The organism is Actinacidiphila alni (assembly GCF_900112845.1).
Classification (GTDB): domain Bacteria; phylum Actinomycetota; class Actinomycetes; order Streptomycetales; family Streptomycetaceae; genus Actinacidiphila; species Actinacidiphila alni.
In genome coordinates, this window is record NZ_FONG01000008.1 from 1 (window position 1) to 115343 (window position 115343).

Annotated in this window: 92 protein-coding genes, 1 tRNA gene, 1 rRNA gene and 1 riboswitch (1 of these 95 running past the window's edge); of the genes, 31 read left to right on the forward strand and 63 right to left on the reverse strand. The window is 72.5% G+C overall.

Annotated elements, in window-relative coordinates:
* The 9 genes from BM076_RS14870 to BM076_RS14910 form a co-directional block, all read right to left on the reverse strand.
* Positions 1-123 (reverse strand): 16S ribosomal RNA (locus BM076_RS14870); the annotation flags it as partial.
* A 440-nt stretch (positions 124-563) separates the two neighbouring features.
* Positions 564-1178: a hypothetical protein gene (locus BM076_RS14875; protein WP_093714015.1), complete on the reverse strand. Its 615-nt coding sequence runs from the start codon at positions 1176-1178 to the stop codon at positions 564-566.
* Positions 1179-1271: 93 nt separating this feature from the next.
* Entirely contained in the window at positions 1272-2723 is a 1452-nt protein-coding gene (gene ahcY / locus BM076_RS14880; protein ID WP_093714016.1) for an adenosylhomocysteinase, read from the reverse strand.
* Positions 2724-2959: 236 nt separating this feature from the next.
* Entirely contained in the window at positions 2960-3919 is a 960-nt protein-coding gene (locus BM076_RS14885) for a cation diffusion facilitator family transporter (protein ID WP_093714017.1), read from the reverse strand.
* A gap of 96 nt (positions 3920-4015) precedes the next feature.
* Complete coding sequence (gene manA, locus BM076_RS14890; RefSeq protein ID WP_093714018.1) at positions 4016-5215, reverse strand: mannose-6-phosphate isomerase, class I; 1200 nt, start codon at positions 5213-5215, stop codon at positions 4016-4018.
* Positions 5216-5219: 4 nt separating this feature from the next.
* A complete protein-coding gene (locus tag BM076_RS14895; RefSeq protein WP_093714019.1) occupies positions 5220-6356 on the reverse strand; it encodes an SIS domain-containing protein in 1137 nt (378 codons plus the stop codon).
* A gap of 58 nt (positions 6357-6414) precedes the next feature.
* Positions 6415-6594: a Trm112 family protein gene (locus BM076_RS14900; protein WP_093714020.1), complete on the reverse strand. Its 180-nt coding sequence runs from the start codon at positions 6592-6594 to the stop codon at positions 6415-6417.
* 245 nt (positions 6595-6839) lie between these two features.
* Positions 6840-8198: a phosphomannomutase/phosphoglucomutase gene (locus BM076_RS14905; protein ID WP_093714021.1), complete on the reverse strand. Its 1359-nt coding sequence runs from the start codon at positions 8196-8198 to the stop codon at positions 6840-6842.
* 149 nt (positions 8199-8347) lie between these two features.
* Complete coding sequence (locus tag BM076_RS14910) at positions 8348-8791, reverse strand: DUF3499 domain-containing protein (protein ID WP_093714022.1); 444 nt, start codon at positions 8789-8791, stop codon at positions 8348-8350.
* Positions 8792-9007: 216 nt separating this feature from the next.
* On the opposite strand from BM076_RS14910, the gene BM076_RS14915 reads away from it, so the two are divergent.
* Positions 9008-9451: a metallopeptidase family protein gene (locus BM076_RS14915; RefSeq protein WP_093714023.1), complete on the forward strand. Its 444-nt coding sequence runs from the start codon at positions 9008-9010 to the stop codon at positions 9449-9451.
* Between the two features lie 92 nt (positions 9452-9543).
* Here the strand turns inward: BM076_RS14915 and BM076_RS14920 are convergent, their stop codons facing one another.
* The 3 genes from BM076_RS14920 to BM076_RS14930 form a co-directional block, all read right to left on the reverse strand.
* Positions 9544-11013, reverse strand: a complete 1470-nt coding sequence (locus BM076_RS14920) for a DUF5719 family protein (RefSeq protein WP_093714024.1) — start codon at positions 11011-11013, stop codon at positions 9544-9546.
* Positions 11010-14879, reverse strand: a complete 3870-nt coding sequence (locus BM076_RS14925; RefSeq protein ID WP_093714025.1) for a glycosyltransferase family 2 protein — start codon at positions 14877-14879, stop codon at positions 11010-11012. Before BM076_RS14925 ends, BM076_RS14920 begins: the two co-directional genes overlap by 4 nt.
* Positions 14880-15122: 243 nt before the next feature.
* Complete coding sequence (locus BM076_RS14930) at positions 15123-15386, reverse strand: WhiB family transcriptional regulator (RefSeq protein ID WP_031519519.1); 264 nt, start codon at positions 15384-15386, stop codon at positions 15123-15125.
* A 634-nt stretch (positions 15387-16020) separates the two neighbouring features.
* Here BM076_RS14930 and BM076_RS14935 point away from each other — a divergent pair.
* Genes BM076_RS14935 through BM076_RS14945 form a run of 3 tightly spaced genes read left to right on the forward strand, consistent with a single transcriptional unit; the run spans position 16021 to position 18906 of the window.
* Positions 16021-16593 (forward strand): cysteine dioxygenase, encoded by a 573-nt coding sequence (locus BM076_RS14935; protein WP_093714026.1) that lies wholly within the window; start codon positions 16021-16023, stop codon positions 16591-16593.
* A 13-nt stretch (positions 16594-16606) separates the two neighbouring features.
* On the forward strand, positions 16607-17563 hold the full coding sequence (gene cofD, locus BM076_RS14940; protein WP_093714027.1) for a 2-phospho-L-lactate transferase: 957 nt from the start codon (positions 16607-16609) through the stop codon (positions 17561-17563).
* Positions 17560-18906, forward strand: coding sequence for a coenzyme F420-0:L-glutamate ligase (locus BM076_RS14945; RefSeq protein ID WP_093714028.1), 1347 nt, complete (start codon positions 17560-17562; stop codon positions 18904-18906). The genes cofD and BM076_RS14945 overlap by 4 nt, the downstream gene beginning before the upstream one ends.
* A 345-nt stretch (positions 18907-19251) precedes the next feature.
* Here the strand turns inward: BM076_RS14945 and BM076_RS14950 are convergent, their stop codons facing one another.
* Both BM076_RS14950 and manB read right to left on the reverse strand, forming a co-directional pair.
* Positions 19252-20268, reverse strand: a complete 1017-nt coding sequence (locus BM076_RS14950) for a DNA-3-methyladenine glycosylase family protein (RefSeq protein ID WP_407640656.1) — start codon at positions 20266-20268, stop codon at positions 19252-19254.
* Between the two features lie 149 nt (positions 20269-20417).
* Positions 20418-21569: a mannose-1-phosphate guanylyltransferase gene (gene manB / locus BM076_RS14955; protein ID WP_093714029.1), complete on the reverse strand. Its 1152-nt coding sequence runs from the start codon at positions 21567-21569 to the stop codon at positions 20418-20420.
* A gap of 274 nt (positions 21570-21843) precedes the next feature.
* On the opposite strand from manB, the gene BM076_RS14960 reads away from it, so the two are divergent.
* From BM076_RS14960 to BM076_RS14975, 4 genes are all read left to right on the forward strand, one after another.
* A complete protein-coding gene (locus tag BM076_RS14960) occupies positions 21844-22569 on the forward strand; it encodes a TIGR03089 family protein (RefSeq protein ID WP_245796093.1) in 726 nt (241 codons plus the stop codon).
* A 427-nt stretch (positions 22570-22996) separates the two neighbouring features.
* A complete protein-coding gene (locus tag BM076_RS14965; protein ID WP_093714031.1) occupies positions 22997-24220 on the forward strand; it encodes an LCP family protein in 1224 nt (407 codons plus the stop codon).
* 152 nt (positions 24221-24372) lie between these two features.
* Positions 24373-26127, forward strand: a complete 1755-nt coding sequence (locus BM076_RS14970; RefSeq protein WP_093714032.1) for an LCP family protein — start codon at positions 24373-24375, stop codon at positions 26125-26127.
* Positions 26128-26371: 244 nt separating this feature from the next.
* The gene (locus tag BM076_RS14975; RefSeq protein WP_093714033.1) at positions 26372-28141 is read left to right on the forward strand and encodes an LCP family protein; all 1770 of its coding nucleotides are present in this window, start codon (positions 26372-26374) and stop codon (positions 28139-28141) included.
* 78 nt (positions 28142-28219) lie between these two features.
* On the opposite strand, the gene BM076_RS14980 is transcribed toward BM076_RS14975, so the two are convergent.
* Complete coding sequence (locus tag BM076_RS14980; RefSeq protein WP_093714034.1) at positions 28220-29323, reverse strand: glycosyltransferase family 2 protein; 1104 nt, start codon at positions 29321-29323, stop codon at positions 28220-28222.
* Positions 29324-29442: 119 nt separating this feature from the next.
* Between BM076_RS14980 and BM076_RS14985 the strand changes: the two genes are divergently transcribed.
* Complete coding sequence (locus BM076_RS14985) at positions 29443-30951, forward strand: LCP family protein (RefSeq protein WP_093714035.1); 1509 nt, start codon at positions 29443-29445, stop codon at positions 30949-30951.
* Positions 30952-31000: 49 nt separating this feature from the next.
* On the opposite strand, the gene BM076_RS14990 is transcribed toward BM076_RS14985, so the two are convergent.
* Complete coding sequence (locus BM076_RS14990) at positions 31001-31543, reverse strand: acyl-CoA thioesterase (protein WP_093714036.1); 543 nt, start codon at positions 31541-31543, stop codon at positions 31001-31003.
* Positions 31544-31659: 116 nt separating this feature from the next.
* On the opposite strand from BM076_RS14990, the gene BM076_RS14995 reads away from it, so the two are divergent.
* A complete protein-coding gene (locus BM076_RS14995; RefSeq protein ID WP_093714037.1) occupies positions 31660-32892 on the forward strand; it encodes an LCP family protein in 1233 nt (410 codons plus the stop codon).
* 86 nt (positions 32893-32978) lie between these two features.
* Here BM076_RS14995 and BM076_RS15000 read toward each other — a convergent pair whose 3' ends face one another.
* The 3 genes from BM076_RS15000 to BM076_RS15010 all read right to left on the reverse strand — a co-directional run bounded on the left by BM076_RS15000 (position 32979) and on the right by BM076_RS15010 (position 36424).
* A complete protein-coding gene (locus tag BM076_RS15000; protein ID WP_093714038.1) occupies positions 32979-33683 on the reverse strand; it encodes an LAETG motif-containing sortase-dependent surface protein in 705 nt (234 codons plus the stop codon).
* A gap of 221 nt (positions 33684-33904) precedes the next feature.
* Positions 33905-35062, reverse strand: coding sequence for an acyl-CoA dehydrogenase family protein (locus BM076_RS15005; protein WP_093714039.1), 1158 nt, complete (start codon positions 35060-35062; stop codon positions 33905-33907).
* Between the two features lie 90 nt (positions 35063-35152).
* The gene (locus tag BM076_RS15010; protein WP_245796069.1) at positions 35153-36424 is read right to left on the reverse strand and encodes an LCP family protein; all 1272 of its coding nucleotides are present in this window, start codon (positions 36422-36424) and stop codon (positions 35153-35155) included.
* 124 nt (positions 36425-36548) lie between these two features.
* Between BM076_RS15010 and BM076_RS15015 the strand changes: the two genes are divergently transcribed.
* The gene (locus BM076_RS15015) at positions 36549-37889 is read left to right on the forward strand and encodes a UDP-glucose dehydrogenase family protein (RefSeq protein ID WP_093714292.1); all 1341 of its coding nucleotides are present in this window, start codon (positions 36549-36551) and stop codon (positions 37887-37889) included.
* A gap of 57 nt (positions 37890-37946) precedes the next feature.
* Here BM076_RS15015 and BM076_RS15020 read toward each other — a convergent pair whose 3' ends face one another.
* Entirely contained in the window at positions 37947-38501 is a 555-nt protein-coding gene (locus tag BM076_RS15020; RefSeq protein ID WP_093714041.1) for a CGNR zinc finger domain-containing protein, read from the reverse strand.
* Between the two features lie 111 nt (positions 38502-38612).
* Here BM076_RS15020 and BM076_RS15025 point away from each other — a divergent pair, with 111 nt between their 5' ends.
* Both BM076_RS15025 and BM076_RS15030 read left to right on the forward strand, forming a co-directional pair.
* Positions 38613-38987: a VOC family protein gene (locus tag BM076_RS15025; RefSeq protein ID WP_245796070.1), complete on the forward strand. Its 375-nt coding sequence runs from the start codon at positions 38613-38615 to the stop codon at positions 38985-38987.
* A gap of 136 nt (positions 38988-39123) precedes the next feature.
* On the forward strand, positions 39124-40146 hold the full coding sequence (locus BM076_RS15030; protein WP_322935508.1) for a lysylphosphatidylglycerol synthase transmembrane domain-containing protein: 1023 nt from the start codon (positions 39124-39126) through the stop codon (positions 40144-40146).
* Between the two features lie 15 nt (positions 40147-40161).
* Here BM076_RS15030 and BM076_RS15035 read toward each other — a convergent pair whose 3' ends face one another.
* The 3 genes from BM076_RS15035 to BM076_RS15045 form a co-directional block, all read right to left on the reverse strand.
* Positions 40162-41355, reverse strand: a complete 1194-nt coding sequence (locus BM076_RS15035) for a dipeptidase (protein ID WP_093714043.1) — start codon at positions 41353-41355, stop codon at positions 40162-40164.
* A gap of 75 nt (positions 41356-41430) precedes the next feature.
* Positions 41431-41973 carry a 5-(carboxyamino)imidazole ribonucleotide mutase gene (purE, locus tag BM076_RS15040; protein WP_093714044.1) on the reverse strand — a complete coding sequence of 181 codons (543 nt, stop codon included), beginning with the start codon at positions 41971-41973 and terminating at the stop codon, positions 41431-41433.
* Complete coding sequence (locus tag BM076_RS15045; protein WP_093714045.1) at positions 41966-43096, reverse strand: 5-(carboxyamino)imidazole ribonucleotide synthase; 1131 nt, start codon at positions 43094-43096, stop codon at positions 41966-41968. Before BM076_RS15045 ends, purE begins: the two co-directional genes overlap by 8 nt.
* A 236-nt stretch (positions 43097-43332) precedes the next feature.
* On the opposite strand from BM076_RS15045, the gene BM076_RS15050 reads away from it, so the two are divergent.
* Positions 43333-43869: a GtrA family protein gene (locus tag BM076_RS15050; RefSeq protein ID WP_093714046.1), complete on the forward strand. Its 537-nt coding sequence runs from the start codon at positions 43333-43335 to the stop codon at positions 43867-43869.
* 30 nt (positions 43870-43899) lie between these two features.
* Here BM076_RS15050 and BM076_RS15055 read toward each other — a convergent pair whose 3' ends face one another.
* The 3 genes from BM076_RS15055 to BM076_RS15065 form a co-directional block, all read right to left on the reverse strand.
* Positions 43900-45168, reverse strand: a complete 1269-nt coding sequence (locus BM076_RS15055) for an ATP-binding protein (protein WP_093714047.1) — start codon at positions 45166-45168, stop codon at positions 43900-43902.
* 12 nt (positions 45169-45180) lie between these two features.
* Positions 45181-45855, reverse strand: coding sequence for a response regulator transcription factor (locus BM076_RS15060; RefSeq protein WP_093714048.1), 675 nt, complete (start codon positions 45853-45855; stop codon positions 45181-45183).
* 200 nt (positions 45856-46055) lie between these two features.
* Positions 46056-46553, reverse strand: coding sequence for a carboxymuconolactone decarboxylase family protein (locus tag BM076_RS15065; RefSeq protein WP_093714049.1), 498 nt, complete (start codon positions 46551-46553; stop codon positions 46056-46058).
* Between the two features lie 47 nt (positions 46554-46600).
* Between BM076_RS15065 and pdxR the strand changes: the two genes are divergently transcribed.
* Complete coding sequence (gene pdxR / locus BM076_RS15070; RefSeq protein WP_093714050.1) at positions 46601-48073, forward strand: MocR-like pyridoxine biosynthesis transcription factor PdxR; 1473 nt, start codon at positions 46601-46603, stop codon at positions 48071-48073.
* A gap of 120 nt (positions 48074-48193) precedes the next feature.
* Positions 48194-49138, forward strand: coding sequence for a hydroxymethylbilane synthase (hemC, locus tag BM076_RS15075; protein ID WP_093714051.1), 945 nt, complete (start codon positions 48194-48196; stop codon positions 49136-49138).
* Between the two features lie 21 nt (positions 49139-49159).
* Here hemC and BM076_RS15080 read toward each other — a convergent pair whose 3' ends face one another.
* The gene (locus tag BM076_RS15080; RefSeq protein ID WP_093714052.1) at positions 49160-49813 is read right to left on the reverse strand and encodes an ATP-binding protein; all 654 of its coding nucleotides are present in this window, start codon (positions 49811-49813) and stop codon (positions 49160-49162) included.
* Positions 49814-49954: 141 nt separating this feature from the next.
* Positions 49955-50323 carry an STAS domain-containing protein gene (locus BM076_RS15085; RefSeq protein WP_093714053.1) on the reverse strand — a complete coding sequence of 123 codons (369 nt, stop codon included), beginning with the start codon at positions 50321-50323 and terminating at the stop codon, positions 49955-49957.
* A 248-nt stretch (positions 50324-50571) separates the two neighbouring features.
* Between BM076_RS15085 and BM076_RS15090 the strand changes: the two genes are divergently transcribed.
* Positions 50572-51423 (forward strand): RNA polymerase sigma factor SigF, encoded by an 852-nt coding sequence (locus tag BM076_RS15090; RefSeq protein WP_093714054.1) that lies wholly within the window; start codon positions 50572-50574, stop codon positions 51421-51423.
* Positions 51424-51496: 73 nt separating this feature from the next.
* Here the strand turns inward: BM076_RS15090 and hutI are convergent, their stop codons facing one another.
* The 4 genes from hutI to hutU form a co-directional block, all read right to left on the reverse strand.
* On the reverse strand, positions 51497-52705 hold the full coding sequence (hutI, locus tag BM076_RS15095; protein WP_093714055.1) for an imidazolonepropionase: 1209 nt from the start codon (positions 52703-52705) through the stop codon (positions 51497-51499).
* A gap of 62 nt (positions 52706-52767) precedes the next feature.
* On the reverse strand, positions 52768-54162 hold the full coding sequence (locus BM076_RS15100) for a formimidoylglutamate deiminase (RefSeq protein ID WP_177246472.1): 1395 nt from the start codon (positions 54160-54162) through the stop codon (positions 52768-52770).
* Complete coding sequence (locus BM076_RS15105) at positions 54105-55301, reverse strand: allantoate amidohydrolase (RefSeq protein ID WP_093714294.1); 1197 nt, start codon at positions 55299-55301, stop codon at positions 54105-54107. Before BM076_RS15105 ends, BM076_RS15100 begins: the two co-directional genes overlap by 58 nt.
* Positions 55302-55383: 82 nt before the next feature.
* A complete protein-coding gene (gene hutU / locus BM076_RS15110) occupies positions 55384-57051 on the reverse strand; it encodes a urocanate hydratase (RefSeq protein WP_093714057.1) in 1668 nt (555 codons plus the stop codon).
* Between the two features lie 140 nt (positions 57052-57191).
* Here hutU and BM076_RS15115 point away from each other — a divergent pair, with 140 nt between their 5' ends.
* Positions 57192-58526: a type III PLP-dependent enzyme domain-containing protein gene (locus tag BM076_RS15115; RefSeq protein ID WP_093714295.1), complete on the forward strand. Its 1335-nt coding sequence runs from the start codon at positions 57192-57194 to the stop codon at positions 58524-58526.
* Here BM076_RS15115 and BM076_RS15120 read toward each other — a convergent pair.
* From BM076_RS15120 to BM076_RS15135, 4 genes are all read right to left on the reverse strand, one after another.
* Complete coding sequence (locus tag BM076_RS15120) at positions 58453-59079, reverse strand: hypothetical protein (protein ID WP_245796071.1); 627 nt, start codon at positions 59077-59079, stop codon at positions 58453-58455. The genes BM076_RS15115 and BM076_RS15120 overlap by 74 nt on opposite strands.
* Positions 59080-59210: 131 nt before the next feature.
* Entirely contained in the window at positions 59211-60080 is an 870-nt protein-coding gene (locus BM076_RS15125) for a MurR/RpiR family transcriptional regulator (RefSeq protein ID WP_407640657.1), read from the reverse strand.
* 96 nt (positions 60081-60176) lie between these two features.
* On the reverse strand, positions 60177-60731 hold the full coding sequence (locus tag BM076_RS15130; RefSeq protein WP_143120571.1) for a hypothetical protein: 555 nt from the start codon (positions 60729-60731) through the stop codon (positions 60177-60179).
* Positions 60732-60754: 23 nt separating this feature from the next.
* The gene (locus BM076_RS15135; protein ID WP_093714059.1) at positions 60755-61714 is read right to left on the reverse strand and encodes an NAD-dependent epimerase/dehydratase family protein; all 960 of its coding nucleotides are present in this window, start codon (positions 61712-61714) and stop codon (positions 60755-60757) included.
* 392 nt (positions 61715-62106) lie between these two features.
* Between BM076_RS15135 and BM076_RS15140 the strand changes: the two genes are divergently transcribed.
* Positions 62107-63042: a LysR family transcriptional regulator gene (locus tag BM076_RS15140; RefSeq protein WP_093714060.1), complete on the forward strand. Its 936-nt coding sequence runs from the start codon at positions 62107-62109 to the stop codon at positions 63040-63042.
* Between the two features lie 123 nt (positions 63043-63165).
* Here the strand turns inward: BM076_RS15140 and BM076_RS15145 are convergent, their stop codons facing one another.
* Positions 63166-65337 carry an MMPL family transporter gene (locus tag BM076_RS15145; protein ID WP_093714061.1) on the reverse strand — a complete coding sequence of 724 codons (2172 nt, stop codon included), beginning with the start codon at positions 65335-65337 and terminating at the stop codon, positions 63166-63168.
* Between the two features lie 184 nt (positions 65338-65521).
* A complete protein-coding gene (locus tag BM076_RS15150; protein ID WP_093714062.1) occupies positions 65522-66862 on the reverse strand; it encodes an AMP-binding protein in 1341 nt (446 codons plus the stop codon).
* A 91-nt stretch (positions 66863-66953) separates the two neighbouring features.
* Here BM076_RS15150 and BM076_RS15155 point away from each other — a divergent pair, with 91 nt between their 5' ends.
* A complete protein-coding gene (locus tag BM076_RS15155) occupies positions 66954-67382 on the forward strand; it encodes a hypothetical protein (RefSeq protein ID WP_093714063.1) in 429 nt (142 codons plus the stop codon).
* A gap of 500 nt (positions 67383-67882) precedes the next feature.
* On the opposite strand, the gene BM076_RS15160 is transcribed toward BM076_RS15155, so the two are convergent.
* On the reverse strand, positions 67883-69271 hold the full coding sequence (locus BM076_RS15160) for a cystathionine beta-synthase (protein ID WP_093714064.1): 1389 nt from the start codon (positions 69269-69271) through the stop codon (positions 67883-67885).
* 189 nt (positions 69272-69460) lie between these two features.
* Between BM076_RS15160 and BM076_RS15165 the strand changes: the two genes are divergently transcribed.
* The 3 genes from BM076_RS15165 (at position 69461) to BM076_RS15175 (ending at position 73015) form a co-directional block, all read left to right on the forward strand.
* Complete coding sequence (locus BM076_RS15165) at positions 69461-70510, forward strand: SGNH/GDSL hydrolase family protein (protein WP_093714065.1); 1050 nt, start codon at positions 69461-69463, stop codon at positions 70508-70510.
* Positions 70511-70682: 172 nt separating this feature from the next.
* A complete protein-coding gene (locus BM076_RS15170; RefSeq protein ID WP_093714066.1) occupies positions 70683-71912 on the forward strand; it encodes an acetyl-CoA C-acetyltransferase in 1230 nt (409 codons plus the stop codon).
* 281 nt (positions 71913-72193) lie between these two features.
* Entirely contained in the window at positions 72194-73015 is an 822-nt protein-coding gene (locus BM076_RS15175) for a hypothetical protein (RefSeq protein WP_177246453.1), read from the forward strand.
* A gap of 52 nt (positions 73016-73067) precedes the next feature.
* Here BM076_RS15175 and BM076_RS15180 read toward each other — a convergent pair whose 3' ends face one another.
* The gene (locus BM076_RS15180) at positions 73068-73391 is read right to left on the reverse strand and encodes a hypothetical protein (protein WP_093714067.1); all 324 of its coding nucleotides are present in this window, start codon (positions 73389-73391) and stop codon (positions 73068-73070) included.
* A 121-nt stretch (positions 73392-73512) separates the two neighbouring features.
* Between BM076_RS15180 and BM076_RS15185 the strand changes: the two genes are divergently transcribed.
* A complete protein-coding gene (locus BM076_RS15185; protein WP_093714068.1) occupies positions 73513-73746 on the forward strand; it encodes a DUF4287 domain-containing protein in 234 nt (77 codons plus the stop codon).
* A 91-nt stretch (positions 73747-73837) separates the two neighbouring features.
* On the opposite strand, the gene BM076_RS15190 is transcribed toward BM076_RS15185, so the two are convergent.
* Entirely contained in the window at positions 73838-74743 is a 906-nt protein-coding gene (locus BM076_RS15190; protein WP_093714069.1) for a Bax inhibitor-1/YccA family protein, read from the reverse strand.
* 108 nt (positions 74744-74851) lie between these two features.
* Positions 74852-76807, reverse strand: coding sequence for a hypothetical protein (locus BM076_RS15195; protein WP_093714070.1), 1956 nt, complete (start codon positions 76805-76807; stop codon positions 74852-74854).
* Between the two features lie 275 nt (positions 76808-77082).
* Here BM076_RS15195 and BM076_RS15200 point away from each other — a divergent pair, with 275 nt between their 5' ends.
* Positions 77083-77949 (forward strand): bifunctional DNA primase/polymerase, encoded by an 867-nt coding sequence (locus BM076_RS15200; protein ID WP_093714071.1) that lies wholly within the window; start codon positions 77083-77085, stop codon positions 77947-77949.
* A gap of 236 nt (positions 77950-78185) precedes the next feature.
* Here the strand turns inward: BM076_RS15200 and BM076_RS15205 are convergent.
* Positions 78186-78271 (reverse strand) — tRNA-Leu (locus BM076_RS15205).
* A gap of 391 nt (positions 78272-78662) precedes the next feature.
* On the opposite strand from BM076_RS15205, the gene BM076_RS15210 reads away from it, so the two are divergent.
* Entirely contained in the window at positions 78663-79217 is a 555-nt protein-coding gene (locus BM076_RS15210; RefSeq protein WP_093714298.1) for a DinB family protein, read from the forward strand.
* A gap of 12 nt (positions 79218-79229) precedes the next feature.
* Here BM076_RS15210 and BM076_RS15215 read toward each other — a convergent pair whose 3' ends face one another.
* The 3 genes from BM076_RS15215 to BM076_RS15225 all read right to left on the reverse strand — a co-directional run bounded on the left by BM076_RS15215 (position 79230) and on the right by BM076_RS15225 (position 85410).
* Positions 79230-80570, reverse strand: coding sequence for an SAM-dependent methyltransferase (locus tag BM076_RS15215; RefSeq protein WP_093714072.1), 1341 nt, complete (start codon positions 80568-80570; stop codon positions 79230-79232).
* A 199-nt stretch (positions 80571-80769) separates the two neighbouring features.
* Positions 80770-82167 (reverse strand): NAD(P)/FAD-dependent oxidoreductase, encoded by a 1398-nt coding sequence (locus BM076_RS15220; protein ID WP_093714073.1) that lies wholly within the window; start codon positions 82165-82167, stop codon positions 80770-80772.
* A 417-nt stretch (positions 82168-82584) separates the two neighbouring features.
* Entirely contained in the window at positions 82585-85410 is a 2826-nt protein-coding gene (locus tag BM076_RS15225) for an NACHT domain-containing protein (RefSeq protein ID WP_093714074.1), read from the reverse strand.
* A 327-nt stretch (positions 85411-85737) separates the two neighbouring features.
* Here BM076_RS15225 and BM076_RS15230 point away from each other — a divergent pair, with 327 nt between their 5' ends.
* The gene (locus BM076_RS15230; protein ID WP_093714299.1) at positions 85738-86466 is read left to right on the forward strand and encodes a class I SAM-dependent methyltransferase; all 729 of its coding nucleotides are present in this window, start codon (positions 85738-85740) and stop codon (positions 86464-86466) included.
* Here BM076_RS15230 and BM076_RS15235 read toward each other — a convergent pair.
* The 7 genes from BM076_RS15235 to BM076_RS15265 all read right to left on the reverse strand — a co-directional run bounded on the left by BM076_RS15235 (position 86463) and on the right by BM076_RS15265 (position 94002).
* A complete protein-coding gene (locus BM076_RS15235) occupies positions 86463-87428 on the reverse strand; it encodes a Ppx/GppA phosphatase family protein (RefSeq protein ID WP_177246454.1) in 966 nt (321 codons plus the stop codon). The genes BM076_RS15230 and BM076_RS15235 overlap by 4 nt on opposite strands.
* Positions 87425-87958 (reverse strand): DUF501 domain-containing protein, encoded by a 534-nt coding sequence (locus tag BM076_RS15240; RefSeq protein WP_093714075.1) that lies wholly within the window; start codon positions 87956-87958, stop codon positions 87425-87427. The genes BM076_RS15235 and BM076_RS15240 overlap by 4 nt, the downstream gene beginning before the upstream one ends.
* A gap of 68 nt (positions 87959-88026) precedes the next feature.
* Positions 88027-88518, reverse strand: coding sequence for an FtsB family cell division protein (locus tag BM076_RS15245; protein WP_093714076.1), 492 nt, complete (start codon positions 88516-88518; stop codon positions 88027-88029).
* Between the two features lie 163 nt (positions 88519-88681).
* Positions 88682-89962: a phosphopyruvate hydratase gene (gene eno / locus BM076_RS15250; RefSeq protein WP_093714077.1), complete on the reverse strand. Its 1281-nt coding sequence runs from the start codon at positions 89960-89962 to the stop codon at positions 88682-88684.
* A 271-nt stretch (positions 89963-90233) separates the two neighbouring features.
* Entirely contained in the window at positions 90234-90935 is a 702-nt protein-coding gene (locus tag BM076_RS15255) for a LysM peptidoglycan-binding domain-containing protein (RefSeq protein WP_093714078.1), read from the reverse strand.
* Between the two features lie 5 nt (positions 90936-90940).
* Positions 90941-91123, reverse strand: a riboswitch (cyclic di-AMP (ydaO/yuaA leader).
* A 305-nt stretch (positions 91124-91428) separates the two neighbouring features.
* Entirely contained in the window at positions 91429-92517 is a 1089-nt protein-coding gene (locus BM076_RS15260; RefSeq protein ID WP_093714079.1) for a LysM peptidoglycan-binding domain-containing protein, read from the reverse strand.
* Positions 92518-92727: 210 nt separating this feature from the next.
* Positions 92728-94002: a cytochrome P450 family protein gene (locus BM076_RS15265; RefSeq protein ID WP_093714080.1), complete on the reverse strand. Its 1275-nt coding sequence runs from the start codon at positions 94000-94002 to the stop codon at positions 92728-92730.
* 61 nt (positions 94003-94063) lie between these two features.
* On the opposite strand from BM076_RS15265, the gene BM076_RS15270 reads away from it, so the two are divergent.
* Positions 94064-94714 carry a Uma2 family endonuclease gene (locus tag BM076_RS15270; protein WP_093714081.1) on the forward strand — a complete coding sequence of 217 codons (651 nt, stop codon included), beginning with the start codon at positions 94064-94066 and terminating at the stop codon, positions 94712-94714.
* A gap of 23 nt (positions 94715-94737) precedes the next feature.
* On the opposite strand, the gene BM076_RS15275 is transcribed toward BM076_RS15270, so the two are convergent.
* Positions 94738-95751: a nucleoside triphosphate pyrophosphohydrolase gene (locus BM076_RS15275; RefSeq protein ID WP_093714082.1), complete on the reverse strand. Its 1014-nt coding sequence runs from the start codon at positions 95749-95751 to the stop codon at positions 94738-94740.
* Positions 95752-95781: 30 nt separating this feature from the next.
* Entirely contained in the window at positions 95782-96438 is a 657-nt protein-coding gene (locus BM076_RS15280) for a SurA N-terminal domain-containing protein (protein ID WP_093714083.1), read from the reverse strand.
* Positions 96439-96740: 302 nt separating this feature from the next.
* Here BM076_RS15280 and BM076_RS36605 point away from each other — a divergent pair, with 302 nt between their 5' ends.
* Complete coding sequence (locus BM076_RS36605) at positions 96741-100286, forward strand: hypothetical protein (protein WP_093714084.1); 3546 nt, start codon at positions 96741-96743, stop codon at positions 100284-100286.
* Between the two features lie 37 nt (positions 100287-100323).
* On the opposite strand, the gene BM076_RS15290 is transcribed toward BM076_RS36605, so the two are convergent.
* Positions 100324-101133, reverse strand: coding sequence for an HNH endonuclease family protein (locus tag BM076_RS15290; RefSeq protein WP_093714085.1), 810 nt, complete (start codon positions 101131-101133; stop codon positions 100324-100326).
* A gap of 220 nt (positions 101134-101353) precedes the next feature.
* Here BM076_RS15290 and BM076_RS15295 point away from each other — a divergent pair, with 220 nt between their 5' ends.
* Both BM076_RS15295 and BM076_RS15300 read left to right on the forward strand, forming a co-directional pair.
* Entirely contained in the window at positions 101354-102817 is a 1464-nt protein-coding gene (locus BM076_RS15295; protein WP_245796072.1) for a DUF2079 domain-containing protein, read from the forward strand.
* A 203-nt stretch (positions 102818-103020) separates the two neighbouring features.
* A complete protein-coding gene (locus BM076_RS15300) occupies positions 103021-104613 on the forward strand; it encodes a DUF2079 domain-containing protein (protein WP_093714086.1) in 1593 nt (530 codons plus the stop codon).
* Positions 104614-104635: 22 nt separating this feature from the next.
* On the opposite strand, the gene BM076_RS15305 is transcribed toward BM076_RS15300, so the two are convergent.
* From BM076_RS15305 to BM076_RS15335, 7 genes are all read right to left on the reverse strand, one after another.
* On the reverse strand, positions 104636-105556 hold the full coding sequence (locus BM076_RS15305; RefSeq protein ID WP_218160072.1) for a TolB family protein: 921 nt from the start codon (positions 105554-105556) through the stop codon (positions 104636-104638).
* Between the two features lie 98 nt (positions 105557-105654).
* Positions 105655-106743, reverse strand: a complete 1089-nt coding sequence (locus tag BM076_RS15310) for a glycoside hydrolase family 19 protein (protein WP_093714087.1) — start codon at positions 106741-106743, stop codon at positions 105655-105657.
* 188 nt (positions 106744-106931) lie between these two features.
* Positions 106932-110471, reverse strand: a complete 3540-nt coding sequence (mfd, locus tag BM076_RS15315; RefSeq protein WP_093714088.1) for a transcription-repair coupling factor — start codon at positions 110469-110471, stop codon at positions 106932-106934.
* A gap of 306 nt (positions 110472-110777) precedes the next feature.
* On the reverse strand, positions 110778-113345 hold the full coding sequence (locus BM076_RS15320) for an ABC transporter permease (RefSeq protein ID WP_093714089.1): 2568 nt from the start codon (positions 113343-113345) through the stop codon (positions 110778-110780).
* On the reverse strand, positions 113342-114130 hold the full coding sequence (locus tag BM076_RS15325) for an ABC transporter ATP-binding protein (protein ID WP_093714090.1): 789 nt from the start codon (positions 114128-114130) through the stop codon (positions 113342-113344). Before BM076_RS15325 ends, BM076_RS15320 begins: the two co-directional genes overlap by 4 nt.
* Before the next feature lie 386 nt (positions 114131-114516).
* Positions 114517-115014, reverse strand: coding sequence for an SUKH-3 domain-containing protein (locus tag BM076_RS15330; protein ID WP_093714091.1), 498 nt, complete (start codon positions 115012-115014; stop codon positions 114517-114519).
* Positions 115011-115343: the 3' portion of a YwqJ-related putative deaminase gene (locus BM076_RS15335; protein ID WP_093714092.1), read on the reverse strand. Its footprint extends 177 nt past the window's final position; only the last 333 of its 510 coding nucleotides appear in the window; its start codon lies off the right edge, out of view; its stop codon occupies positions 115011-115013. The genes BM076_RS15330 and BM076_RS15335 overlap by 4 nt, the downstream gene beginning before the upstream one ends.

Genomic DNA, 115343 nt, shown 5'->3' on the forward strand with positions numbered 1-115343 from the left:
GATTGCCCACGTGTTACTCACCCGTTCGCCACTAATCCCCACCGAAATGGTTCATCGTTCGACTTGCATGTGTTAAGCACGCCGCCAGCGTTCGTCCTGAGCCAGGATCAAACTCTCCGTGAATGCTTACTCGCATCACAGGAAGAGCGGCACCACGAGGAGGAATAATCCCCGGGTGCACAGCGTCCTCGCTGTTGTGTTACTTCAAAGGAACCTCGTCCCGATACAAACGAGACGGGGTATCAACATATCTGGCGTTGACTTTTGGCACGCTGTTGAGTTCTCAAGGAACGGAAGCTTCCATCGGAACCGTTTCACCGGCCCCTCCGGGCTTTCCCTTCGTGTCTCCGACTTTAGCAGACATTCACCGGTCGGAATTACCACTCGCGTTTCGGGGACACGGATGCCCCACCTGAGATTTCTCTCGGCTTGGGCGGTGTGTGTCTTCGTCGCGCGAAGCGATAGGGATCGTACTGGTCGCCAGCGGACTCTGTCCAGCTCGTGACAACCGTTCTAGCCTACCTCCCCGCCAACCCCGAGTCAACGCTTCGCTGGCAGTAATTTCAGGTGAAGGTGGACGGCGGGGTCTCCAGGTCCTCCAGCTCGATACCGGGGGCCGCGAGGACCACGTCGCCGGCGATATGGATGTCGTACCGGTCGCCCGTCGCGAGGTCATCGACCCGGTAGTTATCCACAGGCAGCGATCCGCTGTCCGTCGAGTGTGCTGTCCTGGTGATCAACGACCAGGACTGGTCGACGGACAGGGGCGCGAGCACGGGGGGCCGGAATGAGACGAGACGGACGCGGGTGGCGGGACCGCCGGGTTCGAGGCGGAGCAGTCGCGCGGTGGCGATCAGGAACGCGGGCGAGGCACCGGTGAAGGCATGGGCCGCGGCGTTCCCCTCCTGGGCGTGTTCGCCCGTGGGGTCGGTGCGGACCCAGGTGACGCCGTCGAGTGCCGCCGCGCGTACCTGCCAGGCGGACGCGTGGAGTTCGAGGCGGATGGGTCGGCCCAGTTGGTCGAGGGTGAGGTCGACGGAGCCAGCGTGATCGCCGCCGGGGGCGGTGGTCTGTGCCGTGTAGCGCCAGCCGGAGGGGCCGGTGGCGCAGTGGAAGTGTTCTGCACCGAGGGGGGTGTGGTCGTGTGTGTCGTGGAACGAGTAACGGCCGCGGGGCATGGTGGGTCTCAGGTCTTTCGGTGCGCCGGTGACGGGCGAGGCCCCCGTCCCGGACGGGGAACGGGGGCCTGCGCGCGGTGGTACAGCGGTGGGTCAGTAGCGGTAGTGGTCGGGCTTGTAGGGGCCTTCGACCTGCACGCCGATGTAGGCGGCCTGCTCCGGGCGGAGCGTGGTGAGCTTGACGCCCAGCGCGTCCAGATGGAGGCGGGCGACCTTCTCGTCCAGGTGCTTGGGCAGCACGTAGACGCCGGTCGGGTACTCCTCGGGCTTGGTGAACAGCTCGATCTGGGCCAGCGTCTGGTCCGCGAAGGAGTTGGACATCACGAAGGAGGGGTGACCGGTGGCGTTGCCCAGGTTGAGCAGCCGGCCCTCGGACAGCACGATCAGGGTCTTGCCGTCGGGGAAGGTCCAGGTGTGGACCTGCGGCTTGACCTCGTCCTTGACGATGCCGGGGATCTTCGCGAGGCCGGCCATGTCGATCTCGTTGTCGAAGTGGCCGATGTTCCCGACGATGGCCTGGTGCTTCATCTTGGCCATGTCGGAGGCCATGATGATGTCCTTGTTGCCCGTCGTGGTGACGAAGATGTCGGCGATGCCGATGACGTCGTCCAGGGTGGTGACCTGGTAGCCGTCCATCGCCGCCTGGAGCGCGCAGATCGGGTCGATCTCGGTGATGACGACGCGGGCGCCCTGGCCGCGCAGCGATTCGGCGCAGCCCTTGCCGACGTCGCCGTAGCCGCAGACGACGGCGACCTTGCCGCCGATGAGGACGTCGGTGGCGCGGTTGATGCCGTCGATCAGGGAGTGGCGGCAGCCGTACTTGTTGTCGAACTTCGACTTGGTGACCGCGTCGTTGACGTTGATCGCCGGGAAGAGCAGCGAGCCGTCCTGCTGCATCTCGTAGAGGCGGTGGACGCCGGTGGTGGTCTCCTCGGTGACGCCGCGGATCTCGGACGAGAGCTGCGTCCACTTCTGCGGGTTCTCGCCGAGGGTGCGATTGAGGAGTCGCAGGATGTGGCCGTACTCCTCGCTGTCCGCGGTGGCCGGGTCCGGCGCGGCGCCTGCCTTCTCGAACTCGACGCCCTTGTGCACCAGGAGCGTGGCGTCGCCGCCGTCGTCCAGGATCATGTTGGGGCCGCCGGTGGGGGTGTTGGGCCAGGTCAGGGCCTGCTCCGTGCACCACCAGTACTCTTCGAGCGTCTCGCCCTTCCAGGCGAAGACGGGGATGCCCTGCGGGTTGTCCGCGGTGCCCTCGGGGCCGACGGCGATGGCCGCGGCGGCGTGGTCCTGGGTGGAGAAGATGTTGCAGGACGCCCAGCGGACCTGCGCGCCCAGCGCGACGAGGGTCTCGATCAGGACGGCGGTCTGCACGGTCATGTGCAGCGAGCCGGTGATCCGCGCGCCGGCCAGCGGCTGCGCGGCGGCGTACTCCGCGCGGATCGACATCAGGCCGGGCATCTCGTGCTCGGCGAGGGTGATCTCCTTGCGGCCGAAGTCGGCCAGGGAGAGGTCCGCGACCTTGAAGTCGGTGGCGGTGGTGGTCATATGAGGTGCTCCTCGGTGCTGCGGTCGAGGCGGACGTGGATACGGCGCGGCCACGGGGCGTGTGCGGGTGTGCCATGGAGCGGGCACACTCGTCCCCTTGCGGCAGCGCAATCCGTCGGAGGCCCTCTCTCCCTCGGCCGGGCATCACGAGATGACCCGCCCGACCGCCATCAGCAGCGACGTCTGGCTACGTCCAAGCTACACCGGTCGCGCGGTCCGCCCCAGTGCCCTTCCGGTCACCGGCCGCCGGGCGTCTGATCCGGGTCGGGGCCCGCGGCGGCGGCCTGCTCGCTGTAGATGTCGGGTTCCAGGTAGATGACCCGGGCGAAGGGTTCCGCGGCGCGGATGCGTTCCTCGGCGGCGTCGATGGCGCGGGCGACCTCGGTGGCGGTGTCGTCGTGCTGGACGGCGATCTTCGCGGCGACGAGGAGTTCTTCGGGGCCGAGGTGCAGGGTGCGCATGTGGATGATGCCGGTGACGGTGTCGCCGTCCACGACGGCGGCGCGGATCCGTTCCAGGGACTCGGGGTTGGCGCCTTCGCCGATCAGCAGCGACTTGGTCTCGGCGGCGAGGACCAGGGCGATGGTGACCAGGAGGAGGCCGATGCAGAGGGTGCCGATGCCGTCCCAGACGCCGTCGTCGGTGGCGAGGGCGAGGCCGACGCCGGCCAGTGCGAGGGCGAGACCGATGAGGGCGCCGAAGTCCTCCAGCAGGACGACGGGGAGTTCGGGCGCCTTGGCGCGGCGGATGAACTCGGTCCAGGGCAGCTTGCCGCGGGTGTGGTTGGACTCCTTGACGGCGGTACGGAAGGAGGTGCCCTCGGCGATGATCGCGAAGACCAGGACGCCGACCGGCCAGTACCAGTGCTCGATCTCGTGCGGGTGGCGGATCTTCTCGTAGCCCTCGTAGAGGGCGAACATGCCGCCGAGCGAGAACAGAACGATGGAGACGAGGAAGGCGTAGACGTAGCGTTCCCTGCCGTAGCCGAACGGGTGCTCGTCATTGGCGGCGCGTTTGGCCTTCTTGCCGCCGATCAGCAGCAGCGCCTGGTTGCCGGAGTCGGCCACCGAGTGCACGCCTTCGGCGAGCATCGAGGACGAGCCGCTGAACGCGAAGGCCACGAACTTGGCTGCGGCGATGGCGAGGTTGGCGCTCAGCGCCGCGATGATCGCCCGGGTTCCGCCTGACGCGCTCATACGTGCTGGAGTCCCTTCCGTCGGCCCGGGGCCTGTGCCGTGTCGTACCGGGCGCTGCGGACGGACATTCTTGCAGCACGCCCGGGATCCGGTGCGTCAGGCCGCCACGGTGGCGCGGAAGACGGTGCCTTCGCCGGTCAGCGTGGTGCGTTCGCCCGCCGGGACGTACGCGGACTCGCCGCGTTCCAGGGTGAGCGTGTCACCGTCGTCGGCGCGCAGTTCGGCCCGGCCCGCGGTGCACAGCAGGATCTGCGGGGTGCGGGGGTCGAGGGCGCGGGCGGTCGCGTCGGGGGCCAGGACGTAGCGGGAGAGGCGGAATTCGTCGATGGGTGCGGCGTACAGCTCCTCGCCGTCCGATCCGGCCTCGGGGCGCAGCACGCCGGGGTCGCCGGATTCGAAGCGGACGATGCGCAGCAGTTCGGGGACGTCGATGTGTTTGGGGGTGAGGCCGCAGCGCAGCACATTGTCGGAGTTGGCCATGATCTCGACACCGAGGCCGTCGAGGTAGGCGTGCGGGACGCCGGCGCCGAGGTAGAGGGCCTCGCCGGGCTGCAGGCGTACGTAGTTGAGCAGCATCGCGGCGATGATGCCGCGGTCGCCGGGGAAGCTGTGGGCGGCCTTGGCGTAGGCGGCGTAGTCGGCGGCGTACGGGCTGTCGGTGGCGGCGAGGCGGGCGGCGGCCTCCGACGCGGCGGTGACGGTCGCGGCGGTCGCCTCGGGCTCGGCGCTGAGGACGGCGGCGAGCACTTCGCGCAGCGCCTTGTCCTCGGGGTGGGCGCGCAGGATGTCGGCGTAGGGCGCGAGGGCGCCGACGCCGAGGCCGTCGATCAGGTCGGCGGCGTCGGCGGGCCGGCGGAAGCCGCACAGGCCGTCGAACGGGGAGAGCGCCACCAGCATCTCGGGCTTGTGGTTGGCGTCCTTGTAATTGCGCGCCGGGTCGTCGATCGGGATGCCGCGGGCCTCTTCGTCGGCGAATCCGGCCTTGGCCTGGGCGAGGTCGGGGTGGACCTGCACGGACAGCGGGGCGCCGGCGGCGAGCACCTTGAGCAGGAAGGGCAGTCGGGGGCCGAACCGCTTGACGGCGGCCTCGCCGAGTTCCGCGGCGGGGTCGGCGTCGATCACCGCGTCGAGCGCGACGGGGCCCTGGCCGCGGTCGATCCGGGAGGGCGCGCCGGGGTGGGCGCCCATCCACAGTTCGGCCTGGGGTTCGCCGGTCGGCGCCGTGCCGAGCAGTTCGGGGATGGCGGTGGTGGATCCCCAGGCGTAGGGGCGGATCGTGTTGGTGAGGCGGTTCATGCGGTCATGCTCTCTCAGCCGAGGCGACGGTCAGGTAGACGGAGGCGAAATCCGCGAGGGCGATCAGTTCGGCGGCGGTGTCGAGCGGGCTGCCGGTGGCCGCGGCGATCTCGCTGAGCGGGGTGTCGTGGGCGTATGCCTGTTCGCGGGCCGCGGGGGTCGCGGGTCCGGGCCGGTCGGCGTCCTCCTGGAGGAGCACGATGCGCAGCCGCAGATTCTCGGGTTCTTCGACGCGGTCGCGGAAGAAGTCCTCGGGGTCGGCGGCCAGGGCGGACGCGCTGGCCTGGAGGGGCCCGTGCGCGGTGAGCGCGGCGGGCAGTTCCGCGGTGAGCGCGGGCAGTCCCGCGCGGATGCCGAGGACGGTCGCGAAACGGCGGGCGGCGCTCGCGGAGATCCGGCCGTGGCTCCACAACAGCGGGAGGGCGTCGGCCAGTTCGGCCGCGAGGGTCTTGGCCGGGTTGGTGTACGTGGCGATCGCGGGGCCGCAGCGGGCGGCGACCTCGTCCAGCCGGTCGGCGACGCCGTGCAGCGCCTCGGTGGGGGCGGCGAACAGGCCGATGCGGTCGGCGAGGGCGAGCAGCGGGGTGAGCAGCGCCCAGAAGGCGCCGGCGTCGTTGGCGGGGTCCTCGTCGGCCGGGTCGGCGCCGTTGCCGAAGGGCGCGGCGAAGGGCAGGGCCATGCCGCGTACCTGTTCGACGGCTTCGGCGAGCGGTGCCTTGGCCGGGGTGACGGCGGCGGCGGTGCAGCCGCGGCGGTAGGCCTGTTCGACGAGGTCGGTCAGGCCCTGTTCGCTGCCCTGCGGGGTGATCAGGAGGAGCAGGTCGAGCGGTCCTGCCCAGCCGGGCAGCGTCCACTGGGACTGCTGCGGGGTGGGGCCGGTGGGCGGCAGCACCTCGACGGGGCAGCTCTGGGAGCCAAGGGCGACCAGCAGGTCGGCGACCGCGGCGGCGTCGGGGCCGCTGGCTGCCAGCAGGACCGTCCGGGGGCGGCCGTCGGGGCGCAGCGCGGTGACCCCGGCCTCCTCGGCCAGGCGCACGGCGGTGCGGACCCGGGCTCCGGCGGCGGCGACGCGCAGCAGCAGTCCGCGGCCGTCCGCGCGGGCCAGCGCTTCCGGGTCCTCGAGCAGCGACTCGTCGAACAACGCGACCTCCCGGTCGGGTGTGGCGGGGCCTGTCCCGGTGGGGCGGGCCGGTGGCTGGTCAGCGGGGGCGGCGGGCCTCGTCGACGAGGAGGACGGGGATCTCGTCGCGTACGGGGTATGCCAGGCCGCAGGTCTCGGAGGTGCAGACCAGCTCGCTCGCGTCGGCGTCCTCACGCAGCGGGGCGTGGCAGGCCGGGCAGGCGAGGATCTCCAGGAGGCTGGGTTCGACGAGCGGCATGGCGGGCTCCTCCGTGCTGAATGCTGCCTGGGTGGTGCGGGCTGCGGGGTGCCGCCGCGCGCGGTACTGCGGTCGGGCCGGTGGTCGGCCCCGTGCCGCGGGCGGTACGGACCGGGGCGGGTCCGACGGCTCCCGCCGCGTATGACCTCAGCCTATCGCCGTGCGGCACACGGCGAGCGCGGCCTGTGGACAACCCCGGTCGCCCCGGCTGCCCCGGCCGCACCGGCAATTCCGCGGCCGCGGTCTCACGCCCGGACGATCGCCAGCACCCGGTCCCGGATCCGGGCGACACCCGCCGCGTCCCGCGCCTCGACGTTCAGCCGCAGCAGCGGCTCGGTGTTGGAGGCGCGCAGGTTGAACCACCAGTCGGCGGCGGTGACGGTGAGGCCGTCCAGTTCGTCGAAGGTGACGCCTTCCTGCCCGGTGAAGGCGGCCCGGACGGCGGCCGTGCTGGCGGCCTGGTCGGCGACGGTGCTGTTGATCTCGCCGGATGCCGCGTAACGGTCGTAGGCGCCGACGAGGGCCGACAGCGGCCCGTCCTGGCCGCCGAGGGCGGCGAGCAGGTGGAGGGCGGCGAGCATGCCGGTGTCGGCGTTCCAGAAGTCGCGGAAGTAGTAGTGCGCGGAGTGCTCGCCGCCGAAGACCGCGCCGGATTCGGCCATCTCCTGCTTGATGAAGGAGTGCCCGACCCGGGTCCGTACCGGGACGCCGCCGTGTTCCCTGACGACCTCGGGCACCGACCAGGAGGTGATCAGATTGTGGATGATCGTGGCACCGGGGTGCTTGGCCAGCTCCCGGGCGGCGACCAGTGCGGTCACCGCGGACGGCGACACGGGTTCGCCGTGCTCGTCGACGGCGAAGCAGCGGTCGGCGTCGCCGTCGAAGGCGAGGCCGATGTCGGCGCCGGTCTCGCGGACGCGCGCCTGGAGGTCGACCAGATTCTTCGGGTCGAGCGGATTGGCCTCGTGGTTGGGGAAGGTGCCGTCCAGTTCGAAGTACATCGGCACGAGGTCGACGGGCAGGCCGGCCAGGACGGTGGGCACGGTGTGGCCGCCCATGCCGTTGCCGGCGTCCACGACGACCTTCAGCGGCCGGATGTCCGACAGGTCGACGAGCGAGCGCAGGTGCGCCGCGTAGGCGTCGAGGACGTCGCGCCGCACCAGGGTGCCGGTTTCCGCCGCGCCGGCGGGGACGCCGGTCTCCGACCACTTCTCGGCGAGCGCGCGGATGTCGGCGAGGCCGGTGTCCTGGCCGATCGGGGCGGCGCCCGCGCGGCACATCTTGATGCCGTTGTAGCGCGCCGGGTTGTGGCTGGCGGTGAACATGGCGCCGGGCAGCTCCAGGTGGCCGCTGGCGAAGTACAGCTCGTCGGTGGAGCACAGGCCGATCTCGGTGACGTCCGCGCCCCGGGAGGCGGCGCCGCGCGCGAAGGCGGCGGACAGGCCGGGCGAGGAGGGCCGCATGTCGTGTCCGACGACGATCGCGGTGGCGTCGGTGACCGTGGCGAAGGCGGCGCCGAAGATCTCGGCGAGCGGCTCGTCCCACTGGTCGGGTACGACTCCGCGTACGTCGTAGGCCTTGACGAGCTGCAACAAATCGGCCACTGCACACCTCTGGTGACGTCTGGTGAAGGGTCGGACGGCGCCGGAGGCCGGCGCGGTGGAATTTCCACCACAACCTACCCCGATGGGGTGAGCGGAGGTTTTCACGCGGCCGGGACGGCGCGCGGGGTGCGGAGCGGTCTTGCGCGCGCCTACTGCTCGGGCGAGCGGAGCACCCGCAGGTGGCCGCGGCGGGCGACTTCGAGCGGATCGATGTCGCGGGCTCCGGGACCCTGCTGCTGGTGGTCCTGGGGGCGGGCGGCCTCGCGCACCGCGTTGGCGAGCGCTTCGAGGTCGTCGCCGCTGGGCCGTACCGGGCCGGTGTCCGTCGCGAGGCGGACGACTTCCCAGCCGCGGGGTGCGGTCAGCCGCTCGGAGTGCTCGGAGCACAGGTCGTAGCAGTGCGGCTCTGCGTAGGTGGCGAGCGGTCCGAGGACGGCGGTGGAGTCCGCGTAGACGTACGTCAGTGTCGCGACGGCGGGACGGCCGCATGCGGTGCGCGAACAGCGACGTACAAGGCTCACGACGTTGGACGGTACCGCACTCTTGAGCGGGCCGCGACGACTCTCCGCCGGGTCACCCGGTCGTGTCGTCATGTGCCGATGGGATCGCACCTGGTCGGGCCCGCGGCGCTGACCTGCGTGGACCGAGTCGGCATAAGGCGTGGGCCGCGGCGGTACGAAAGAAGTACGGCGGAAGGTGACGCCCGCGACAGTCGCTCCCTGGCGCATATGCGTCTGATCTATGGCCAGATGCTGACTGCGTGGTGTCCACCATGTGCGCACTCACGGGGAGGACTAGGCTCGTCGCTGATGGAAAGCTCGGCACCTCCCCCTTCGACCCCCCGTCCGCGTCACCGCGACCGCCACGGGCGCGGTATGCGCGGGCCCATCGCGCCCCCGCAGGTGCCGCTCGCGGTCAGCCGCGCCGACGCCTTCGACGACCTGGTGCGTGATGCCGCCGACCGGCTGGAGCGGCGCTGGCCGCAGCTCTCGGACGTCGAATTCGCCGTCCAGGAGGTGCCCTGGCCGCAGGACACGGCCGCGACGGACGACGACGCGGTGCCGCTGGGCAAGCTGATCGGCGCCGCCAAGGACCGGCCGAGCCGCATCGTGGTCTACCGGCGGCCGGTGGAGATCCGCGCCAAGAGCCGCGACGAACGGGCACTGCTGGTGCACGAGATCGTCGTGGAGCAGGTCGCGGAACTGCTCGGCCTGTCCCCGGAGAACGTCGACCCGAAATACGGCGAGGACTGATCCGCCACCCGTTCTGAACACGCTCGAAACGGGTGGCGGACAGTGTGCGGGACGCAGCCCTGCGGCGCGGGCGCCCGGTGGTTGGCCCGCGACTAGTGGTTGAGGATGCCGAGGTCCGGGCGCGCCACGGGCACCGCGACCATGCCGTGGTCGTCCGACATCGGCTGGATGGTGAACATCGGCACCCCGTCCAGCGGCACCGCCAGCGTCCGGGAGGCGTAGACGGGCCCGCCGGAGACGGTCTCGACGGTCACCGCGAAGGTGCCCTTGCCGGATTCGGGCAGCGGCGGCGGTACGGCGACGGTGGTGCCCGCCTTGACGCTGATCGTCTTCAACACCGGTGAACCGCCGGTGGAACCGGCCGACGAGGTGATCTTGACGCTGGCGTCCTTGCCGACGGCGACCAGCGACAAGGTGGAGCCCTTGGTGCGGTTGTCGGCGACGGTGGAGCGGGCGCCGACCTCGGGGACCGCGGGCACGAAGGCCATCTCCTGTTTGCTGCCCTTGCCCCGGGTGACGATCACGCCCGCCACCACGGGAACGGCCGCGTGCACCTTGCTGGAGCCGATCAGCAGCGACCCGGCCTCGCCCTTGGTGAGGTCCTTGAGATCCGCCGAACTGGTCATGCCGCTCTTGACGTGCATCGTCTCGTGTCCGGCCGGGGTGATCAGACCGGTCGGCGTCGCCAGTTGCAGCGTCAGGTCGGCGTCGTCGGAGCCGGCCGCGTAGACCACCAGGCGCACATCGGAGGCGTCGGCGGGGATGCCGGGCAGTACCAGGCTGGTGGCGGGTTCCGCCGCCGGGGGCAGCCAGTCGCTGCCGAGCTTCTTGTCGACGGCCTGGACGGCCGCGCCCACCCGGCCGCTGCGGGCCACCACGTGCACGGTGAGGTCCTGCACCTTGTCGGCGACGAGCGTGGACAGCAGCACGGGGACGGCCGTCTTGCCCGCCACAGTGATGCCGTCGCCCGTGGACGCCTTCAGCAGGCCGTCCTTGCCGTACAGCTCGACGTCCACGACCGCCGGGGTGTCGTCGGGGTTGACCAGGTGCAGGTAGTCCTGCCGGTCGGCGCCCGTGCTGGCACCGGCGAACCAGAATTCGCTGTCCGGTGCGGCGCAGGAGGTGCCGAGCATGCCGCGGCCGTCCCCGGTGTCCACCACGGTGGTCTGCTGGACGGTCCAGCCGGGGGCCAGCGGCCCGTCGGCCGTGCCGATGAGCGCGGGCGCGTCCGGCTTGTCCGTGGTGCTGGTGGCGGGCTTCCCGGCCGCCGTCAGCGGCTTGAGGGCCTTGCCCTTGGGTGTGGCCGGCACCAATTGCGCGCTGCCCGAGCCGCCGGCGCCGCCGGACGCCCCCTGCGGGGTGAACGAGGTGTACGTGGTCTTCGCGAATTCCGATCCGGACGGTGCCGGGCACAGCAGATTGCTGCGCTGCACCGGGAGCCTGGCCGCCGACGCGACCGGGGCGGTGTCGTGGTCGTCGCCGCCGCCGGTCACCACGGCGGCACCGGTCAGTACGGCCAGGGCGGCGACGGCGCCCGCCAGGGAGATCGTGCTGCGGTTCACTGCTGGTCGCTCCCGTCGCGGCGCTGGTCACCTTCGGCGTAGTACGGGGCCGCCGGGTCGCCGTACGCGGCCGGGTCGTAGGGCGGCTGCGCGCCGTACTGCTGCTGGTCGTAGCCGGACTCGTCGTGGCCGCCCGAGGCGTACGGGTCGTATCCGGGGGGCGGCGGGACCGGGAAGCCGTACTGGTCGGTGTAGCCGCCCTGCTGCTGCTCGTACGCGCCCGTGTCGGCCGCATATTGGTCGGCGCCGACCGCGTACTGCTCGTTTTCCGGCGCATATTGCTGCTGACCGTCCCACTGCTGCGGGTCGCCGCCGGTGCCGTAGCCGTTGTCCTGCGGCGGGTAGCCGTAGAACTGCTGCTGCTCGCCGGTGTCCGGCACGGGGACGGCGTACGGGTCGTAGCCGCCCTCTGCCGGGTCGTACGCCGTCTGCTGCGGGCTGTCGGCGTCCGGGGCGCCGTCCGGGCCCCGGTCGGGCCGCTGGGCGGCGAAGGCGGCCTGTGCGGGCTCCTGGGTGCCGGTCCGCTCGCCGCTCGCGTCCGCGTCCATGTCCTCGGCGGCGGCCTCGGCCTCCGCCGCGGCCTGGAGGCGGCGGGCGCGGCGGCCTTCACCACTGCCCTGCGCGGGAATACGGGCGGCACCTTCCGTCTCGGCCTCCGGCAGGTCGTCGTCGATCTCGCGGCGGCGGCCCGGCAGGGCCAGCACGATCACCAGGAGCAGCAGCAGAGCCTGCGCGCCCAGCCAGAAGGTGTGGGTGAACGGCTCCTCATAGGTGACGTCCAGCCGGCCGCCGGTGGCGGGCAGTTCGAAGCCCTGCGCCCAGCCGTCGACCGTGGTCCTGGGCAGCGCGGAGCCGTCCAGGGTGGCGTGCCAGCCGGCGGCGGCGGAGTCCGCCAGCCGCAGTACGCGGCCGTCGGGGCCCGCGGGGATCTTGGTGTGCGCCTCGACCTTGCCCGCGGCGACCGCGAGGGGCTGGGCGTTCTTGCTGGTGATCGTCACCCTGGAGACGGGCGCGTTGACCCGCCACAATTCGCTGCCGTCGGCCTGGCTGAGCCGGGACAGGCCCGGGGTGCTGTCCAGGACGTGGGCCACAGAGCGGGGCGCGTCCTTCTGCGCCAGGACGTAGCGGACGGCGTATCCGGCAAGGCGGCTGCCCTGGTCCGCGCCGGAACCCGCCACCAGGTTGGCGACGACGGTGTCCAGGTCGGTGTCGCGGGACGCCTCGGCGGCCAGTTCGGCGTCGCCGATCCGCGCGCCGGAGCCGCGTACCAGGGCGTAGGAGATACGGCCCTCGGTGCCGTTGAGCACCAGGGTGCGGGGCTGGTCGCGGGAGGTGCTCTCCTCGGCGACGAAGGCGGGCACCTGCTGCGGGTCGTGGCGCTTGATCGGCCCGTTGGCGCCGTCGGCGACCCAGGTGAAGGCGGCCAGCAGCGGCGCGGCGACCGCGGCCAGCGCGATCAGGCCCGCCACGGGCTGCCGCCAGCCGAATCCGCTGGCGGCGATCCGCTCGTTGGCGCCTTCCGCGCCGATCGCGGCGGCGGTCAGCAGGGCGAGACCGTAGACGAGCGTGGCGGGGCCCGCCCAGTCCTTGCCGTTCTCGACGACGGCGAAGAGCAGTCCGGTCGCGGCGGCGGCCCAGGCGGCGACGATCGCGGTACGGCGGGTGTCGCGCATCAGGGCGGCGAGCGCCGCGAGCACGACGCCGATCAGCAGGAAGGCGGCGCCCGCCTTGGGGCCGCCCGGGCTGAGCAGCAGCAGATCGGTGGCGGACGCGCTCTTGGTGCCGTACGGCAGTCCCGCCTGGTGCAGCAGGCGGCCGGGGTGCGACAGCAGCGTCAGCGACCAGGGGGCCAGCAGCACGATGGGGGTGATCAGCAGGGCCGCGAAGCGCAGCAGGTGCGGCACCAGGAGCTGCTGCTGGCCGCGTACCAGCCGCCAGCCGACGGTGACGGCCGCCAGGACGAGCGCGATCGGCCAGGTGACCGGGGTGAAGGCGGTGGTGAAGGTGAGCATCAGCGCCAGCGCCCAGGTGGAGCGCCAGCCGGGCCTGGCGCCGCGTTCCACGGCGCCGTCGGTGAGCTGGAGCCCGGCGGCGCCGACGGCGGCGCGCGCCATCAGCGGCAGCAGGATCGCCAGAACGGCGGTACCCAGGCGGCCGGTGGCCAGCGCGCCGGTCGCGGCGGGCAGGAAGGCGTACGCGACCGACGCCCAGGCGCGCAGCAGGCGCGATTCGACCAGCGGCCGGGACGCGAAGTAGGCGGTGATTCCGGCCAGCGGCACCGAGGCCACTAGCAGCAGGGTGAGGGTGAGTCCCGTGGAGCCGAACAGCACGGTCGCGAAGAGCGCGAGGACCGCAATGTACGGCGGCGCGGACTGGGTACCGCCGGTGCCCAGGGCGTGCCAGGAACCGGCGTAGGTGCCCCACAGGTCGGACGCGCCGGGGTCGGCGGGCAGCAGGGCGCCGCCGAAGAGCGCTCCGCCGCCGAGCAGCGAGCGGCAGGCGGCGAGCGAGACGACCAGCAGGACGGCGAAGAGCACCGGCCCCGGCTTGCGGGCCAGCCGCTTGAGCCGCGCGAATTGCTCGACTTCCAGGAAGTCGCCGTCCTCGTCGCCGGGACCGGACTCGACGGCGCCGCCGTGCCGCCCTGCGGCGGCCGACGCGGCGTCGGCGCGGCCCGCGACATTGCTGACGACCTGGTCGACGGTGGCGCGTACGGTCGCGCCGGGCGGCGGGAACAGCGGGCGCAGCTCGGACGGCGGTACGGCGCCGCGGCCTCTGCGGCGCCGGGCGGCGAGCACCCTGCCGGGGCGCAGCAGGACGCCGAGCAGGCCGACGATCTCGTCGACGGCCTGGCCGGGCACCTTGCCGACGAGGTAGGCCAGGGTGCGCAGCAGGGTGCCGAGCACGATCCGCAGCATCACGTAGGGCAGCAGCGGGCCGCGGGTGTTGGCCAGCAGCGTGTAGACGGCGCCGGCCTTGTCGACGCGGTGCGGGTTGACCGCGGAGCGGCCCGCGCAGTCCACCGGGCGGCGCTCGCGGGAGGCGGCCTCGGCGTGCCACATGACGGCGTCCGGGGCGACCAGCACGGTGTGGCCCGCGGCCTGCGCGCGCCAGCAGAAGTCGACGTCGTCACGCATCAGGGGCAGCCTGCGGTCGAAGCCGCCCAGTTCCTCCCACACGTCGCGGCGTACCAGCATGCCCGCCGAGGACACCGACAGCACCTGGCGGACCTGGTCGTGCTGGCCCTGGTCCTGTTCGCGGCGCTCCAGCGCGGTCCAGCGGCGCCCGCTGCGGGCGATGCTGACGCCGACCTCCAGGAGTTGCCTGCGGTCGAACCAGCTGCGCAGCTTGGGTCCGATGATCGTGGCGGACGGCGAGGCGTCGGCGGTGCGCAGCAGCGCGGCCAGCGCCCCCGGGTCGGGCTCGCAGTCGTCGTGCAGCAGCCACAGCCACTGCACGGGGGCGCCGTGCGGCTGCTCCGGCTCGTCGTACGCGTCGTCGTTCCAGGTCCGGTTGACCGGGTCCCAGCCGCTGCGGCGCCCGAGGTACGGAAGCTGCTCGGCGGACAGCGGTGCGGCGGCCCTGGCGGCCTCCTCGACCGCGGCGCCGAAGCCCGTACGACGGGCCAGGTGCAGCACGCGCTGGTCGCCGAGCGAATCGGCGAGCAGCCGGGCGGAGTCGTCCGCGCTGCCGGTGTCGGCGGCGATCACCTCCTGGACCGGACGGTCCTGGGAGAGCAGGCCGGCGAGCGCTTTGGGCAGCCAGCGCGCGCCGTCGTGCGCGACCAGCACGGCGGTGACGACGTGGCGCGGGAACTCAGGGGTGCCGGCCGGGAAGAAGGCCGGTGCTGGGCTGTTCACGGACATCGAGGTTCGGGCCCCGGTTCGCTGGACTGCGGCTGACGCGTCGGCCCACTGGGGGCGGGGAGCGTCTCGGACGGGCCCCCACACTAACGGCTTACGCCGCCGGCTCCGTCCGGGTGTGAGAACAACAGCAGCCCGCCTCCCGTGCCGGTGGGCGCGGGAAGCGGGCTGTCGTCCGGGAAAAACGGTGCGGTGCGCGGCCGGTCCCGGGGGCCGCCCGGGGCCGGGCCGCGGCGGGGTGCGCGGTCAGACGACGCCCTTCTTCAGGCGGCGGCGCTCGCGCTCGGACAGGCCGCCCCAGATGCCGAACCGCTCGTCGTTGGCGAGGGCGTACTCCAGGCAGTCGGAACGGACTTCACAGGCGAGGCAGACTTTCTTCGCCTCACGTGTGGAACCGCCCTTTTCCGGGAAGAAGGACTCAGGGTCGGTCTGCGCACACAGCGCGCGCTCCTGCCAGCCGAGTTCCTCGTCGGCCTCTTCGGCCAGCAGCAACTGGAACTGCTCGGTCATGCGCGCCCCTCGTCTGTCGTGCTTCCCCGTGATGTTGCCGTCACCATGAGCGGCCTAACGACACGAGTGAAATTACAAGTGTGCCGATCCGGGCCAGTCAAGCCGAGATCTGCTATTGGGCCCGTTATTCACTCCGCTGAACCAAGAGGTGACAGAAAGTGTTGATATCGGCCTAAAATCCGGTACCCGTCAACCATGGTCCAGTCAGTCCACCGCTCACACCTCGTCAGACGCCTTGGCAACGCGCCGCGTTCCGCCATTCGGGTGAAGCGTTGTGGATCACATTCCGATCACAGAAGCACAACAGCACAACGTGCTCTTCATGCGGTTGCCGCACCACATATCCGCACACTTCTGCGCACAAACCTTTCACCAATCACTTCTGCCGGATCAGGTGAAAGATTCGCGACATTCCGGACATTGGGTTGACAAGCGGTGCGCGGGACCGGTGTCCTTGTGCACATGCCTGCTGAGCACCACGCGCCCTACCGGACTCGCCGTCGCGAGTCCCGCTGCGTCGCGCTCGCACAGAGCTGTTGTCGTTCCTGTCGTTGCCGCTGAGTCCCCTGTCCAGGACCTGATCACGGACCTGGCACCGCCTCGCCACTCGCGCATCACCAAGGAACACACCTTCATGTACAGCGATGTCTCGATCGCCGGTGACCCGCTCGCCCTGCCCCACCTGCTCCCCCCGGTGCCGCAACACCCCGGCACCGTCGCGGAGTTCGCCGGACTCGCCCGCTCCATCGCCGCCGACCGCGAGCGCTGGGCCCCCCAGGTGCGCTACGACGCCACCACCCGCTGGTACGCACGCCTGCGCACCGGCCCCGGCTACGAGGTGTGGCTGCTGAGCTGGCTGCCCGGCCAGAGCAGCGGTCTGCACGACCACGGTCCCTCCTCCGGTGTCCTCACCGTCCTCCAGGGTTCGCTGCGCGAGCGCAGCCGGAGCGGTGCCGGGGGCGGTACCGGTGTGGGAGTCGGCACCGGTGTGGGGGTCGGCACCGGTGGCGAGATCAGCCGGACCCTGGCCGAGGGCGCCCAGCGCGCCTTCGCCCCCGGCTACGTCCACGAGGTCGTCAACGACGCACTGGAACCCGCGGTGAGCCTGCACGTCTACTTCCCCGGTCTCACCGAAATGACCCCGCACGCCTGCACGTCCGCCGCCCCGCGGTCCGCCGTCTCCTCCCGGGCCGCCGCGACGGGCTGACAGACTGTGAACCATGCGAATCGTGGTTCTGGCCGGAGGTATCGGAGGGGCGCGCTTTCTGCGCGGCCTCAAGGCAGCGGCGCCGGAGGCGGAGATCACCGTCATCGGCAACACCGGAGACGACATCCATCTGTTCGGTCTGAAGGTCTGCCCCGACCTCGACACCGTGATGTACACCCTCGGCGGCGGCATCCACGAGGAGCAGGGCTGGGGCCGGGCCGAGGAGACCTTCGCGGTCAAGGAGGAACTCGCCGCGTACGGCGTGGGACCCGAGTGGTTCGGGCTCGGCGACCGGGACTTCGCCACCCACATCGTGCGCACCCAGATGCTCGGCGCGGGCTACCCGCTCAGTGCCGTCACCGAAGCGCTGTGCGCCCGCTGGAAGCCCGGCGTACGCCTGATCCCGATGTCCGACGACCGGGTCGAGACGCATGTGCTGGTCGAGATCGACGGTGAGCGCAAGGCCGTTCACTTCCAGGAGTACTGGGTACGGCTGCGGGCGGCCGTCACCGCGCACGCGGTCGTGCCCGTCGGCGCGGAGGCCGCCAAGCCGGCGCCCGGCGTGCTGGAGGCGATCGGCGCGGCAGACGTCATCGTCTTCCCGCCGTCCAACCCCGTCGTCAGCATCGGCACCATCCTCGCCGTGCCCGGCGTCCGCGAGGCCATCGCCGAGGCCGGGGTGCCCGTGGTGGGCCTGTCCCCGATCATCGGCGACGCCCCGGTGCGCGGCATGGCCGACAAGGTGCTGGCCGCCGTCGGCGTCGAGTCGACGGCCGCGGCCGTCGCCACGCACTACGGCTCCGGGCTGCTCGACGGCTGGCTCGTCGACACCGTCGACGCCGCTGCCGTGCCCGAGGTGGAGGCGGCCGGTATCCGCTGCCGCGCCGTGCCGCTGCTGATGGACGGTCCCGAGGCCACGGCGCAAATGGCCAGGGAGGCGCTGACGCTCGCCGAGGAGGTACGGGCATGACGGTTTCCGGCGCGGACGCGCCGCGCTACGAGGTCTTCGCCGTGCCCGGCATCGGTGAGGTGCAGCCGGGCGCCGACCTCGCCAAGGTGATCGCCGCCACCGGCACCGCGTTCGCCGACGGCGACGTGCTGCTGGTCACCTCGAAGATCGTCAGCAAGGCCGAGGGGCGGATCGTCAAGGCCGACGACCGCGAGGCCGCCATCGACGCCGAGGCCGTACGGCTGGTGGCCCGGCGCGGGCCGACCCGGATCGTCGAGACCCGGCACGGCTTCGTCATGGCCGCGGCCGGGGTGGACGCGTCCAACACACCGGCGGGCACCGTTCTTCTGCTCCCCGAGGACCCCGATGCCTCCGCCCGGCGCATCCGGGACGGGCTCCGCGAGATCCTCGGCGTACGGGTCGGTGTGCTTGTCACCGACACCTTCGGGCGGCCCTGGCGGGAGGGCCTCACCGATGTCGCCATCGGTGCGGCCGGTGTCCGCGTCCTGGACGACCTGCGGGGCAGGCACGACAGTCACGGCAATCTGATGAGCGCGACGGTGACGGCCACCGCGGACGAGTTGGCTGCCGCCGGCGATCTGGTCAAGGGCAAGGTCGGGGGGTTGCCGGTGGCCGTGGTGCGCGGGCTCGGTGACGCCGTGGTCCGCGGGGCGGAGGTCGGTGACGGCGGCCCGGCCGAGGCCGATCCTGGGGCGCGGCCTCTTGTGCGGGTCGCCGCCAACGACATGTTCCGGCTCGGTACGTCAGAAGCGGTGCGCGAGGCGGTGTCGTTGCGGCGCACCGTGCGGGAGTTCACCGATGAGGCGGTTGATCCGGCCGCCGTGCGGCGGGCCGTCGCCCTTGCCATCACCGCGCCCGCGCCGCACCACACCACGCCGTGGCGCTTCGTTCTTCTGGAGTCGGCCGAGGTGCGGGTGCGGTTGCTCGATGCCATGCGGGAGGCGTGGGCGGCGGATCTGCGGCGGGACGGTTTCTCGGAGGAGTCGGTCGCGCGGCGGCTGCGGCGGGGGGATGTGCTGCGGAACGCGCCGTATTTGGCGGTGCCTTGTCTGGTCGCGGATGGGGCGCACGAGTATCCCGATGGGCGGCGGGGGGCTGCTGAGCGGGAGATGTTCGTGGTGGCGCTCGGGGCGGCGGTGGAGAACTTTCTTGTGGCGCTGGCCGGGGAGCAGCTCGGCTCTGCTTGGGTGTCGTCCACGATGTTCTGTCGTGACGTCGTGCGGGACGTGCTGGGGCTTCCTGGGGACTGGGATCCGATGGGTGCGGTCGCCATCGGGCGGCCGGCGGTGGCGCCCCGGGTTCGGGGGGACCGGGAGGTCGAGGACTTCATCGCGGTGCGCTGAGGTTTTCCTGGAGGCGGGTGCGCCTCTGGTCTTCCCGGCTTCCCGGGGTGCGCTTGCCCTTGTCGTCGGGGGTCGGTGCCGGGCCGGGGTGTCTCCTCGAGCTGCGTGCGGCACCCTTCGTACGTATTCGGCACCCATGTGTCTGCACGCAAATCTGCGGGGACACCCCGACCCGGCCCCTCCGGGCACGTCGGCGGCGAACCGTGCTCGGTGGTTCCCGTGCCGGGGACGGGTGGGGGTCGGGGGTGGGTGCGAACGGTACGTCGGCGGCGGACGGTGCTCGGTGGTTCCTGTGGCGGGAGTGGGGTGGGCTGCGGGGGGATCGCCCGCGGCGGAGAGCTGGGGTCAGGAGCGGTGGGACGGGGGGTTGGGGGCGAGGCGGGGGGCGTGACGGGGTGGGGAGGGGGAGTTGAGGAGGATGAGACGGGTGGCGCGGTGGCGCTGGCCCGCGTAGGGGGCCAGGAGCTGGAGCATGACCTCGTCGGAGGAGCGGCGCTCGCCGGTGAGGGCGTAGCCGATGTGGTGCGGGAGGTGGAGGTCGCCGACGGTGACGGCGTCGGCCGCGCCGTGGGTGCGTTGGAGGGTTTCCGCCGCCGTCCAGGGCCCGATGCCCGGCACCGACTGGAGCCGGGCCGACGCCTCGGCCACCGGCAGGGCGGCGGCCGCTTCGAGGCCGGCCGCGACCCGGACCGCGCGGAGCACCGTGGACGCCCGCTTGTTGTCGACGCCCGCGCCGTGCCAGTCCCAGGACGGTACGAGGGCCCAGCCGCGCGCGTCCGGCATGACCCGCATCCGGTCGGCCCCCGCGGGCCCCGGCGCGGCCTCACCGTGCCGGTGCAGCAGGAGCCGCCAACCGCGGTACGCCTCGGTGGTGGTGACCTTCTGCTCCAGGATGGACGGGATCAGCGATTCGAGGACGAGCCCGGTACGGGTCAGCCGCAGACCGGGGTTGCGCCGGTGGGCGGCGTGCACGAGGCGGTGCCGCGGGGTGAAGGCGGCGGGGTCGTCGTCGGCGCCGAGCAGCGCCGGCAGCGCGTCGAGCAGCCACGGGCCGCCGGGGCCCCAGGCGTACGCCTCGATCTCGGCCGGGCTGCCGGTCAGCCGCAAAGTGCCCGGGCCCTCGGGCGTACGGCTCGCCCGCCACACGGTGCCGTTCCGTTCGATCCGGAAGGCCGGGTCGCCGTAGCCCCTGCACAGCGGATTGAGCGTCAGCCGGATGTCCAGCGGCCCCTCCGGCGACCAGGTCCGTGTGTGCGCACCTGTGGATGACCTATGTGCCGCCGGCGTTGCGGATGGCGCGGGTGCCGCCGGGGGCTCTGGCGCGGCCGGGGCGGCTGCGGGTCGGGGGCGCGGAACTGGCACCCCGCGAGGCTACCGGCACCCGCCGACACCCCGGCCCGCTGTACCCGGGGCCCGGCATGGCTCACGCACCACGGCGACGCCCGCCGCCGTCACGGCGCCTGACCCCGTACAACGGCGACGCCGACACCCCGGCCCGGGAACACCGGGTCCTACTCGTCGGACGAGAAGCGGATCGCCGCCGCGGGGATCCGCGCGCCGCACCAGATGCGGACGCCGTCGCGCAGTTCGTTGTCGGGGCCCACATGGGCCCCGTCGCCGATGACGGCGCCTTCGAGGATGGTGCGGGCGCCGATGACGGCGCCGGTGCCGACGAGGGAGTCGCGGACGACGGCGCCGGGTTCGACGGTGGCGCCGGCGAGGACGGTGCTGCCGACGACGCGGGCGCCGGAGCCGATGACGGCGCCGGCGGACACGCAGCTGCCGCCGGAGAGTTTGGCGTCGTCGGCGACGTGGGCGCCGGGCAGGACGAGGTGGTCGCCGCACTGGCCGGGGACGGCGGGCGACGGCGCGCGGCCGAGTACGAGGTCGGCGGAGCCGCGGACGAAAGCCTGCGGGGTGCCGAGGTCGAGCCAGTAGGTGGAGTCGACCATGCCCTGGAGGTGGGCGCCGACGGCGAGCAGATCGGGGAAGGTCTCGCGCTCGACGGAGACCGGCCGCCCGGCCGGGATCGTGTCGATGACGGAGCGGGTGAAGACGTAGCAGCCCGCGTTGATCTGGTCGGTGACGATCTCCTCGGGCGTCTGCGGCTTCTCCAGGAAAGCGGTGACGCGGCCGTCGGGGTCGGTGGGGACCAGGCCGAAGGCGCGCGGGTCGGGGACCTTCGTCAGGTGCAGCGAGATGTCCGCGCCGGTGGCGCGGTGGGTGCCGACGAGGGCGGGGATGTCGAGCCCGGTGAGGATGTCGCCGTTGAGGACGAGGACGGGGTCGCCGGGCGCGGAGTGCAGGCGGTGCGCGACATTGCGGATGGCGCCGCCGGTGCCGAGGGGCTCTGTCTCGGTGACGTACTCCAGGTGCAGGCCGAGCGCGGACCCGTCGCCGAAGTGCGGTTCGAAGACCTCGGCGAGGTAGGAGGTGGCGAGCACCACGTGCTCGACGCCGGCCGCCGCGGCGCGCGCGAGCTGGTGGGTGAGGAACGGCACTCCGGCGGCCGGGACCATCGGCTTGGGGGTGTGCATCGTCAGCGGTCGCAACCGGGTGCCTTTGCCTCCGACCAGGAGGATCGCTTCGGTTGCCGCAGGGCTCTCCACGGGGCTCTCCACGGGGCGCTCCGCGGGGGCCGCGGGGGCGGGGTGTGCTCGCATGGCAAGCATAGTGACATAAGCCGTAAAGCTGAGTAATCACGATCTGACGGACAGTCGGCCGCGCCGCCGCACCAGCACTCGTACGGACGAATGAACCGACGAATGAACCGACGAGCGGACGAACGAGCAGAAGGACGAACGGAAGGGCGAACAGCCGGACGAGCGGGCCGCCGTGATCGCTGGAGGTAGCCTGACACGCGTGACGCCGACCGCCAACACGCCCAGCACGCCCGGTACTCCCCTTACGCCCGGCTCCCCGGCCACGCCCGCGGGCCTGCTCGACGCCGCGCTGCGCGGCGACCCGGGCCGTCCGCTGGTCACCTTCTACGACGACGCGACCGGCGAACGCGTCGAGCTGTCGGTGGCGACCTTCGCGAACTGGGTGGCCAAGACCGCGAATCTGCTCCAGGACGAGCTGAACGCCCAGCCCGGCGACCGGCTCGCGCTGCTGCTGCCCGCGCACTGGCAGACCGCGGTGTGGGTGCTCGCGGGCTTCGCGACGGGCGTGGTCGTGGCGCCCGGCGGCGATCCGGCGGCGGCCGACCTGGTGGTGAGCGGTCCCGACACGCTGGACGCGGCACTGGCGTGCCGCGGCGAGCGGGTGGCGCTGGCGCTGCGCCCGCTGGGCGGGCGTTTTCCGCAGCCGCCCGCCGGTTTCGTCGACTACGCGGTGGAGGTGCCCGGCCAGGGCGACCGCTTCGTGCCGTACGCGCCGGTCGCCCCGGACGCGCCCGCACTCGTACTGCCGGGTGGGGACACACCGCTGACCGGTGCCGAGGTCGTGGCCCGGGCGCGTGCCTCGGCCGCCGCGCTGGGACTCGACCGGGGCGCGCGGCTGCTGTCCGGGCTGCCCTTCGACGGCTGGGACGGCTTGGCCGCCGGCCTGCTCGCGCCGCTCGCCGCCGACGCCTCCGTGGTGCTCTGCCGGCACCTGGACCAGCTGCCGGCGGAGCGGCTGGCCCAGCGCAAGGACGCGGAGCGGGTCACCGCGTCGGTGTAGACGCGGGGCCGGATACGTTTCCGGCGCGTCACACGGAATCGCCGGTGTCGCGTCCGTCACACCTGTCACGCCGCCCCGTCGGCCGCCTGTGGATTTCGGGTACCCAGGCAACCAACTGCCCAATTCGGCTGTCTGAACGAATGCCGGACGGGTAATAGCACATCTGTCCCCGGCGACCGGTGACTTCCGAGAGACGGGCCCCGACGTGACCACGCCAGCAGAGCCTCCGCAGGGCGACGCCGTTCCCGAATCCGCCGACGCACCCGACGTACCAGAAGCATCCGACGTACCAGAAGCATCCGACGTACCAGAAGCTCCTGACGCACCCGAAGCTCCTGGGACCGCCGAAGCCGCCGAAGCCGAAGGCCCCGCCGCGACCGAGGGCCCCACCGCTCCCCAAGACCCCGCCACTCCCGACTCCCCCGACATGCCCGCCGCGCCCGGCATACCCGAGGCCGCGGAAGCGGCGCCCCGCCCCCGCCGGCACCGCTGGCTGAAGGTCGCGGCCGTCGGCACGGCCGTCCTCGTCCTCGCGTGCGCCGGCACCGGCTGGTATCTGTACCAGCGGCTCGACGGCAACATCACCACCGACAGGGTCACCGAGAACGACCTGAAGGTGCACGCCTCCGAGCGCCCCACCGAGGGCCCGACCTCGGCCGAGAACATCCTGCTGATCGGCTCGGACAACCGCGGCGACGGCAACGGCAAGTACGGCGAGGACAGCGGCACCCAGCGCTCGGACACCACGATCCTGCTGCACATCGCCGCCGACCGGAAGAGCGCCACCGCCGTCAGCATCCCGCGCGACCTGATGGCACACGTGCCGAGCTGCACCCTGCCCAGCGGCAAGGAGGACCGTGAGCGCTTCGAGCAGTTCAACTGGGCGTTCGAGTCCGGCGGGGCGGCCTGCACCATCCGTACGGTCGAGAAGATGACCGGCATCCGGATCGACCATCACCTGATCGTGGACTTCAACGGCTTCAAGAAGATGGTCGACGCGGTGCACGGCGTCGATGTGTGCGTGGCCGAGCCGGTGCACGACACGTACGCGCACCTCGACCTGCCCGCCGGCCGGCAGACGCTCGACGGCGAGCAGGCGCTGGGGTACGTCCGCGCCCGGCACGGCATCGGCGACGGCAGCGACACGATGCGGATGGACCGGCAGCAGGGCTTCCTCGGCTCGCTGCTGAAGAAGGTCCGCAGCAACGGGGTGCTGCTCAACCCGACCAAGCTCTACCCGCTGCTGTCGGCCGCCACCTCGTCGCTGACCGCCGACCCGGGCCTGGACTCGCTCAGCGAGCTGTACGGACTGGCGCACAGCCTCCAGCGGATCCCCACCGACCAGGTCCGTTTCCTGACGGTGCCGCAGGAGCCGTACGTCAACGACCACAACCGCGACCAGCTCGTCCAGCCCGCCGCCGACACCCTGTTCACGACGCTGCGCAACGACCAGCCGGTGAACGTGTCGGACAAGGACCCGTCCGGCGACGGCAACGGCAACGCGGACAGCAACAGCGGTGACGGCAACGGCCGTACGTCCACGCCGAGTACGACCGGTACGCCCACCACGAGCGGCTCCCCCACCACGACGCCCGCGCCCACCTACCGCGGCACCACCGCCGACCGCGACATCTGTGGCAAGAGCGGGTGAAATCCCACTAAAGGATCCTCCGGGCGCACGGCGGGATCGCCCGCTTTGTCCGGTTGTAGGGACACTCGATTTGTCACGGGCGCATATCGGCGCTGAACTGTGGGGCTAGTGTGAGCGATCCGGCCGATCCCGGATGGAGGACCCCAGCGACCGTGGACACGCAAGGCCGTAGGAACATCGACCCGGCGGACCAGTGGGTCCTCGATCCGGCGACCGGTACGTACCAGTTGCGGCTGGAGCCGGACGACGCGGCGGCGGCGCAGCCGACCGTGCCGGAGCAGAGCACCGGCCGCGCCGAGCCCCCGTCCGCCGCCGCTCCCCCGCCGTCGTCCCACGGCCGCCGCGCCGCGCGCAACGGCACCGGACCGAACGGCACCACGACAGCCGGTACGGGGACAGCCAGGACGGGGACGGGCACGGGCCGGGCGGCGGCCGGACCGCCCAGCCGCCGCAAGGCGAAGCCGAAGGCGTCCCGGAAGAAGAAGGCCCTGCTGTGGACCGCGGGCACGGTCAGCTTCGTGCTGGTCGCGGTCTGCGTCGGCGGCTACCTCGTCTACCAGCACTTCAACAACAACATCACGACGGTGGACGTCGGCAACGCGGGCAGCAAGGACGTCACCCACGAAGGCCCGATGAACATCCTGGTGATCGGTACCGACAGCCGGGTCGGCCTGGGCAAGAAGTACGGCGACGCGGGCAGCGTCGGCCACGCGGACACCACGATCCTGTTCCATGTGTCGGCGGACCGCAGCAACGCCACCGCGATGAGCATCCCGCGCGACATCGTCACCTCCATCCCGGACTGCCCGACCAAGCAGAAGGACGGCAGCACCAAGACGATCCCGGGCACCCCGGTTCAGCTCACCACGCCGAAGTTCAACGAGAGCCTGGGCGTGGACGGCCGCGACCCGGGCTGCACGATGCGCGCGGTGTCGGCGATGACCGGGCTGACCATCGACCACTTCATGATGGTCAACTTCGAGGCGGTGAAGACCCTCTCGACGGCGGTCGGCGGTGTCGACGTGTGTCTGGCCCGGCCGCTGGTCGACCCCAAGTCGCACCTCGACCTGAGCGCGGGGCCGCACAACATCCAGGGCGAGACGGCGCTGGAATTCGTCAGGACCCGGCACGCGCTGCAGAATCAGAGCGACCTGGACCGGATCAAGCTCCAGCAGAACTTCCTGAGCGCGATGATCCGGAAGATCAAGTCCAGCGGCACCCTGACCAACCCGAAGAAGCTGTTCACGCTCGCGAACGCGGCCACCAAGGCGCTCACCGTGGACAGCGCGATCGGCAGCGTCAGCAAGCTGACCAGCCTGGCCAAGGACCTGAGCAAGGTCGACAGCAAGCACATCAGCTTCGTCACCGTGCCGGTGGTCGACAACCCGAACGAGAAGGTGCACGCCACCGTCGTCGTCGACCAGACCAGGGCGCCGCAGTTGTTCTCGCTGATCAAGAACGACGTCTCGCTGACCGAGGTGAAGAAGCCGGCCGCCACGAAGACGCCGGACCCGCGGCTGGTCGGCCCCAAGGCGACCCCGCACAACACCCGGGTCAATGTGCTCAACGGCAGCGGCACCTTCGGGGCGGCGCAGAACACCGTCAACTGGCTGCAGAACACCGAGGGCGTCAACCGTTCGGCCAACGGCGGCAACGCGCCGGCGACCGACAAGACGTTCCTCAGCTACGCGCCGAACCAGGCCGACCAGGCGCGGTCGCTGGCCGCGATGATGGGGCTGCCGGCCTCCGCGCTGAAGCAGGGCACCAAGGACGCGGCGCCGCTGGAGTACATGACGCTGACGCTCGGCAAGGACTTCGTGGCGCCGGGCACCCCGATCGGGCCGCCGACCGCCGCCCCGGCGGACCTGCCGAAGACCGAGGCCGACAGCACCAAGTGCGTCTCGTGACCCGCTGCCTCCTGAGCACTGTCTCGCGACGCACCGTCTCGTGACCTCACCGTCTCGTGACGCACCTCACCAGCCGTGACGCACCGCGTACGCGGCGCCGCGCCCTGTGCGCGGCGCCCGCCGGGCGGAGCGCGCGCGTCCGCTAATTGAAGATCCCGCGGTGCAACTCTGAGCCGCTCATAGCCGTCTGACAGTGGGACGGCGCAGTATGGGCCGCGTACTTTACGCCACAGGGGAGGTTTGGATGCGCGACGGCACGGTGGGAGGGAACGGCTTCGGTACGGCCTCGAACCCGGACAATCTCGGGTGGGACGAGGGCCTGTACCGGGACGACGCCCGTTCCTACGCGCCCGGCGCGGACGACTCCTACGCCCTCGGCGCGGACGACCCCGCCTCCGGCGGGGAGGAACCGCCGGGCCGAATACCCGAGCCGCGCGGCGCGGGCAGCGGCGGCGGGCACCGTCGCGGCGGCCCGCGGCGGCGGCCCAAGAGCCGTAGGAAGCGCATCCTGAAGTGGGTGTCGATCGGCCTCGCGGTCGCGGTGCTGGGCACGGCGGGCGCCGCGTACGGCTACTACGAGTACCTGTCGGGCAAGATCCGCAAGGGCGAGCGCGTCAGCGGCAGCACGAATGTGGCCAAGACCAAGGCGAACGCCAACGGCGACACCCCGATGAACATCCTGATCCTGGGCTCGGACAGCCGCAATGACGCCGAGGACCTCAAGCTCGGCGGCGCCCGCAGCACCGTCGGCGAGCCGCCGCGGGCCGATGTGATCATGATCGCCCACCTGTCGGCGGACCGCAGCAACATGTCGGTGGTCAGCATCCCGCGCGACACCCGGGTCAACATCCCGCAGTGCACGGACCCCAAGACGCACAAGGTGTACGCGGCGACCAACGCCATCATCAACGAGTCGCTGGGCCGCGGCGGCGCGGGCTGCACGCTCGCGACCGTGCAGAATCTGACCGGCGTCTACATCGACCACTGGCTGACCATCGACTTCTCCGGTGTGGTGAAGATGGCCGACGTCGTCGGCGGTGTCGAGGTCTGCGTCAAGGAGAACGTGGACGACCACTCCACCCCGGCGCAGCCCGGCGGCTCGCACCTGCACCTGAAGGCGGGCAAGCAGAAGGTCTACGGCGAGACCGCACTGCAGTGGCTGCGCACCCGGCACGCGTGGGGCAGTGACGCGATGCGCGCCAAGGCCCAGCACATGTACATGAGTTCGCTGATCCGGCAGTTGCGCAGCCAGAATCTCTTCACCAACCCGGGCAAGCTCAACAAGATCGCGACCACCGCGATGTCGGCCTTCGAGGTGTCCAAGGAGATCGGCACCCCGAAGAAGCTGTACGACCTGGGCATGGAGCTGAAGACCGTGCCGTCGAACCGCATCACGATGCTGACGATGCCGCACGACGCGGACCCCGAGGCGCCGGACGCGCACTACATCCCGTCCGCGGACGCCGCCCAGGTCTGGTCGCTGCTGCGCAACGACGTGGCGATGGACGCCAACGGCAAGGCGAAGACCCCGGCGTCCGGTTCTCCGTCGGCCAAGCCGACCACGAGCGCGCCGTCCGGGCCGCCGGCCGCCGCCGCGGGCACCATCCCGGTCACGGTCGTCAACGGCACGGCCGGCACCTCCGACGGGGTGCCGACCGGGCACCGCGCGGGTGACATCGCCACCGCCCTCCAGGGCGCGGGCTTCACCCAGGCGAAGGCGACGCAGGAGGCCAAGCCCAGCCCCGGCACCCGGCTGGTGTATCCGACGAGCGGCGGCGCGCAGGGCAAGGCGGACGCGACGGCGGTCGCCAAGGCGCTGAAGATCCCGGCGGCGAACGTGAAGGCGGACGCGGACGTCAGCGCGATCACGCTGACCATCGGTGCCGACTGGAAGACCGGCACGGACTTCAGCAAGACGCTGCCGAAGAGCGGCTCGGTGCCGACGACGGCCGACGCCACCAACGGCGCGGACACCACCGGCTGCATGGAGGTCCTGCCGATCTACCGCTGGTAGGACGGGCCGTATATATACGGCAGCGGCCCGCGGGGGACACTCCCCGCGGGCCGCTGCCGTACGGTGCCGAGAAGGCGGCTACGCCTGTACGCGCGCGTCCTCGCCGTCGCGCACCGCCGGGCGACGGCTGGCGATCACCCGGCGGGCCAGCGAGCGCGGGCTGGTCAGGAAGCCGTAGCCCCAGCACATGTGCATGGTGGCCAGCGCGAGCGGGATCCGCAGCCGGGCGCCCACCGGCAGTCCGCGGCCCGCGGGCAGCGAGCCGGCCGTGATGGCGGCGACGTACGCGGCGGGCACCAGCAGCGCCCACGGGGTGACGGCCGCGCCGACGACCAGGCCCGCCACGTTGGCCAGCAGGGCGACGGGGGCCGCGAGATAGCGCAGGTTGACCGAACCGCGGTGGTAGCGGGTGACGACGCGCCGCCAGCGCCCGTAGTCCTTGTACTGCTTGGCCAGCGCGCGCACCGAGGGCCGCGGCCGGTAGGAGACCCGCAGCTCGGGCGAGAACCAGATGAGGTGGCCGGCCTCGCGGATGCGGTAGTTCAGCTCCCAGTCCTGGGCGCGGATGAACTCCACGTTGTAGCCGCGCTGGCGCTCCAGCACCTCGCGGCGGAAGACGCCGAGGTAGACGGTGTCGGCGGGGGCGGCGGCGCCGCCGGTGTGGAAGGCCGCGTTGCCGACGCCGATCTTCGAGGTCATCGCGGCGGCGACGGCCCGCTCCCAGTCGTTCTCGCCCTCGGCGTGCATGATGCCGCCGACATTGGCCGCGCCGGTCTCCGCCAGCAGCCGGACGGCGGTGGCGATGTAGTTCGGCGAGAGCATGCCGTGGCCGTCGACGCGGACGACGACGGGGTGCCGGGACGCGGCGATCGCCGCGTTGAGCGCGGCGGGGGTGCGGCCGGTGGGATTGGGCACCGTGCGCACCCGCGGGTCGGCGGCGGCCAGTTCGGCGGCGATCTCGTCGGTGCGGTCCTTGGAGGGACCGAGCGCGATCACGACCTCCAGCTCGCCGGGGTGGTCCTGCGCCAGGATGTGCCGGACGGAGTCGCGCAGATGACGCTCCTCGTCGAGCACCGGCATGATCACGGAGACCGCCGGGGCGGCGGAGAAGTGCGGCGCGGGCAGAGGCGCGGGCTGCTGTGCGGGCCGGGGTGCGGCGGGGTCTTGGTCGGCGGCGTTCATCGGGGCAAACGTTACCGCTAACGGGGGACACCAGCGCGTGGGGTCAAGACCGACAGTCCTATTTGTCCCTAGCCTGAACGGGTCCGCACGTCCCTGTCCCCCGCGCGGAGGGATCCCCAGTGCCGCCCACCCGACGACGTCCCCCGATCCGCTGGAGCACCCGGATCGCGGGCGGCCTGGCCCTGCTGGTCATCACCGCGAGCGGCGTCGGGCACGCCGTACTGACCGGGGTGAGCGGCGCCATCGACCGGGTGGACGCGTTCGGCGGCATGGAGGGGCGGCCCGACGGTTCCAAGGGCACCAATTTCCTGCTGGTCGGCACCGACGGGCGCGACGGGCTCGACCCGGCGGAGAAGAAGGCGTACCACCTGGGCGGGGCGCCCTGTCACTGCACCGACACGATCATGCTGGTGCATCTGTCGGCGGACCGGTCGCGGGCAAGCATCGTCAGCATCCCGCGCGACACGTACGTACGGCTGCCGGACCATCCATCCGCGTCGGCCTCCCCCACGGCCCCCGTGACGCCCGCCTCGTCCCCTCCGCCGTCATCGTCGTCATCGTCGTCGGACCCCTCCGCGTCCGGTACGGCGAACGCCGCGCCCGCGACCGACGCGCAGCCGGACACCCACCCGGCCAAGATCAACGAGGCGTACGCGGACGGCGGCCCCAAGCTGACGGTGCGGACCGTCGAGCAGATGACCGGTGTGCACATCGACCACTACCTGGAGATCGACTTCACCAGCTTCATGAAGACGGTCGACGTCATCGGCGGCGTCCAGGTCTGCACGACGCGCCCGCTGAAGGACTCCTACACCGGCCTCGACCTGCCGGTCGGCACCAGCAAGCTGGACGGCGGGCAGGCGCTGCAGTACGTACGTGCCCGGCATCTGGACGCCGCGGCGGACCTCGGGCGGATGCAGCGGCAGCAGCGCTTCATGGCGCAGATCATCCACAAGGTCACCAGCGGCGGTGTGCTGGCCAATCCGCTGGAGCTCAGCAAGGTCGCCTCGACGGTGCTCGGGTCGGTGCGGGCCGACCAGAACCTGAAGTCGAGCGATCTGATCGACCTCGCGGAGGGCATGAAAAACTTCTCGGCGGGCTCGTCGGAATTCGGCTCGGTGCCGCTGAGCGACACCGACTACGAGGTCGACGGGGTCGGCTCCACCGTGAAGTGGGACACCGCGAAGGCCGGGAAGATGTGGGCCGCGATCCGGGCGGACCGGCCGCTGGCCGTGCACCACGCGAAGAAGAAGCACAAGGGCGTCAAGGTGGACGTCGCCCCGGCGACGATCCGGGTCTCGGTGGAGAACGGCACCGACACCAGCGGGCTCGCCGCGACCGCCCAGAAGGCGCTGGCCGCGACCGGTTTCGCCACCGTCGGCACCCCCGGCACCTCCGAGCACCGCTCCGAGCGGACCGTCATCCACTACGACCCGGGCTGGGACCGTTCCGCCGCCTCCCTGGCCACCGCGCTGCCCGGCGCCGAGCTGGTCGCCGTCCCCGGCCAGGGCAAGACGATGCGGGTCACCCTCGGCACGGACTTCAAGGCGGTCACCCCGGTCACCGCCGACCCGGGCTCCACCGGCACCGAGGACACGCCGCTCACCGGTGACGACGTGGGCTGCTAGCCCGTACGCCCGCCTGTACGCCCGCCCCCGCGCCCGGTCCGCCGGGACCTCAGTCCTCCAGGCCCTCCGCCGCGCGGGTGCGGCGCAGCTCCAGGATGGCGCGGCGGCGGGCGAGGCGGTGGGTGCGGCGGATCTGGGCCTCCTGCCAGCGGCGGCGGTCGCGGTCGGTCTCGGGGAGGACCGGCGGGACATTGCGCGGCTTGCCGTCGACGTCGACGGCGACGAAGACCAGGTAGGCGGTGGCGACCTGCTTGGCGGGGCCGGATTCGTTCCAGCGCTCGGCGACGACGCGGACGCCGACTTCCATGGAGGTGGTGCCCGTCCAGTTGACCTGGGCCTTCACCGCCAGCAGGTCACCGACCCTGACCGGCTCCAGGAAGATCATCTCGTCCATCGCGCCGGTGACCGCGGGTCCGCCGGAGTGCCGTCCGGCGACGGCGCCCGCCGCGTCGTCCACGAGCTTCATGACGACGCCGCCGTGCACGGTGCCGAGCAGATTGGTGTCGTGCGCGCTCATGATGTGGGAGAGCGTGATGCGGGACGCCGAGGTGGGCTTTCCCGGGAGCGACGGGACGTCGGAACGATCGATCATGTCAGCCACCTTATGTCCGTTGCGAAACGGTTGCGGCCGGTGGCCGAATGCATCGGGTCTGCTACAGAACCGCCGTGGATTCCCGGTCGTCAGCCCTGGCCGGGCACACTTCCAGCATGAGTGGTTGGAGTGATGACACCGAGCAGCGCCGTGCTTCCGAGCCGCCGCTGCCGCCCGAACTGTCGCCGCGCCGGGCCGCCGCAGCAGCCGGCGGTGTCCCACCGCAGCCCGCACGCCGCCCGGCCCAGCCCGGCGGCCCCGGTGGTCCCGGCGGTTCCGGCCCCGGTGGTCCCGGCGGCCCCGGAGGCGGCGGCTACGGCCCGCCGTCGACCGGCGGCGGCACCGGCACGCGCACCCGCCGCTGGAGCACCCGCAAGAAGATCGGCGTCACGGCGCTCGGTCTGGTCGTCGTGCTGCTCGTGGTGTCCGTCTCCACGTACTTCTGGGCCGACTCCAAGGTGCGCCGCGAGGTGGACCTGAGCAAGGTCGAGGACCGGCCGCCGACGGGCAAGGGCACCAATTACCTCATCGTCGGTTCCGACAGCCGTGAGGGGCTGACCAAGCAGGACGAGAAGGACCTGCACACCGGCGCCGCCGAGGGCCAGCGCACCGACTCGATGATGATCCTGCACACCGGCAGCAACGGCTCCACGATGATGAGCCTGCCGCGCGACTCGTACGTGACGATCCCGGCCTTCACCGGCAAGGAGTCGGGCAAGCGCTACGCGGCCTCCACCCACAAGCTGAACCGCGCGTACGCCGACGGCGGCCCGGAGCTGCTGACCCGCACGGTCGAGTACAACACCGGCCTGCACATCGACCACTACGCCGAGATCGGCTTCGCCGGCTTCGTGAACCTGGTGAACGCGCTCGGCGGCGTCAACATGTGCCTGGACAAGCCGCTGAAGGACAAGGCGTCCGGCGCCGACTTCCCGGCCGGCTGCCAGAAGCTCAACGGCAAGCAGTCGCTGGCCTTCGTGCGGCAGCGGCACCAGGAGGCCGACCAGGACCTCGGCCGGATGCGCAACCAGCAGAAGTTCCTGTCCACGCTGGCCCACCAGGCGGCCTCGCCGACGACGATCCTGAACCCGTTCAAGCTCTACCCGGTGATCGGGTCCGGCCTCGACACGCTCATCGTCGACAAGAAGATGAGCCTGATGAACCTGACCTCGATGTTCTGGGCCATGAAGGGCGTCACGGGCGGCAGCGGCAACTCCATCACCGTGCCGATCGCCAACGCCAACTACATGACGCCCAACGACGGTGACGCCGTCAAGTGGGACATGACGAAGGCCAAGCAGCTCTTCGACGAGCTGAAGAACGACCAGAAGGTGACGGTCACCAAGTAGGTCCGTCCGCACGAAGGGCGCGGCCCCCACAGCGAGTTCGCTGTGGGGGCCGCGCCCTTGTGATCGTGGAACGTGGCCGCGTGGCGTCAGTGCCGCGCGCCGGCCGTACGGCGGCGCAGGCCGAACACGGCGCCACCGCCGACGACGACCAGGGCGCCGGCGATACCGGCGATCATCCCGGTGTTGCTGCCGCCACCGGTCTCGGCGAGGTCGGTGGTGCCACCGGCCGCGGGCGAGGGGGCGTTGGTGTCGGCGACGACCGCCGCACCGCTGGTGCTCGGCGTCGCGCTCGGGGTGTCGGACGGAGCCGTCGACGGGGTGTCGGACGGCGTGTCCGAGGGGGTGTCGGACGGGGTGTCCGAGGGCGTGGTGGCCGGCGTCGTGGGCGGCGTGTCCACCTTGCAGGCGGCCGAACCGGTCACCACGTCGGGCGTGATGTCCTTGTCCACGAGCCGGTTGTTCTGCGTCTTCACGTGGACGCGGTACGTGGTGTCGGGCTGCCAGTCGACGGGGATGCTGACGACCTCGCCGTTGCCCCCCTTGCCCCTGACGTCGGACTTGGTCGCGACGACCGTGTCGCCCTGCGAGACGGTGATCGTCACCAGGGTGCCGGAGCCGTCCTTGTCGGTCACATTGATGAAGCCCTGGCCGTTGTCACAGCCGGCTTCTGCGGAGAATTCGGTGATGCTGCACGCGAGCGCGTTGCCTGCGACGCCGAGCGCGAGCGCGGCTGCGGCGGAGGCGACGCCAATGGAACGCACCGCGATGGCGGTGCGGCGGGATATGGACACGTCTTCCCTTCACGGGATCGGATCACAAGCGAGGAAGCACACAGGGCGCGGGACCTCGTCCCGCGCCGCTTGTGGCACCAAACCTCTACAAGCCGTCGAGTCCGCTTGTCAATTGATCGCAAACCGACCACAACCAGGCGCCGGGTGACGTTCCCACCCGTCCGAACCCCCGCCCTACGGACGATTGCCGGACATAGCGAACGCCCCCGGATCGTTGCGCCCTAGGGAAGGTTTCGCGCCATCACGATGCGCTGCACCTGATTGGTGCCCTCGTAGATCTGCGTGATCTTCGCGTCGCGCATCATGCGCTCGACCGGGTAGTCGCGCGTGTAGCCGTAGCCGCCGAGGAGTTGGACGGCGTCGGTGGTGATGTCCATGGCGACGTCGGAGGCGTAGCACTTGGCGGCGGCGCCGAAGAAGGTCAGGTCGCTGTCCGTGCGCTCGGACTTGGCGGCCGCCGCGTACGTGAGCTGGCGGGCCGCTTCGAGCTTCATCGCCATGTCGGCGAGCATGAACTGGATGCCCTGGAATTCGGCGATGGCCTTGCCGAACTGCTTGCGCTCGGCGACGTAGCCCTTGGCGTAGTCCAGGGCGCCCTGGGCGATGCCGAGGGCCTGGGCGGCGATGGTGACGCGGGTGTGGTCCAGCGTCTTCATGGCGGTGGCGAAGCCGGTGCCCTCGGCGCCGATGAGGCGGTCGGCGGGGATGCGGACGTTGTCGAAGTAGACCTCGCGGGTCGGCGAGCCCTTGATGCCGAGCTTCTTCTCCGGGGCGCCGAAGGAGAGGCCCTCGTCGTCCTTCTCGACCACGAAGGCCGAGATGCCCTTGGAGCGCTTGTCGGGGTCGGTGACGGCCATCACCGTGTAGAAGTCGGAGACGCCCGCGTTGGTGATCCAGCGCTTGACGCCGTTGAGTACGTAGCTGTCGCCGTCGCGCACCGCGCGGGTCTTCATGCCCGCCGCGTCGGAACCGGCCTCGGGCTCGGACAGGCAGTACGAGAACATGCCCTCCTTGCGGGCCAGCGCGCCCAGGTACTTCGCCTTCAGCTCCTCCGAGCCGGACAGCTGCACCGGCAGCGAGCCGAGCTTGTTGACCGCCGGGATGAGGGAGGAGGAGGCACAGACCCGCGCGACCTCCTCGATCACGATGACGGTGGACAGCGCGTCGGCGCCGGCGCCGTCGTACGCCTCGGGGACGTGCACGGCGTGCAGGTCGTTGGCCTCCAGCGCGTCCCGGGCCTCCTGCGGGAAGCGGCCCTGTTCGTCCACCTCCGCGGCGAACGGCGCGATCTTCGCCTCGGCGAGCGAGCGGACCGCGTCCCGGAGCATGTCGTGCTCCTCGGAGGTCCGGAAAAGGTCGAAGTCGGAGGATCCGGCCAAGGTGTCTCACTCCCCGAGTGCCAAGTGCTAACTACCGTTAAGTAACCCAATGATCCTAGGCCCGCGCGCCACGCGCCACCTACGTGACGTTCATGACACCTTGTCGCCGAGCCGGTCGACCGTGTTGGTCGCGAGGTAGTCGCCCATGGTGTCGTTGCGGATCGCCTGCCACAGCTCGGACGTGCCGTTGGGGTCGAGCAGCACCACGGACTGCTTCTGGATGGTGTCGAAGCCGGAGATCGGCGCGTTCATGAACACCATGTCCGACGAGCGCACCCCGCGCATGTTCCACACCAGTCCGCGCAGATCACCGTTGGACAGCTTGTCGTCCACGCTCACCACGTCCGTCACCTGGTCCAGGGTCCGCTTCAGCTTCAGCGGGTTGGTGAAGGTGCCGCCGGAGAGCATCTTGGACAGCACGGCCCGCAGGAAATTCTGCTGCCGGTGCGTACGGTCGAGGTCGCCGCGCGGCAGGCCGTAGCGCTCGCGTACGTAGTCGAGCGCGTCGTCGCCGTTCATGTGGTGGGTGCCCGCGGTCCAGACGCCGCCGGGGCCGTTGCGCCGCGAGACGGTCTTGTCGACGGTGATGTCCACGCCGCCGACCGCGTCGGTCAGCTTCTTGAAACCGCTCCAGTCGATCACCGCGAGGTGGTCGATCTTCACCTTGGTGAGCCGCTGCACGGTGTCGATCAACAGTGGCGGGCCGCCCCAGGAGAAGGCCGCGTTGAGCTTGGCCTGGCCGTGGCCGGGGATGCTCACCCAGGAGTCGCGCGGCAGCGAGACGACATAGGCGTGCTTGTGGTCGGCGGGCAGGTGCACCAGCATCATCGTGTCGCTGCGCTGGGCGCCCGGCTTCCACTCCGGCGCCTTGGCGTCCTTGCCGGTGGTCGGCAGGTCGGATCGGGCGTCCACACCGACCAGCAGGAAGGTCTGGCTGCCGTCCTTGGAGGGCGGCGGCTTCGCGGCGGCCGGGACATTGGTCGGGAAGGCGTTCGGGATGCGCTCGACGCGGCCGGTGTAGTGCTCGTACGCCCACCAGCCGGTGCCGACGATCAGCAGCGCGCCGGTGCACAGCAGGACGAGGGCGGCGTACAGCACGCGCCGGGTGCGCCGCCGGCGCCGCCGCGCCTTGTCCGGTTCGGTGCCGGGCCCGGTTCCCGGCTCGGCCTCCGGGTCGGCCTCCGGGTCTTCGATGACAGGCCCGGCCTCCGGGTCCGTGACGTCCGGCGCCCGGGATATGGGTCCGTCCTGCTCCGACCCCGTGGCCGTACCCGCCTCCGGATTCCCCTCCGCCCCGGAGTCCGTCACCGTTGCCGGCCCGGGCGCCGGCTCCTTCACTTCTCTGCCGCTCGCGTCACCCACGGTCGCTCCCCACCCCTTGGTCCCCACCCCTTGGATCTGTCCACGCATTGTGGACCAGATCTCCGCAGGTGCTCCCCCGGCCGCCCATTATTTGGCCCGCTCCATGCCGACTATGCTCTCCGGCATGCCTCTGAAGCTCACCGTCATCGGCACCGGCTATCTCGGCGCCACCCATGCCGCCGCGATGGCGGAACTGGGTTTCGAGGTCCTCGGCCTCGACATCGAGCCGAGCAAGATCGAGATGCTCGCGCGGGGCAGGGTCCCCATGTACGAGCCGGGCCTGGAGGACTTGCTCGCGCGTCATGTGGCGGGGATCGACGGTTCCAGCGGGCGGCTGCGCTTCACCACCTCCTGGGAGGAGGTGGCCGAGTTCGGCGACGTCCACTTCGTCTGCGTCAACACCCCGCAGAAGCACGGCGAGTACGCGTGCGACATGAGCTTCGTGGACAGCGCCTTCTCGCTGCTCGCCCCGCATCTGCGCCGCCCGGCGCTGGTGGTCGGCAAGTCGACCGTGCCGGTGGGCAGCGCGGCCCGGCTGGCGGAGCGGCTGCGGGAACTGGCACCGGCCGGTGCCGACGCGGAACTGGCCTGGAATCCCGAATTCCTGCGCGAGGGCTTTGCCGTCCAGGACACCCTGCACCCGGACCGGATCGTGGTCGGCGTCACCAGTGAGCGCGCCGAATCACTGCTGCGGGAGGTTTACTCCGTACCCGTCGCAGAAGGCACGCCGTTCGTCGTCACGGACTTCCCGACCGCCGAACTCGTCAAGACCGCCGCCAATGCCTTCCTCGCCACGAAGATCTCCTTCATCAACGCCATGGCCGAGGTCAGCGAGGCGGCCGGCGGCGATGTCGCCAAGCTCGCCGAGGCGATCGGCCACGACGACCGGATCGGCCACAAATTCCTGCGCGCCGGCATCGGCTTCGGCGGCGGCTGCCTGCCCAAGGACATCCGCGCCTTCATGGCGCGCGCCGGCGAACTCGGCGCCGACCAGGCGCTGACCTTCCTGCGCGAGGTCGACTCGATCAACATGCGGCGCCGCACCCACATGGTGGAGATGGCCCGCGAGGCGGTCGGCGGCAGCCTGCTGGGCCGCCGGATCGCGGTGCTCGGCGCCACCTTCAAGCCGGACTCCGACGATGTGCGCGACTCCCCCGCACTCAATGTGGCCGGGCAGATACACCTCCAGGGCGGCCAGGTCACCGTCTATGACCCCAAGGGCATGGAGAACGCCAAGCGGGTCTTCCCGACGCTGCGGTACGCGGCCACGCCGCTGGACGCCGTACGCGGCGCCGACCTCGTCCTGCACCTGACCGAGTGGCGGGAATTCCGCGAACTGGACACCGCCGCCCTCGCCGACGTGGCCCGGCACCGCCGGATCATCGACGGCCGCAACACGCTCGACCCCGAGGTCTGGCGCAAGGCGGGCTGGACCTACCGCGCGATGGGCCGCCCCTCCGCGTAGCGCCCGCCTCCCAGAAAGCCCAGGAAGCCCAGAAAGCCCACGAAGGCGCGGGCGCCGTCAGCGCGTACGGCTGCGGTAGGCACGCATCTTGGCGCGGCTGCCGCAGATCGCCATCGTGCACCAGCGGCTGCGGCCGGACGGGCTGCGGTCGTAGTACACCCAGCGGCAGGTGTCGGCCGCGCACGCCTTCAGCCGCGCCCAGGTACCGTCCGCGACGGCCGCGGCGACGGCGGCGGCCACCTCGGCGGTGAGCGCGGCCGGTCCGGTGAGACCGGCGGCCGGGCGTACGGCGGCGCCGCCCTCGGCGTCGACCGCGAGCCGCAGCGGCGCGCGCTCCAGCAGGGCCGCGAGCGCCTCCAGCGTGCCGGCTGGCACGTCCACCCCCGTGTGCGCCTGGCACACGTCCCGCAGCGCCTCGCGCAGCACCAGGACGTCGGCGAGTCCGCCGGCGTCGAAGCCGGGGCCCTGGACGCCGCGCTCCCCCGCCCAGGCGGCCAGCGCCTCCGGCGCCCCCAACTCCTCGGTGCCGCCTTCGAGGTCAACGGTGTTCACCAGGTCCTGGACCAGCCGCAACGGTCCAGGAGCGGGACTGCGTTCGCCGGGCTGCTCCACCCTTGCCACGTTACCGCCACTCCGCCATGATGGAGTAACCGTTACCGGCTGAAGGGCATATAGCGGTAACGCGATTCGATGTACGACAGGCCACCACGAGAGGAATCCGTCATGATCGGCACCCTGGGCGCGGTCGTCCTGGACTGTCCCGACCCGCGCGCGCTCGCCGCCTTCTACGCCGAACTGGTCGGCGGCACCGTCGAGGTGGACGAGGCGGAGGACGACTGGGTCGACCTCAACCGCGAGGGCGGCCAGCGGCTGTCCTTCCAGCTCGCCGTCGGCCACCGCCCGCCGTCCTGGCCCGACCCCGAGCGGCCGCAGCAGTTCCACCTCGACATCGCCGTCGAGCGCGCGGAGCTGGACGCCGCCGAGAAGCAGGTGCTCGCGCTGGGCGCCACGCTGCTGGAGGGCGACCTCGACGGCACCCGCAACTGGCGGGTCTACGCCGACCCGGCCGGCCACCCCTTCTGCCTCTGCGCCTGCTGACCGGCGACGCGTCACCCCGCCGAAACCCGGCCGTCGTCCGGCCGACGCCCCACCGGTGGAAACTGCTCGCGACACGACGAGCGGCACGACGATCCGGTGGGCGCACGACCGGCGGAGACGACCGAGAGCGGTGGCCATGGACCAGCCGGAAGCGGACGCCGGCCCCATGGCGGGCCCGCCGGTGCCGCCGGGCGGCGCGCCGGGGGTGCCCGCCCGCCGCCGCGTCCGGCGGATGCCCTGGCGCACGCTCGCCGGGCTGATACCCGTGGTGCTGGTCGGCGGCTGGATATCGCGGCACTGGTCGGTGATGGAGACCGGCGGCCACGACCTGCTGGCCGCGAACCGCGGCTGGCTGCTGGCGGCGCTCGCGGCCACCGGCCTCGGCTGGGTCGCCAACGCCGTCGCCCGGCAGGGCACGGTGCTCGAACCGCTGCCGCCCGCACGGCTGCTGGCCACGCAGTTCGCCGCGTCGGCCGCCGGCCAGCTCGCGCCCGCCGGGATCGGCGCGGGCGCGGTCAATCTGCGCTTCCTGCGCACCCAGGGCCTGTCGCTGATCCGCTCCTCGGCCGCGCTCGCGCTGTACTCGCTGGCGGAGTCCGTCGGCCGGGTGATGCTGCTGCTGGTCCTGCTGGTGCTCTTCCCGCACGCGCTGCACCTGGACGGGCTCGTGCCCGACGGCGGCGCGCTGCTGCTGTTCGGGCTGCTGGCGGCCACCGCGCTCGCCGCGGCGGCCCTCGCTCTCGCGCTGGTCCGGCCGCTGCGCCGGGTCGTACGGGACTTCCTCGCGGCGGCGCTCACCGACGCCCGGATGCTGCACGCCAGGCCCGCCCGCGTCCTCGCCCTGTGGGGCGGCTCCTTCGCCTTCCCCGCGCTCCAGGCGGCCGGGCTCGCCGCGGTCACGCTCGCGCTCGGCGTGCCCGTACCGGCCGCGCACGCCGCCCTCGCCTACCTGGCGGCGACCTGCCTGGCCGCGGCCGTGCCGACGCCCGGCGGCATCGGCTCGGTCGACGCGGCGCTCGCCGTGGCCCTGGTCGCCGCGGGCTCCTCCACCACGGCCGCCGCCTCCGCCGTCCTCGGCTTCCGCATCGTCACCGTCTGGGTGCCGCTGCTGCCCGCGGCCCTGACCCTGGGCGCGCTGGTCCGCCGCAAGGTGCTCTAGGCCGTCTCCGGCGGATCAGCCCCGCGCGCCGTCGAGCTGCTCGATCGTCGCCGCCGACGGGCCGCGGCGCGCGCGGATCGCCACCGCCGCGGTCTCGGCGTCGCGCAGCACCCGGACGGCGTTGCGCCAGGTCAGCTTGGCGAGGTCGGCGTCGGACCAGCCGCGGCGGACCAGCTCGGCGATCAGGTGCGGGTAGCCGGAGACGTCGGCGAGGTCGGCCGGGGTGAAGGCGGTGCCGTCGTAGTCGCCGCCGAGGCCGATGTGGTCGACGCCCGCGACCTCGCGCATGTGGTCGAGGTGGTCGGCGACGGTGGCCGCGGTGGCGAGCGGGCGCGGGTGCGCGGCCTCGTACGCGCGCTGGACGGTCATGCCCTCCGGCGTGGTGTCCAGCGGGTGCAGCCCGTGGGCGCGCATGTTCTCGTCGGCGGCCAGCGTCCACTCGATCGCGGCCGGGAGGATGAACTTCGGTACGAAGGTGGCCATCGCGACGCCGCCGTTGCCGGGCAGCGCGGCCAGTACGTCGTCGGGAATGTTGCGCACGTGGTCGCAGACGGCGCGGGCCGAGGAGTGCGAGAACAGCACCGGGGCCTGCGCGACCCGCAGCGCGGCCCGCATCGTGTCGGGCGCCACGTGGGAGAGGTCCACCAGCATGCCGAGCCGGTTCATCTCGCGGACCACCTCCTCGCCGAACGCGGTGAGGCCGCCCGCCGCGGGCTTGTCCGTCGCCGAGTCCGCCCACGGGGTGTTGTCGTTGTGCGTGAGCGTCATGTAGCGGACGCCCAGTTCGTACAGGCCGCGCAGGGTGCCGAGCGAGCAGTCGATGGAGTGGCCGCCCTCGGCGCCCATCAGGGAGGCGATCCGGCCCTCGGCGCGGGCCGCCTCCATGTCGTCGGCGGTCAGCGCGAGCCGCAGGTCGGCCGGGTAACGCTCGGTCAGCCGGCGGACGACGTCGATCTGTTCGAGCGTCGCGGTGACGGCCTCGCCGCCGGTCAGCTCCACCGACACGTACACCGACCAGAACTGCGCGCCGACCCCGCCGGCCCGCAGCCGCGGGATGTCGGTGTGCAGCCGGTCGCTCTGGTCGGCGGCGATGTCGAGCCGGTCGAGGTCGTACGACACCTGGTGGCGCAGCGCCCACGGCAGATCGTTGTGCCCGTCCACCACGGGGTGGGCGGCGAGCAGTTCGCGGGCGTGCGTCAGCGGGTCCACGACGGTGTTTCCTCCTGAGGTTCGGGAAGCGGATTCCGGGCCGGGCGCCACAGCCGAAGCCCCGGAAGCCGAAGCCTAGAAGCCGAAGCCGCTGGCGCCCTTGACCTTGGCGCGCAGCCGCTTGCCCTTCTCGGTGGCCTGTTCGTTCAGCGACTGCTGGAACTCCCGCATCCGCTCCAGGAGTTCGGGGTCGTGCGCGGCCAGCACCCGGATGGCCAGCAGGCCCGCGTTGCGCGCGCCCGCCACCGAGACGGTGGCGACCGGCACGCCGGCCGGCATCTGGACAATGGACAGCAGCGAGTCCATGCCGTCGAGGTACTTCAGCGGCACCGGCACACCGATGACCGGCAGCGGGGTGACCGAGGCGAGCATGCCCGGCAGGTGGGCGGCGCCGCCGGCGCCGGCCACGATCGCCTTCAGGCCGCGGCCGTCGGCCCGCTCGCCGTAGGCGATCATCTCGTGCGGCATGCGGTGCGCGGAGACGACGTCGACCTCGTAGGGCACCTCGAACTCGTCGAGGACGCGCGCGGCGGGCTCCATGACCTCCCAGTCGGAGTCCGAGCCCATCACGATGCCGACCAGCGGGGCCGTGGCCGGGTCGGCGGCGGGGTTACTCATCGATCGTTCCTCGCAGGTAGTCGGCCGCGTGCCGGGCGCGCTCGCGCACGTCCGCCAGGTCGTCGCCGTAGGTGGTGACATGGCCGACCTTACGGCCGGGCTTCACGTCCTTGCCGTACATGTGGATCTTCAGGCCGGGGTCGCGCGCCATGCAGTGCAGATAGGCGGCGTACATGTCGGGGAAGTCGCCGCCGAGCACATTGGCCATCACCGTCCAGCGGGCGCGCGGGCGCGGGTCGCCGAGCGGCAGGTCGAGGACGGCCCGCAGGTGGTTGGCGAACTGCGAGGTGGCGGCGCCGTCCATGGTCCAGTGGCCGCTGTTGTGCGGGCGCATCGCCAGTTCGTTGACGAGGATGCCGGGCGTGCCGTCGGCGGCGCGGACCTCGAACAGCTCGACGGCGAGGTGGCCGACCACGCCCAGTTCGCGGGCCACGGTCAGCGCCAGCTGCTGCGCCTTGGCCGACAGCTCCTCCGGCAAGCCGGGCGCGGGCGCGATCACCGTGTCACAGACGCCGTCCACCTGGACGGACTCCACGACCGGGTACGCGACGGCCTGCCCGTGCGGCGAGCGGACGACATTGGCGGCCAGCTCCCGTACGAAGTCGACCTTCTCCTCGGCGAGCACCGGGACGCCCGCCTTGAAGGGCTCGGCGGCGTCGGCCTCGGAGCGGGCGATCCACACGCCCTTGCCGTCGTAGCCGCCGCGCACCGTCTTCAGCACGACGGGGTAGCCGCCGGCCTCCCCGGCGAAGCGGGTGACGTCGGCGGGGTCGGCGACGATCCGGTTGACCGGGCAGGGCACGCCCAGCTCGGCGAGCCGGGTCCGCATGACGCCCTTGTCCTGGGCGTGCCGCAGCGCGTCGGGCCCCGGCCGTACGACGACGCCGTCGGCCTCCAGCGCGCGCAGGTGCGCGGCCGGCACGTGCTCGTGGTCGAAGGTGATCACATCGCAGCCCCGGGCGAAGGCGCGCAGCGTGTCGAGGTCCCGGTAGTCACCGACGGTGACGTCGCCGACGACCTGGGCGGCGGAGTCCTGCGGGGTGTCGCTGAGGATCCTGAACCTGATGCCGAGCGGGATGCCCGCCTCGTGGGTCATGCGGGCGAGCTGTCCGCCGCCGATCATGCCGACTACCGGGAATGTCACGTTTTATCCTGCCGGAGGTGCGCTGGTGGGGCCCATAGGGGGACACAGCCAGGGTATCCGCCGTACGACCACACGAATGACCGGCTCGGATCGCTGTAGGTTCGCACAGCACGGTTACCATGAGGTGGAGACGCCACGACAGCACAGAGACACGCAGAGGCATCATCCGTCACCGCTTCACCACTTCTTCCACAGACAAGGGCCGAGCGATCACCATGAGCGCACTGCAAGAGCTGCGTTGCCGAATGCGGCTGTTGTACCGCGAGATCGCGAAGTTCGGCGTCGTGGGCGGCGTGGGTGTGCTGGTCAACATCGGTGTCTTCAACCTGGTGCGGCACAACACCGAGCTGCAGACCGTACGGGCCAGTGTGCTGGCCACCGTGGTCTCCATCGCCTTCAACTACCTGGGCTTCCGGTACTTCACCTACCGTGACCGGGACAAGGCGGGCCGCACCAAGGAACTGAGCCTCTTCCTCTTCTTCAGCGCCATCGGCCTGGTGATCGAGAACGGCGTGCTCTACACCGCCGTGTACGGCTTCGGCTGGGACAGCCAGCTCCAGGCCAACATCTTCAAATTCGTCGGCATCGGTGTCGCCACCCTCTTCCGCTTCTGGTCCTACCGGACCTGGGTGTTCCGGGCGCTGCCCGCGCGGGAGGCCGTCGAGCAGGCGGAGGCGTTCCTGGCCGACGACAAGGGGAAGAACAAGGCCGCCGCCCGGACCAGGGGAACGGCGCCGGACCGCCTCAGCTGAACCCGGGCCCGGCTCCGGGTCCGGACCGCCTCAGCCGACGAACTCCTCGCGCGGCGCGGGCGGCACGATCTCGCGGGACAGGAAGAGCGCGAAGACCGGCGGCCGCTGCTGGAGCAGTTCAAGACGCCCGCCGTCCGCCTCCGCCAGATCGCGCGCCACCGCCAGGCCGAGACCGGTGGAATTGCGCCCGCTGACGGTCCGTTCGAAAACCCGCGCGCCGAGGTCCGGCGGTACGCCCTGGCCGTCGTCGGTGACCTCCACGACCGCCTGATTGCCGGTGACCCGGGTGTGCAGGGTGACCGTGCCCGCGCCGTGCATCAGCGAATTCTCGATCAGCGTGGCGAGCACCTGCGCCACCGCGCCCGGGGTCCCCACCGCCCGCAGGTCCCGGGTGCCGGAGCGGACGATGCTCCGGTTCTCGTTCTGGTACGCCGGCCGCCACTCCTCCACCTGCTGCTTGATCACGTCGTCGAGGTCGAAGTCGACGGCGGAGCCGCTGCGCGGATCGCGGGCGTTGGTGAGCAGCCGCTGCACGACATCGGTGAGCCGCTCGACCTGACCGAGCGCGATGGTCGCCTCCTCCGCGACCGTCTCCTGGTCGTCGGCGGTCGCCACGATCTCCTCAAGACGCATCGACAGCGCGGTCAGCGGTGTGCGCAGCTGGTGCGAGGCGTCGGCGGCAAGCCGCCGCTCTGCGGTGAGCATCCGGCCGATCCGGTCGGCGCTGGCGTCCAGCACATCGGCGATCCGGTCCAGCTCGGGCACGCCGTAGCGGCGGTGCCGGGGGCGCGGGTCGCCGGAGCCGAGGCGTTCGGCGGTCTCGGCGAGGTCGGTGAGCGGGCTGACCAGGCGGCGCGCCTGGAGCACGGCCAGTATCACCGCGGCCAGCACCGCCAGCAGCGCGACCGCGAGGATCACCAGCAGGGTGCGGCCGATCTCCTGGCTGACCTTGGAGCGCGCCTCCTCGACCAGCACCTTCTCGTCGTGGCCGCCGGCCTGCCGGGAGGAGATCACCCGCCCCTTGGGGCGGGTGCCCAGGGTGACCTCGGGGTGGCCCGGCACCTGCACCACCGCGTAGCGGTCCTCGGCGATCTGCCGGTCCAGGCCCTTGGCGTCGATGCTCTCCCCGGCCAGGATGCGGTTCTCCACGATGCCGACCAGGCGCACCGCCTCGGAGTCCACGCTCTCCCTGGCGCTGTTCTCGATCGTCCGGGTCTCCACGATGACCAGGGAGATCCCGAAGACCGCGATGACGACGAGCACCACGGCCAGCGTGGAGGAGATCAGACGGCGGCGCATGGAAGCAGCGTGTCAGTTCTTCTCGAACCGGAAGCCGACGCCGCGCACGGTGGAGATGTAACGGGGGCTGGCCGCGTCGTCGCCGAGCTTCTTGCGCAGCCACGAGATGTGCATGTCCAGCGTCTTGGTCGAGGACCACCAGGTGGTGTCCCAGACCTCGCGCATCAGCTGCTCGCGGGTGACGACCCGGCCCGCGTCCCGTACCAGGACGCGCAGCAGGTCGAACTCCTTGGCGGTCAGCTGCAGCTCGTCGTCGCCCATCCAGGCCCGGTGCGACTCGACGTCGATCCGCACGCCGTGGGTGGCGGGCGCGGTGGCCTCGGTGGTGCCGCGGCGCAGCAGCGCCCGCACCCGGGCCAGCAGCTCCGCCAGGCGGAACGGCTTGGTCACGTAGTCGTCGGCGCCGGCGTCCAGGCCGACGACGGTGTCCACCTCGTCGGCCCGCGCGGTCAGCACCAGCACCGGGAAGGTGTGCCCTTCGGTGCGGATCCGGCGGCACACGTCCAGGCCGTCCATGCCGGGCAGGCCCAGGTCGAGCACGACCAGATCGACGGCGCCGAGCAGAGCCGTCTCCAGAGCGGTGGGTCCGTCCTCGCGCACCTCGACCTCGTAGCCCTCGCGGCGCAGTGCGCGTGCGAGCGGCTCCGAGATGGATGCGTCGTCCTCGGCGAGAAGTACGCGGGTCATGCGGTTGATGGTAGTCCGCACCCGGCGGCGGGGAGGCGGTGGTACGGACAGCCGCCGTGGGGGCGCGCGGCGGCCGTCCGCGCCGGGTCCCCCACGGCGGCTCCGTACAGGCCCCCCGTGCCCCTGTGCGTAGGCTCCCCGTGCCCCTTGTGCGTGCTCCTTGTACGTGCCTCTTGTACGTGCCCCGGCCGGGTCGCCGGTCAGGCCCCGATCGGGTCGAGCGGCCAGGGGCGGGCGGTGGCGCCGAGCCGGTTCCAGGCGTTGATGACGGTGATCGCCCAGATCAGCTCGGCCAGTTCCTTGTCGGTGAAGTGCGCGGCGGCCCGGCCGTACACCTCGTCGCCGATGTGGTGGTCGGCGAGCCGGGTGACGGCCTCGGTGACTTCCAGGGCGGCGCGCTCGCGTGCGGTGAAGAACGGCGTCTCGCGCCACACCGGCAGCGCGTACAGCCGGCGCTCGCTCTCGCCGCCGTCGCGGGCGTCCTTGGAGTGGGTGTCGACGCAGTAGGCGCAGCCGTTGAGCTGCGAGGCGCGGGCGCGCACCAGCTCCAGCAGCGGCGCCTCCAGGCTCACCTCGCGGGCGGCGGCGTCCAGGGCGTTCATGGCCCGGTTGATGTGCGGGGCGAGCTTGTCGACGGCGAGGCGGACGGTCGGGACGACGGGGTCGGTGCTCTTCCGACCTGCTGTTTCTGTGGTCATGCCGGTGAATCTACGGGGAGAGTGGGTCGCGGATAAGATCCATTTCCATGCGTGATTCCTGGCCCACTTCCGATGAGCTGGACGAGCCGGATCAGCCGGACACCGCCCGGGAGTCCGCCTCCGGTGTCGACCTCCACCTGGACCTGCGACTCGAGCTGCCCGCCGGGCCCGGCGGCGGGGGCCGGCGCGCGGCACTGGAGCGGGCGCTGCGGGACGCCGTGCGCTCCGGGCGGCTCGCCCCCGGCGCCCGGCTGCCGTCCACCCGCCGGCTGGCCGAGGAGGCGGGCCTGGCGCGCGGCACGGTCAAGGCGGCGTACGACCAGCTCACCGCCGAGGGCTATCTCACCGCCCGCCAGGGATCGGGCACGGTGGTCGCCGACCGTCCCGCGCCGCGCCCCGCGAAGCCGGGCGGCGGTCCGGGGACACCGCGCCCCCGGCACGACCTGCGGCCCGGGAGCCCCGACGTCACGGCCTTCCCCACCTCGGCCTGGCTGCGCGCCACCCGGCACGCGCTCGCCGCAGTACCGTCCGCCGCGTACGACTACGGCGACCCGCGCGGCCGGCCGGAGCTGCGGGCGGCGCTCGCGGAGTACCTGGGGCGGGCCCGCGGGGTGCTCGCGGACCCGGAGCGGATCGTGGTGACCTCGGGATATGTGCAGGGGCTCGCGCTGCTGGCCGGGGTGCTCGGCGGCGGGTCGCAGCCGGTGATCGCCATGGAGGACCCGGGGCTGCCCTTCCACCGCGAGGTGGTGCGCAGGAACGGTGGCCGGGTCGTACCGCTGCCCACCGACGCGCGCGGCGCCCGGCCCGACGCGCTGCCGCCCGGCGTGGCCGCCGCCGTGGTGACCCCCGCGCACCAGTACCCGACCGGGGTGACGCTGCACCCGGTACGGCGGCGGGCGCTGACCGCGTGGGCCCGGGAGACCGGCGCGGTGGTCGTCGAGGACGACTACGACGGCGAATTCCGTTACGACCGGCAGCCGGTGGGCGCGCTCCAGGGCACGGCCCCCGACCACGTCGTCTACCTCGGCACCGCCTCCAAGACGCTCGGCCCGGCGCTCCGGCTCGGCTGGATGGTGCTCCCGCCGCACCTGGTGGGAGCGGTCGCCGAGGCCAAGCTGTACAGCGACTACCACACCGGCGCCGTGGGGCAGTTGGCGCTCGCCGACCTCATCGGCACGCACGCCTACGACCGGCACGTACGGGCCTGCCGACTGCGCTACCGGCGCCGCCGCGATCTGCTGCTCGCCCGGCTGCCGCCCGCCGACGGCTTCCACGCCCGGGGCATCGCGGCCGGGCTGCACGCCCTGGTCGACCTCCCGGCCGACGGCCCCGACGAGGCCGCGGTGCTGCGCCGCGCCGCCGCGTACTCCCTCGCCCTCGGCTCGCTGACCGACCACTGGCACTCCCCCGCACCGGACCGCCCGCAGGGCCTGATCGTGGGCTACGGCACCCCCTCGGAGGGCGGCTATCCGGCGGCGCTGCGGGCGCTGACCCGGGTCCTGCACGGCGGGCCGTGAGGCGGCCGCGTACGGTGCGCCGGCCCGCGTACGGCCCCGCCGACGGGCTGTCTGCAAGAGCACGCCGCGCGCCGCCCTACGCTGGATGACGCTCCTTCAGCTCCCGGAAAGTGGGACACCGTGGCCCAGTACCTCGTCGGCTCGCGTGCGAGCAATCTCGCCAAGGCCCAAGTCCGAGAATATCTGCGGCCGTTGCGCGAGCGGTTCCCCGACACCACGTTCACGCACCGCGCGATCCTGGAGGGCGGCGACCGGGACCGGAAGTCGCCGATGCCCGATGTCTCGGCCGTCAGCGGCGGTTCGGCCTTCAGCAGCCGGCAGGAGGCGGCGCTGTCCCGGGGCGAGGTGGACATGGTCGTGCACTCCCTCAAGGACCTGCCGACCGCCTCGCCCGAGGGGCTGACGCTGCTGCCGCCGCCCGGCCGCGAGGACGTGCGCGACGCGCTGTGCGGCGGGACGCTCGCCGGGCTGCGCAAGGGCGCCCGGGTGGGCACCGGCGCGCCCCGCCGGATCGCGCAGTTGCTGGCCGTCCGCCCCGACCTGCACATCGTGCCGATCCGGGGCAATGTGCCGCCGCGGCTGAAGAAGATCGAGACGGAGGGCCTGGACGCGGTGGTGCTGGCCGCGGCCGGCCTGCGCCGCCTCGGTCTCGACGACGCGATCGGCGAGCTGCTGCCGCTGGAGCAGTTCCCGCCGAGCCCCGGCCAGGGCGCGCTCGGCATCCAGGTCCGCACCGACGAGGCGTCGGCGCCGCTGCGCGCGATCCTCGCGACGGTCGGCGACACCGCCGTCGACGCCGAGGTGCGCGCGGAACGCGCCTTCCTCGCCGCGCTGCACGGCGGGTGCAGCGTCCCGGTCGGCGCCTACGCCCACACCCTCGCGGACGGCACCTTGCACCTGGCGGGCCAGGTCAGCTCGCTGGACGGCAGCACGCAGCTCTCGGCCGCCCTCACGGGACCCGCCACCGCCCCCGAAGCCCTCGGCGCGGCCTTGTCCGCCACGCTGATCGACCGGGGCGCCCACACCATCCTGGACGCGGCCCGCGCAACGGTCGGGGCGGCCTGAGCGGCGGTCCGCCGCCGGGGGTTACGCGGGGACGGCCAGCTCGGCCCAGACGGTCTTGCCAGGCCGGTCGGCGTCGCGGATCACGCCCCAGTCCAGGCAGAGCCGCTGCACGATGAACATGCCGTGGCCGCCGGGACGGCCCGCACGGTGCGGGGTGCGCGGCGCGGGCTCGCCCGGCCCGCTGTCCACGACCTCCAGACGCACCGACTTCGGGCTGCGGCGCAGCCGCAGTTCGTCGGGGCCGCCGGCGTGCAGGCAGGCGTTGGTGACCAGTTCGGAGACCACCAGCAGGATGTCCTCGGCCGCGGCCGTCCGCTCGGGGCTCGCGCCGGGCAGCCAGCCCCACTCGCGCAGCGCCTGCCGTGTGAAGTCACGGGCGCGCGGCACGATGCCGCTCTCGCCGGACAGCGTGATCCGCCTCACCGCCTCCGGCTCCGCTTCCCGGTCCGCTCCCGGATTCTGCCCCGATCCCACATCCTGGCCCTGTCGCCGTACCGATCCCTGTGCCTGCTGGTCCGCCGGTCCCTGTGCCTGCCGCTGCGCCGTCCGCAGGTCCGCCACCACGGCGCGGTCCGGGCCGGCCGCCAGCACGTCCGACGCGTCCTCACCCGGTTCCGCCGCCCGCGTCGGGTCGGAACCGCGGTCGTCCGCGGGATAAGGGCGGGTGGTGCTCATCAGCGCCTCACCTCACGGATGTCCAACGGGTGTCCGTCGGTCTTCTTCCCGGTCGATCTCCAGGAACACGTCCGGGGGCCCACGAAACACCGTCCCGCCGGAAACCGCCACCTACGCGCCACGACCCCCGTACCCACTCCACTACTCCTGAAGCGCCCGGTCCACCGAGGCGTGCACGGTGAACACCGCGTCCGCGCCGGTGATCTCGAAGACCCGGGCCACCGTGGGCCGCATTCCGGCCAGATGGACCGCGCCGCCCGCCGCGTCCGCCCGCAGGCGTGCGCTGAGCAGCACGTTCAGCCCGGTGGAGTCGCAGAATTCCAGCCCGGAGCAGTCCACGACGAGCCGGCTGATCCCGTCGTCGAGGGCCGCGTCGAGCGGTTCGCTCAGCAGCTCGGCGGTGTGGTGGTCCAGCTCGCCGACCGGGGCGAACACCGCGGACCGGCCCTGTCGTCCAACCTCGACGCGCAGCCTGCCCAGGTCGGCCGTGCCGACCAGCTCGCGGTCCATGTTCGCTCCTCCGTGCGTCCTTGCTGACACCCCGCCGACCCTACGCTTTTCGCAGATGGCGCGATAGTCGCGGCCGTACGGAGCCGCCGCGCCCGTGCGCGCACCCCCTGATATCCGCCGATATCCGCGGCGCCCTCACCGGCGGGATTTGCGGCCCGCCGCCGAAACGGGGTAGGGGTGGAGATACGGCACCGGCGTACCCGGCGCCTGGAAGGTCGCCCCAAAGGTCTCATGAGAGGGAGGAGCACATGACACCCCGGCTGAGCCAGGATCATGCGCACGAACAGCTCGAGGGCCTTGAGGGACTCCCCGAGATCCCGCCGTACGACCAGGTCGGGCCGGTCGACGCCCGCGCCCTGTCCAAGACCCTTTTCGCCCGCCTCCAGTCGCTGGAGGAGGGCACCCCCGAATACTCCTACGTCCGCAACACCCTGGTGGAGCTGAATCTGGCGCTGGTGAAATTCGCCGCGTCGCGCTTCCGCACCCGCAGCGAGCCGATGGAGGACATCGTCCAGGTCGGCACAATCGGCCTGATCAAGGCGATCGACCGGTTCGAGCTGAGCCGCGGGGTCGAGTTCCCTACCTTCGCGATGCCGACGATCATCGGTGAGATCAAGCGGTTCTTCCGTGACACGAGCTGGTCGGTGCGGGTGCCGCGGCGGCTCCAGGAACTGCGGCTCGACCTCGCCAAGGCGGGCGACGAACTGGCCCAGACGCTGGACCGCGCGCCCACCGTCCGGGAGCTGGCCGAGCGGCTGGACCTGCCCGAGCACGAGATCATCGAGGGCATGGCGGCGAGCAACGCGTACACCGCCAGCTCGCTGGACGCGCAGCCCGCCGAGGACGACCCGGAGGGCGCGCTCGCCGACCGGATCGGCTACGAGGACCACGACCTCGAGGGCGTCGAGTACATGGAGTCCCTCAAGCCGCTGATCGCCCGCCTCGAACCGCGGGACCGCACCATCCTGTCGCTGCGGTTCGTCGGCAATCTCACCCAGTCCGAGATCGGCGAGGAGCTGGGCATCTCGCAGATGCACGTCTCCCGGCTGCTGACCCGGACCCTGTCGCGGCTGCGCCGCGGCCTGATGGTCGAGGAATGATCCCAGGCCCGGGGAACGATCCTCCCGGGCCGAGGAATGATCCCGTGCCCGGCCGGGGAATGCTCCCGGGCCCTCACACCCGTTTCTCGCCCGCCTGCCACACCGCCGCCGTCAGGGGCACTCCCGGACGGTAGGCGAGGTGGACGTGGCTGGGCGCGTCCAGCAGGTGCAGGTCGGCGCGGGCGCCGGGCACGATCGCGCCGACGTCGGTACGGCGCAGCGCCCGGGCGCCGCCGAGGGTGGCCGCCACGACGGCCTCGTCGGGCGTCATACCCATGTCGCGGACGGCGACGGCCACGCAGAAGGCCATCGAGCTGGTGAAGGACGAGCCCGGGTTGCAGTCCGTGGACAGTGCCACCGTGACGCCCGCGTCCAGCAGCCGGCGCGCGTCCGGATAGACGGCCCGGGTGGAGAATTCGGCGCCGGGCAGCAGCGTCGCGACCGTACGCGGGGCGCTCGCCAGCGCGTCCACGTCGGCGTCGGTCAGATGCGTGCAGTGGTCGGCGGAGGCCGCGTCCAGTTCGACGGCCAATCGCACGCCGGGGCCGTGGGAGAGCTGGTTGGCGTGCACGCGCGGGATCAGGCCGCGCGCGGCGCCCGCGGTCAGGACGGCGCGGGCCTGGTCGCCGTCGAAGGCGCCCCGCTCGCAGAAGACGTCGATCCAGCGGGCGTGCGGCGCGCACGCGTCCAGCATGTCGCCGGTCACCAGCGCCACGTACGCCGCCGGGTCGTCGGCGAATTCCGGGGCGACGACATGGGCGCCCAGATACGTGACCTCGTCGGTGTGCCCGGCCGCGATCCGCAGCGCGCGGGCCTCGTCATGCGTGGTCAGGCCGTAGCCGGACTTGGTCTCCTGCGTCGTGGTGCCCTGCCGCAGCGCCTCGGCGAGGTAGCGGGCGACGTTCGCCGACAGTTCGGCGTCGCTCGCGGCCCGGGTCGCGGCGACCGTGGTGCGGATGCCGCCCGCGGTGTACGGGCGGCCCGACATCCGGGCGTGGAATTCGGCGGTCCTGTCGCCCGCGAAGACCAGGTGCGCGTGCGAGTCCACGAAGCCGGGAAGCAGCGCCCGGCCGCCCGCGTCGTGGTGACTGTCAGTGGCCGGTGCTTTGCTGGACGTGCCGGTCCAGACGACGCGGTCGCCCTCGATGACGACGGCGGCGTCCTGGAGCAGGCCGAGGGGGTTGTCCGGGGTACGGAGGGAGGGGTCGTTGGTGAGCAGGCTGCCGATGCGGGTGATCGCGGTGCTGTGCGGGGTGCTGTGCCGGACGCTGCTGCTCGTCATCGCGCGGGGGTTCTCCTTCGGGTTCGGGCGCGGGCCGGGGTCCGCCGGGGCCGGGCCCGGGGTCAGGCGCGGGCCGCGGCGATCGCCGCGGTCAGGGCGGCGGGGACGTCCTCGACGAGCAGATGGTGTCCGTCGCGGACGATCTGCCGGCCGCCGACCACGGTGTGCGTCACGTCCGCGCCCGTGGCCGCGAATACGGCGGTCTCGGCGCCCAGCCGGGGCACGGGGCCCGCGGTGCGGACGGAGTCCAGCGCGATCGTGGTGAAGTCCGCGAGCGCGCCCTGCTCCAGCCGGCCCGCGTCGGGGCGGCCGAGGCTCGCGTGGCCGTCCTCGGAGGCGGCGCGCAGCAGTTGGGCCGCCGTCCAGTGGCCGCGGGCCCGGGTGCGCAGCCGCTCGTTCAGCTCCATGGCGCGCGCCTCCTCGAACAGGTCGATGACGGCGTGGCTGTCGCTGCCCAGGCTCAGCGGGCTGCCCGCGGCCTTCAGCCGGGGAGCGGGGCCAATGCCGTCGGCCAGGTCGCGTTCTGTGGTCGGGCACATGCACACGGTGCTGCCCGACCGGCCGAGCAGTCCGATGTCCTCACCGGTGAGGTGCGTGGCGTGCACGGCGGTCGCCGTCGGCTTCCAGAAGCCGGCGTCCGCCAGCAGCCGGGCCGGGGTGCGGCCGTACGCGGCCAGGCACGCCTCGTTCTCGGCGGGCTGCTCGGACAGGTGGATGTGCGTCGGCACGCCGTCGGTCCAGCGGGCGAAGGCCGCGTAGCCGTCGGCCGCCGCCGAGACGGCCCGCACCGAGTGCAGGGCCGCGCCGATGACGGCGTGACCGCCGCCCTTGAGCTGCGACCAGCGCTCGTACCAGCGCTCCGCGCTGCCGTCGCCGAAGCGGACCTGCGGTCCGGTCAGCGGCTTGTGGCCGTCCCGGCCGAGGCCGCCGTGCAGGTACATGGTGTCGAGCAGCGTGATCCGGATCCCGGCCGCCGCCGCGGCGGCGATCAGCGCCTCGCCCATGGCGTTGGGGTTGTCGTACGGGGTGCCGTCCTGCTGGTGGTGCAGGTAGTGGAATTCGCCGACCGCGGTGATCCCGGCGAGCGCCATCTCGGCGTAGACGGCCCGCGCGAGGTCGAAGTACGAGTCGGGGGTGAGCTGTTGGGCGACGCCGTACATGATCTCGCGCCAGGTCCAGAAGGTGCCGGTGCCGACCTGGACGGTGCCGCGCAGGGCGCGGTGGAAGGCGTGGCTGTGCGCATTGGCCAGGCCCGGCAGGGTCAGGCCGCGCAGCACGGTCGCGCCGGGGGGCGGCGCCCCGACGCCGGTACGGACCTCGGTGATCCGCTCGTCCGTCACGGTGAGGGCGACGCCCGGCTCGACATGGGTGCCGAGCCAGGCGTGTTCCAGCCAGTACGTCAACTGCACGCGAGACCTTCCAGTACGTCGGCGAGCGCGGTCACCCCGGCCACGCAGTCGTCCTCGGCGGCCGACTCCGCCGGGGAGTGCGAGACACCGGTGGGATTGCGTACGAACAGCATGGCGGTCGGGACGGCCGCGGCCAGGATGCCGGCGTCGTGTCCCGCGCCGGTCGGCAGGACGGGGACGGTCGCGGCGCCGCCGAGCAGGGCGGTGAGCCGGTCGCGCAGGTCGTGGGCGAATTCCACCACCGGGGTGAAGGATTCGCGGACGACCGTCACGGCCACGCCGTCGCGGGCGCCGCGCTCGGTGGCGGCCTGCTCGATGGCGGCGACCAGATCGGCGAGGGTCGCCTCGTCGGCGGCCCGGGAGTCCAGCCAGCCGCGGACGAGGGAGGCGATCGCGTTGACGCCGTTGGGCTCGACCGCGACCTTGCCGAAGGTCGCGAGCGCGCCCGCCAGCCGGGCCTTCTTGCGGGCGGCCAGCACCGTGTTGGCGTAGGTCAGCATCGGGTCGCGGCGGTCGTCCAGGCGGGTGGTGCCCGCGTGGTTGGCCTCGCCGGCGAAGTCGAAGCGCCAGCGGCCGTGCGGCCAGATCGCCGAGGCGACGCCCACCGCGTCGCCCGAAAGGTCCAGGGCGCGGCCCTGTTCGACGTGCAGTTCGACGAAGGCGCCGATGCGGGCGAGGCGTTCGGGGTCGGCGCCGATCGCCTCGGGGTCCTGGCCCGCCTTCTCCATCGCGGCGGCGAGGGTGACGCCGTCGGCGTCGCGCAGTTGCCTGGCGTGCTCCGGGGTGAGCCGGCCCGCCGTCAGGCGGGAGCCGGCGCAGGCGACGCCGAAGCGGGCGCCTTCCTCGTCGGTGAAGTTGACGATCGCCAGCGGCCGGGTAGGGGTGGCGCCCCGGGCGCGGAGTTCGTCGAGGGCGGCGAAGGAGGAGATGACGCCGAGGGGGCCGTCGAAGGCGCCGCCGTCCGGGACGGAGTCCAGGTGGGAGCCGGTCACGACGGCGTCGCCCGCGGCGGGGTCGCCGAGCCACGCCCACTGGTTGCCGTTGCGGTCGACCTCGTAGGTCAGGGCGCGGGCCGCGGCCTGGTCGCGGAACCAGGCGCGGCAGTCGGCGTCTGCCGGCGTCCAGGCGTAGCGGCGGTAGCCACCGGTGCCGCTGTCGCGGCCGACCGGGAGGAGATCCCGCCACATGGTGTGGAAGGACGCGCCGGTGGGGGCGGGCTCCGCCTGCGGGCCCCGTTCCGCCGGTTTCCGCGCGGGGGCCGAACCGGCGTCACTCACCGGAGGTGTTCTCCCGCATCGGGACGCGGACGCCGCGCTCCGCCGCCACCTCGTCGGCGCGGTCGTAGCCGGCGTCGACGTGGCGGATGACGCCCATGCCGGGGTCGTTGGTGAGGACGCGGCGGATCTTCTCGGCGGCGAGCGGGGTGCCGTCGGCGACGGTGACCTGGCCGGCGTGGATGGACCGGCCGATGCCGACGCCGCCGCCGTGGTGGATGGAGACCCAGGAGGCGCCGGAGGCGACATTGACCATGGCGTTGAGCAGCGGCCAGTCGGCGATCGCGTCGGAGCCGTCGAGCATGGCCTCGGTTTCGCGGTAGGGGGAGGCGACGGAGCCGGCGTCGAGGTGGTCGCGGCCGATGACGACGGGCGCGGCGAGGGTGCCGTCGGCGACCATCTCGTTGAACCGCTCGCCCGCGCGGTCGCGTTCGCCGTAGCCGAGCCAGCAGATGCGGGCGGGCAGGCCCTGGAACTTGACGCGTTCGCCGGCCATCCGGATCCAGCGGGCCAGCGACTCGTTCTCCGGGAAGAGGTCGAGGATGGCCCGGTCGGTCTTGTGGATGTCGGACGCCTCGCCGGACAACGCGGCCCAGCGGAAGGGGCCCTTGCCCTCGCAGAACAGCGGCCTGATGTAGGCGGGGACGAAGCCGGGGAAAGCGAACGCCCGCTCGTACCCGGCGAGTTGGGCCTCGCCGCGGATGGAGTTGCCGTAGTCGAAGACTTCGGCGCCCGCGTCCTGGAAGCCGACCATCGCCTCGACGTGCCGGGCCATCGACTCCCGGGCGCGCTGGGTGAATTCGGCGGGCTTGTCGGCCGCGAAGGCGGCCATGTCGTCGAAGTCGATGCCCAGCGGCAGGTATGCCAGCGGGTCGTGGGCGGAGGTCTGGTCGGTGACGATGTCGATCGGGGCGCCCATGGCCAGCAGCCGGGGCACGAGATCGGCGGCGTTGCCGAGGACGCCGATGGACAGCGCGCGGCGGGCGTCGCGGGCCTCGGTGGCCAGTTGCAGCGCGTGCTCCAGGGAGTCGGCGCGGACGTCGAGGTAGCGGTGCTCGATGCGGCGCTCGATGGCGCGCGGGTCGACGTCGATACAGATGACGACGCCGCCGTTCATGGTGACGGCGAGCGGCTGGGCGCCGCCCATGCCGCCGAGTCCCGCGGTGAGGGTGATGGTGCCGGCCAGCGAGCCGCCGAACCGCTTGGCGGCGACGGCGGAGAAGGTCTCGTAGGTGCCCTGGAGGATGCCCTGGGTGCCGATGTAGATCCAGGAACCGGCGGTCATCTGGCCGTACATGGTCAAGCCGAGGGCTTCGAGGCGGCGGAATTCCTCCCAGGTGGCCCAGTCGCCGACGAGGTTGGAGTTGGCGATCAGGACGCGCGGCGCCCATTCGTGGGTCTGCATGACGCCGACCGGGCGGCCGGACTGGACGAGCATCGTCTCGTCCTGCTTGAGGCCGCGCAGGGTACGGACCATGGCGTCGAAGGAGTTCCAGTCGCGGGCGGCCTTGCCGGTGCCGCCGTAGACGACGAGCTTGTCGGGGTGCTCGGCGACCTCGGGGTCGAGGTTGTTCTGCAACATGCGCAGGGCGGCTTCCTGCTGCCAGCCCAGCGCGCTCAGCTCCGTACCGCGCGGTGCGCGTACCGGCCTCGGTCCCGTCATCGGTGCGGCCTCCTCGTGTGTGCATCGGGAAATGTGCGTCACGCTTGTGGGTGTGCCATTCACATCCTGACCAGCTGAATAGCTCTAGTCAACAAGGCCCGGTTGGCAACCGCGGCGGCCGAGGTGGTGGGATGGACGTCATGACGGATGAACTGGGAATACGGCGGGGGCACGCGCTGCGTGCCGCGGTGGAGCAGGGGCTGGTCGGTGAGGCGGAACCGGTCGTCGGTCTGCTGGACGTCACCGGCATCGAGCGGTCGGCGACGGCGCTGCACGCCGCCTTCGCCACGCCGGGCGTGGCGGTCACCCATACGTTCGCCGTCAAGGCCGCCTCCCTGGTCCCCGTGCTCGGGCTGCTCGGCGAGTGCGGGCTCGGCGCGGAGGTCGCCAGCCCCGGTGAGCTGGCGCTCGCCCGCGCCGCGGGCATCCCGGCCGAGCGGACCGTGCTGGACTCCCCCGCCAAGACCGTCGCCGAGCTGCGCGAGGCGCTGGCGCTGGGCATCGCCGTCAACGCCGACAATCCGCAGGAGCTGACCAGGATCGACGCGCTGGTCGCGGCCGCACCCGCGGGTTCGCCCGTCGCCCCGCCCGTCGGGCTGCGGGTCAATCCGCAGGTCGGCGGCGGCACGATCGGCGCGATGAGCACCGCGACCGCCACGTCCAAATTCGGCGTCGCGCTGCGCGACCCGGGCGCCGAGGAGTGGGTGCTGCGCGCGTACGCCGAGCGGCCCTGGCTCAACCGGCTGCACACCCACACCGGTTCGCAGGGCGTGCCGCTGGACCTGATGGCCGCCGGCGTACGGGCCGCGTACGACCTGGCCGAGCGGATCAACGCGGCGGCCGGGCGGCAGCAGGTCGACACCCTCGACATCGGCGGCGGCCTGCCCGTCAACTTCCGCTCCGACGACGTCACGCCGTCCTTCGCCGATTACGCGCGGGTGCTGCGCGCCGAGATCCCCGGGCTCTTCGACGGCCGCTACGGCATCGTCACGGAATTCGGCCGCTCGCTGCTGGCCAAGAACGGGACGGTGCTGGCCAGGGTCGAGTACGCCAAGTCCGCCGGCGGGCGGCCGATCGCGGTCACGCACGCGGGCGCGCAGGTGGCCACCCGTACCGTCTTCGTGCCCGAGGCGTGGCCGATCCGGGTGCTGGCGCTGGACGGCAAGGGCCGCGAGAAGGGCGGCGAGCCGGTGGTGCAGGACGTGGCGGGGCCGTGCTGCTTCGCCGGCGACCTGGTCGCGCAGGGGCGGGCGCTGCCGCTGCTGGACGAGGGGGATTACGTCGCGCTGCTGGACACCGGGGCGTACTACTTCTCGAACCACTTCGCGTACAACTCGCTGCCCCGTCCGGCCGTCCACGCCTACACCGCGGGCGCGGACGGCTCGGTGACCTTCGCGCCGGTCAGAACCGCCCAGAGCCAGGACGAGCTGGTCGCGGAGAGCGGCGGCGGGCTGCCGGCGCTGCGGCGGGGCTGACCGCTCCCGCCGGTCCCCTGCGGCGTCCGCCGCCGGGGGCCGCGTCGCCCGCGGCGATCCCGGTCAGCTGGTAGGCGGCCGGGTCGCCGTCCGGACGGATCCACAGCAGCGCGTCGCGCTGCCGCTCGATCCGGCCGATCCGCACGGACTTCGCCCACAGGCCGGCGCCGATGCCGCCGAGCAGCATGCCGCCGGCGCAGGGCAGCGCCCACGAAGAGGCCGCCGCCATCACGAAGGCCGCCAGCAGCCACCACCTGCGGCGGCGCAGCCACGCCGTGGCCGTCACCCGGCGGTCCTGCAGGAACACCGCTTTCGCGGCCCGCGTCGCCGCCCGCGCCCTTTCCCCGTACCGCCCGCCGCGCACCGCGTACGCGGCCACCGCCGCCACGATGAACAGCGCCGCCCCGGCCATCACGCCGATCCGGCGCCCCGTCACGCTGAACGTCACCGCCGTCCCCGGCACAGCCGCCACCACCCCGGCCCACCACAGCCACAGCGCGGCCGTCCGCACCGTCACCGCCACCCGCGCCAATGTGTACGCCCCACGCACCACGCCGCACTCCCTCCCGCTTCCACCGGCCTTCACCCGGCAGCACCCGACAAGTGGTGGGGAGGGTAGTCACCCTTTCTCAGATTTCCGTTAAGAAGGCCGGCCTCCGGCCGGGGGCGACACCACGGTGGGGGCTATTCCGCGAAGAGGGCGCGGGTGGTGGCCTGGGTGTCGAAGGCTTCCAGGCGGGACTGGGCGTCGGGGAGGGCGTCACAGATGGATTCGAGGAGGACGCGGCCGAGGAGCATGGGTGCGCAGGCGGTGTCGAAGGCGAGGCCGGTGCCGACGGCGGCCGGGAGGAGCAGGTCGGAGTGGGCGGCGACCGGGGCGAAGGCGCTGTCGGCGACGGTGACGACGGTCAGGCCGGCCTGCCGGGCGTACGCCAGGGTGTCGACGACCTCGCGCGGGTGGCGGGGCAGCGCGAAGCACAGCAGAGCGGTGGCGCCGGCCCGGACGGCGCCGTCGATGCGGTCGGCCAGCATCGAACCGCCCTCGTCGAGCAGCCGGACGTCGGGGTGCACCTTGGCGGCGAAGTACGCGAAGCCGCGGGCCTGGGCGCCGGCCGCGCGCAGCCCGAGCACCGGCAGCGGTCGGGAGCCGGCGAGCAGGGTGCCGGCCCGGGCGACCGGCTCCGGATCGGCCAGCAGCTCCGCCAGATGCCGCAAATTCTCGATCTCGGCGTGCACGGCCTGCTGGTACTCGTTGTACGCCGCCGCCTCCCGCTCGGCCGGCGCGGGCGCGACCTCCCGCAGATGACGGCGGAGCGCCGGATATCCGTCGAAGCCGAGCGCGACCGCGAACCGCGTCACCGACGGCTGGCTCACCCCCGCCAGCTCGGCCACCTCCACGCTCGACAAAAACGGCGCCTCCGCCGCCTTGCGCACCAGGCAGTGCGCGATCCGCCGCTGCGTCGGCGTCAGCCGGTGCGCCTCGAAAAGCTTCAGCAACCGCGCCGACGCCCCGCCCGCCGCGTCCCGCGCCGCCGCCGTATCGCTGCTCATCATGACCCCGTCCACCGGCTCTTATTCACCGGAACAAGACTCTGCATGACGATATGCAGTCCAGGCAAGGCCCGGCCCCACGAACGGGCTCCGGGCACGTCACCCGGAGCGCGGCGTCGTGTAGAAGGGCGCGGCTCGATGGGCCTCACGACCGACGGCGGCCAGCGACGGCTTCCATAGCACGACGCCATGACGCCGTTCCCAAGCCGCCATGCGCAGGACGGCCACCATCGTGAGTGTCTGGATCAGCGGGACCATCAGTCCGAGCCAGAGACAGTGGAACCCGGCCCCGCAGACCGCGAGCATCACGACGGCGAACAGCGCGTTGCGGATCCGTCCTCGGAACAAGGCCTTGCGCTGGTCGTCCGACAATCCGCCCTGCGGGCCCGGCACCGGAACGGCGCTCTCTTGTGCCCGAGCCACGCCCGCGCGCCCCGCCAGCAGGCCGATGCCCCAGAACAGTCCGGCTCCGCCGAGAAGCGCGAACTGGACCGGAGTGCTCATGCCCCCGTCCGTCGCGTTCACGGGAATGAGCAGCAGCACGGCTACCGCCACGGCCGCGCTTGCCACGGACGCGACTCCCTCACCCATAACGGACGCGACGTACGGCACCAACTGTCGTACGTCCACCGGCTGCGCCTCAGTCGACGTCATGCCGCCTCCCCCGACCACACTCATCAGCCGCCCCTCCCCGGACCCGCTCCCCTGGTGCTGGCGCTCACATTAATGCGGGGGCACAGTTCGGCGGCGAGGCCCTCGGCCGGGGAGGGGTGGCGGGGGTGCCAGTCGAGGAGGGTGCGGGCGCGGTGGTTGGTGGCGCCGCGGAGGCGGTCGAGGTGGGCGACAGGCCAGGCGCCGGAGGTGAGGCGGGTCAGGGCGGCGGAGGTGGGGCGGGGGGCGGGGGCGTCGAGCAGACCGGCCAGTTCGGGGAGCCAGCGGTGCACCGGGGTGGGGGTGTCGTCGACGATGTTGAGGATGCCGGTGAGGCGCGGCCGTGCCAGCGCGGCGGTCACCGCGCCGGCCACGTCCTGGACGTGGGTGAAGGAGAAGACGGCGCGGCCGCCGCCGACCAGCGGCACCTTTCCGGCCCGCACCCGGCGGGTGAAGGCGCCGTCCGCCGCGTACGCCGAGCCCGGCCCGTACAGATGGCCGAGGCGCAGCACCAGGCCGCCGGCCCGCAGGGTGCGGGCCTCGGACTCCGCCAGCGCGGCCAGCACCGGCCGGAGCCGGCGGGGCGCGCCCTCGTGCCACAGGGGCGCGTCCTCGTCGGCGGCGCCCGGCCCCGGCCGGTAGCCGTACGCCAGGCCCTGGCTGATGAATCGCGCCTCGGGCGCCGCGTCGATCAGATTCCGGGTGCCGTCGGTGCGCAGCACCTCCGGCCGCCCGGAGCCGGGCACCGACGGGGTCGCGGTGACCAGCTGCACCACCGCGTCCGGCGGCCCGCAAACCCGGACCGCCCGCAGCAGGCAGCGGCGTTCCAGCACGTCGGCGACGACCGGGTCCGCGCCGGCCGCGACCAGTGCGCCGGTGTCGCGGCCCGGCCGGACCAGCGCCAGCACCTCGTGCCCGGCGGCGACCAGCCGCGGCACCAGGGCCGCGCCGATGACGCCGGTGGATCCGGCGACGAGAACACGCATGGGTGACTCCTTCTCACGTCTCAGGGAGGGCGGCGCCGTTCACGGGCGGCGGCCGGGCACCGGCCGGCCCATCCGGCGGGTCGGTCCGCGCCGGCGCGGCGGGCAGCGTCTGCGGGCCGGTCCCGGCCGCCCGGGCCGGGGACGCCGGCGGGCCGGGCTCCGGGTGCTGCCGAGGACGACGGCGGCGGTCTTCGTGGTCATGCGGCGCCTGCTCTCTCAGGAAGGGCCGCCTCGCGGAACTCCGGTCCGGGCGGCCTTCGGTCTGGTGACCAGCCTGTTGGGGCCGCTGATCTGGAACAATGCCGATGTTCAACGCGATCGGTTAGCCCGGCTCACCGATCCGGTACGGGACCGGCGGCGCGTACCGGCCGCCGGGTGAGGGGGAAGCGGCAGTGGAGCGGCACGAGATAGAGACCTTCCTGGCGCTGTACGAAGAGCTGCACTTCGGCCGCACCGCCGACCGGCTGGGCCTGTCCGGCGGCCGGGTCTCACAGATCGTCAAGACGATCGAGCGCAGGATCGGCGCCGAGCTGTTCGTCCGCACCAGCCGCCGCGTGGAGCCCACGGAACTCGGCCGCGGCCTCTACCACGACCTGCACCCGCACCACCTCGCCATCCTGGAGGCGGTGGCCCGCGCCCGGCGCGCCGCCCGCGGCGACCGCCGTACCCTCACCCTCGGCTACCACGGCGCGTACATGGGCCGGATCGCGCACCGCGCCGCGACGCTGCTCGCCGACGCCCGCCCCGACCTCGACCTGCGGCTGACCGAGGTCCGGCTCGGCGATTTCGTGGAGCCGCTGCGTACGGGTCAGGCCGACGCCCTGCTGGCGCCGCTCCCGGTCGAGGAGCCCGACATCGCGGTCGGGCCGGTGGTGCGGCGCACCGCCACGTACGCGGCGCTGGCGGCGGGCGATCCGCTGGCCCGGCGCGAGACGCTGTCGCTGGAGGATCTGGCGGACCGCCGCTTCCCCGCGCCGCCCGGTTCGGTCCCCGCCTACCTCTGGGACCACCACCTGCCGCGGACGAGCCCGTCCGGCCGCCCGATCCCCCGCACCGGGTCGGGCTTCGCGACCTACGCGGAGATGCTGGCGATGGTCGCGGAGGGCACCGTCGTGACGGTCGGGGACAGTCAGCTGCCGGATTACTACGGGCGCCCCGACGTGGTCTACCGCCTCCTGACCGACGCGCCGCCGCTGACCCACGGTCTGGTGCACCGGCGCGGCACGGACGGTGAGGACCACCGCGCCCTGGCGCGGGCGGTCGTGGAGGCCGCCGCCCGGCTGGAGCTGGAGGACTCCGCCGACATGAAGGACGGGGTCCCGGCGTAGCCCACGCCTCCCCGAGCACACAAACCCGAGCACACGAAAGGGGCCGGGCAGGTGCGCGATGCGCCTGCCCGGCCCCCGTGTCGTACCGGGAACCCCCGCCGGAAATGCCGGGGGAAGGATTCCTCAGCGGCGTCCGGACTCGTCCAGCTCCCGCTCGGACGAGCCGGGACCGCCGGGGCCGCCCGGGCCGAGCGGCTTGGCGTGGCCGCGGTCCGCGTGGCCGGGCCACCAGGCGGCGTGCCCGATCAGCGCGGTGAGGCTGGGCGTGAAGAACATCGCCATGACGAAGGCCGCCACGATGATGCCGAAGGCGACCGTGAAGCCCATCTGGGTCAGGAAGTCGTTGCCCGAGAGCATCAGCGTGGCGAAGGTCGCCGCCAGGATGAAGCCGGCCGCGCCGATCGTCGGACCCGCGTGCTTGAGGGCTTCGCTGGCCGCCTCGCGCGGCTCGCGGCCCTCCTGGGCCTCTTCCCTGAGCCGGGCGATCATCAGGATGTTGTAGTCGGTGCCGATGGCGACGACGAACAGATACATGATGATCGGCAGCAGGAAGATCAGGCCGTCGCCGCGGCCGAAGATCCACACCGTGGTGCCGAGCGTCGCGCCGAAGCCGAGGCCGACGGACGCGATGAGGTACCAGGGCGCGACGACGCTGCGCAGCAGCAGGCCCAGGATGATCATGATGAGCACCGCGGCCACCGGGAAGACGGTGCGGTAGTCGTGGTTCACGGCCGCGTTGATGTCCTTGAAGACCGACGACGAACCGCCGACCAGGGCCTCGGTGCCGGGCGGCGCCGCGTCGTGCGCGACCGTACGGACGTCGCCGACCGTCTTGATCGCCTTGTCGCTGGCCGCCTCGTACTTCAGCGTGACGGTGAAGTCCGCGGTGGTGCCCGCCTTGTTGACGTCGTTCGCCTTGTCGAAGTCGACGCTGCCGACCCCGTCGACGCCGCGCAGCTTCGTCGCGAAGGCGTCGAAGTCGGCGGTCAGCGGCTTGCCGTCGGTGCTGTTGAGGTAGACGTCGGTCGGTTCGGCGGCGCCGGCCGAGTACGCCTTGGCCAGCGTGTTCTGGACGACCATGGACTCCTTGGTGTCCGGGATGGAGCCGGACGCCAGGTCGTAGGACGCCTTGTAGCCGAAGGTGCCGATCGCCAGCACCAGCATCACCAGGCCGGAGACGATCGCGACCAGCGCGGGCCTGCGGCCGACCGTACGGCCGACGGCCGCGTAACGGGTGCCGGGCGGCTCCTGGTTCCACTTCTTGCCGGGCCAGAACAGGGCGCGCGGCGGGATCAGCGAGCAGATCGCCGGGAAGAGGGTGAGTCCGGCGATCAGGGTGACCGCGACGAGGATGGCCAGCGCCGGGCCGAGCTGGGTCAGGAAGCCGAGGGTGGACAGCGCCAGCGCGCAGAAGGCGATGATGACCGCGCCGGCCGCCGAGGCGATCGCCTCGCCGACCCGGGTGACGCTGTTGATCATCGCTTCCTTGGGTTCGTCACCGGCTCGCAGGCGTTCTCGGTAACGGAACATCAGGAAGAGGAAGTAGTCGGTGCCGACACCCAGCACCACCACGATCAGCAGGGCCGAGATCGAGCTGTTCGCCTGGAGGCCGAAGATCTTGGTGGCGTCGGCGATCAGCGCGTTGGCGACGGTGAAGACCACGCCGATCAGCAGCACAAGGGGCAGCACCGCCACCAGGGGCGAGCGGAAGATGATCGACAGCGTGACGATGATGATCAGCAAGGATCCGAACAGCGCCACGGCGTCGGACGTCTTGCCCGCGTCCTGCTGGTCGAGATTCTGCGCGGCCTGGCCGCCGACCTGCACCTTCAGCTCTGTGCCCTTGGCGAGCGAGGTGGAGTCCTTGCGCAGCGCCTTGGCCGCGTCGGCCTGCTTGGGCTGACCGGTGCTCTTCTTGTCCATCTGGACCAGGGCGGTGTCGTACTTCCCGTCCTTGGACGGGGAGCCGTCGACGACCTTCTGGACCTGGTCGATCTTCTTCTTGCCCAGCTCGGAGGTGATCCGGCTGATGTCCGCCTTGTCCTGGGCGGTCAGCCTGCCGCCGTCATTGCGCTCGTACAGGACGATGGCGGCCGGGGTGAAGGCGGCGGGGAACGCCTTCTCCTGGAGGTCCATGGCCTTGATGGACTCGTAGCTGCTGGGCAGGAAGCTGCTCTCGTCGCTGTTGGACGGGAGCGAGGGAGCTGTGGCGACGATCGCGACGGCTGCGACCAGCCACGCCACGATCGTCCATACGGGATGGCGGACGACTGTGCGTCCGATGCGGTGGAACATGCGGTGCTGCCTCCATGGCAGGACGTATCACCGCCACCCTTTGGAGCGGGGCCCGGGTATCGGCGACCCGGGCGGCGTGCTGTCTACCTGCCGCCCGGTGGTGTGCAAGGGGGTGGACTTGTGGCCAGGAGCCTACGTGCCGTGCGGCATGCGGCAACTCGCGGCCCCCGTATCCGTACCGGTTTCATACGGGCGGCAGCAACTTCTTTTGGGGCTTGCCCATCGCATTGCGGGGCAGCTCGGACAGGAAGCGGACCGTGCGGGGCCGCTTGTGCACCGACAGGCGCGCGGCCACGAAATCGGTCAGTTCCGCGGCGGTGACACCGTCGGCGACGACATAGGCGACGATCTGCTGGCCGAGGTCGGTGTGCGGCGCTCCGACGACGGCGGCCTCCCGTACGGCCGGATGGTCCAGCAGGGCGTTCTCCACCTCGCCCGCGCCGATCCGGTAGCCGCCGGACTTGATCAGGTCGGTGGAGGCGCGGCCGACGATCCGGTGCGTGCCGTCGTCGTCGACCGCCGCGATGTCGCCGGTACGGAACCAGCCGTCGGCGGTGTACGAGGCCGCGGTCGCCTCGGGGCGGCCGAGGTAGCCGTCGAAGAGGGTGGGGCCGGTGAGCTGGAGTTCGCCGATGCCGTCGGCGGACTCCGCGATGCGGGTGCGGACGCCGGGCAGCGGGGTGCCGACGGCGCCGGGCCGCCGCTCCCCCGCGGCCCGCGCGCTCACGGTGATCAGCGTCTCCGTCATGCCGTAGCGCTCCACCGGCGCCTGGCCGGTCAGCGCCAGCAGGTCGCGGAAGACGGGGGCGGGCAGCGGCGCGCTGCCCGAGACCAGCAGCCGCGCCCCGGACAGGGCGCGGGCGGCTGCCTCGTCGCGCACCACCCGGTGCCAGACGGTCGGCACACCGAAGTAGAGGGTGCCGCCGGCCGCCGCGTACGCCCGCGGGGCGGGGCGTCCGGTGTGCACCAGGCGGCTGCCGGTGCGCAGCGCGCCGAGCACACCGAGGACCAGGCCGTGCACATGGAACAGCGGCAGGCCGTGCACGAGGGTGTCGTCGGCGGTCCACTCCCAGGCGGCGGCCAGCGCGTCCAGGTCGGCGGCGATCGCGGCCCGGGAGACCAGCACGCCCTTGGGCGGGCCGGTGGTGCCCGAGGTGTAGAGGACCAGGGCGGCGCCCTCGCCCGGCGCGGCGGTGAAGTCGGCGCGCTCGGCGAAGTCCACCGGCAGCAGTTCGGCGCCGGAGTCGCGCAGCACGTGCTCGCGCTCGGCGGGGCCCGCGTCGGGTGCGAGCGGCACCACGGGGACGCCGGCGAGCAGGCCGCCGACGACGGCCGCGACCGTCTCCAGGGACGCCGTCGCCTCCACCGCGAACGCCTTCGTCCCGGCCGCCCTCCTGGCCACCGCGCCGGCCGCGCCGAGCAGCTCCGCGTACGAGCAGGACCGGCCGTCGACGGTCAGCGCGTCCGCCCGGTCCCGGCCCTCGTGCAGCGCCGTCAGCAGGGGTGCGGCGGGCGGCTGGGGCATGGGGAATCCTCCTCGCGGACGGCTGGCCCCCCGCAAGAATCGGGGGCTAGCCCCAGTGTCGCCCACCCCCGCGCTCCGTACGGTGGTCCGTATGGACGCCCGGGACCCGGAAATCGACAAAGAACTCGCCGCCACCTTGCAGGCGCGCAAGACGCTCGGCGAGGAATACGAGTCGGAGCTGGTCGACTCGTTCATGGACAAGGTCAACGAACGCCTCGACAGCCGTGTCGAGCAGCGCGTACGGCGGGAGCTGGCGCAGCAGCAGACGTCGTACGCCCGCGCCGCCGACCCCCGCAGGCCGATCGGCCCGCCCCAGCCCAGCGCGCGCTTCGCCCGCTACGGCTTCGCCGGTTTCACGATGATCGCCGCCATCCCGCTCTCCGCCATCGGCGCGGTCAACGCGGGCACCCCGGGCCTCTTCATCACCTGGGCGGGCATCGTCGGCGTCAACGTCGCGCAGAGCCTGACGGGCTTCATGAGCCCGAAGTCGAAGCACGACGACAAGGACGACTGGGCCTAGCCGGCCGGGCACCCCCGGGAGAACCCGCACCGATCGCGGCGCCCCGCCGGGAGAACCCGCACCGAGAACGGCACGCCATCCCCCGGGTCGCGATCGAGCCAAAGGCGGCGCCCCTGTCGAAAGCGACGATGAGCAGGGAGCGAGGAACGAGCGACCGTCGAAGAGGACCGTCGACAGGGGATCTAAGCCGCCGGAGGCGAGAGAGCCCAAAAAAAATAGGCGGGAACCGCCGCACCCCCGGCGGTGAGGCCGGAGGGCGGGACGACGGCGGTTCCCGCGGGGGACGCGGGCCGGTTCAGGGCCGGGCACGCGCGTCCAGGGTCACCATGGATCCGGGAGCCGCTCCGGAAGCCTTGGTGCCACATCCTGTGGTGCCGTTCGGCCGGTGCCCCGGCCTTGCGACGTCCACCAATGTGCCGGACGCGTGTTAAGCGCGTGCTGCGCGGACGTGTCGCGGGTGTACCAGTTCCGCGAATCCCTCGGCGACGGGTGCCGAGGGGTCAGGCGCCGCCGTGCCCGGCGAGGAAGGCGAGCAGATCCTGCCTGCTCACGACGCCGGTGGGCTTGCCGTCGACCAGGACGATCGCCGCGTCGGCGCTCTCCAGCACCGTCATCAGAACGGCGACCGGCTCGCCGGAGCCGACCTGCGGCAGCGGCGCGGACAGGTGCTTGTCGAGCGGGTCCTCCAGGGTGGCGCGCTTGGTGAACAGCGCGTGCAGCAGGTCGCGTTCGACGACGGACCCGATCACCTCGGCGGCCATCACATCGGGGTGCCCGGCGCCGGGCTTGACGACGGGCATCTGCGAGACGCCGTACTCGCGCAGTACGTCGATGGCCTCGCCGACCGTCTCGTCCGGGTGCATGTGGACCAGCTGCGGCAGCCCGCCGTCCTTGTGGCCGAGGACGTCGGCGACGCGCGCCTGCCCGTCGCCCTCGTCGAGGAAGCCGTGCGAACTCATCCACTCGTCGCTGAAGATCTTCGACAGATAGCCGCGCCCGCTGTCGGGCAGCAGCACCACGACGACGTCGTCCGGGCCGAGCCGGCGGGCGACCTCCAGGGCCGCGACGACCGCCATGCCGCAGGAGCCGCCGACGAGCAGGCCCTCCTCCTTGGCCAGCCGCCGCGTCATCTGGAAGGAATCCTTGTCGGAGACGGCGACGATCTCGTCGGCGACGTCCCGGTCGTAGGCGTCCGGCCAGAAGTCCTCACCGACGCCCTCGACCAGATAGGGCCGCCCGGAGCCGCCGCTGTAGACCGAGCCCTCGGGGTCGGCGCCGACGACCTGGACGCGGCCTTCGCTGGCGTCCTTCAGATAGCGGCCGGTGCCGGAGATGGTACCGCCGGTGCCGACGCCGGCGACGAAGTGCGTGATCCGACCCTCGGTCTGCTCCCACAGCTCGGGCCCGGTGGAGTGGTAGTGCGACGCCGGGTTGTCGGGGTTGCTGTACTGGTCCGGCTTCCAGGCGTTGGGCGTCTCGCGCACCAGCCGGTCGGAGACGTTGTAGTACGAGTCGGGGTGGCTGGGGTCGACGGCGGTCGGGCAGACCACGACCTCGGCGCCGTACGCCCGCATCACGTTGATCTTGTCGGTGGAGACCTTGTCCGGGCAGACGAAGACGCAGTGGTAGCCCTTCTGCTGGGCGACGATCGCCAGGCCCACCCCGGTGTTGCCCGAGGTCGGCTCGACGATGGTGCCGCCGGGCTTGAGGTCGCCGCTGCGTTCCGCGGCCTCGATCATGCGCAGCGCGATGCGGTCCTTCACCGAACCGCCGGGGTTGAAGTACTCGACCTTGGCCAGGACGGTCGCCTGAATGCCCTCGGTCACGCTGTTGAGCCTCACCAGCGGGGTGTTGCCGACGAGACTGATCATCGAGTCGTGAAACTGCACCGTGTGTCTCCGGGTTCTCCGTAATAGGTGGGCTCAGCCTAGGGCCTGCGTCGCTTTCGGAAGGTACGGCGAACGGCGGACGAAACGTGGGCGACACGGACGGCGTTGACGTTGGTGGAGGTGCCGGACGGGGCACAGACCAGATACCGGGCGGTAGGCCGGTGGAGTCAGCGGGAGGAGACCGGCTCGATGTCGACAGCGAGGGTGGCACGGCGGATCGCGACGGCGGCGGCGTACGGCGGTGGCGGCATCAGTCTGCTGGGCGGCGCGGCCGTCGGGGTGCTGCTGACCGAGGCACGGCTGGCCAAGCGGATGGTCGGCGGCTCGGAGGCGGTGGCGCCGCGGGCGGACGGCCGGTACGGCTCCGCGTTCGCGCACCGCACCGGCGAGGCCCCGCTGCGGTTGGGCTTCCTGGGTGATTCCACCGCCGCGGGCCAGGGGGTGCGGCGGGCCAGGGAGACCCCGGGCGCGCTGCTCGCCTCGGGGCTCGCGGCGGTCGCCGAGCGCCCTGTGCAGCTGGTGAACGTGGCACTGCCCGGCGCCCAGTCCGACGATCTGGCCCGCCAGGTGACGCTGCTGCTGGAGCGGGGCGCGGTGCCGCCGGACGTCGTCGTGATCATGATCGGCGCCAATGACGTGACCCACCGGATGCCACTGGCCACCTCGGTGCGGCTGCTGTCGGACGCGGTACGGCGGCTGCGCGAGGCGGGCTGCGAGGTCGTCGTCGGCACCTGTCCCGACCTGGGCTCGGTCGAGCCGGTCTACCAGCCGCTGCGCTATCTGGCCCGCCGGGTGAGCCGCCAGCTGGCCGCCGCGCAGACCATCGCGGTGGTGGGCCTCGGCGGCCGTACGGTGTCGCTGGGCGCGCTGCTGGGGCCGGAGTTCGAGGCCCGGCCGCGCGAGCTGTTCGGCCCGGACAACTTCCACCCGTCGGCGGAGGGGTACGCGACCGCCGCGATGGCCGTGCTGCCGACGCTGTGCTCCACGCTCGGGCTGTGGCCGGAGACCGACGAGCGGCCGGACGCGCGCCGCGGCGAGGGCTTCCTGCCGGTCGCGCAGGCCGCCGCGGAGGCGGCGTCCGAGGGCGGCACCGAGGTGACGGCGGCGCAGGGCGCGGTCTCCGGGCCGCGCGGGCGCTGGGCGCTGATCAAGCGGCGCAGGCGGCGCGGGCTGCCGGAGGAGCAGGACCGGCACCCGGCACCGACGCAGGGGGTGGCGACCGGCGGCGGCGCCGGCTGAGGCACGGGTTACGGTGGACCGGAACGGGTAAGCAAGCGCTCAGAAAGAGGCCCGCATCACAGCGGATGTCTGATGACTCGCTGCGATACGTACAGGTAACTTCCCTGAGAGTCCGCAGAAGCCCGCAGCGAGAAGTCCCGAGAATCCCGCAGCCTCGACGAGGAGTGTCGCGATGCCCGAAGCCGTCATCGTCTCTGCCGCCCGTTCGCCCATCGGGCGCGCCTTCAAGGGGTCGCTCAAGGAGCTGCGGCCCGACGACCTGGCCGCCACGATCATCAGGACCGCCCTGGACAAGGTCCCGCAGCTCGACCCGCGCGACATCGACGACCTGATGCTGGGCTGCGGCCTGCCCGGCGGCGAGCAGGGCTTCAACCTGGGCCGGATCGTGGCCGTGCAGATGGGCATGGACCACCTGCCGGGCTGTACGGTCACCCGCTACTGCTCCTCGTCGCTGCAGACCACGCGGATGGCGCTGCACGCCATCAAGGCGGGCGAGGGCGACGTCTTCGTCTCGGCCGGCGTCGAGACGGTCTCCCGCTTCGTCAAGGGCAACTCCGACAGCCTGCCCGACACGATGAACCCGCTCTTCGACGACGCCCGGGCCCGTACGAAGCAGCGCGAGGAGCAGGGCAGCGCGGAGCTGGGCGACTGGCACGACCCGCGCGAGGACGGCCTGGTGCCCGACGCGTACATCGCGATGGGGCAGACCGCGGAGAATCTGGCCCAGCTCAAGGGGATCACCCGGCAGGACCAGGACGAGTTCGGTGTGCGGTCGCAGAATCTGGCCGAGGAAGCGCTGAAGAACGGCTTCTGGGAGCGGGAGATCACGCCCGTCACGCTGCCCGACGGCACCGTGGTGGCCAAGGACGACGGCCCGCGGGCCGGGGTGACGATGGAGGGCGTGCAGGGCCTCAAGCCCGTCTTCCGCCCCGACGGCACGGTCACCGCGGGCAACTGCTGCCCGCTCAACGACGGCGCCGCGGCCTTGGTGGTCATGTCCGACACCAAGGCGCGCGAGCTGGGCATCACCCCGCTGGCCCGGGTGGTCTCCACCGGTGTCTCGGGCCTGTCCCCCGAGATCATGGGCTACGGCCCGGTCGAGGCGTCGCGGCAGGCGCTGTCCCGGGCGGGCCTGTCGATCGGCGACATCGACCTGGTCGAGATCAACGAGGCGTTCGCCGCGCAGGTCATCCCGTCCTACCGCGACCTGGGCATCGACCTGGACCGGCTGAACGTCAACGGCGGCGCCATCGCCGTCGGCCACCCCTTCGGCATGACCGGCGCCCGCATCACCGGCACGCTGATCAACAGCCTCCAGTTCCACGACAAGCAGTTCGGCCTGGAGACGATGTGCGTGGGCGGCGGCCAGGGCATGGCGATGGTGATCGAGCGGCTGAGCTGAAATGCCTTCCTCGCCCTCCGTTACCACATGACTCCGTAACGCACAGTTGTGACGTAAGTCGCAATCAAATCGCCCCCAGGATGTGATTTTTCCTGGGGGCGATGCATTTGCGCAGGTCAGGGTGGTGACACCCGGATGGCCGAGGACCTCAGACCCGGGCAATTCGTGACGTTCCGCACTGCAAAGGCCAGGGGTTTACCGGCAGAGTGTTGGGAGGGGAAAGTTTCGCTCACCACTTTGGTGGGAATCGCTCGGGTCGCGTGTCAGTCGGGAGAACGTCAGTGAGTGCCAACTTCACCGTCCTGCTGGTCGCCGCGGGTATCGCCGTGGCCGCGGGTTCCGCCGCCCTGCTCTCCGCCCGTGGCATGCGCCGCGAGCTGTCCGCCCTGCGCCAGGACCTCGCCGGTCTCTGCGTCCCGGGACCGCGTGCCGACGCCGGCGACATCAGGGCCGCCGTCGCCGACGCGCTCGCCGACGAACGGGAACGCGAGCTGGCCGAGGCCCGGGCCTTCTGGGCCGAGCAGGAGGCGCGCGAGACCGCCTCCGACGGCTCCTTCTTCCGCGGCGGCCTCTACGGCAGCGGCGCCGAGGGCCCCGGCACGGCCGACTACGAGGTCCCGCCGGTGCTGCCCTACCTGCCCCGGCAGGCCGACTTCACCGGCCTGGACGCGGCCGGTTTCGAGGCCGCGGCCGCCGCGGGCTTCGAGGCGGGCCACGAGCCGGAGGCGTCCGAGGCGACGCTTCCCGCGCCCGGCACGATTCCGCACCCCTCGGGCCCGGACTTCGCGCCGTCCCCGGTCGTCGCCAACCAGGACCAGACCGCCGAGCGGCTCGCCGACCTCGCCGACGGCCGTATCCCGCTGTCCGACGTACGCCCCGGCCCGTTGGGCACCCTCGACGTGTACGTGTTCGCCGACGGCACCACGCTGTGCATGACCCCCGGCCACCGGGACACCGCCGTCCAGCTCTCCGAGGCCCTGGACCGCGGCGAGGTGCCCGTGCTGCGCGGCGGCTCGGCGATAGCGGGCGCGTACGCCCTCACCTTCGCGTACGGCGACGAGAGCGTGTACGTGCTCGCCGACCGGGTCGTCGCCTCGCTCTGACCCCCGCCGGCCCCAACGGCCGGGCGCCGTCGGCCCCAACGACCCGGCGCCGTCAGCCGATCGCCCGGGCCGCCGCCGCGACGCGTTGCAGCGCCTCGGCGAGCACCGGCGCCGTCCCCTCCGGGTCGGCCTCCAGCACCGCCGCCAAGTCGTTGCCCGCGACGGCCAGTTGATCACCGACGGTGAAGACACCGTCGTCCGGCAGCTCGTACGGCGCGCGCCCGGGGAATTCCAGCGCCTGCGCCCGGACCGCCAACCACCGTGCCAGCGCCAGCCCTTCGGCCGCGGCGCCCGCCTGGAGCCGGCGCTGCGGCAATGCGCGCAGCCGGCCCGCGAGGCGTTCGACGGAGGGGCGCAGAGGGGTGCGATCGGCCATACGGTGACCCTACCGGGGGGCGCACGCGCCGCCGTCGCACCCATATCCGCACGTACGGATGGTTGCCAACAGGGGACGGCTCGGGCACGGTGGGGTAACCGGACCACTACCGGAGGCGCCGATGTCCCAAACGCACTTCTCCGCCGAAACCCACCAGAATCTGATCGACCGCATCCCCCACTGCACAGGCCGCGAGGTCAGCGACTGGCTGCGCGATCTCGCCGACGGCCCCTCGTTCCTCCGCTTCGACGAAAAGGTGAGCTGGCTGCGCAGCGAGCACGCCCTCTCCTACGGGCACGCGAAGGCCCTCGTCCACGAGTACGACCTGCGGCGGGCCGCACGCAATCTGGGGTAGCCCGCCCCCGTTCATCCCCTCCACGTGACGCCGACGGGCCGCCGGGAAGCGAGGCTTCCGGGCGGCCCGTCGCACGGTCCGAGCGCCTGCGTCAGTCGCGCAGGATCGAGATCAGCCGCAGCAGCTCCAGGTAGATCCAGACCAGGGAGAGGGTGAGGCCGAAGGCGGCGAGCCACGACTCGTTGCGCGGGGCGCCGTAGCGGATGCCGTCCTCGACCTGCTTGAAGTCCAGGGAGAGGAAGAAGGCGCCGAGGCCGATGCCCAGCAGGCAGAAGACGATGCCGAGCGGTCCGGTGGTCAGGCCCAGACCGTCGCTGCTGCCGAAGGCGGCGAACAGCAGATTGACCACCATCGCGAGCAGGAAGCCGATGGCGATCGCCATGCCGATCCGGGCGTAGCGCGCGGTGACGCGGATCAGCCGGGTCTTGTACGCGAACAGCATGCCCGCGAAGACCGCCATGGTGCCGAGCACGGCCTGGACGGGCGCGCCCTGCCACTGCTCGTTGTAGGCGTTGCTGATGACGCCGAGGAAGATGCCCTCGAACGCCGCGTAGCCCAGGATCAGCGGCGGCGACGGGACACGCTTGAAGGACTGGATCATCGCCAGCACGAAGGCGACCAGCGCGGCGCCGACCGCCAGGCCGATCCGGTCCGGGATCGCGACCCAGCCGAGGACCGCGCCCACCACGACGGTGCCGAGCGTCATCCCGGTCCGTACGACGACGTCGTCCATCGTCATCCGGCCGGTCTGCGCCGGGCCCGCGGAGGGTCCGGCGTACATCTCCTCCATCTGCTCCGGCGTGAGGGGCGGGCCGGCCGCGTACGGGTTGCCGCCCTGCTGCGGCTGGCCGTACGGGTTCCCGGCCGGCTGCGCGTAAGGATTCCCGCCCTGCGGGCGGGCGCCCGCGGCGCCCTGCGCGCCCTGCGCGTCGAATCCGGCGTACGAGTCCCCGCGGGTGAAGCCCCGCCGGGAGAAGACCGGGTTGCTGCTCCTCATGTCACTCCTCCAAGACCGCGTTGCTGCGGCTGTGCATGCGTCAAGAGTAATGGCTTGGCAAAAAAGCCGGGCTACGCCTGGAGGAGGATCTTCCCCCGGGACGGGCCCTCAGTCACGTCGGCGGCGGAAGAGACCCCTGCGCGGGGGCGCTTTTTCACCGGCCGTTCCCCCGCCGGACGCCGCCGCGGCCGGCTGCTCCGTCGGCGCCTCCGGCGGTCCGGTCTCCTCCGGCGTCCCGTCCGCACGGCGCACCGCCGCGATCAGGTCCCGGGCCAGGTCCGTATAGGTGTCGTCCAGCCACGGGCAGAGCAGCACCAAACGGCACAGCGACGCCAGCACCGTCACCTCGCGGGTCTGGTACGCCTTGGCCGCGTCCAGCATCCGCTCGGTCAGCCGCAGGCCGACGTCCGCGCGGACCGCCGGGTCGCCCCAGGCGACGGCGACCATCGCGAAGGCCGCCGTCTCGTTGACCCAGTCCTCCGGGCCGTGCAGCAGGTCGAGCAGGACCGCCCGGCGCTCCGAGCCCTCCCAGGGCTGGTCGGCGCGGTGGTGGGTGAGGCCCAGGCACGCGAAGGTCTGCACGGCGCGGATCCACAGCTCGGGCCGGTGCTCGCGCAGGAAGCGGCCCTGCTCGTCGTCCGGCGGCTCCGGCGGGTGGACGAGCACGCCCAGCAGGTCGTCCAGGCCGAGCCCGGCCAGCCGGACCGCGTGGTCGTACGCGGCCGGCGGGTGCGGCCAGCTCACCGAGGCGGTGTCCCGGAGCAGCGCGGCCGCCTCCGGCGACGGCGGCGGCACAGCGGGCAGCGCGGTCAGGCCCTCGTAGCGCCAGACCCGGACGGCGGTCTCGGCGGTCGGCTGCCGCGGGTCGGGGTCGCCGGCGGCGGCGTTGGTCAGCTCGCCGCCCGGCAGCGCCAGCGCGAAGGCGAGGGCGGCGCTCGGCGGCTCGACCGCGGACGCGGAGAGCCTGGCCCCGCCGCCCGCCCTGATCGCCTCGGCCTCCGGGCTCTCCAGGATCTGGTGCAGCACATTGACGGTCGCCTCGGTGGCGCCGTCCACGACGCCGAGCCACGGCTGCCACTCGCTGCGCCGGGCCAGTACGGTGCCCGCGTACGGGTGGTCGGGGTGGTCGCGCAGGTGGTCGGCGAGGGCCACCAGATGGACCGGGTCGCCGTCGGCGGCGTGCCGGACGCCGTGCACGGCCGGGGCGGCCTGCGGGTGTCCCGGGCCGGCCGCCGCCGCGCGTTCCGCCCACACCAGACCCTGCTCGGCGCGGCCGGTGCCCGCGTACAGCTCGGCGATGTCGACCATCAGGGAGAGGTCGGAGGCGTCCCGTTCCATCTCCTCCTCCCAGACCCGCAGCGCCTCGTCGGGCCGGCCTGCGGCGCGCAGCGCGTAGCCGAGCATCACGCTGGGCACGTGGCCGGGCTGGACCCGGCCGGCCTGCCGGGCCCAGGCGATGGCGCGGTCGTGGTCGCCGAAGCGACGGGCGAGGCCTGAGCCGATGGCGGCGAGCTGCGCCTCGCCCGGGTGGCGTTCGACGACCGCGCGGGTCAGGTCGTAGAAGGGCCGCAGGGCGTCGCGGGCGGCCTCGGGCACCGGGTCGGGCAGCGCGCCGCCGACCGCGCGGGCCAGCGCCTGCGTCATGACCTGCGGCGGCAGCAGGTCGGGCAGCCGGTCCTGGGTGAGCCAGGCGACGTGCGACCACGGCCGGTCGTACTCGGCGCGGACGGCCGCGGCGATCAGGCCGACCGCCTCGGCCCATTCGCCGCAGGCGGCCTGGAGGTGGGCGCGGCAGACGACGGCGCCGATGTAGGGGTGGTCGAGCGGGAAGAGGTCGAGCGCGGCGCGCGGGCCGCCCGCCCGGGCGGCGAGTTCGGAGAGCGCCTCGTGGGTCTCGGGCAGCCGCGGGTCGATGGCCACGGCGTTGCCCAGGTGACTGGCCGCGTGCGGCAGGTCGCCGCCGTCCATGATCAGCCGGGCGAGCGCGGTCTCGCCCTCGGCCGCCAGCCGTTCGGCGCCGCCGCCCGCGCACAACTCGGCGTCACCCGCGTGCAGTTCGTCCATCTTTCCCGCCCCTCCGGCGCGGCGCCGGCCCGTCGGCGGGGGCCGGTCCCGGGCCACGATCCCGGACAACGAGCAGACCGTAGTACCCGCTTGTGGCCGCCGCGGTCACCGGGGTGTCACGGGCGTGACGCGAATCGCACTCCGCTGCCGCCCGCATCGCGGACACGCCGGACAACGCGGTGGACGGCGGCGGCCCGGCGCGGTATCACTGAAGAGTGCAGACGAACACACGTTCGAAATTGAACGCCAGGGCCACGACCGCCAGGGAGCAGGCCATGCCACGCCCCGACCACACCCGCGCGCTGCACGCCGCCCTGCTCACGGCCGCGCGCGGGCTGCCGGTCATACCGCTGTCCCGGACGAAGCTGCCCGCGATCCGGTCGCCGCACCGCGACGAGCCGCGGGCCAGCGGCTGCCGGGGCGCGTGCGGGCGGCCGGGGCACGGGGTGTACGACGCGAGCACCGACCCGGCGCGGATCCGCGCGCTGTTCGCCGCCGCGCCCTGGGCGACGGGGTACGGGATCGCCTGCGGGCGCGGCCCGCACCATCTGATCGGCCTCGACCTGGACGTCAAGCACGGCACGGACGGCGTCGCCGCGCTCGCGGCGCTGGCCGCCGCGCACAATTTCACGGTGCCGGACACGGTCACCGTGCTGACCCCCAGCGGTGGGCGCCACCTGTGGCTGACCGCGCCCACCCAGGTGCCCAATTCGGTCGGCCGCCTCGCCCCCGGCATCGACGTACGCGGCGAGGGCGGATACGTGGTCGGCCCCGGTTCGCGCACGGTCGCGGGCCGCTATCTGCTGGCGCCGGGCACGGCAGGGCACCCGTTGGCGCCCGCGCCCTCCGAGTTGCTGCTGCTCGCCGCGCCGCCGCCCCCGCAGCCGCGGCCCGCGCCGACGCCCCGGCACCCGGCCGAGAAGCGCGCCGCCGCGCTCGTCCGCTTCGTCCTCGACTCGCACGAGGGCGAGCGCAACGGGCGTCTGTTCTGGGCCGCCTGCCGCGCCTACGACGCCGGTCTCGGCGACGCCCTCGCCCCGGCCCTGGTGACGGCCGCGGTGCACACCGGTCTGACCGAACGCGAGGCGGCGGCCACGGTCGCCTCCGCCGCGGCGGCGACCCGCCCCCGCACCCCGTCCTGACACTCCGTCCTGACACCCCGCCCGGCCCGCGCCGCCGTCAGCCGATGACGGCGGCCCGCGCCACATGTCCGGCCGGTTCCCCGGCCGGGCCGAGCCGGGTGAGTACCGCGAGAATGTCGTTCATACGGTCATTCCGACCGTGTGAGGCCGTGTCCCGTCGTGTTCCCCCTGCGACACGACGGGCGGCCGTGGCCCGCTTGGAACATCCGTGCAGATCACCGCATTTGGGGCTGCGGTGGTGCCCGGAGCCGGACTTGAACCGGCACGCCCCCGAGGGGCAGCGAGGTTTAAGCTCGCCGTGTCTGCGTTCCACCATCCGGGCCGGCGGGGCGCAGTGAAAAGCGTATCGGGGTTGGCGATCTCGAACAGGGCGCCCAACCGGCCATGTTGTCTTATTTTAGGGGTTACTGACGGGGCGTTAGTACGAGTTCCAGGGTTCTTGGGCTGGACAGGCGCCTTTCTCAGCGGTCACAGCCGCCACGCACACGTGACGTGAAATCGCTCTCAGCGACCGGAATTCACCCCCTGTTCGTCGAGGCGCGAGGGGCGCACGGAGTGACAAGGGGGCGCGCGGGGCGCGTACGGGCGGAAACGGACGCCGCGCGACCGTTGCGGACCGAAGCTGACCGCAATGCTTCCTAGTGTGGGAAGTGCCGGGAACGACCGGCACGGCGCCGGCCACGGCCGGCGCACACGACACGGAGGTGGCCCCCATGCCGAGCCTGGTGAACGCGGAGACCGACGAACGCGACGCCCTGCTGAGCTTTCTGGACGCGCAGCGCGGCGGACTGCGGCGGGCGGTGCGCGGCCTGACCGACGAGCAGGCCGCCGCCCACCCCAGCGCCAGCGCGATGTCGCTCGGCGGCCTGGTCAAGCACGCGGCGCACTGCGAGCGCAATTGGATCCAGGTCGTGCTGATGGGCCGCCCCGACAAGGCACCCGCCACGTCCGAGGGCGACTGGGGCGACGAATTCCAGCTGCTGCCCGGCGAGACCCTGGCCGGCGTACTGGCCGAACTGGACGCCGTGGCGCGGGAGACCGAGGCGACCGTCGCGACGCTGCCCGACCTCAATGTGCAGGTGCCGCTGCCCGTCGCACCCTGGTTCCCGCCGGACGCCCGGCGCAGCGCCCGCTGGATCCTGCTGCACCTGATCGAGGAGCAGGCCCGGCACGCGGGCCACGCCGACATCATCCGCGAGTCACTGGACGGCGCGGTCGCCTTCGGCCTCCTCGCGGACGAGCAGCTCGAACAGCGCGATCAAGGATGAGGCCCCGACACGCTAGGGCGTCGTGCCTCCGCTCAGCCAGGCCGTACGGGTCGCGGGCAGGCCCGCGGCGCCGTCCGCCGCGGTCCGGACCGCGAGCACCTGGTTGACGCCGATCCGGTTGCGTTCGAAGGCCACCGCGGAGGCCGCCATGTACAGCCGCCAGACCCGGGCCCGCCCGGCGGAGGTGGCCTTTGCCGCGGCCCCCCAGGCGCCCTCGAGATTGCGCACCCAGGCGCGCAGCGTCCGCCCGTAGTGCTCGCGCAGCGCCTCCACGTCCCGCACCTCGAAACCGGCCTCCTCCAGCCGGGACACGGTCGAGCCGACCGGCGACAGCTCACCGTCGGGGAAGACGTAGCGGTCGATGAACTCGTCGATGCGGTACGCCTGTTCGTCCCGCATCGGGCGGCGTGCGATCTGGTGGTTGAGCAGCCGGCCACCGGGCCGCAGCAGCGAGAAGAGCGTCTGCGCGTACTCGCGGTAGCGGTCGCTGCCGACGTGCTCGGCCATGCCGATGGACGAGATCGCGTCGTAGGGGCCGTCCTTGACGTCCCGGTAGTCCTGCACCCGGATCTCGATCCGGTCGGTGAGCCCGGCCTCGGCGATCCGCTTGCGGGCGTACGCGGCCTGCTCGGTGGAGAGGGTGACGCCAGTGGCGTGCACCCCGTAGTGCTCGGCCGCGTGCAGCACCATCGAGCCCCAGCCGCAGCCGACGTCCAGCAGCCGCTGGCCGGGCCGCAGCCCGAGCTTGCGGCAGACGAGGTCCAGCTTGGCGCGCTGGGCCTCCTCCAGCGTCGTCCGCTCGTCCTCCCACACCGCGCAGGAGTAGACCATGGAGGAGCCGAGGATCAGGGCGTAGAAGTCGTTGCCCACGTCGTAGTGGTGGGCGATGGCGGCCTTGTCGCGCGGCCGGGTGTGCGCGATGCCGGTCCGCCGGCGGACCTCCTCGGGCGGCGGCGCGGGCGGCAGTCCGGGACCCGCGAGGGCCAGCGCGGCGCGCGCGAGGCGGTACGTCTGCGGGTCGCGCAGGGCGCCGGCGGTACGGCGCAGCGCGGCGGCGGGGCCCGGCCGGGGGCCGTCGGGCTCCTCCCGCTCCCAGAACAGGCCGGACAGCAGGTCGAGCGCTTCGTAGAGGTCGCCGTCGACGTCGAGGTCACCGGCGACCCAGCCGCGGGCCAGGCCCAGTTCGCCGGGCTTCCACAGCATGCGGCGCAGCGCGCGGCGGCGCCGGACGACGAGGACGGGGGCGCCGGGCGGCCCGGCCTCGCTGCCGTCCCAGGCGCGTACGCGGAGCGGGAACGGCGACGAGAGGGCGTGGTCGGCGAGTTCTACGATTCTGTGAGCCGCGTCAGCCATGTTTCCGAGCGTACGACTGAAAAACACCCTCCGCTCAGAAATCTACATTGCGGATACACGCATTTTTCCCGGGGTCGCAGGAAGCCGTGGCCGGGCGGCGGTTCCTGACACGCCGAAGGGCGCCCGCACCACGGATGGCGGGCGCCCTTCGGACGTGTCGTGCGGAGCGGTACGGAACCGCGCGGCGGCGGGGAGAAGGTCAGGAAGCCTTGGCGGCTTCGGCCTTCTGCTCCGTCTTCGCGGCCGGGGCCGGGACCGCGGCGGCCGGGGCCGGGGCGGGCCTTGCGGCCTCGTAGAACTCCTCGCGCGGGTTCTCGATCGCGCCGAGCGAGACGACCTCGCGCTTGAGGAACATGCCGAGCGTCCAGTCGGCGAAGACCCGGATCTTGCGGTTCCAGGTCGGCACGGCCATGCCGTGGTAACCACGGTGCATGTACCAGGCCAGCCGACCCTTGACCTTGATCCTGGCCTTGCCGAAGACGATCATCGCGACGCCCTTGTGCAGGCCGAGACCGGCAACGGCGCCCTTGTTCGCGTGCTTGTAGTCCTGCTGCGGGAAGCCGCGCATCCCGGAGACCACGTTGTCGCCGAGCACCTTGGCCTGGCGCAGCGCGTGCTGGGCGTTCGGCGGGCACCAGGCGCCCTCGCCGGCGGCGAGGTCGGGGATCTGGGCGTTGTCGCCTGCGGCCCAGATGTAGTCGCTGCCCTGCACCTGGAGGGTGGGGGCGGTGTCCACGTGGCCGCGCGGGCCGAGCGGCAGGCCGAACCTCGCCAGCGCCGGGTTGGGCTTGACGCCCGCGGTCCACACGATCGTGGAGGCGTCGACCTCCAGGCCGTTGGCGAGCACCACGTGCTTGTCGACGCAGGACTTCATCGAGGTGCTGAGGTAGACCTCGATGCCGCGCTCGCGCAGGTGCTCAAGACCCCAGGTGCCCAGCTGCGGGCCGACCTCGGGGAGGATCTTGTCCGCGGCGTCCACGAGGATGAAGCGCATGTCCTCGCGCTTGACGTTCGGGTAGTACTTGGCCGCGTCGCGGGCCATGTCCTCGACCTCGCCGATGGTCTCCGCACCCGCGAAGCCGCCGCCGACGAAGACGAAGGTGAGCGCCTTGCGGCGGATCTCCTCGTCGGTCGTGGAGTCGGCCTTGTCGAGCTGCTCCAGGACGTGGTTGCGCAGGCCGATGGCCTCCTCCACGCCCTTCATGCCGATGCCGTTCTCGGCGAGGCCGGGGATCGGGAAGGTGCGGGAGACCGCGCCGAGCGCGATGATCAGGTAGTCGAACGGCAGCTCGTAGGACTCGCCCACGAGCGGCTCGACCGAGGCGACCTTGCGGTCCTGGTCGATGTCGACGACCCGGCCGGTGAGCACCTCGGCCCCGGGCAGCACGCGTCGCAGCGGGACGACGACGTGGCGCGGGGAGATGCTGCCGGCGGCAGTCTCAGGAAGGAAGGGCTGGTACGTCATGTACGAGCGCGGGTCGACGACCGTGACGGTCGCCTCGCCGTACCGCATCTTCTTCATGATGCGACGCGCCGCGTACAGGCCGACGTAACCGCCGCCTACTACGAGGATCCGTGGACGCTCCGTGGTGCTCATGGCTCAAGTATTCAGCACGTCCCAGGGGGGTGCTCGTGAGCCCCTTCACAAGGGTCTGGACACCCTGTGCTACCCTGCCCGGCTTCACCTTCGGCACCGATCTGACCTGCGGGAACCTCTCCCTCCGCCGATGCCCCGCACCCCCGGCGGCGCACCCTTGCCCACGCCTCTGAACAGCGCCGATCGATCACCGGCCACTCCCCCGCCGCCCCGCGTCCGGCCGTCCGTCACACGTCTGAAACACGCTTCCACCAAGGAATCCCGGGGTTTGAACCGTCCACACCTTGGATTTTTTGGGCCGCGCGGCGGGAACTTCATGTGAAGAGTTTCACAAAGCTTTTCCGGAGTGCGTCCCTCCGGGTGGGTCGTGGCGGCCCCGGCGGCCGGTCCGGGCCCGTTCCGGCCGCGTCCCCGCCCTCACCTCCAGAACTTCGGCAGCTCCAGGTCGATCGCGGGGCCGGACGTACGGAGCCCCGCGCGCCACCGGGTCAGATCGGCGTCCGCGTGCCTCCCGCGCACGTGCAGCGTCAAGGTCTCCAGCCGCGGAAAGCGGTCCGTCAGCTCTCCCGGGTCGATGTCCGCGGGGCCGGCGTACAGGCTCAGCCGCCGCACCTGGCGCCGGGCCCGGTCCGGCCACCGCGCCATGAGCTGCCAGGCGGTGCGGCCGCAGTCCGGGCAGCCGCGCTCGTAGAAGGACAGCTCCTGGAACTCCCGCACGCCGAGCGCCAGCAGCGCGTCGTGCCGGACCGGGCCCTTGATCACCAGGGTGCGCAGCTTCGGCGGCAGTTCGAGCCCGGGCAGCCCGGGGCCGGGGTGCAGCAGATGGAGCGAACGCAGGGCGGTCAGCCGGCCGATCACCGCGTAGTCGGCGGCCCGGCCGGTCACCCACAGCTCCTTGAGGCCGGCGATCTTGTCGACGTGCTCCAGCAGGTGCGGCTCGGAGTCGAACCGACCCAGGCTCAGCGGGCCCGCCCACGGCAGCTTCGACAGCACGCACCGGGCGAATTCGGTCCGGTCGAACTCCGGCCACATGCCGGTCAGCTGATGTTCCGTCATCGGATCGGCGCACTCGGCGTAACCCGCCAGTACCCGTATCGCGGAGGCGCCGCCGACGAGGCGGGCGGTGTGCAGCACCGCCTGCGTCTCGTGCGGTTCGAGGCCGGCCCGCGGTCCCGGCAGCAGGTCGAGCACCACTTCACCGAGGCTCGCGAGGGCCGCGGCGTGGTGGTGGTCCTGCGGCGGGATCAGCCGCTCGGCGCGCCGCCCCACCTCGCGGCGCAGGCCGCGGTCGAGCGACACACCCGCGGAGGCGGCGCTGCTGACGCAGTCGACGGCCAGCACCGTGAGCCGCAGCCGGTGTTCCTCCTCCTTGTCGGCACGCTCAAGCAGCGACCGCACCAGTTGGTTGCCCTCGGAGTCGCGGGCGCGCCCCGCCACCATCACCACCACGTCCTGCCACTGGTCCTCGTGCGCCTGCCCGACCAGGAATTCCAGATCCCCGTCGTTGAGCAACTGGGCCGCCGCCAGATACTCCTGGAAGGTGCGGTGCACGAAGCTCACCCGGTCCACGGCCGGGCGTTTGAGCAGGCCGGTACGTTCCAGCAGCTGGTCGGCCACCTGCTCGGCGTCGTACCGCTGCGGCCCGCTCCCGAGCGCGGCCTCCCGTGCGGTCTGCGGGGCGATCTCGTCGAGGTAGGCGCCGACCCGGTCGGCGAACTGCCGGAAGGACACCTCCGTCAGGTCGTTGCGGAGCATCCAGTACGCGAGCCTGCGCAGCAGCATCTCCTGCACGCCGCTGAGCAGCCGCGGCCCCTGCGTCACGACATTGCGCTGCTGGTCCCGGCGGACGAGCAGCATCTCCAGGGCCGCTTCGAACAACTTCAGCCGCCCGTCAGGGAGTTGCATGTCCCGGTCCCAGTGCAGCGCGCACAACAGGGCGCACATCAGCGGATTCCCGGCCAGCCGCCGCAGCTCGCGGCGCTCGGCGAGGCTGCGCAGGAGCGCGTCCTCGTACAGGTGCAGGCGCGTGATCTCCTCGGGGTCCCGCGTGGTGGAGCGCATCGTGCTGTGCCAGTACGCGATGAACTGGTTCTGGTCCTGCTGGCTCATCGGGGCCAGTTCGAAGGACCGGAAGTCGAGGTCGGCCAGCCACGATTCGTCCACGGCCGCCTGCCGCGAGGTGATCACGTACCGGCAGTCCGGATACAGGCTGGTCCATTCGCGCAGCCAGCGCCGTACGTAGCCCCGGCGGGCCGCCGGGAGTTCGTCCACCCCGTCGATCAGCATCAGGGCGCGCCCGGCCTCAAGCTCTTTCCTGACCAGGCCGTCCGGGGCGGCGTCCGCGAGCGCCCCGGCGGTGCATTCGAGGAACTCCTCGGGAGAGGAGGGCAGTTCGCGTTCCGCGAAGTGCCGCAGCGGCAGGAAGAACGGCGTCGTGTCCGTCCATTCGGGGCCGAACGGCTCCGGCAGGTCCTTGCGGGCCGCGCCGACGGCCAGCCACTTCTCCAGTGTGGTCTTGCCCGTTCCCGCGTCGCCGCGGATCAGCGTCCGCGGCACCCTGTTGATCGCCTGCTCCACCCGCAGGGTGTCCTGGGCCTGCGACGAGTCGTCCCCCGCCGCCTCCCGGGCGGGCCCGCGGTCGATATGACGGGACGTCAGGCGGTTGTCGGCGACGAAGTCCGTGGCCCCGCGGCGGCCCCGCTCGACGCTGAGGCTGATGTACGACGTGCTCATCGGATAGCGGAACTCCGGCCGCCGCAGCGTCACGCCGAACAGCTCCATCGTGTCCAGGTCCGCCGCCACGAACTCCTTGTATTTCGTGAGGAATTCGTGCTCCGCCGGACTTCGCCGGTACGCCTCGGAGCCGGCCGCGTCCGTCGCGGGCGGAGCCGGTACGGCGGCGGCGCGCTCGGCCGGTCTCCGGTTGATCCTGGAGTAGCTCCGGGAGGACTTGGCCCTTTCCCACTGCTGTCTGCATTCGCTTCGCACCGCCGCCAGCCGGGCCTGATCGCCCTTGCCGTGCAGGACGCACGCCTGCGCGATCGACAGCGCGTCGTCCAGTGACGGCAGGCTCGTGCCCGTGAACGCCTTGTGCACCGTCGACTTGGGAACGAGCCGCCCCCGCCGGACGCCGCCGGTCAGCTGCGAAAGCACTTGGAACGACGGCTCCCCCACCCCGATCCGCAGCTTCCTGAGCCACTCCGCGAACCTCTCCTCCGGCATGAAGCCGTCCACCTGCGCCATTCCTCACCGTCCCGGTCCACCGCCGACGCCCGGTCCCGTCCAGCGACGTCCACGTCCGTCCAGCTTCGTCCCGCCCGCTGGACCCGCCGCTCCCGCGGCTCCGCTAATCGTCTTCAGGCACAAGAGACTTCAGGAGCGGAAAACGTGACGATCATCGACACCGCGGCGTCCGCCGTGACGGCGCTCGCGGCGCTGCTCGACCTCGGACTGCGCGTCCGCGAGGCGCGGGACACGGACCGGGACACGACCCGTGAGACGGCCCGGGAAACTCGGGAAAGCGGGCCGGGCGCGGCGCCGGAAGGCCCCTCGGCGGGCCGGGGCGGGGGTGTGCGCGGCCGTACGGGCGGGACCGGGGAGGACGTGCTGCGGCTGCTCGACGGGCTGTTCGTGCCGGAGGCGGACCGCTGGACGGCGGACGGCGCCGGCTGGTGGGACGGGTTCTACGCGGACCGGGAGCGCGGCGTGCCCTTCTTCGCCGCCAAGCCCGACGAGAACCTGGTGTCGTATCTCGACCGCGGTCTCGTGCGGCCCGGCCGGGCGCTGGACCTGGGGTGCGGGCCCGGGCGCAACGCGCTGCTGCTGGCCGGGCGCGGCTTCACCGTGGACGCCGTCGATCTGTCGCCCGCCGCCGTGGCATGGGCGCGGGAGCGGGCCCGCGAGGCCGGCGCGGACATCGGCTTCCGGGTCCAGGACGCCTTCGCGACCGGCCCGGACGCGCTCACCGGCCCGTACGACCTGATCTGCGACTCCGGCTGCTTCCACCATCTGCCGCCGCACCGCAGGGTCAGCTATCTGGCGCTGCTCGACCGCGTCCTCGCGCCCGGCGGCCATCTCGCGCTGTCCTGCTTCGCGGCGGGCGCGATGGGCTCGGAACTGCCGGACGCCGCCTTCTACCGGGAGGGCGTGCTGCACGGCGGCCTCGCGTACGGCCCGGAGTCGCTGCGCCGGATCTTCACGGGGCTGACCGAGGTCGAACTGCGCCGGATGCGCGACGAGCCGCCGGACTCGCCGCACTTCGGCGAGCCCTTCCTGTGGACGGCGCTCTTCCGCTGCTAGGCCGCGGCTTCGACCAGGCTGTAGGCGATCCCGTCGAGGATGTCGTGCTCGCTGACCACGACCTCCTTCGCGCCGGTCCGCTCCATGATCCGCAGCAGGACCGAGGCGCCCGCGCCGATCACGTCGACCCGGCCCTCGTGCATCACCGGGATCGCCGCCCGTTCGGCGTGCGTGGCGGCCAGCAGCCGCTCGGTGATCGCGGCGACCTGCCCGACGGTGACGCGGGAGTGGTGGATCGCGGCGGAGTCGTACTCCGGCAGATCGAGCGCGATGGCCGCGACCGTGGTGACGGACCCGGCCAGGCCCACGAGCGTACGGGCGCGGTCCAGCGGTACGGCGGCGGCCGCGTCGTCCAGGGCCGCGTCGATGTCGGCGCGGATCGCGGCGATCCGGTCGGGGGTCGGCGGGTCCACGACGGCACCGTCGGCCACCAGATGCCGTTCGGTCAGCCGGACGCAGCCGATGTCCACCGAGCGGGCGGCGGTCACCGTGTCCTCGCCGAGCACGAATTCGGTGGAGCCGCCGCCGATGTCCACCACCAGATAGGGCGTCTCCAGCGCCTGCCCGCCGGTCAGCCCCCGGGTGGCGCCGGTGAAGGAGAACGCGGCCTCCTGGTCACCGCTGATCACCTCGGGCTCGACGCCCAGGATGCCGACGACGCCGCGCACGAAGTCGTCGCGGTTGTCCGCGTCGCGCGAGGCGGACGTGGCCACGAAGCGGATCCGCTCCACGGGCACACCGTGCTCGCGGATCACCTCGGCGTACTCCCGGCAGGCGGTGAAGGTCCGTTCCAGCGCCTCGGGGGCGAGCCGGCCGGTGCGGTCCACGCCCTGGCCGAGCCGGACGATCCGCATCCGCCGGTCGAGGTCGGTCAGCGCGCCGGTCGCGGGGTCGATGTCGGCGACGAGCAGCCGGATCGAATTCGTCCCGCAGTCGATCGCGGCGACCCGCACGGACGTCACGAGGTCTCCCCGGCGGTCTCCGGACCGACGCACGGGCCCTTGGCCCACCACTCTGGCAGCATCGCGATCGCCTCGTCGCCGAGCGGGTTGACGCCGGGGCCCGCGGCCAGCGCGTGACCGACCAGGACGTGCAGGCACTTCACACGGTCCGGCATGCCGCCGGCGCTGGGGAAGCCCTCCAGCACCTCGATCGCGTCGCGGCGCGCGATGTAGTCCTCGTGCGCGGCCCGGTAGGCGGCGGCCAGCTCCTCGTCCTCGGCGAGCCGCGCGGTCATCGTCTTCATGACGCCGTCCGCCTCCAGCGTGCCGATCGCGGACGCGGCCCGCGGGCAGGTCAGGTAGTACAGCGTCGGGAAGGGCGTGCCGTCCTCCAGCCGCGGCTGCGTCTCGACCACGTCGGGGTTGCCGCAGGGGCAGCGGTGCGCGATGGCCCGCAGGCCGCGCGGCGGACGGCCGAGCTGCGCCTTGAAGGCGGCGACGTCCGCCTCGGTGGGCGGGGTGGACGGGGTCGGTGCGGGGTGCTTCGTCATGAGCCGTTCTGGGTCGGAGGAGGGCGGTACGGGGTCCGGGAGGGGACGGGGGCGGGGACGCCGGGTGATCAGTGCCCCGGGGGCGCCGCCGCGTCGGCGTGGTCGACGTTGTCCCACAGATTGTCGTACCAGGGGCGGTGCGCCGCGGCCTCGCTCGTCGCGCGGTGCTCGGCGGCGGCGTCCCCGGTCGGCGCGGGCGCCGCCACGTTGTAGCCGGTCTCGCCGGGCATCACGAAGTGCAGATGCTCGCGGGCCTGCGTCTTCACGTACTGCGGGTCCTGCCAGCGGGCCTTCTCCTCGCGGAGCTGCTCGACCTTCTGGCGGGACTTCTGCGCCTCGCGGCGCTGGTCGGCGATGTCGGAGCGCTGGGCGATGTACTGCCGGGTCGGGTAGGCGAGCGCCACCACCAGAGCGCACAGCACCAGGGCGAGCAGCGCCGCGCGGCCGGTGAGCTTGTTGCGCCGCGCCGGGCGCCTGGCCGCCGCCCGGTACACCCGGGCCTGCGCCTCCTGGCCGATGGCCTTCAGCCGGGCCGAGGTGGAGAACCGATCCGCCCCCACGCCGTCCCTCCCCTCGCGGTCGACTACGCCTTCATACGCCAGTACGTCCCCGCCCACGGTACGGGACCGGGTGCGGGGACGTACGGAGGCCGGGGCCTGGAAAGCCGTCAGTGCGTGATCGGTGCTCGCTCAGTGCTTGAAGCGGGGCTCGATCGGTGCTCGCTCAGTGCTTGAAGCGGGGGAACGCGGAGCGGCCCGCGTACACCGCGGCGTCGTCCAGGATCTCCTCGATGCGCAGCAGCTGGTTGTACTTCGCGACGCGCTCGGAGCGGGCCGGGGCGCCGGTCTTGATCTGGCCGCAGTTGGTGGCGACGGCCAGGTCGGCGATGGTGACGTCCTCGGTCTCGCCGGAGCGGTGCGACATCATGCACTTGTAGCCGTTGCGCTGGGCCAGCTCGACCGCGTCGAGGGTCTCGGTCAGCGAGCCGATCTGGTTGACCTTGACCAGCAGCGCGTTCGCCGTGGCGTTGTCGATGCCCTTCTGCAGCCGCTCGGGGTTGGTGACGAACAGGTCGTCGCCGACGATCTGCACCTTGGCGCCGAGCTTCTCGGTGAGGACCTTCCAGCCCGCCCAGTCGTCCTCGAACAGCGGGTCCTCGATCGAGACCAGCGGGTACGAGGCGACCAGGTCCTCGTAGTACTCGGTCATCTCGGCGGCCGAGCGGTCCTTGCCCTCGAACTGGTACTTGCCGTCCTTGTAGAACTCGGAGGCGGCGACGTCCAGCGCGAGCGCGATGTCCTGGCCGGGCGCGTACCCGGCCTGCTTGATGGCCTCGATGATCAGGTCGAGCGCCTCGCGGTTCGAGCCGAGGTTCGGCGCGAAACCGCCCTCGTCGCCGAGGCCGGTGGACAGGCCCTTGGTCTTCAGCACGCCCTTGAGCGTGTGGTAGACCTCGGCGCCCCAGCGCAGCGCCTCGGAGAAGGACTCCGCGCCGACCGGAGCGATCATGAACTCCTGGATGTCGACGTTGGAGTCCGCGTGCGAGCCGCCGTTGAGGATGTTCATCATCGGCACGGGCAGCACGTGCGCGTTCGGGCCGCCCAGGTAGCGGAAGAGCGGCAGGTCGGACGCCTCGGAGGCGGCGTGCGCCACGGCGAGGGAGACGCCGAGGATGGCGTTGGCGCCCAGCGAGGACTTGTCCGGGGTGGCGTCCAGGTCGAACATCGCCTGGTCGATCAGCCGCTGCTCGGTGGCGTCGTAGCCGACCAGCTCCGGGCCGATCTGCTCGATCACGGCGAGGACGGCCTTCTCGACGCCCTTGCCCTGGTAGCGGTTCTTGTCGCCGTCGCGGAGTTCGAGGGCCTCGAAGGCGCCGGTGGAGGCGCCGGACGGGACAGCGGCACGGCCGGTGCTGCCGTCGTCGAGGCCGACCTCGACCTCGACGGTGGGGTTGCCTCGCGAGTCGAGGATTTCCCGGGCTACGACGACGTCGATGGACGGCACGAGTGTCTCCTTCTGTCCTGCTGACAGGTCTGTCACTGCTGACTGTCTGGTGTCTGTTCTGATGTCTGTGTCGTGTCGACCTGAGCCTAACCGGCTTCGGTGTCGCGCCCGGCACCGAGCCGGTCCGTGAGACGGAAAAAACCCGGCCGGGCACGCTCGGGGGAGAGCACGTGCCCGGCCGGGGTCCGGGACGGAACCGTGGCGCGTACGCCAGGGGTCCGCCGGGGATCCTGGGGTGGATCCGGGGGATCCGAAGGGGTCCCGGGAGGGGTCAGCTCAGGTGCAGCTGCTGGCCCACGTAGATCCAGTCGGCGTCCTGGACGACGTCCTTGTTCAGCTCGAACAGGTGCTGCCAGCCGCCGGAGACGTGGTGCGCGGCGGCGATGGCGGACAGCGAGTCGCCGGCGACGACGGTGTACTCGCCGTCGCCCTGCTGGACCGGGGTGGAGGTCTCGGCCGGGGCCGGGGTGCTCTCCTGCTGCTGCGGGGCGGACGACTCGGAGGAGCCGTTGTCCGAGGAGGACGAGCCGTTGTCGGACGAGGAGCTGCTGGAGGAGCTGCTCGACGAGTCGCTGGAGGAGTCGCTGGAGGTGTCGACGTTCGCCGCCGAACCACCGGAGGTCAGGTTGCCGGCGCCGGCGCAGGCCCAGGCACCCGGGCCCTGCATGGCGAGCAGCCGCTCGGCGGTGGCGATCTGCTGGCCCTTGGTGGCCAGGTCGGCGCGGGAGGCGTACTGGTCGCCGCCGGCCGCGTCCCAGCTGGACTGGGAGAACTGCAGGCCACCGTAGTAGCCGTTGCCGGTGTTGATGGACCAGTCGCCGCCGGACTCGCACTGCGCGACGGCGTCCCACGTGGAGACGTCGGCGGCGGAGGCGGAGGTCGCGGCGACCAGCGGGACGGCGATCGCGGTGCCGGTGACACCGGCGAGCGCGGCGATGCGGACGAGCTTGGACGTACGGCGGTGCTTGGCCATGAGAGTGGTGTCCTCACCGACGCCTGCGAGGTGAGCTGTCGGGTTCGGGCGTGAGTTGCCCGGCCGGATCCGCGGGGCGGATCCCGTGCTTAACCCCGAGCCGGTGCGTTCCGCAGGCTGCGTGCCGTACGAACGTCTCCGGCGAAAGACCTTGGGTCCCCCGCTCCTGCCTGCGGCGCTTTCGCGTCGACTGTTCCCGTCGGCCGGCGGCAGGACTCGGCGTTCCTGGCCGGCGGGGCCCGCGGTGGCGAGCGGTAACGACGCTAAGCACAGCCGCCGGAAAGGACAAACATCCGCGTTCCGCCCGAGCACCGCTCTCACGCGCTGAGCGCGTTCAGAGAATCGCAGGTCAAAAGGGGCGAATTCAGCGCTCTGCGAGCGGGCGGTCACAGGGGCGGGCGAGAGCCTTGTCACACGGGCCGCGGGTGGCAATCGGCGGTTCGCCCGTTTTGCCCCCGCGGCCGTGACGGAACGTCAGGACGCCCGGCGGTGCTCAGCCGAGGTCGAGTGTGAGGATCTGTCCCGGTTTGATGAGGTTCGGGTCGTCGCCGATCACCTGGCGGTTGGCGTCGTAGAGGCCGCTCCAGCCGCCCTGTACGTGGTGGCCGGCCGCGATGCCGGACAGCGAGTCGCCGAATCCGACGGTGTACTCGTGGCCGCCGTCCGCCTTGTGCCCGGAATCGTCGCCCTTGTCCTTGCCCGCGTCCTTGGTGCCGCTCGTGCCGTCGGCCTTGCCGTCGGTCTTGCCGTCGTCGGAGGCGGCGTCCGTGACGGCGGTCAGCTCGGTGCGGCTGGCCTGGTCGGCGGCGGCCAGTTCGTCGTCGGTGGGCACGTACGGCTTCGCGTGCCGGCCGGTGCTCGGCGGCGTCGTGCCGTCGGGAGTGCCGGGCGTGGTGGTGCCGGGCGTCGCCGGGGTGGTGGGGGTGTCGCCGACCGGCCCGGTGGGCGTCACGGGCGTCGTCGGCGTACCGGGTGTCGCGGGGACGGTCGGCAGGATCGTCGGCAGCGACGGGTCGGTGTTGGAGCCGCCGGAGGAGCCGTCCGAGCCGGTGCCGTCGTCGCCGGAGCCCGTGGAGCCCGTGCCGTCGTCACCGGAGCCCTGGTCGTCGCCGGACGTGGTGGGCGACGTGGTGGGAGACGTGGTCGGCGCCGGGGTGGTGGGCGCGGGCGTCGCCTTGCCCGCGCCGGTCACGGGCTGCGTGACGGCGTCGAGCAGGCCGGTGCCGTCCTCGCAGCCGGGCCAGGCGTTCGGCCCCAGCTCGGCGAGCATCTTCTCGGCGACGGCGATCTGTTCGGTGCGGGAGGCGAGGTCGGGGCGGGGCGCGTACGACTGGCCGCCGAATTCGTTCCAGGTGTCCTGGGTGATGGCGAGGCCGCCGTAGAAGCCGTTGCCGGGGTTGGCGCTCCAGGAGCCGCCGGTCTCGCATATCGCGACCTTGTCCCATGTGCCGGCGTCCGCGGCGTGCGCGGCGCCCGCGCCGAGGAGCGGGAGCGCGATTCCCGCGCCGGTCGCCGCCACGGTCACCACGGCCGCCGGGGCCTGCCGCGGCCGGCGGTGCCGGCCGTTCCCGGACGTGAGCATGTGGTCCCTTTCTCCGAGCCCTTCCGCACGGTGCGCGGTGGACGCGTGCCGGCCGCGGGTCGGGACCCGCTGCCGTACGGTCACGGCGCGTCGTGCGAACCGTCCGCGAGGGCGCACCCTCACGTTGACCGCAGAACGTAGCGGGGTTGGCCAACGGATCACAAGTCGATGTAGCGATCATCACGTCGCGATCACGGAACCGACGCCCCGTCACATCCCGTGCGCCGCCGACCGGTCGGCCTCGGGCGTGAACTCCACCGGCAGCGTACGCAATCCGCGCATGATCAGTCCGCCGCGCCAACGCAATTCGGCCGGATCCACCGCGAGCCGCAGGTCGGGCAGCCGGGTCAGCAGCGACGCGAGCGCGGTACGCGCCTCCAGGCGGGCCAGCGGTGCGCCCAGGCAGTAGTGGATGCCGTGCCCGTAGCCGAGGTGCGGATTGTCCCGGCGGGCCAGATCCACGGTGTCGGGCGCGTCGAAGCGCGCGGGGTCGCGGTCGGCCGCCGCCAGTACCACCAGTACGGGATCGCCCGCCGCCACCGGCTGCCCGCCGATCGTCAGCGGCGCCGTCGCGTACCGCCAGGTCGCCAGCTCCACCGGGCCGTCGTAGCGCAGCAGTTCCTCGACGGCGGTCTCCAGCAGATCGCTCTCCCCGCGGGCCAGCGACTCCTGGAGTGCGGCGCGCTGCCGCGGGTGGCGGAGCAAGGTGTGCACCCCGTTGCCGATGAGGTTCACGGTCGTCTCGAAACCGGCGAAGAGGAGGATGAAGGCCATCGCGGCGGCCTCGTTCTCGCTCAGGTGCTCGCCGTGGTCGCTCGCCCTGATCAGACCCGAGATCAGGTCGTCGCCGGGATGCTCGCGCTTGCGGTGGATCAGCTCGACCAGATACGCCCGCATCCGCTTCACCGAACGGGCGACGCCGCCGCGCGGGCCGCCGCCGTGCCGGATCATCATCCCCGCCCAGTCCCGGAAGTCGTCCTGGTCCTCCGGGGGCACGCCCAGCAGGTCGCAGATCGCGTAGATGGGCAGCGGGAAGGCGAAGTCATGGATCAGGTCGGCCTGCCCCGCCGGCCCGAAGCCGTCGATGAAGCGGTCCGTCAGCTCCCGCACCCGTGGCGCGAATTCGGCCACCCTGCGCGGGGTGAACGCCTTCGACACCAGGCGGCGCAGCCGCGTGTGGTCCGGCGGGTCGATGTTCAGCAGATGCGTCATCAGATCCGCGCCGCGCTCCCCCGGGATCCCCGTCTTCCCCTTCGCCCCGGCCGGCTCGGCGTGATGCGCCGGATTCTTGCTCAGCCGCCCCTCCGCCAGCGCCTCCCGCGCGTCCCCGTACCGCGTCACCAGCCACGCCCCCACCCCGCTCGGCAACGTCGTCCACCGCACCGGCGCGTGCTCCCTCAGCCACGCGTACGCCGGATACGGATCGGTCGCGAACTCCCACGAGAACAGTTCGGGCTCAGCATTGGTCGGTCCGGCGTCGTTCATCCCCCGACGCTATCCGCCCGCGCGCCCGCCCCGACGCACGGAGGGCGCCAGACTCCGTCGCATGGGAGCGGACACAGGTACGGCATGCGGAAGCGACTGGGGAGCAGCGCCTCCGCGCTCGTGGCCGACACCGCCCGCGGGGGGCTGGACCGCCGACGACCTCGACCGTATTCCTGGGCTCCCTCCGCACACCGAACTGATCGACGGAGGACTGTTCTTCGTGTGCCCGCAGACGTACTTCCGCATGGCAACCCTCCGGTTGCTGGGAAGGGCCCTTGAAGACCAGGTGCCGGAAGACTTCGAGGTCGTCCGGGAGATGACGGTCACGCTCTCCGGCCGGAACCGCACGGAACCCGACCTGATGATCGTGCCGTACGACGCCACCACCGGCCCCCGGCAGACGTCGTACGAACCCGCCGACATCGTGCTCGCCGTCGAGGTCGTCTCGGCCGAGTCCGAGGAACGCGACCGCGAGATCAAGCCCCGCAAATACGCGGCGGCCCGCATCCGCCACTTCTGGCGCGTGGAGGAGAACAACGGCCTTCCCGTGGTCCACGTCTACGAGCTGGACCCGGCCACGAACACGTACGCCGTCACCGGCATCCACCACGACCAGCTGAAGGTGGCCGTCCCCTTCTCCCTGGTCATCGACCTCACGACCGGCGGCCGCCCGCCCCGGCGGCCCGAGCCGGACGATTCACCGGCCGGCTGACGGCCGGGAGTCGCGCATCGGCGCTAGTCCGCATCCGTGGAGGTCCGGGCCTGTTCCGCCGAGCGGATCGTGTCGCGGTAGCGGCGGGCCGCGTGGCGGAGGGCGGCTTCCGGGTCGAGGCCGGCGGCCTGGGCGGCGGCGGCCTCGGCGAGGAGGTGGTCGCCGAGGGCGGTCTCGTCGGTGAAGGTGCCGTCGGCCGCGGGCGGCAGCGGGAGATGGGCGCCGCGGGCGCGGCCCGCGAGTTTGGCGGCGAGCGCCAGCGCCGGGGAGGCGAGCGGGACGCCGTCGGTGACGGAGTCGCGGGCCTTCTCGACACCCTTGAGCCGGACCCAGTTCGCCTGCACCTGCTCGGGGGTCTCGGCGACCTCGTCGCCGAAGATGTGCGGGTGCCGGTGGACGAGCTTGTCCACCAGTCCCCCGGCCACGTCGTCGATCCCGAACGGCTCCTCCGCCGCGCCCTGCGCGATCGCGGCGTGGAAGACGACCTGGAGCAGCACGTCGCCCAGCTCCTCGCGGACCGCCGCCCTGTCCCCCTCCTCGATCGCCTCGACCAGCTCGTACATCTCCTCGATGCCGTACTTGGCCAGGTCCTCGTGCGTGCGCAGGCTGCTCCACGGGCACTCGGCCCTGATCCGGTCCATGACCTGCACCAGGTCGAGCAACCGTGCCCCGGGCAGGTCGTACGACCCCGGCAGCAGCTCCAGGTCGGGCATCGCGACCCGCCCCGAGCCGCCGAGCCGCGCCAGTTCGTCCGTGACCGCGGGGTCGCCCGCGCCGCCGGCCGGCAGATACACGACCGTACGGCCGCCCGCCGTCGCGTCCACCAGCTCGCGCCCGCCCGGCGCGGCCAGCTCCACCCGGACCCCCGCCTCGCGCAGATACGGCAGCTGCGGGTGGTCCGGGTCCGCGCACACCACGAGGTCGGCCTCGCGCAGCGTCCGCCACGCGGGCCAGGAGAGCTGGCCGGGGGCCACCCGGTGGCTGGTGGTGAGCAGGACCAGGCGTCCGGGGGTGTTCGAGTCGTCCACGTCGTTCACCCCCCGAACGTACCCCGGTGACGCCGGGCGTTACGCCGTCGGGTCCGCCACGGCCGACGCGGACTTCGTGACCACCCACGGCTCCTTCGTGTCACCGATGACCGCCTGCTTCACGTCCCACGTGCCGTACCGCGGATTGACGTGCACGCCCAGCGACTTCGACGTCTTCGCCAGCGCCGCGACCAGCGCCTCGGTGGCGGTGTCGCTGCCCGGCTGGTAACCCAGGCTCTGCTCCAGCTTGTTGACCTGGAGAGTGGTTCGGAAGTAGTCGTCGATGCCGGACGGCGCGACCTGCGCCTGCTCCAGCACCGCCTGCTCGAACTGGGCCTCGTCGCCCTGGAACTGCTGGAGCGCCTGCGCGTGCATCTGCTGCACCTCGGCGTCGCTGACCGTCACCCCGGCGTCGGCAGCGGCCTTGTCGATCACCTCGCTCTGCACCAGCATCGTCAGCGTCTGCCGCGACAGCTTGCCGCTCTGGCTGGTGAGCTGCGCCGCCTGCGGCGACTTCGCCTGCGCGTCCCGCACCTGGTTCACCTGGTGCTGGAGGGTGGACACCGTGATCTTCTGGTCGCCCACCACCGCCGCCGCTCCTGGGTGCGCGGGCCCCGAACCGCACGCGGTCAGTGCGGGTGACGCCGCGAGCAGCGCGGCTGCGGCGATCGAGACGGCGGTGCGGCGGCGGACCATGGGTGCCTCCCGGCGAAGCTGATGTGATGATCGAGGATATTGAGCGGGGCCCGCACATTTCCAGCACTCCGGCACCCCATTTCTCCTCCCCGGAGGAGGGCGCCTCATAGGGGCGCGGCCCCTGTACCCGCACCTCTGCGGAGGAGGGTGCCCCTTTAGGGGGCGCGGGGACCTGGTCCTCCGCACAGTGCGGGCAAAGGGGCTTACCCCTAGAGACATTCAGTCACCGCACTCCGCAGGAGGGCCCCTTTCCCGGGGAAAAGGCGTGGCCTCGGGCGGGAGGGGAGCGGGAGACTCGGGGCATGTCGCGCAGCGTGAACCGCCTGTTGGCCGAGCTGAAGCCCCTCCCGTACGGGAACCGGCTGGCGCGGACGGCGAAGAGAGCACGGGAGTGGGCGGAGAGCGGCGAGCTGGAGGCCGTGGTCGGGGAGCTGGACGCGGGGACACCGTACGAGCGGCACGTGGCGGCGCTGGCCGCCCTGGTGGGCAGGCACACGGACTACCTGGCGGAGCACCTCGCGGACGCGGACCCCGTGGTGAGCGGCTACGCGCTGCGCGCGCTGCGGCTGCTGCCGATCCCGGACGCGGCGGTGGAAGCGGCGTACGACGACGCCCCGTCCCACACCCGCCGCAGGCTGACCCGCGCGGTGGTGGCGGCGCACCGCACGGCGCTGGCCGAGCGGCTGGTGGTGCGGCTGCGGGCGGAGTGGGGTGAAGCGGAGGCGGCGAAGCTGCTGCCGGTGTGCTCGGCGGAGTTCGTGGCGCGGCTGGTCCCCGAGGTGGCGCACGCGGTGGAGTCGTGGGGCAGGGTGGCCCGCCGCCACCCGGACGCGGTGCTCGACCACGCCGCCCGCGAACTGGCGGCCCAGCCCCTGCACTTGCGCACGCAGTGGTGGCAGCGGCACGCCCACGCCGTGGCGGTGACGGCACGGACGCGTCCCGAGCGCGTCCTGACGCTGCTGGAGCGGTACGGTCCCGGCGAACTGCCCGCGCCGCTGCGCGACCGCCTCGGCGCCCTGGTCGCGGCGGACGCCGACCGTACGGTCCGCTGGCTGGTCTCCCCCGACCGCGACCGGCCCCGCTACGAGCCGCTGCTGCCGCGCTCGGTGCTGCGCGCCCTGGTGCGGGCCGACCGGCCATCGCTGGTCGACCTGGGCCGGCACGCGCTGGCCCGCCCGGCTCATCTGGCGGCGCTGCTGAAGGCGATGCCGCCGAGCCGGCGCGCCGGTTTCCTGGACGCGGCGCGGGCCGGTGCGGATCCGCGGGGCGATGTGGTGCTCGCGGTGCTGCCGCTGCTGCCGCGCGAGCGGCGCTGGGCGGAGGTCAGGCGCTGGGTGCCGCGCGGCCGGACCGAGGAGTGGCTCTGGTGGGAGGTGCTGGAGACGCTCGCCGAGGGGCGGTACGAGGAGGCGTGGCCGGTGCTGACCGCCGAGTTGGGGCGGCCGGACGCCGAGGAGCGCGCGCTGGTGTGGCCGATCCTGGTCACGGCGGTGCGCCGGAGCGGTGAACGGGCCGCCGTCGCCGAGCTGTTGACGCTGATGCTGCGGCTGCGCAATGAGCGGGATCCGGTGCGGGCCGCCGCTCTGGGCGCGCTGGCCGATCTGCCGCCGCGGCTGTTCGCGGCCGACGACGTCGCGTCGCTGGACCGCATCGTGCGGGACGCCCTGGAGGCGAGGGACTCCTCGGCCGCGACCCGGGCCGCGGTACGGCGGCTGGCCGTCGCGGTGCTGGCGGCGAACGCGGCCGGCACCACGTCGCGGGACGGCGACGCCGCGCTCCTGGCCTGGGCGCTGCGCGCCGTCGAGCGGATCGCGGGGCACATCGCGGTGGCCGATCTGGGACCGCTGGGCCGGACGCTGCGCCGCGGCCAGGAGCACCAGGTCTTCGACGCCCTGTACCCGTGGCTGCGCGCGGCCTGCGACAAGGCCGACCACCGTCTGCTGCTGGCGCTGACGGGCGCCCTCGGCCGCCGGGCCCGGCACATGCCGGCCCTCCAGGCGCTGCTGGCCGAGGCGTTGGAGTACGGCGACGACAACGCCTTCCGGGCGGCGGCCGGGCTGTGGCTGGACGCGCCCGCGACGCGCGGCGAGCGCGTGGAGCGGATCCTCGCCCTCGAACCGTCCGCCGCCGTCCTCCCCGAGGTCCGTCGTGTCCTGACCCGGCACCGCACCGATCTGCTGGACGTCCTGATCGGCCGGAAGCCGCCGTACGGCCGGTTCCTGACGCCCGGCAAACGCCGCCCGCTGCCGCCGCTCGACGACGTACGGCGCTGGTTGCCGCACCAGCAGGAGACGGTCTTCGCGATGGCCGAACGCGCGGCGGCGGACGAGTCCCAGCCGGTGCTCGCCCGTGCCGCCGCCGTCCGCCTCGCCGTGCACGTACCGGTACGGGGGCTCGGCTTCGGGCTGCGGTGGGCGGCGCTCGACACCGGCACCGGCAGCGCTCACGCGGTGCCGCTCGCGGAGGCCGCGCTCGGCGCCCTGCCGTACACGGACCGGCCGCAGGACACCCTGCCGGTGCTGCTCGCGCACGCCGGGGACGACCGGGCGCGGGTCGCGGTCTACGCGGCCGGCCGCGCCGCGCGCTTCGCGGCGCCGTCCGAACTGGCCGGGCTGCTGGCCGAGTTGCTGGACGGCACGCGCGCGGCGAAGGTCACCGGCCGCAAGGAGGCGGTGCGCCTGGCCGCCGGTCTCCTGCCGCTGCGCGAGGCCGCGGCCCTGCTGGCCGCCGCCTACCGGCGGCCGGGGCAGCATCCCGACGTCCAGGCCGCCGTCGTGGCCTTCGCCGCCGGGCTGCTCGCGCGGGGCGCCACCGGCCCGGCCGCGCACGACCTGTGGTCGCTGCTCGCCGAGGCCGTCCACGGCGCCCCGCAGTCCCGTACGGCCCTCCTGCGCACCACCCCCTGGTCCCTCCCCGCCCCCCACCGCCCCCACTACGCCCGCCTGGTGGCCGACATCGCCGCCACGCCGACCGACGCGGACGACGCGGAGCCAAAGGGCCCGGAGATGCCCGGCGCCGCACCGGAGGCCGCGCAGGACGGGGTTGGTTCCGATGCCGTGCGGAGTGCTGTGCGGGCGGCGGTGCGGGAGTTGCCGCGGTGGGTGGCGTACGCGCCGGAGGCCGTGGGGGTGCTGTCGCGGGCGGTCACGGATCCGCGGGTGCGGGCGACGTGGGCGGAGGCCGCGCAGGCGGTCGCGCGGCTGGCGACGTCCGGGCTGCCGCATCCGGTCGGCGGCGCGGCGCCGGGGAGCCTGCTGCACGGCACCGTGACGGAGTTGATCGTGGCGGTCGGGCGGGGCGAGTACGACGCCGAGGCGGACCGCGATCTGCCCGCACGGCGGCGGCTCGTCCAGCTGGTGCACCATCTGCCCCGTCCGCAGCGGTCGGCCGACCCGGCGCGGGACACCGTCCGGCCGGTCCTCACGGCACTGGCCGCGCTGCTGGCCGCGGAACCGTCGCTGGCGGAGCCGCGCGTCTGGCTGCTCTGCCGCCTGGCCGACCCGGAGGCCGGGCCCGGCCTGTCGCCGGACGCCGGCGGCCGACTGCTCGCGCTCGCCGACGCGCTCGCCGGACGGCCCGCCCTGGCCGTCCGGACGGCGGCGCAGTTGCGGAGCGATCTGATGAGCGGCCGGACGCCGGAGCGGCCGGACCTGCTGCTCGACGCGGCGCGGCGGTGCGCCGCGGACGGCGGTACGGCCGCGGGGCTGCTCGCGGTCGCCGTCCTGGACGGCGTGGGCGTCCGGCTGCGCTGGCCCGAGCCGTGGCGGGCGGCGCTCCGCGCGGCGCGCCGGCACCCCGATTCCGATGTGCGGGACGCGGCGCTGGAGGTGACCGTCGCCCACGAGTGACGGCCCCTCCGGCGGGCGCGCGCCCCGCGCCCGGGGTTCAGCCGCCGCAGAGCGACAGCATCATCTTCTTGTCGGGCGCCGTCACCGGCAGGTCGTACTTGAGCGAGACCTGCGCGAAGCGCACCACGTAGGAGCAGCGGATCTGCTTGCTCGGCGGCAGCCACGAGGCCGGGCCCGAGTCGCCCTTGGAGCTGTTGGACGGGCCGTCGGCCGGGAGCAGGTTGAGCGGGTCGTTGGCGATGTCCGTCCGCTTGTCCTTGGACCAGTGGGCGGCGCCCATCTGCCAGTCGTACGACAGCGGCATGACGTGGTCGATCTGGACGGTGGTCGCCTTGGTCTTCGTCCAGTGAATCGTTTTGCCGGTGTAGGGGTCGTGGAAGGTCATCGTGCTGACGACGCACTTGGACCCGGAGCGGTAGTGGACGTCGTCGCCGTCCCGCTTGAGCAGGTCGTTGCGGGTGTCGCAGCCGTTGTGCGCGAGCGGTACGTCCTTGGCGGAGTCCGTCCACGCCGAGCCGAACTCGTCCCGCGCGTAACCCGTCTTCGGCCCGCGGCCCTTGACCGCGACCTTCGCTATCAGGTCGCGCGCCTTCTGCTTGTCGGCGTCCGAGGTGATCGCGGCCAGGCCCGGCTTGGTGCCGTCGGGGTTGTCCAGCGGGCTGACGGCCCGGCCCTGGTCGCCGCCGCTGCCGCCGTTGCCGTTGTTGTCGGCGGGCGCGGACGCCGAGGTCCGCCCGCCCGACGAGGGCCCGTCGCCGCTGACGTCGACGTCGGCCTTGCAGCCGGCCAGTGCGACGACGAGTACCGCCGCGGCGCAGGCCGCGGCGCGGGTGGTCCGTGTGTTCATGTACGCCCCTCGAAAGATGTGGTCGGGGGCGCACTCGCCCCGTCAAACGGCCGTTCCCTGCCGGTGCATCTGCCCCAACCAGGAGAGAGTACGGCCGACTTCGGCCGGAAACGGGTGTGCTCCGGCGCGCCGACCGCCGGACGGGCGGCGGACGCGACCAAGCTGGGACCTCGGCGAAACGGGACAACCCGGTCATAGCGCACCACAAGGAGGGTCCGAGATGGACGGGGACAGGGACCGGGACCGGGCAGCGGCCGCCGTACTGCCGGCGCGGACCGTACGACCCGCGCCGCTCCCGCTGCCCGTGCCGCCGCGTCGGGCCACGCGCGGCGCCCGGCCGGACCCGTATCTGCTGGCCGCCGCCTTCTTCGCGCTCTACACGGCCCTGTCGGTGACCCGCTACCGGCGGATGCTCACCATGTCGTGGGACCTCGGCATCTTCGAGCAGGCGGTCCGCGGCTACGCGCACTTGCACGCGCCGGTCGCCGACCTCAAAGGGCCCGGCTTCAACGTGCTCGGCGACCACTTCAGCCCGATCACCGCGCTGATCGCCCCCTTCTACCGGATCTTCCCGGGCCCGGTGACCCTGCTGGTCGCGCAGGCCGTGCTCTTCGCGGTGTCCGTGATCCCCGTGACACGGGCGGCGGCCGGGTCGCTGGGCCGGGCGCGGGGCCTCGCGATCGGCGTGGCGTACGGGCTGTCCTGGGGCGTGCAGCGCGCGGTGGACTTCGACTTCCACGAGATCGCCTTCGCGATGCCGCTGCTGGCCTTCTGTCTGGAGGCCGTGCTGCGCCGGAGGTGGACGGCCGCGCTGTGGTGGGCGGTGCCGCTGGTGCTGGTCAAGGAGGACCTGGGGGCGAGCGTCGCGTGCGTCGGCGCGGTGGTGTGGCTGCGGGCCCGCGGGGACGAGCGCGCGCCGGAGCGTACGGGGGCGTACGCGGCCGGGCTCGCCGCCTTCGGGGTGGCCGCCTCCGCGTGGGAGATCCGGTGGATCATCCCGGCCTTCCACGGCCCCGGCTACGACGCGCTCGGCCATATCAACGGCGACGGCTCGCTCACCGGCCACATCCCGGCCGACACCGCGATCCGCACCCTGCTGTGGGTCCTGCTGCCGACCAGCGGCCTGCTGGCGCTGCGCTCACCGCTGCTGCTGGTGGCGCTGCCGACGATCGGCTGGCGCTTCGTGTCCCACTACCCGGAGAACTGGGGCACGCTCTGGCACTACAGCGCGGTGCTGATGCCGGTCGCCTTCCTGGCCGGGGTGGACGCGGCGGCGCGCTCGCGCACCGGCCGGCGCCGCTGGCTGCGCGCGTACGCCTCCAGGCTGCCCGCCGCGCTGGCGGGCGCCGCCCTCGCCCTCACGGTGTCGCTGCCGCTGGCCTCGCTGAGCCACGCCGGCACCTACAGGGTCGACGCCGGCACAAGGGCCGCCGAGCGGCTGCTCGACCGGATCCCGGACGGCGCCACCGTGGAGGCGAACGTCGGCCCGATCAGCCGCCTGGCGCGCCGCACCACCGTCTACTGGGTCGGCGGCGCCCAGGACGTCAACCCGGACTACCTCGCGCTGGAGAACCGTTCGGGGTGGCTCCGCGACCCGGTCGGATACGCGCGGCAGCTCCACCCGGGGGCGGATTTCGCGCTGCTCGGGAACAGCGGCGGCTATGTCGTCCTGCGACGGGAGTGACGTACGGGGGCACGGATGGCGGGTTCACGGGTGCCACCGGCACAGCGTCGTCCCGTATCTTTTCCGGCAGACCGTTGCCGGAGGACGGAGCGGACGCGGCAGACGTACCGGACCCGGCAGCAGACACGACAGACGCAGTAGACGCGACAGACACAGCACACGTACCAGCAGACCTTGACCCAGCTTCCGCGGGAGGACCGACGATGGACAGGGCCGAGGCCGTGATACCCGCCGAGGGCACCAGAACCGCCGCGCGCAGCGGCGCCGCGGTGGACGACGCGCCCGCGACCGGGTCCGTCCTCGGCCGGATCGGCGCGCGCGCCGACCCGTATCTGCTGGCCGCCGGCTTCTTCGTGGCCTTCCTGCTGCTGTCGGTGACCCGCTACGACCGGATGCTCACCATGTCGTGGGACCTCGGCATCTTCGAGGAGGCGATCAAGTCCTACGCGCACTTCCACGCGCCGGTCGCCGACCTCAAGGGCCCGGGCTTCAACATCCTCGGCGACCACTTCAGCCCGATCACCGTGCTGATCGCCCCCTTCTACCGGATCTTCCCCAGCCCGGTGACGCTGCTGGTGGCGCAGGCCGTGCTCTTCGCGGTGTCCGTGATCCCGGTGACGCGCGGCGCCGCCTTCGTGCTGGGCCGCGGGCGGGGCCTGGCGATCGGCGTGGCGTACGGGCTGTCCTGGGGCGTGCAGCGCGCGGTCGAGTTCGACTTCCACGAGATCGCCTTCGCGATGCCCCTGCTGGCCTTCTCCCTGGAGGCCGTGCTGCGCCGGAAGTGGGCCCCGGCGATGTGGTGGGCGGTGCCGCTGATCTTCGTCAAGGAGGACATGGGCGTCACGGCCGCCGCGATCGGCGTGATCGTCTGGCTGCGCACCCGCCGCGACCCCGGCCCCGAGACCGAGGCGGGGACGCCGGACGCGAGCGGTGGTACGGAGGCCGTCCCCGGGCAGCGCTCCGAGCGGGACGAAGCCGGCGACGCCGAGCCCCGGCTCACCGACGGCATGCGCTACGGGCCGTACGCGATGGGTCTGGCGAGCCTCGGGGTGCTGGCCTCCGCGCTCGCCTTCGCCGTGATCATCCCGGCGTTCAACACCACCGGCGGCTACGACTACTGGAACAAGCTGAACGGCGACGGGGCGCCGATGCCGGGCCACATCCCGTTCGCCACCGCCGTGCACACCCTGCTGTGGATCCTGCTGCCGACCAGCGGCCTGCTGGCGCTGCGCTCACCGCTGCTGCTGGCGGCGCTGCCGACCATCGGCTGGCGCTTCATCTCGCACGACGACCACTACTGGGGCACCGACTGGCACTACAGCGCGGTGCTGATGCCGGTGGTCTTCCTGGCCCTCGTGGACGCGGCGGCGCTCTCGCGCACCAGCCCGCGCCCGTGGCTGCGCTCGTACGCCTCCGGGCTGCCCGCCGCCGTGGCGGGCGCCGCGCTCGCGCTGACCATGACGCTGCCGCTGGCCTCGCTGAGCCACGGCGACACGTACAAGGTCGACGCGCACACCAAGGCCGTGGAGAAGCTGCTCGACGAGATCCCGGACGGCTCCAGCGTGGAGGCGAACGTCGGCCCGATCAGCCGCCTGGTGCACCGCACGACCGTCTACTGGGTCGGCAGCGCCCAGGGCGTCAATCCGGACTACATCGCCATCGACAACACCTCGGGCTGGGTGCCCGACCCGCTGACGTACGCCAAGCAGCTCCATCCGGCGGCCGAGTACACCGAGATCGCCAACGCCGAGGGGTATGTGATCCTGCACCGTACGAGCCCGGCGACCACCGGATAGCGGCCGGTCAGGACACGGGTGGTCAGGACACCGGGTAGTCGACGTAGGCGAAGCGGCGGCTGTCGGGCGCCCAGCTGTTGACGTTGAGGCTGCCCTGGCCGCCGAAGAAGGACAGCACGTCGCGCGGCGCGCCGCCGTCGGGGTCCATGACGCGCAGGACGACGTCGCGGTCGGCGGGGTGGCCCTCGGTGCCGGGCGGGAAGCTGATGTAGAGGACGTGTCGTCCATCGGGCGACAGGTGCGGGAACCAGTTGACGCGCTCGTCAGACGTCAGCCGCGTCAACTGCGAGCCGTCGGGCCGCATCCGGAAGAGCTGCGCATGGCCGGAAACGGTCGCCCCGTGCTCGGAGTTGAAGTAGATCCACTCCCCGTCCGGGCCGAACTCCGGCCCGTCGGCGGGCGCCGGGGTGTCCGTCAGCCGGGTGTCGGGGCCGCCCGCGGCCGGCAGCGTGAAGATGTTGCGGTAGCCCCACTCGTCGCCGCCGTACGGCTCGACGCCGACGTACGCCAGGGTGCGGCCGTCGGGCGAGACGCCGTGCAGGAAGTGCTGGAAGGGGCCGGGGCCGCGGTCGTTGGTGACCCGGCGGGCGGGCCCGCCGCCGAAGGGCACGGCGTGGATGTGCCCGTCGCCCGCCGAGAGGTAGACCGTGCGGCCGTCCGGTGACAGCACATGGTCGTTGTTGGCGTCGGTGATGCCGCCGGTGTCGATCACCTCGGGCACCGCGTCGCCGGCGGTGGCGTCGGCGGGGATCCGCAGCAGCAGCCCGTCCTGGTTGAAGACCAACTCGCGGCCGTCGGGCGTCCAGTTGGGCGCCTCCAGGGCGCTGTCGGCGGTCTCGTGCACCAGGCGGGGCGTGCCGCCGTCGATGTCGCCGACCATGAGCCGCGCGCGCTGTCCCGCCGCCAGCGGCCGTACGTTCGTCCCCGCACCCGTGATCGTCACAGCCGCTCACACTAACGCGCCCCGCTCGTGGTGAGCGGGGCGCGTCGGTCACGTGCCGCGGACACGGCCGCTGGCGCGGCCCCGGCCGGAGCGTCGGGTCAGCAGCTGAGGTTGTTGCCCGCCGGGACGCCGAGGATGGAGACGAAGTTCTGGTAGGCGTTGATCCGGCTCTGCACCTGGGCGGGGTTGCCGCCGTTGCACTCGATGCTGCCGTTGATGCTGCGGATGGTCTCACCGAAGCCGGCGCCGTTGACCATGGCGTTGTGGCCGGTCATGGTGCCGGGGCCGGTCTGGGTGTTCCAGTACCAAAGACCGGTCTTCCAGGCGATGGCCGAGTCGGTCTCGACGAGGCTGGGGTTGTTCAGCAGATTGACGCCGAGCGCGTCGCCGGCCGCCTTGTAGTTGAAGTTCCAGCTGAGCTGGATCGGGCCGCGGCCGTAGTAGGCGTAGGTGCCGGCCGGGCAGCCGTACGACTGGTTGGCGTCGCAGTAGTTGCCGGACTTGTCGATCTCGGTGATGTAGACGAGGCCGCCGGTCTCGTGGCTGACGTTGGCGAGGAAGGCCGCGGCCTCCTGCTTCTTGACCGTGTCACTGCCGGTGGTGGCGAAGCCGGGGTACGCGCTGAGCGCCGCGGTCAGACCGCTGTAGCTGTAGAACGAGTTCCGGCTCGGGAACATCTGGTTGAACTGGGCCTCGCTGACCACGAAGGAGCCGTTGGACGGCGGGGTGGTGCCGCCACCGCCGTTGCAGCCGTACGGGTCCCAGTACCAGGTGCTGATCACCGGGTCGTAGCCCGGGTTGTCGTGCGAGGCCTTGTAGTAGTTGCCGTTGGTGTACTTGACGATGTCACCGGCCACGTAGTTGTGGCCCGCGACCCACGCCGGGTAGTTGCAGTTGCCGCTGCCGCCGGTGGTGCCACCGGTGCCGCCCGAGCCGCTGCCGCAGGAGCCCTGGTCGGCCCAGACGCCGGAGCCGCCGGTGGACGGCGTCTCGCCCTGGGTCCACCACTTGGCCTGCCAGTTGTGGCTGTTGTACGACGCGGTCATCCCGCCGGTGTAGACCGCCGAGGAGCTGTACGGGGTCGTGCATTCCGCCGCCGAGGCGGTGGAGGCCAGCGGTACGAGGATGGCGAGTCCTACCGCGACCGCCAGTGCGGTGAGAAAAGCTATGAGCCGTTGTCTCGACACGCGACCACTCCTTATGGGGGTTGAGTGAAGTCGGGACAGACTCAAGCGGAATGGTCTGGACCTGTCAAGGTCCAGACCATTGAACGTCCGCCGCGCGAACGGAAATCAACAAAATCCGGCCTAGTTGTACGGCACGGTCCGTGGCCGGGTGCCGTCCGTGGCCGGGTGCCGTCAGTCGTCCGGCGCCGTCAGTTGTCCAGCACCGTCGTCAGGAACTCCGCGGTCCACTCCAGGAGTTCGCGTCCCACGACCGGCTTGCCGCCGATCCGGGCGGTCGACGGGCGCGGGACGAGGATCTGCTTGGTGGCGTGCTTGAGCACGGTGCGCGGGTACAGCCGGTTCAGCCGCAGCTCCTGCGACTCGCGCAACTCCACGGGTCCGAAGCGGACGTTGGCGCCCTGGAGCGTGATGTCGCCGACGCCGACCTTGCGGGCCAGCATCCGCAGCCCCGCCACCAGCAGCAGATTCTCCACCGGCTCCGGCAGCTTGCCGTAGCGGTCGACCAGCTCCTCGCGGACCGCCGCGATGTCGTCGGCGGTGTTGGCGGCCGCGATGGAGCGGTACGCCTGGAGCCGCAGCCGCTCGCCGGGCGCGTAGTCGTGCGGGACGTGCGCGTCCACCGGCAGCTCGATCTTGACGTCGAGCAGCGTCTCCTCCGGCTCGCCGCCGCTCTCCAGCGCCGAGCGGTAGTCGGCGACGGCCTCGCCCACCATCCGTACGTACAGGTCGAATCCGACGCCCGCGATGTGCCCGGACTGCTCGCCGCCGAGCAGATTGCCCGCGCCGCGGATCTCCAGGTCCTTCATCGCCACGTACATGCCCGCGCCCATCTCGGTGTGCTGGGCGATGGTGGCCAGCCGCTCGTGCGCGGTCTCGGTCAGCGGCTTCTCCGGCGGGTAGAGGAAGTACGCGTAGCCGCGCTCCCGGGACCGGCCGACCCGGCCGCGCAACTGGTGCAGCTGGCTCAGCCCGAAGGTGTCGCCGCGCTCCACGATCAGGGTGTTGGCGTTGGCGATGTCGATGCCGGACTCCACGATCGTGGTGGACACCAGCACGTCGAAGCGCTTCTCCCAGAAGTCGACCACGACCTGTTCGAGCTGCGACTCCCCCATCTGCCCGTGCGCGGTGGCGATCCGCGCCTCCGGGACGATCGCGCGCAGCCGCGCCGCCGCCCGGTCGATCGACTCCACCCGGTTGTGGATGTAGAAGACCTGGCCCTCGCGCAGCAGTTCACGGCGGATCGCGGCGCCGATCTGCCGCTCCTCGTACGGGCCGACGAAGGTCAGCACCGGGTGCCGCTCCTCGGGCGGGGTGGTGATGGTGGACATCTCGCGGATGCCGGTGACGGCCATCTCCAGGGTGCGCGGGATCGGCGTCGCGGACATCGTCAGCACGTCCACATTGGCGCGCAGCTTCTTCAGCTGCTCCTTGTGCTCGACGCCGAAGCGCTGCTCCTCGTCGACGATGACCAGGCCGAGGTCCTTGAACTTCGTCTCCGACGAGAACAGCCGGTGGGTGCCGATCACCAGGTCGACGGTGCCGTCCCGCAGGCCCTCCAGCGTCGCCTTGGCCTCGGACTCGGTCTGGAAACGGGACAGCGCCCGCACCTTGACCGGGAACTGCGCGTACCGCTCGGTGAAGGTCCCCATGTGCTGCTGCACCAGCAGCGTCGTCGGCACCAGGACGGCGACCTGCTTGCCGTCCTGCACCGCCTTGAAGGCCGCTCTCACAGCGATTTCGGTTTTGCCGTAGCCGACGTCGCCGCAGATCAGCCGGTCCATCGGGACCGACTTCTCCATGTCGTCCTTGACCTCGGCGATGGTGGTGAGCTGGTCGGGCGTCTCCGCGTACGGGAAGGCGTCCTCCAGCTCGCGCTGCCACGGGGTGTCGGGGCCGAAGGTGTGGCCGGGCGCGGCCATCCGCGCCGAGTAGAGCTTGATCAGGTCGGCGGCGATCTCCTTGACGGCCTTCTTCGCGCGCGCCTTGGTCTTCGTCCAGTCCGCGCCGCCCAGCCGGTGCAGCGACGGCGCCTCGCCGCCCACGTACTTGGTGACCTGCTCCAGCTGGTCGGTCGGCACGAACAGCCGGTCGCCGGGCTGGCCGCGCTTGGCGGGCGCGTATTCGACCAGCAGGTACTCGCGGGTGGCGCCCTGCACGGTGCGCTGCACCATCTCCACGTAGCGGCCGACGCCGTGCTGCTCGTGCACGATGTAGTCGCCCGCCTGGAGGGTCAGCGGGTCGATGGTCTTGCGGCGCCGGGACGGCATCCGGCCCATGTCCTTGGTGGACGAGCGCTGCCCCGACAGGTCGGTCTCGGTGAGGACGGCCAGCTTGAGCGCCGGGTCGATGAAGCCGTGCTCGATGGAGCCGGTCGCCACATGGACGACGGACGGCGCCAGATCGGCCAGCTCCGTGTCGAGGCGGGCCGCGATGCCCTCGCCGCCCAGCACCTCCACGACGCGGGAGGCCGGGCCCTGGCCCTCGGTGACGTAGACGGTGCGCCAGCCGTCGGCCAGCCAGCCCTTGGTGTCGGCGAGCGCGCGGGCGGTGTCGCCGCGGTACAGCTCCGGCGCGTGCATGCCGAGCTTGAGGGTGTCGGCGGCCAGGTCGTCGGCCTCGTCGGCGGCGAAGGGGCTCACCGACCACCACGCCACGCCCAGTTCGCGGGCCCGGTCGCGGACGTCGGCGATCGACCACAGCGAGGCCGCGCCCAGGTCGACCGGCGCCTGTCCCCCGCCGGCCGAGGCCGCCCAGGACGCCTCGAGGAACTCGCGGGAGGTGGCCACCAGGTCGGCGGCGCGCGTACGGACCCGCTCCGGGTCGCACACCACGGCCATGCTGCCGGCCGGCAGCACGTCGAGCAGCAGCTCCATGTCGTCGACCAGCACCGGGGCCAGCGACTCCATGCCCTCGACCGCGATGCCCTCGGCGATCTTGTCGAGCAGTTCGTGCAGCTCGGGGTGGTCGGCGGCGAGCGCGGCGGCGCGCTCGCGGACCTGGTCGGTGAGGAGCAGCTCACGGCAGGGCGGCGCCCACAGGCCGTGCTCGGCGACCTCAAGGGAGCGCTGGTCGGCGACCTTGAAGTAGCGGATCTCCTCGACGTCGTCGCCCCAGAACTCCACCCGCAGCGGGTGCTCCTCGGTCGGCGGGAAGACATCGAGGATGCCGCCGCGGACCGCGAATTCGCCGCGCTTCTCGACCAGTTCCACCCGGGCGTACGCGGCTGCCGCCAGGCCCTCGGTGACCTCGCCGAGGTCGGCGCTCTGCCCGGTCCGCAGGGACACGGGCTCCAGGTCGCCCAGGCCCTTGACCTGCGGTTGCAGCACCGACCTGATGGGGGCGACCACGACCTGGACGGGGCCGCTCGCCGCGTCGTCGGCCCGCGGGTGCGCGAGGCGGCGCAGCACGGCGAGGCGGCGGCCGACGGTGTCGCTGCGCGGGGAGAGCCGCTCGTGCGGCAGCGTCTCCCACGCCGGGTACTCGGCGACCGAGTCCGGCGGCAGCAGGGTGCGCAGGGCCGCGGCCAGGTCCTCCGCCTCGCGGCCGGTCGCGGTGACCGCCAGTACGGTGCGGTGCGCGCGGGCGGCGAGCGCCGCGATCGCCAGCGGCCGGGCGGCGGGCGGGCCGACCAGGTCGACCATCGGCCGCGCGCCGGACGTGGCGGCGGCCACCGCCTCCGCGAGGGCGGCGTCCTCGACGACGACGTCGACCAGACCGTTCAGACTCATGGGGATTCCGTCCAGGGGGCAGCGGGCAACGCGAACCGCCCGACACGTCTCACGGGCCGGGGGTCCCTCCAGCGTACGACGTACCGCCGACACGCACAGGACGTACCTCGGGACGTCCCCCGCCAGGGGGGTGCGCACGGCGGCGGGGGACGGGCGGGGCAGGGCGGGCCGAGGCAGGACGTACGGGGGCGGGACTGGCCGGGGCAGGACGTGCGGCGGCCCCGGAGCGCGGGGGGTTGCGCTTCCGGGGCCGCGTCCTCGGGCGGGGACGGGTGGAACGGGACGGGCTGGGGCCGGGGGCCCGGCTCAGTCCGTCGCGATCGCGTTCAGCACGTTCATCCGGCCGGCCCGGAAGGCCGGGAGGAGGGCGGCCAGCAGGCCGACCACGGCGGAGCCGATGAAGACCGCGATGATCGTCGGCCAGGGGATCTCCAGGACGCCGAGGCCCTGGGAGGCCAGTACCCGCTGTCCCGTGGTGCCCCAGCCGAGGCCGAGACCGAGACCGACCAGGGCGCCGAACAGGGCGATGACCACCGATTCGAGGCGGATCATCCGGCGCAGCTGCCGCCGGGAGGTACCGATCGCCCGCATCAGGCCGATCTCCCGGGTCCGCTCCACCACCGACAGGGCCAGGGTGTTCACCACACCCAGGATGGCGACGATGATCGCGAGGCCGAGCAGCCCGTAGATCATGTACAGCAGCTGGTTGACCTGCTTGTGGATGAGGTCCTTGAAGTCCGACTGGTCGCGGACCTTCAGCTGCGGGTAGTCCTTGACCGCGGCGGTCAGGGACGCGCCCGCCTCCTTGGCCTTGCCGGACTCCGCCTTGGCGAACATGATCTGGTCGAGCGGCTGCTTGTCGGCCGGCAGGTACTTCTTGGCGGTGGCCAGGTTGGTGTACCAGGCGCCGTGGTCGACGGTGGTGTCGTCACTGGTGATGACGTTGACCCGCAGCTTGGTGGGCGTACCGCCGACCATCGCCACCGGCAGCTCGTCGCCGATCTTGATGTGGTGGTCCTTGGCGTAGCCCTCGTTGACCGACATGCCGTTCGGCGCGTAGGCGTCGGTCAGCTTGCCCTTGACCGTCTTCAGCCGCAGGTCGTCGGCGTAGGTCGGGGTGACCGCGCTGAACTGCTTGGTGACGGTCTTGCCGTCGGGCAGCGTGACCTTGGCGTTGACGCCGGCGTACTCGGTGAAGTGCTCGATGTGCTGGGCCGACTTGATCGCCGACACCAGGGCCGGGGTCAGCGGCTGGCCGCCGTCGGGCTGGAGGATGAAGTCCGCGCCGACCGACTTGTCGAGCTGGTCGTCGGCGGAGGCCACCATCGAGGAGCCGACCACCGACATGCCGGCCACCAGCGCGAGGCCGATCATCAGCGCGGAGGCGGTGGCGCCCGTACGGCGCGGGTTGCGCAGCGCGTTGCGCTCGGCGAGGCGGCCCATCGGTCCGAAGAACCGCAGCACGACCGCGCTGACCGCGCGGACGATCACCCCGGCCAGCAGCGGGCCGACGATCACGAAGCCGACCAGGCTGAACAGCACGCCCAGACCCAGCAGTCCGCCGCCGGAGGACGCCTTGTCGGACTTGCCCGCGCCGATCAGGGCGACCGCGCCGACGGCGCAGATCAGCACACCGATGGTGGCGCGGATCTTGCCCGCCCTGCCGTCCGCGGGGGTACCGGCGTCGCGCAGCGCCGCCATCGGGGAGATCTTGCCGGCCCGGCGGGCCGGGATGTAGGCGGAGATCACGGTGACGACGACGCCGATGGCCAGGCCGACGACCGGAGTGGTGGCCTTGATGGTCAGCTCGGAGGTGTCGAGCTTCATGCCGGCCTTGCCCATCAGCTTCATCAGGCCGATGGCCAGGCCGATGCCGCCGCCGATGCCGAGCACGGAACCGGTGATGCCGAGCAGCACCGCCTCGACGAGCACCGACCGGTTGATCTGCCTGCGGCTGGAGCCGAGCGCCCGCATCAGGCCGATCTCACGGGTGCGCTGGGCGACCAGCATGGAGAAGGTGTTGACGATCAGGAAGATGCCGACCAGCACCGAGATGCCGGCGAAGCCGAGCATCGCGTACTTCATGAAGTTCAGGAAGCTGCCGACGTCGTCCTTGTCCTTCTTCTTGGTCTCCGCGGCGGTGTCGACGGTGTACTTGGAGCCGATGGCCGCCGTGACGTCCGCCTTGAGGCGGTCGTCGGAGACGCCCTTGGCGGCGGTCAGGCCGTAGCCGGTGTACGCCTTGGTGTCGCCGAGCAGCTTGGCCTGGGCGGTGGAGGTCTCGACGTAGATGACCGCCGCGCCGGGGTTGGTGGTCTTGAAGGTGACGATGCCGGAGATGGTGACGTGGAAGTCGCCGGGTGCCGCGATGACGCGCAGCGAGTCACCGATCTTCAGGTGGTGCTTCTTGGCGGTGTCGGCGTCGATCACCGCGTCGGTGGGGCCGCGCGGGGTGTGGCCGGTGGACAGCTCCACGGCCTTGGTCTCGGTCGGGTCCCAGTTGCTGACGATGGTCGGGGCGCCGGTGGACGGGCTGATGCTCTTGTTGGTGCGCGCGTCGGCGACCGTCACCTTGTCGCTGGTCACGTCGGGGTAGGAGGAGACGACGCCCGGGACCTTGACCAGCGTCTGCTGGAGGGAGGCGGGGACGGTGTCGGGGCGGCCGGTCTCCTGCGCGTCGTCGACCTTCTTGGCGCTGATCGTGACGTCGGAGGCGGTGGAGCCGAAGAGCTTGTCGAAGGTGGCGGTCATGGTGTCGGTGAACACCAGGGTGCCGCAGACGAACGCCACCGAGAGCAGGACCGCGATTGCCGACAGCGCCATGCGGCCCTTGTGCGCGAGGAAGTTGCGCACGGAGGTCTTCATGACGGTCACGACGTCCTCCCGCGACCGTCGAAGGACTTCATGCGCTCCAGGACGGAGTCGGCGGTCGGGTTGAGCATTTCGTCGACGATCCGGCCGTCGGCAAGGTAGAGGACGCGGTCGGCGTAGGAGGCGGCGACCGGGTCGTGGGTGACCATGACGATGGTCTGGCCCAGTTCGTCCACCGAGCGACGCAGGAAGCCGAGGACTTCGGCGCCGGCCCGGGAGTCGAGGTTTCCGGTCGGCTCGTCGCCGAAGATGATCTCGGGGCGGGCGGCGAGCGCGCGGGCGACCGCGACGCGCTGCTGCTGGCCGCCGGACAGCTGCGTCGGGCGGTGCTTGAGGCGGCCGGCCAGGCCGACGGTCTCCACGACCCGGTCGAACCAGTCGCGGTCCACCTTGCGGCCGGCGATGTCCATCGGCAGCGTGATGTTCTCCGCCGCGTTGAGCGTCGGCAGCAGGTTGAACGACTGGAAGATGAAGCCGATCTTGTCCCGGCGCAGCTGGGTGAGCTTCTTGTCCTTCAGGCCGGTGATCTCGGTGTCGCCGATCCAGATCCGGCCCTCGGAGACGGTGTCGAGGCCGGCCAGGCAGTGCATCAGCGTGGACTTGCCGGACCCGGAGGGGCCCATGATCGCGGTGAACCGGCCGCGCGCGATGTCGACGTCCACCGCGTCGAGCGCGAGGACCCGGGTCTCGCCGACGCCGTACGCCTTGGTCACCGCTCGGCCTGCTGCGGCAACGGCCGGACGCTCTCCGCTGCCCCCGGACCTGGGAATCGTCACTGCCGTTGTCACGAGAATCTCCTGTGAAAGTCGTTGTGGGCTGATGCCCCGGTCCTGCGCGGACCGTCGGCCCTCGTCGGGCGTGGCCGTTCCCGGCCGGTGCGACAAGCCTGCTGGAGCGCCGTCCCCCGCACGATGGGGGAGGTCTCCGTCTTCGGGGTGGGGGTATCCCCACCCCGCTCCATGACGGTATGGAATCCGCGGCGCCGGATCGTCATCCGCCGGTACGAACCGGTGGCCGCCGAAAGTAGGTCACTCCCCCTAGGGGTCTGCTACTTGAGGCGCATCCCCGTGTCAGGGACCTCCACCCGGTCCTCCACCCCGCCGTCCACCCGTGGGTAGAGCCGACCGGCGGAAGCCGCAGGTCAGTCGGGGGCCGGCCCCGTACCGGCCCGGCGTCAGCCCAGGGTCAGCCGGACCGGGCGGACGCCGCCGATCAGTGTGGCCAGCGCGCGGTCGATGGTGGGCCCGGCGTACCAGTCGCCGGTGTGGTCGATGGTGTAGACCCGGCCCTCGGCGTCGATGGCCAGCAGCGCGCCGGAGGCGGGTTCCTCGCCGAGCGGGCTGATCTCGGTCTCCAGGGCGCGGCCGAGGTCGCCGAAGGTCCGCGCCAGGTGCAGGCCGCGCAGCGGGTCGATGACGAGCGCGGTCGGCGCGATCTGCCGGCCGGGTCCCGAGACGCCGGAGACGCGCAGACCGCCGAATTCGGCCCATGCCTCGACCGCGGCGGGGAACACCGCGTGCCGGTGGCCGCCGGGCGACTCGTACGCGCGCAGCGTGTCCGCCCAGACCTCGGCCTGCTTGATGTCCCAGCGCCCCGGCTGCCAGCCCGCGGCGCGCAGCGCGGCGTCGACGCCGACCGGGAACCGGGTGGAGCCCGCCATGGGGTGGCTCATGCTCCTTCCGCCGCCGGGTCGACCGGCCGGACACCCAGGTGCGACAGCAGCGGCGCGCAGGACCGGCAGGGCGGGGCGTACGCGCCGTGTGACGGATCGCCGTCCTCGCGGATCCGCCGCGAGGTGAGCTTCGCGCCGCGCAACGCCTTGCGGGCCTCACCCTGGGTGAGCGGTTTGCGAGAGGCACGCTTGCCCCGGTTCGCCTCGACCGCGGTCAAGTGGCGTGAAATGAGCACCGGTTCGGGGCAGCGGCCGGTGAACCGTTCCCGCTGCGCGACCGGCAGCGCGTCCAGGAAGTCCTGAACGATCGGGTGCAGTACGGGGGGTTG

What these genes read in the sequence shown, in the direction of transcription:
- BM076_RS15185 (WP_093714068.1), top strand. Translation starts at nt 73,513, where the DNA reads ATGTCCCAAACGCACTTCTCCGCCGAAACCCACCAGAATCTGATCGAC.
- BM076_RS15280 (WP_093714083.1), bottom strand. Translation starts at nt 96,438, where the DNA reads ATGGTCCGCCGCCGCACCGCCGTCTCGATCGCCGCAGCCGCGCTGCTC.
- BM076_RS15050 (WP_093714046.1), top strand. Translation starts at nt 43,333, where the DNA reads ATGAGCGCACTGCAAGAGCTGCGTTGCCGAATGCGGCTGTTGTACCGC.
- BM076_RS15220 (WP_093714073.1), bottom strand. Translation starts at nt 82,167, where the DNA reads ATGAGCACCACGGAGCGTCCACGGATCCTCGTAGTAGGCGGCGGTTAC.
- BM076_RS15105 (WP_093714294.1), bottom strand. Translation starts at nt 55,301, where the DNA reads ATGTGGCGGGATCTCCTCCCGGTCGGCCGCGACAGCGGCACCGGTGGC.
- BM076_RS15200 (WP_093714071.1), top strand. Translation starts at nt 77,083, where the DNA reads ATGCCACGCCCCGACCACACCCGCGCGCTGCACGCCGCCCTGCTCACG.
- hutU (WP_093714057.1), bottom strand. Translation starts at nt 57,051, where the DNA reads ATGACGGGACCGAGGCCGGTACGCGCACCGCGCGGTACGGAGCTGAGC.
- mfd (WP_093714088.1), bottom strand. Translation starts at nt 110,471, where the DNA reads ATGAGTCTGAACGGTCTGGTCGACGTCGTCGTCGAGGACGCCGCCCTC.
- BM076_RS15215 (WP_093714072.1), bottom strand. Translation starts at nt 80,570, where the DNA reads ATGGCTGACGCGGCTCACAGAATCGTAGAACTCGCCGACCACGCCCTC.
- BM076_RS14990 (WP_093714036.1), bottom strand. Translation starts at nt 31,543, where the DNA reads ATGATCGATCGTTCCGACGTCCCGTCGCTCCCGGGAAAGCCCACCTCG.
- BM076_RS15025 (WP_245796070.1), top strand. Translation starts at nt 38,613, where the DNA reads ATGATCGGCACCCTGGGCGCGGTCGTCCTGGACTGTCCCGACCCGCGC.
- BM076_RS14915 (WP_093714023.1), top strand. Translation starts at nt 9,008, where the DNA reads ATGGAAAGCTCGGCACCTCCCCCTTCGACCCCCCGTCCGCGTCACCGC.
- BM076_RS15270 (WP_093714081.1), top strand. Translation starts at nt 94,064, where the DNA reads ATGGGAGCGGACACAGGTACGGCATGCGGAAGCGACTGGGGAGCAGCG.
- BM076_RS15290 (WP_093714085.1), bottom strand. Translation starts at nt 101,133, where the DNA reads ATGAACACACGGACCACCCGCGCCGCGGCCTGCGCCGCGGCGGTACTC.
- cofD (WP_093714027.1), top strand. Translation starts at nt 16,607, where the DNA reads ATGCGAATCGTGGTTCTGGCCGGAGGTATCGGAGGGGCGCGCTTTCTG.
- BM076_RS15330 (WP_093714091.1), bottom strand. Translation starts at nt 115,014, where the DNA reads ATGAGCCACCCCATGGCGGGCTCCACCCGGTTCCCGGTCGGCGTCGAC.
- BM076_RS14965 (WP_093714031.1), top strand. Translation starts at nt 22,997, where the DNA reads ATGCCCGCCGCGCCCGGCATACCCGAGGCCGCGGAAGCGGCGCCCCGC.
- BM076_RS15090 (WP_093714054.1), top strand. Translation starts at nt 50,572, where the DNA reads ATGACACCCCGGCTGAGCCAGGATCATGCGCACGAACAGCTCGAGGGC.
- BM076_RS15255 (WP_093714078.1), bottom strand. Translation starts at nt 90,935, where the DNA reads ATGGCCAAGCACCGCCGTACGTCCAAGCTCGTCCGCATCGCCGCGCTC.
- pdxR (WP_093714050.1), top strand. Translation starts at nt 46,601, where the DNA reads ATGCGTGATTCCTGGCCCACTTCCGATGAGCTGGACGAGCCGGATCAG.
- BM076_RS15225 (WP_093714074.1), bottom strand. Translation starts at nt 85,410, where the DNA reads ATGGCGCAGGTGGACGGCTTCATGCCGGAGGAGAGGTTCGCGGAGTGG.
- BM076_RS15300 (WP_093714086.1), top strand. Translation starts at nt 103,021, where the DNA reads ATGGACAGGGCCGAGGCCGTGATACCCGCCGAGGGCACCAGAACCGCC.
- manB (WP_093714029.1), bottom strand. Translation starts at nt 21,569, where the DNA reads ATGCGAGCACACCCCGCCCCCGCGGCCCCCGCGGAGCGCCCCGTGGAG.
- BM076_RS36605 (WP_093714084.1), top strand. Translation starts at nt 96,741, where the DNA reads ATGTCGCGCAGCGTGAACCGCCTGTTGGCCGAGCTGAAGCCCCTCCCG.
- BM076_RS14980 (WP_093714034.1), bottom strand. Translation starts at nt 29,323, where the DNA reads ATGAACGCCGCCGACCAAGACCCCGCCGCACCCCGGCCCGCACAGCAG.
- BM076_RS15080 (WP_093714052.1), bottom strand. Translation starts at nt 49,813, where the DNA reads ATGAGCACCACCCGCCCTTATCCCGCGGACGACCGCGGTTCCGACCCG.
- BM076_RS14875 (WP_093714015.1), bottom strand. Translation starts at nt 1,178, where the DNA reads ATGCCCCGCGGCCGTTACTCGTTCCACGACACACACGACCACACCCCC.
- BM076_RS15190 (WP_093714069.1), bottom strand. Translation starts at nt 74,743, where the DNA reads ATGAGGAGCAGCAACCCGGTCTTCTCCCGGCGGGGCTTCACCCGCGGG.
- BM076_RS15055 (WP_093714047.1), bottom strand. Translation starts at nt 45,168, where the DNA reads ATGCGCCGCCGTCTGATCTCCTCCACGCTGGCCGTGGTGCTCGTCGTC.
- BM076_RS15130 (WP_143120571.1), bottom strand. Translation starts at nt 60,731, where the DNA reads ATGACGTCGACTGAGGCGCAGCCGGTGGACGTACGACAGTTGGTGCCG.
- BM076_RS15030 (WP_322935508.1), top strand. Translation starts at nt 39,124, where the DNA reads ATGGACCAGCCGGAAGCGGACGCCGGCCCCATGGCGGGCCCGCCGGTG.
- BM076_RS14910 (WP_093714022.1), bottom strand. Translation starts at nt 8,791, where the DNA reads ATGACGACACGACCGGGTGACCCGGCGGAGAGTCGTCGCGGCCCGCTC.
- BM076_RS15155 (WP_093714063.1), top strand. Translation starts at nt 66,954, where the DNA reads ATGGACGCCCGGGACCCGGAAATCGACAAAGAACTCGCCGCCACCTTG.
- purE (WP_093714044.1), bottom strand. Translation starts at nt 41,973, where the DNA reads ATGAGTAACCCCGCCGCCGACCCGGCCACGGCCCCGCTGGTCGGCATC.
- BM076_RS15210 (WP_093714298.1), top strand. Translation starts at nt 78,663, where the DNA reads ATGCCGAGCCTGGTGAACGCGGAGACCGACGAACGCGACGCCCTGCTG.
- BM076_RS15265 (WP_093714080.1), bottom strand. Translation starts at nt 94,002, where the DNA reads ATGAACGACGCCGGACCGACCAATGCTGAGCCCGAACTGTTCTCGTGG.
- BM076_RS15145 (WP_093714061.1), bottom strand. Translation starts at nt 65,337, where the DNA reads ATGTTCCACCGCATCGGACGCACAGTCGTCCGCCATCCCGTATGGACG.
- BM076_RS15150 (WP_093714062.1), bottom strand. Translation starts at nt 66,862, where the DNA reads ATGCCCCAGCCGCCCGCCGCACCCCTGCTGACGGCGCTGCACGAGGGC.
- BM076_RS14885 (WP_093714017.1), bottom strand. Translation starts at nt 3,919, where the DNA reads ATGAGCGCGTCAGGCGGAACCCGGGCGATCATCGCGGCGCTGAGCGCC.
- BM076_RS15240 (WP_093714075.1), bottom strand. Translation starts at nt 87,958, where the DNA reads ATGACGAAGCACCCCGCACCGACCCCGTCCACCCCGCCCACCGAGGCG.
- manA (WP_093714018.1), bottom strand. Translation starts at nt 5,215, where the DNA reads ATGAACCGCCTCACCAACACGATCCGCCCCTACGCCTGGGGATCCACC.
- ahcY (WP_093714016.1), bottom strand. Translation starts at nt 2,723, where the DNA reads ATGACCACCACCGCCACCGACTTCAAGGTCGCGGACCTCTCCCTGGCC.
- BM076_RS15260 (WP_093714079.1), bottom strand. Translation starts at nt 92,517, where the DNA reads ATGCTCACGTCCGGGAACGGCCGGCACCGCCGGCCGCGGCAGGCCCCG.
- BM076_RS15165 (WP_093714065.1), top strand. Translation starts at nt 69,461, where the DNA reads ATGTCGACAGCGAGGGTGGCACGGCGGATCGCGACGGCGGCGGCGTAC.
- BM076_RS14925 (WP_093714025.1), bottom strand. Translation starts at nt 14,879, where the DNA reads ATGTCCGTGAACAGCCCAGCACCGGCCTTCTTCCCGGCCGGCACCCCT.
- BM076_RS15195 (WP_093714070.1), bottom strand. Translation starts at nt 76,807, where the DNA reads ATGGACGAACTGCACGCGGGTGACGCCGAGTTGTGCGCGGGCGGCGGC.
- BM076_RS15180 (WP_093714067.1), bottom strand. Translation starts at nt 73,391, where the DNA reads ATGGCCGATCGCACCCCTCTGCGCCCCTCCGTCGAACGCCTCGCGGGC.
- BM076_RS15295 (WP_245796072.1), top strand. Translation starts at nt 101,354, where the DNA reads ATGGACGGGGACAGGGACCGGGACCGGGCAGCGGCCGCCGTACTGCCG.
- BM076_RS15170 (WP_093714066.1), top strand. Translation starts at nt 70,683, where the DNA reads ATGCCCGAAGCCGTCATCGTCTCTGCCGCCCGTTCGCCCATCGGGCGC.
- BM076_RS15125 (WP_407640657.1), bottom strand. Translation starts at nt 60,080, where the DNA reads ATGATGAGCAGCGATACGGCGGCGGCGCGGGACGCGGCGGGCGGGGCG.
- BM076_RS15065 (WP_093714049.1), bottom strand. Translation starts at nt 46,553, where the DNA reads ATGACCACAGAAACAGCAGGTCGGAAGAGCACCGACCCCGTCGTCCCG.
- BM076_RS14995 (WP_093714037.1), top strand. Translation starts at nt 31,660, where the DNA reads ATGAGTGGTTGGAGTGATGACACCGAGCAGCGCCGTGCTTCCGAGCCG.
- BM076_RS15085 (WP_093714053.1), bottom strand. Translation starts at nt 50,323, where the DNA reads ATGGACCGCGAGCTGGTCGGCACGGCCGACCTGGGCAGGCTGCGCGTC.
- BM076_RS15015 (WP_093714292.1), top strand. Translation starts at nt 36,549, where the DNA reads ATGCCTCTGAAGCTCACCGTCATCGGCACCGGCTATCTCGGCGCCACC.
- BM076_RS14975 (WP_093714033.1), top strand. Translation starts at nt 26,372, where the DNA reads ATGCGCGACGGCACGGTGGGAGGGAACGGCTTCGGTACGGCCTCGAAC.
- BM076_RS14930 (WP_031519519.1), bottom strand. Translation starts at nt 15,386, where the DNA reads ATGACCGAGCAGTTCCAGTTGCTGCTGGCCGAAGAGGCCGACGAGGAA.
- BM076_RS15060 (WP_093714048.1), bottom strand. Translation starts at nt 45,855, where the DNA reads ATGACCCGCGTACTTCTCGCCGAGGACGACGCATCCATCTCGGAGCCG.
- BM076_RS14945 (WP_093714028.1), top strand. Translation starts at nt 17,560, where the DNA reads ATGACGGTTTCCGGCGCGGACGCGCCGCGCTACGAGGTCTTCGCCGTG.
- BM076_RS15135 (WP_093714059.1), bottom strand. Translation starts at nt 61,714, where the DNA reads ATGCGTGTTCTCGTCGCCGGATCCACCGGCGTCATCGGCGCGGCCCTG.
- BM076_RS15045 (WP_093714045.1), bottom strand. Translation starts at nt 43,096, where the DNA reads ATGATCGGCGGCGGACAGCTCGCCCGCATGACCCACGAGGCGGGCATC.
- BM076_RS14935 (WP_093714026.1), top strand. Translation starts at nt 16,021, where the DNA reads ATGTACAGCGATGTCTCGATCGCCGGTGACCCGCTCGCCCTGCCCCAC.
- BM076_RS15115 (WP_093714295.1), top strand. Translation starts at nt 57,192, where the DNA reads ATGACGGATGAACTGGGAATACGGCGGGGGCACGCGCTGCGTGCCGCG.
- hutI (WP_093714055.1), bottom strand. Translation starts at nt 52,705, where the DNA reads ATGACGAGCAGCAGCGTCCGGCACAGCACCCCGCACAGCACCGCGATC.
- BM076_RS14900 (WP_093714020.1), bottom strand. Translation starts at nt 6,594, where the DNA reads ATGCCGCTCGTCGAACCCAGCCTCCTGGAGATCCTCGCCTGCCCGGCC.